This is a genomic window from Tritonibacter aquimaris, from assembly GCF_009617595.1.
GTDB classification, from domain to species: domain Bacteria; phylum Pseudomonadota; class Alphaproteobacteria; order Rhodobacterales; family Rhodobacteraceae; genus Epibacterium; species Epibacterium aquimaris.
The window spans coordinates 111,794-224,573 of the sequence record NZ_WIXK01000005.1; the positions used below are offsets into that span (position 1 = coordinate 111,794).

Sequence of the window (112,780 nt, forward strand, 5' to 3'; positions counted from 1 at the left end):
CCGCCGTAAGGCCCGCAATGCCGCCACCGGAAATGAAGATATCGCAGCTGTCAGCCATGGGAATGCCCTCCTGAAACCTCCCCATCACATAGGGCGCACAGGAGGGGAAGTACAGGTGACAGATTTACCCTGTGTTCATTCGCCTCGGGCTTAGCCGCGCGAAATGAGGACCAGAAGCGCAAAGATAACAGGTACCAAGGCCACGGCAGGCAGGTAGAGCCCCGGAAGACCAAAGAGCAACACCAGTGTAGCCCAGCCCATCAGGAATGTCGCCAGCGCATAATAGAGATTTTCCTTGGCGCCATAGGCCACTTCTTTGGAAATACGGCCCAATACGGGCACCGCAAACAGCACGCGTTCAAAGGGTGTCAGTTTTTCGGGCAGTTCATATGCGGCCATAACATGTCTCTCATCTATGTCTTTGCGCTCATATAGGCGCGGCTTGACTATGGGCCAAATACGCCTTTTGCCGCAGGGCAGCATCACTGCAGCTGTTGCAGAAATTGGGTCAGATCATCGGTGTGGTGGTGAATATGCGGTGCGGGCGCGGCATCCGGGGCGACATGAACCGTGCGCATGCCCATTTCATGGGGCGCGGCGAGGTTGCGTGGGTCATCTTCAAACATCGCAGCAGAGTGTGTTTCAATATCGGCTTGCGCAAACACCTGTTCAAAGGCGCGACGCTCAGGCTTTGGGTGGTATTCAGCGTGTTCGACGCCGTAGACCTCATCAAAGACCTGATCCAATCCGCGCGCTTTCAAAACCCGGCGTGCATAGGGGGCAGATCCATTGGTATAGACAATGCGTTTGCCGGGCAGATCAGCGATATAGGCCGCCAGATCGTGGTCAATTTCCAGGTGATCCAGCGAAATATCGTGCACCGCATCCAGGTAGGGCAGTGGGTCGATTTGGTGATGTGTCATCAGACCTGCTAAGGTGGTGCCATGTTCGCGCCAATAGGTGCTGCGCAGATGGTCGGCGGTCTGGCGATCCACGCCCAAGACATCCATCATATATTGCGCCATCTTGGTTTCGATCTGGTCAAACAGCCGCGCTTTGGGGGGATACAGCGTGTTGTCCAAATCAAAAACCCAGTGGCGAATATGTGCAAAAGCGTGTTTAACCATACCACCTGTTAGGCCAGGACGTACCCCGAGGCAATGATTGGGGCATCAAGCTGCGGGAAAACGGCGCAATAGCTGCGCCGGGCTTGCACGAAAATACGTGCGGTGTAGACATAATATTCGGACCGTAACAGGGATTACAATGTACCAGAACCGCAGCAACCACAAAGAAGCCTATGAACTGATCCTCGAAGCCATTGATGTTGGGGTCTATCGCCCTGGTGATCGATTGGTGGAAAGCGATCTAGCAGAACAGTTCGGCGTGTCGCGCACCCCGATCCGCGAAGCGTTGCAGCGTCTGGAAACCCAATCTTTGTTAGAGCGCGATGGGCGCTCGTTGATTGTTGCATCGCTGGATCACAACCAGATGGCTGAGCTTTATGCGGTGCGCAGTGAGCTTGAGGGGCTGGCAGCACGGCTCGCGGCAAAACATGCAACACCCGAAGAGGTGCGTGTGCTGCGCGAGATGGTGAATGCCGATGATGAACTGGTAGACAGGCCGTCCGATCTGGCGCGGGCCAATCGGCGTTTCCACGAACAGATCCATCTCGCCTCACACAACCGGTATCTGGTGCAGCAGCTTGATCTGGTGCATCGCACCATGGCGCTTATGGTGAACACTTCGCTGTCGGCACAGGGGCGGGGGCGCATTGCGCAAACGGAGCACAAGAACATCGTTACGGCGATTGAAAACCGTGACGAAGAGGCGGCGTACCGCGCGCTGAAAGAGCATATCTCGGTCGCATTTGTTACCCGTCTGAAGCAGGATGCAACGGCGCGCGAACAGCAGCGGTGACGGATGTAAGCGCAACATGGGGCGCGGTTTTCTGGGGCAGATCACTGTGGATCCCATGTTGGGTTTTGTCCCAGTAAAACGGCCGTTGGATCAATTCATAAAGCGATTTGAACACCGCAATTGTACCCAGTGGATAGTAAAACAAGAGTGAGAAGGCCCAAATGGCAAGTTTGGGCCGTCGGCAGGCAAAAGCCGCGGCAAATCCCAACGTGACCGACAGCGCTTCGCAGCAGATCATAAAACCGATCATGACGTTCAATGTGGCAGCTGAGACAATATCAGCGGTAGGGTGGCCAAGACCCAGCCACCAGGCCCAGTAGCTCCACAGAACCGGCGCCAGTATGAATTGGCCAAGCGTTCCAAGAAAAAACGCCTGCAAGCCGATGAATTTACGCCAGCCGATATCATTGAGCGTGCGGGCTGGATCCCGCATGTGTACCATATAGGTCAGCATAAACCCTTTGAGCCAGCGGGAGCGCTGTTTGACCCAGGGCCATGGTCGACAGTTGGCTTCTTCGAAGGTGGTCGAGGGCAGCATGCGGGTGTCATAGCCTGCACGCGCAAGCCGGACCCCAAGATCTGCGTCTTCGGTGACGTTATGGGCGTCCCAGCCCCCGATGTCTTGCAACACTTTACGCCGAATGAACATGGTGGTGCCCCCAAGGGGCAGGATCAACCCGAGGCGTTCAAGCGCGGGCATAACAATGCGAAACCAGCCTGAGTATTCCAGCGTGAAACATCGTGCCAGCCAATTGGCATTTGGGTTGTAGTAATCCAGAACCCCCTGAAAACAAGCCACATTGCTGGGCGCGCTGGCAAAGGCGCGGGCGATTTTTTCCAGCTGGTCACCTTCGGGCGCGTCTTCGGCGTCCCAGACGCCAACAATATCGCCACGGCAAAAATCGAGCGCATAGTTCATCGCGCGTGGTTTGGTTTTGAGCCCACCGCTGCCCGGAACCTCGATCACATCAATCCAATGGGGCAATTCTACCTTTTTCACGGCGCTTTTCGTCAGCGCGTCGCTGTCTTCAAGCACGAGAAATACTTCTATCAAGGTGCGGGGATACGACAGTTTCCCAAGGCGGCGCAGCAGATCCCGGCTGATATCGGCCTCTTGGTACATCGGGACGAGTATGGAAATCCTCGGCAGTCTCAGAAGGCCCTGTTTGTGTGTTGGTAGCACCGGGGCTGTTTCCTTGCGCCTGCGTAGGTGGAGGAGCACACCTATGAGCCGCAGTGACATAAAAAGCGCCATAAAGACCAGCGCAGCAGATGTCAGAACCAACAGGCTGAGATGGGGAAAGAAGGTGCCGCATAGGATAAGTGCAAAGCCAAAAAGGCAAAGTGCGCTGCGTCGGTTTGTGCTCATCAGGCTGCGACAACTCAACCGGTTCGGGGGGCGTGCGGAGGCTGCTGAGGCTAAATCACTGCGAAAATGCTGTGCAAGCGTCTGGCGGATTTCTGCCTCGGGGGCGAGCACGAAGCTGAGCTGTGGAAAACTTTCGCGCAAACCCTCTTCGAGGCGGGCGCGGTCTTCGGGATGTGCAATTGCGATAACAACGCGCTTTCCAAGATGTAGCCAGGGGATTGCACAGTGTTCCAACCAGAAGGCTGCTGGTTTTCGGCCCAGCAGACGTCGGTTGAAATTGCGCCCGGAAAGGCTGACAACCGGGAGATCAAACTGCGCAGAGAGAGCCGCTAACACTTTGTTTTGGCTGGCCCAACCTTCGGAAATCAGAATATGTCCAAGGCGCGCGCGCTGATGCTGTTGCAAGATCAAGGCGCGCATCAAACGATCACTGCTAATCGCTTTATCGCGCACTAGCAATTGACCAAGCAAAGGGCCTTTTTTGGGAAATGCCACAACATTTGTTGCGGCTTTTCGGATGGCCTGAAACTCTCCCATAATGGTATTATCCCTGTGGAAAAATACCTTATAAATAGAGCGGCCGGTGTGGTTAATTTAGTCTTAACGGTGCGATGGCGTTCCGCTGTATTTACGGCGGAACGCCTTGAATTTACGATGCTTTGCGCTGGGCCATTGCGTCTGCGAAACGCTCAAACAGGTAGTAGCTGTCTTGTGGGCCCGGGCTTGCTTCGGGGTGTTGCTGCACTGAGAACACTGGGCGGTCTGCAATGCGGATGCCACAGTTGGAGCCATCAAAAAGCGAAACGTGGGTCTCTTTCACGCCTTCAGGCAGCGATTGTGCATCGACTGCAAAACCGTGGTTCATTGAGGTGATTTCCACCTTGCCGGTCTCATATTCTTTAACCGGGTGGTTTGCACCGTGGTGGCCGTGGTTCATCTTGATGGTTTTTGCACCCAGTGCGAGTGCAAGCATCTGGTGACCCAGGCAAATGCCAAACACCGGAAGATCGGTGTTATCCAAAATGGTTTTGATCATTGGCACCGCATATTCGCCGGTTGCGGCTGGATCACCCGGACCGTTGGAGAGAAACACGCCATCTGGGTTGTGGGCGAGGATCTCTTCGGCGGTTGCATTTGCGGGCAGTACGGTCACATCACAGCCAGCTGACGCGAGGCAGCGCAGGATGTTGCGTTTGGCGCCAAAATCCACGGCGACAACCTTGTGTGCCGGAGCTTCCTGACGGGTGTAGCCCTCGGGCCAGGCCCACCGCATTTCGTCCCATTTGTAAGATTGGTCACAGGTGACCTCTTTGGCGAGGTCCATGCCTTCGAGGCCAGACCAGGCACGCGCTTTGGCCACCAGGGCTTCAACGTCAAATTCGCCATCTGGGTTGTGGGCCAGTGCAACATGGGGCGCGCCTTGCTGACGGATCGCGCGGGTCAGGCGGCGGGTGTCGATACCTCCAATGGCGATGCGGCCGGTACGGGTGAGCCAGGCTTTCAGCTCTTCGGTGGCGCGCCAGTTGGAGGCAAGTGTGGGATCCCATTTGACCACCATGCCGGCAGCCACGGGATCACCGGTTTCATCATCTTCTGGGTTGATGCCAACGTTGCCGATGTGCGGGAAGGTAAAGGTCACGATCTGGCCGGCATAAGACGGGTCAGTCATGATTTCCTGATATCCGGTCAGGGCTGTGTTGAAGCAAAGCTCTGCCACAGTCTCACCTGTGGCACCAAATCCGGTGCCATAAAAGACGGTGCCATCTGCGAGCGCCAGACATGCTGTGGGCTTGGACGGGGCGGTGACGGCCATGACTCAACTCTCCATGCGGGTAAAATTCACGGGTATGTAAAGGGCGGTGAAGAGCCGGTCAAGCTATGCTCTTAAGCATTGTGGCGAAAACTCATCCTGAATCGGACATGATCGGCAAGAATGATGTTTGAATGTTAGGGCTAAATGGCACTGTCTTGTCAGCTCTGGTCAAACTGGTTAAAGGTCAACGCTCTTGATCTATAGGCACGGAAGAGAACCATGGATACGCGTAAACAGGTCAATGATGCCCTGAAGCAAGCGATGCGAGACAAAGCAACCGGGCGTTTGGCCACCTTGCGTTTGATCAACGCGGCCATCAAAGACCGCGAAATTGCCGCCCGTGTGGACGGTGATGAAGTTGGCATCGATGACAGCGAAATTCTTGCAATTCTGAGCAAAATGACCAAACAGCGCAATGAAAGCGCCAAGGCTTATGAAGAAGGCGGGCGACTGGACCTGGCCGAGCGCGAGCTGGCAGAGATTGCGGTGATTCAGGAGTTCCTGCCCAAGCAGCTGGGTGAGACTGAAATGGTCAATGCGATCCGTTCAGCAATCGAAGAAAGTGGCGCTGCATCGATTCGCGATATGGGGAAGGTGATGGGAGTTCTGAAGGCCAAGTTCACCGGCCAGATGGATTTCGCCAAAGTTGGCCCGCTGGTGAAAGATCAGCTGTGTACTGGCGGCGATTGCTAAATCTCCCAAGTACCACAAGTGCAGAACCCGCCCGTTTCAGACGCGGCGGGTTTTTTTATGGCTGCTGCTGCGTGTTTTGAAACAAAGAGTGCAGCTCTTCAAACAGCGATTCGCGTTCTTCTTCTGACAGGAACGCACCGATTTCGACCTCACGCCCGGCGCCTTGTAGCGTCACATAATTGGGAACGGGTCCAGTTTTGTCGTGCATCTTGACCTGGACCCAATGTCGATTGCAGTTCCAGCTTTGGATTTTGTTCGCGGGGCCATAACGCGTGAGCTGCGCATCCGTGTCGCCAAGTGTCAGCACTTCGAGGATCTGAGCATGTTTGCGATTGAGATCGAGCGCCCATTTCAGCCCAAATAGCGCCAGAAGTAAAAACGGCAGCAGGCCCCAGATCAGCAGGGATCCCAATGCAATCGAGAGCGGCAAGATCAGCAGCCCCGCGGCAGTAGCGATTACGGCAACATAACCTTCTGGCGTCAAAGACTGGTGAGGCCACAGGTGGAGCTCTGCCTCAGGCGCGGTTGTGGGTTTTGTCCATTCAAATGGCATTGGCAGGTCCACTAATAGAGCGGGGCTCCGATCAAAGGAGCCCCGTTCCGTGTTGCATGTTAGAGCATTGCTCTAGTGGGAATGTGAACGATCCCACTCTTCCTGCTTGGGCAGGATTTCAAACGTATGCTCCGGTGGTGGAGAGGGCAGTGTCCACTCCAGTGTGTCTGCATATTCGTTCCAGTAGTTGTTCTCGGTCACTTTGGCGCCGCGCAACAGCGAGTAGATCACCACGCCGAAGAACAGGAGGAACGATGCAAAGGACAGGAATGCACCCCAGGATGAAACCTCATTCCAGAAAGCAAAGCCTTCGGGATAGTCGATATAACGACGTGGCATGCCCTGACGCCCCAGGAAGTGCTGGGGGAAGAAAGTCAGGTTTGCACCAACGAAGAACATCCAGAAATGGATCTTTGCGCCCAGTTCATTGTAGTGGCGGCCAGTGACCTTACCGAAGTAGAAGTAAATCCCGGCAAAGATTGCAAAAACCGCACCCAGTGACATCACGTAGTGGAAGTGTGCCACAACATAGTAGGTGTCGTGATAGGCGCGATCGACCGATGCCTGTGACAGTACCACGCCAGTTACACCACCCACGGTGAACAGGAACAGGAAGCCAAAAGCAAACAGCATCGGTGCTCTGAGATCGATGGAGCCGCCCCACATGGTTGCGATCCACGAGAACACCTTTACGCCGGTTGGTACCGCAATCACCATTGTGGCCAGCATGAAGTAGGCCTGCTGATTGAGCGACATGCCCACAGTGTACATATGGTGCGCCCAGACCACAAAGCCAAGAACACCAATGGCGATGATCGCCCAGACCATGGGCAGATAGCCAAACACCGGTTTGCGGGAAAAGGTGGCGATCACATGGGAAATGATGCCAAAGCCGGGCAGGATCACGATGTACACTTCCGGGTGGCCAAAGAACCACAGGATGTGCTGATAGAGGATCGGATCACCGCCCCCTGCAGGGTCAAAGAAGGTGAAGCCAAAGTTACGATCCATCAACAGCATGGTGATCGCGCCGGCCAGAACTGGCAGCGACAGCAGGATCAGCCACGAGGTGACAAAGATCGACCAGGCAAACAGCGGCACTTTGAACAGGGTCATGCCTGGTGCACGCATGTTCAGGAAGGTGGTGATCATATTGATCGCACCCAGAATAGATGACGCACCCGATACGTGGACGGCAAAAATCGCCAGATCCATCGAGTAGCCGCCCTCGTTCACGGAAAGTGGTGGGTACAGAACCCAGCCCACGCCCGAGCCGAGCTGATCGTTGCCGCCTGGGCTGAATACAGAACAGACCGCCAGCGCGGTGCCTGCCACATACATCCAGAAGCTCAGGTTGTTCATCCGCGGGAACGCCATATCTGGCGCGCCAATTTGCAGCGGCATGAAATAGTTGCCAAATCCGCCAAACAGGGCTGGAATAACCACAAAGAACATCATCAGAATGCCATGACCGGTGATCAAAACATTCCAAAGGTGTCCATTGGGCGTGCAAGGATCGGCCGCGAAGCCTTCCGTACACATATATTGTACCCCGGGATCCATCAGCTCCAGTCGCATGTAGACTGTGAAGATAACCGAGATAAGACCAGCGAGTGCCGAAACGATTAGGTAGAGAATGCCGATATCTTTATGGTTCGTGCTCATGAACCAGCGCGTGAAAAAGCTGCGCTCGTCCTCATGCCCATGACCATGTATGGCTGCATCTGCCATTTAGGTGCCTCCTGTTACATATATTCGGGCGCACGACCTCCCAGTGGCCCGAACTCTCACAGAAGTTTTAGTGTGCGTATCGCAGCGCATCAATGGGCGAGTTTGATCTAGATCAAGAATAAACGTCGCATCCCATAGATTGTGCAGGGGCAAGAACGACAGGAGAAGGTGCTTGACCTTGGGGAATGGGGCACGGAATACATCTACACAACGCAGGTTTTTGCAGGAGGGTTTCGCAATGGCGACCTATGATACAGACAATATTTTTGCCAAGCTTTTGCGCGGGGAGATCCCATCTGAAAAGCTTTATGAAGACGATGAAACGCTGGCCTTCATGGATATTATGCCGCGTTCTGATGGGCATCTTCTGGTGATCCCCAAAACCGCTTGCCGCAACACGTTGGACGCCAGCGAAGAACAGCTTTGTGCGGTGATCAAGACCGTGCAAAAGCTTGCTATTGCAGCAAAAAAAGCGTTTTCTGCAGAAGGTGTGACCATTCAGCAATTCAATGAAGCGGCTGGCGGGCAGGAGGTGTTTCACCTGCATTTCCATATCTTGCCGCGACATGAAAACGTGCCATTGCGCCCGGCGGGTACGATGGGTGACATGGATGTCATCAAATCAAACGCTGCGAAAATTCGCGCAGCTCTGGCGGGCTGATATTTTAATGGGGAAGCGCATCGCTTCCCCGTTTGTCAGCCTGCTGAGTGTGGGTCAGAAAAGGTCTTTTGAAAGCTCTGTTGTAACGCCACGTCCACATCCTCCAGAGTGACCGGAAGACCCAGATCCACAAGGCTGGTGACACCAAAGTCTGAGATGCCACAGGGGACGATTCCCGTGAAATGGCTCAGCTCCGGCTCCACATTGATCGAAATACCGTGAAAGCTGACCCATTTTCGCAGACGGATTCCAATTGCGGCGATCTTATCTTCGGCGATTTGACCATTTGCGGTCTTGGGGCGGTCGGGGCGTGAGACCCAGACGCCGACTCGGCCTTCGCGAATCTCACCTGAGATATTGAAGCTTGCAAGCGCATCAATCACCCAGGTTTCAAGCTGTGTCACAAAGCGGCGGATATCTTTGCCGCGACGGTTCAGATCCAGCATGACATAAACAACGCGCTGGCCGGGGCCATGGTAGGTATATTGCCCGCCGCGTTTGCTTTCATAGACCGGGAAGCGCTCCGGCTCTGTCAGGTCTTCGCGCTTTGCTGAAGTGCCGGCTGTGTAAAGCGGCGGGTGCTCCAGCAGCCAGATACATTCTTCAGCTTCGCCCGCAGCAATCTTGGCGACGCGGTCTTCCATAAATGTGATCGCCTCTTCGTATGGGACAAGTTGCTCCGATGTGATCCATTCCACCATTGTTTGTCTCCAGACTTCTCAATTCATCGCAAAATAGAAGCGCCTATCTGTAAAGATGACTCGCCAGTTCGTCCGCCGCTGCGCTAACGTGATTCTATTACGAGTAATCCATAGAGGTGAGGACGATGTCTTCCAAGGCGCTTCGGGCCGCATTGGCCACTTCCGTATTTATGACAACCGCTGCAAGCCAGGCTGGCGCAAGCGATCTGGGGGCTGCGCTGGTTGGCGGCATTATTGGTGGCATCATCACCAATGAGGCACAGAAAAACCAGCGAAAACCGGCACGCACTTCCACCCGCAGCAGCACCAAACATAGTGCGACGCGCGCGGCAAACCGCGAAACCCAAACCGCACTGAATTATTTTGCATTCCCTGCCGGGACGCCAGATGGGGTGATGGGACGCCGCTCCCGCTCAGCGATTTCGCAATATCAGGTCTTTATGGGCTTTCCTGCGACCGGCCAGTTGACCCCTTATGAGCGTGATTTTCTGGTCACGTCTTTCAGTCGGGCACAGATTGGCGGGCCGCAGGTGATCAAAGCCGCGCAAGGCCCGAGCGGTGTGCGCAGCCTGTTGCACAGCTGGCGCGACGAAAGCTTTGGCAGCGCGCCAAGCGCCGGCTATGCGGGATTGCCCATCGAGGTCAGCGAAGCGGTGGACGAAATTGCCGAAAGCGCGGAACCAACAGCGGAGCAACTGTTGCAGCGTTCGGGCTTCATTCAGCTGGCTGATATGAATGGCGACGGTAAGAACGATTATATGATCGACACTTCTGTGTCGGGATCGTCATTCTGGTGTGGTGCGAGCCACTGCACCGTCATGGTGTTTGCCTCAACGCCGGATGGCTATCAACGCAATGATTTCTTGGGCCGTGGGGTAACACCAGCAAGCTTCACATGCCATCGCGGCTCTTGCCAGATGAACGAAGGTGGCAATCCGGTGGTGACCGCCGAAGCTGCGCCTGCACCCGCGGCACCGGGTACGGTCTTGGCCGCAGGAGAGGCGCCAAGCGCAGGTTTGGGGGGCATTACCCTGTTTGACACCCCACAAGCCACCGCGCCACAAGCCTCTCTCACCAGTCATTGTAGCAAGGTTAGCCTGCTCACAAGCTCTGGTGGGGGCTATATGACGGTGTCAAACATGACAGATCCAGAGCTGGCCCTGGGGGAGCAATTTTGCCTTGCCCGGTCTTATGCGATCAATTCCGGCGAAGGGGTGCTCGCGTCATTACAAGGGGTGAGCCAAGCACAGGTCGACAGTCAATGCGATCAGTTTGGCCCCGCGGTCCAACCTTATCTTGCGCAGCTCACCAGCACGAATGCCGTCACTGTGATGGCCAATGTTCAGAAGTTCATCCTGCAGAGCAATATGTCCATCGAGCAGCTCCGTGGTACTGCGCAGATTTGTCTGCTGTCTGGCTATCGTCGTGACAATATGGATGTGGCGCTGGGTGCGGCTTTGATCATGACTGGTGTTGGTGAACGGCCTTATGCAGAGCTGATTGCGCATCATACGGCTCTTGGGTTTGGAGTTGCTCCATCAGTTAATCGTGCGCAAGACTGGTATGCGGTGGCGGTTGCTGCCCTGGAGGGTGGCAGTGATCCGGTTTTTGCCCCGGGTCAGCCAGAGCGCGTTGCCTTGATCAAACTGGCGTCAGAACGTCTGGGAGGGGCTCCGCAACTTGTCAAACCGGTTCCGACTTCTGGTCAGGCACCAGCTTTGCCAAGCTTTAATCTGGGTGACTGATCAGGGCGCTCAATAAACAGGTTAGCGGCTGCGACGTTCCCAAAACGAAGCAGCCGCACCATCAGATTGAAAAAACGCAGGCTTCTGGCATTTTGTCTCTTTTCAAGGGCGAATTGCTGGTCTATACGCCCCTTCACCAAGTCAATGACAGTGCGGTCGTGGCGGAATTGGTAGACGCGCAGCGTTGAGGTCGCTGTGGGGTAACTCCCGTGGAAGTTCGAGTCTTCTCGACCGCACCATTTCACATTTTGATGTGATTTTCTCAAAAAAATCAAATATTACAGACGTTTGTGGAGTTCGAAAACCGTTTTCGCGGTCATACGCCAATGGTGCCTCAAAGGTCATTCTGAGCACGTTTTTGCGCAGGGTTAGATTGCCTTTCTCCCATATACTCCAAGGGTTTGAGAGGAACGTCTTCAAAAGTTCGAAAATTTCACGCTTGGTATATCTTGGTTTACTGTTTTGAGTAAGTTTATCAGCCAGCAGCAGCTTCTCATCTTCCAGCTTGGCAACCTTGTCTTCATAGGCTGACACCACTTTTGCGTTGGTCGCATCGACCAGTTTTTCCAGCAGTGAGTCTTGCTGTTTGTCGAGTAGTGCAATGTCCCGTTTGATCTGGGCCTTTCCGCTATCACTATGAGCCGTGCGTTGATCCCAGGCATCCGAAAGCATGGCGGTCACGATGGAGAGCAGATTCTTCGAGGGCGTCAGGCTTTTCAGCAGGGTTTCAAAGCCTGCGTCCACTTTCTCAGCGCGGATGTTTTTCCGGTACTGCGAACAATCACGCGTTTGGCACCAGTAGTAGGGGTAACGTTTGCCTGTTCCGCTGCGCGACCAGCAGGAAGTCATCGGTTGATTACAGCAAGCACAGTTCAATGCCCCACGTAGCGGAAAGTCCACATGGATGTTCTGCTTGGCAGGGGCAAGAGCGCGCGCATTCTTACGGTCTTGGATTGTCTGATAGGTACTCAGAGAGATAATCGGCTGATGGTGGCCCTTGCGGCGTTCAATGCCCCAAGGTTCATGCTCGATATATCCAGCATAAACAACACGCTTGAGAATATCGCTGACCTTCTGCTGGCGGATATGACCGCCCGGCAAGTCTTTGGGAAACGCAGGCTGGCTTTCGAAGAAACGCTTTACCTCGACCTGAGAAGCAAAGCGCCCTGAAGCATAGCCTTCCAAACCCTCTTGGATGATAGATGCAACAGGTTCATCGCGAACCAATAGCTTGCCGTGCCCCTTTGTCTTTTCAAAGCGGTAGCCAATTGGCGCGGTAAAAACGGCATAGCCGTTCATCATGCGCCCACGCATACGGTTCTGGGTTTGCTCAGCGTTCTTCTCGCGTTGGTGCTGGGCCACCGATGCCAGCATGTGTTCGACTAGGCGCGAGTCGCTGTCTTCGCCAAACTCAATAGAAGGGCTTTCAAGAATGCCGCCAGCGTCTGACAGAGTTTCGCGCAGCTTGATATGGGCCTGCACATTTCGGGCAAAGCGGCTGATGTCATCAATGATCACCACCACCGAGTTTTTGGGATGGAGACGTAAAAACGCCAGCATTCGGTCCATCGCAGGACGGCGCTCAAATTTCCCTGACATATCGTCGGAGAAAACTTCAACCACATCATAGTCCTTGTAGGTGGCGTATTCGCGGCAGCGGTTCTCTTGAGAGGCGAGGCCGTCACCTTCGCGTACCTGTTTCGCGCCTGACACGCGGGTGTAAATTACAGCTTTCTTCGGTTTGCTTGCTCTTGCCATTATTCCTCCTCTCTTGTTGTTTTCTGGTTGATCAAGGATACCACATCCAAAGGTTCTTCTTGGCCAAGGTCGCCGGCTTCTCCACAGATTTGCTGCACGGGATTGAGATCAAAACCTAGGTCAACAAAGGTGACGACGATCCCCCATAGGGTTTCGATCAGCTCCTTTTGCTGTTCGAGCGGCATGTCGCATTCTTCCAGCATCGCCGCATAGGCTTCCCAGTCGATGCTCAAACTGGGGCGGGGTGATGCCAAGGCATCAGTTTTGTTTGGCGGACAGGTCATGCACGCTCCTTTCTTCAAATCAATTTTTGGGAAATATCAGTCCCTCGTTGTCACGCTTTCGGACACACGAACGAGAACATATGTGGAACATTTAATCATATTTCCCTGCCATCGCGCAAGAAATATTTCTCAATGATCCTATGCGCTTAACCTGTCACTAGCATGGCAAGCCAATGGCCATCTTGGGTAATGGGCGGGTAAATTCGGGTATTCTGCGGGGTTTCGCAAATTGCTACGAGCACATATGTATGCGACGGTTTAGGCACACGGGGAGAGATCGCGTAATGCGTATTGATTGGTCGCAATCCAGCATCGCGGAACGCAAGGCGCTTGCAAAGGTGACCAAAGATGTCGCTGCAACGACCCCCCTGTCACTAAAGAAGTTTCTGAATAAGGCATTGGGTATCTCTGGAGACGCCGAGTGGGGAGATCTGGCAAACTTCCGCAACGGCAAAATGTCGCGCGGCAAGTCCAAGATGCTCTACGCCTATTTAGCCAAACATCACTATGACCAAGCGCAAAAGCTGAATGCGGACCTTTTTCCATGGCGTGAAATCCACGATGTTGAGGCTTTCATCGACAGTCACGCCCAAAAAGGCAAGTTGCGTGTTGTTGTCGAAGACACAAGTCTCAGTCTTGTTAAACGCAAAAGCCAGCGACGTCACATTGATTGCTATGTCCGCCCAGGGCAAGGCTTTTGCTTTGAGCTTGATACTGCGAAATCTGGTTTCGTTGCGGCATTCCAAGGTTACAAGGGGACGTACTACCCATTTCCTCTTGATGAAAACGGCGAGGAACTTGTTGTTCGCGTCTCGGAGGGATCACATAAGTTTCCGGTATTCGCTGATTGCGAGGATGATTTTCTTACCGAAGATGAAGATTTGGGGATGCACCACTTTGTGTTTCTAACCTCATCGAACCGGAACCGCCTGATCACGCCTGAGGGGTTGCCCCACCGGCTTGATATTCTGGACATTCACGCGGTTCGAATTTTTGTCGGTTCGGACCAAGAGACATAGCCCATGTCTGTTGCCGTTGCTCTATAGGCTCGGGCGAGGTTGGCGAGGTGTGACATTTCCGAATTTACTCTCTCAATGCCAGCGTCGTTGAGCGGGAACCCGGCACGAACGCCACCTTCTTCTAGGGCGGTGTCGAATTCTTCAAAACGTGCGCCAAGAAGGATTTCAAACAGCTCATTGTTGATTGGAAATTCCGCTGACAGAGCTGAATACAGGGCATCCCGAACAACAAAAGCACGAACCAAAGGATCTGGGTGATAACTTTCGAGGTCCAGCTCCATTGCCGTATCTCTCAAATGGCAAAACAGTGTGTAACAGGCCACGATCATCAAGGCGCTTACCTGTTCAACGGCGATTTGATGAGGGCCAAAGATCAAGCGAAGATCTGGCGCGACGTCATTCGCTTGCAGGTCTTCAATCAACCGCGCAGCGTCTTTCGCGATATAGCCAGCGGCGATCAAATCCGCTTCATATTCCCAGATCTGGCGTGTCTTGCGAGAAATCGATGGTTTCGTCTTCCTTTTGATCAGCTCAAGTTCATGCAAGGCAAGGTTCGAACTTTTCAATTTGTCGGCATGACCTGCTAGAATATGGCCAATCTCATGATAGAAGGCGAAGTCCAGACACACCTTGGAGAGCAGTTTGCTCAACGCCACGCGCTGAATGCTGCCGATGCCCAGCCAATCTACTAACAGAGGATCGCGAAAGATCCCATCCATCACTGCGGTGATTTCGCGATCCAAAGTCACTGACAGCCGTACCATGTACTCTGTGTCAACGCGTTTGACCGACGCAATCTTGTGGACTTCGGAAGATGAGATTGGAACTATTCTTATAGGGGAAATAGAATAGGCGGAAGAGATCGCTATCGCCATCTCTTGCCAAAGTTCATCAGGTTTCGCTGTGTCGTCGCTCAATGTCCCAGCGTTCCAAAATCTGGTTCAGTCCACCAATTGGATCAGTTTCCAAGAACACGCACAACCAGAGTTCCTGATTGCCCTACAGAAAGGTCGAAATTGCCACTTCGACTTCCGGCCACGTCGCCACTAACGCGAAGCCCGCCAGTGTTTGGTGGTGATGACCCCAGATTAAGGGCGGTAATGCGCACATTTACCAAACCGCGACGAACTTGCCTCGTTGTTGTTGTTCCACCAAACGTGAGCAGAATATTGCGTTGAAACTGGTTCCCGCTAGAATCCGTTATTGTTAACCGGACGCGGTCACCGTCTTCGAGGTTACCAGAGTCAAAGGCGAAAACGCGCAACGCTCCTGCAATATTTAATCCTTCGGTACCTGCGAAAGCGCCAGAAGACTGGGTGTTTGGTGTTTCAATCGATGCCGTGAATGGAGAAGTCAGGTTCGTGGCAAGGATATGTTCCAGGTCAGGGTCAGGAGAGGCGGTTGGACGAGCGCTACCTATACGTGAAGCAAGGCCCGTGGTTTGTGATGCAACGGAATTTTGTAATTGAAGTTCGCTCAAATTCAACACGGCTCGTCTCTCAGTACTGATCTTCGAACGGCCTAGACTATGTGCTTCTTTTTCTCGACGATTGAGTTCGATAGCTAGGTTTCTCTCGTACTCAGCACGGTCAGAATACAGATCAAAATCTCTTGCAAACTCTACAGGGTCGAGACCAACGTTATCCATTCGAATTTGCCTGCCATCCCGAGGGTCAATAAATAAATCTGCAAAGCTACCGACTTTCGCTTCCACAAAATCCCCTACTTTTGCCGTCGCTTTGGCTCCAAAGGCAGCGCCGACAAGAGCCCCTTTGGCTCCTCCAGTTAAACGCCCAACGGCAGCTCCTCCCCTGATAAGTACATAGCCGGTTGGAATTTCGGCAAAATTCTTGGCCGCTGCAGCATAGTTCTCTGTCGCTAGATTTATTCCTATCTCTGAAATGCTAAGTGGTCGCGCCAGTTGCCCAACTGCCTCTCCGATATATTTTGCATTTTTTGTTATTCCAGATCCCACTGTTTCGCCTATTACATCAAGGACTCCGGCGCCGGAACTCAAATAACCCGTTACCGGTTCTGGGTCTATTTCTGCATTCGCTTGGTTGCTAAATGCCATTGATGCAGCCACAACGACGCCCTTACTTATTTTGAGTTGTTTCATCTAATTAATTTACCAGATTGAAGGTTTCGTTGTAGATTTGATGGAGAATCCCATCTTTCTCCTCCCATCCATCAATGATGAGTGTATCAGGCCTCTTTTTCGACGTAGTGATTGAAAGTAAATCCATTCCCAGCGCGTTGGGGTGAGTGTAGGTTATCACAAGATCTTTTTTCTTAACCACCCCCTTGAGCGCATTGTGAGTTGTGCTTATTATTTGGGATTGAAACTCTTTTGGTATCTCGGATCTTTTTTGTGAGTTGTATATCATGCCGGTAATTGCCGCATTGTCTTGAATGAGGAAATCTATTTGCTCGGGTGTAGGGCAGATGGATTGAGAGAACAGAGTGGCAAATGCTTTTGATTGTATTTTAAAAGCCTCTCGCATTGATGGGGCGATTTCTCTCTGATTCCAAAGGTCTACCCAGCGATTTTTATCCGGTGTTCCTTTGAGTGCTGGCCCAATTGTGGTGCGCGCGCTAATCAATTTTCCGTTTTTATCTAACCACAAAAAGAACCAAACGTTGTGAGAAACGTTGAAGTACCCTAAAATATAATGGTTTGAGTTGCGGCATCCAGAAAACGACACTGCCCCTGCGAGTATGCTTTTGACTTCATCTTTATGAGGCTTGAGCGGGCCTGAATAAGTTTCTCCCGAACGTGGAAGTTTGTTGATTAGTGTATTTGGAGATCTTACAAATTTTTCTTTCACTTGTTCGGCGTTCTTTAGTATTGAAATTATTTCTTCGTTGGTTTGAGCGATTGCCTTCTTTGGAGAGATGATCGCTCCGCACGCGCAGAATATCAATGATAGAAAAATTAAAGCGGAAAGTGATGTTTTTGTTTTAAAACTCATGCGATACTCCAATCGATAGTGTGAAACCTTCGTATTTCGGGCCAGAAAACCCTAAAATAGTTCCTTCTTCGACTTCGAAGTACCCTAATGACCCTTCGAGAATTGTTTGTGCATTTAAGGATCGTTGGTACCCGAGGCGGATTTCTTTTCGCTCAAGGCTTGGAGCAAAGGAAAAATTACTTTCATCGAAGTCATTTGCTGCCCGATATCTGCGGCTAAGGTCCAAACTTAACGTGTCACGCTCACTGAGCCGTTTACTAACGCCTACGGAAAAATAGGAGCTATCACCATTGTCGTCTCTTTCGGCCTGCACCAATGCACCAGTTGTCGCATCGCGTAGGCTGTCTGCACCACGTGTTGAAAGGGAAGCAGATGATCTGATGCTCCAAATGTCGTTGATCGCGTAGGCCCCAGACGCAAAAATTTCGTGAGATGTTGCACGGTCGTAGGTTGCAACGCCGTTCACTTTCGTTACGTCTTCATCGATAACTCGGTAACCCAGATTCCATTGATATTGCGGGGTGCTGCGCAACAGTTGGATGCTCGCCACTTTGTGGTTGCCAGGGGCAAGTTCCTGATCAGGTTGGTCACCGTCAGGAGAATAGTCGCCGCGAATATTGTAACTGAACCCAAACCCCAAGAGCGTCTGGGAATCCAAGGTAATAGTTGAACTTAGCCCGATACCGAAGTTCAGTCCCTCACCGTAGCGATCATGGTCAACGATGAAGCCATCAAAGACCGCATTTTTCTCCGAACCAGAGAGTTGCTCTTGGCCAGTCGGTAGATTTATGTCTGTGTTCAACGCGAGTGTGGCGCGCCGACCGCCCAACCATTCCACATCTCCGGCAAACGCACGATAAGACGCCGAAACCGCGGTATCAGAAAGTGATGAAACGCTTCCTGCCCCACCGGAATGGCTACTTTTCCGTTCACCATGCAGGAAGGCGGTTTTTACGCCAAAGTCAAATCTTTGGTTGGAGAAAGTATAATGCAGCGGTGCGAATACCTGCGTTCCATCTTCATCTAGCGTCTCTTCATTGAAGCTAGATATTTCAAGCCCAAGACTGAGCGTCTGCTTGGCTGTCCCGGTTTCCTGAGAAAGCACTTCATATGGGATGATAGCACCCAGAAACGTTGAAAGTAGTATTCGTGAGTTCATAAAATTTCCGTACATACAAGATTAATTTTACCATAAGTGTATGAAAAATATCAAATTTTCATACACTCGCATGTAGTCCTGAGGAGGGGCGATTTGTGTCGTGTCGATCTTGCCTTCGGATTTCCGCGTCTTTGATCTTGTTTTTTCAACTCAACTTGGTTTGGTAAATATATAGAAATCTCCATATTGCGGACTCTCATTTACAATGCTCTACACGAAGCTTGATTACGTGGAAAAAATCGGCACATCCAAATCTGTTGAACAGGCAGGACAGGTTCTTCTAGATGTACTGGAGGGCTATGGTGCCAATCTGGTGCACGCATTCATGGGAACATACGAGGATAGTTTTCGTGTTACGACCATGCCGGACTGGGCAGTTAAGCGAGATTGCTGCCGAGAAGACTTACTTTCCTCACATACCGTCAAAGCCGTAAGGTCCGGCGTGCCCAGAGTTATTTGGGGTGTTGATATTGATCGATATAACCCCAAGGCTTCCCCAGTAGGTATTCAAATGGGGCTAGAGAGATGGGAACATTTTCGGCAACGTTGCGGCATTACATTTTCGATGCCTGATCTTGATGGGGAGTACCGGGGCGCAGGAGTGGGGCTGGGCTACGATGATCAAGCTGCACAATTTTTGCAATTCGTCAAAGAGCGAGGCAGCGACTTGGCCTTGATTTCTTTTGCGGCGCATTCCCGCTTGCAGTTTCTTCTGGAAAAAGAAGATCGATCATCGCCCCTGTCACGAAGGCAAGCTGAAATTTTGTGCTTCATTTCGCAAGGTGAGCAAATATCTTCTATCGCTCATAAGTTGGGAATAACTGAGTCTACCGTGAACATGCACCTTGGGCGTCTGAAGGTGAAACTAAATGTCAGGACAAGAGAGCAGGCTTTGGCCATGGCGCTGATCAATAAGTGGATTGAACCCTGATTTGAAAGGCAGCCTCATCCTGGCGGAAGATGTCGCATAATATACAATGCGAGATGTGGGTCATGCTGACCCGTTTGCGCTGCGACCCTTCGGGCATCTTACAGCACTAAGATGTGCTGCAAGATGTGTGTGGTAGTACCACACAATCTTGAAAAGGGGGCTGCTGCGCTCCCCCGTTTTATCCCCCAAAGCTGATGGTCGAGATTGGCATTGAGCCAGTCACGACCATGCAAACATATCGGTGTTTGATCCCTCGCAGGTGAGATTTCGCTCTCCCTGCACCCATCGACATCAGGGGCGTTCCTGCCCCTGAGAACCCTGATCAACCGTCCGCCGATTGAATGCCGCCAGCTTGTCGAAGCTGAACCCGACAAAACGATATGCGCGTTTGACCCTCAATTAGGGAGACATGTCCTCTCCCCAATACCCCATGACTGACTAGGGCTGCCGCCCCCGCGCGGTTCAAAGGGTGGGGCCTCGCCATGCTCGGTTCGCTGCGCTGCACCTGCGCGTGGCTCTGGTCCTGCCTTCGGCACCTTTGATCCTTGCACCCCCGCTCCTCGGCGGAAGCCAGACGGTTGCATGCGCAACCCGTCAGAGACGAGAGGAGATAGACACATGCCGCAGCTACACGCACAACCATATGACCTAGACGCAAACGGTTTTTATTTTGAAAGCACTGAAGACTACGCCAACAAGGCGAAGATGAACCGCAAGGCCTTTGGTGAGGTGGTCGAAGAGTACGAAATCCAGTTCATCGATGGTGAAGACATTGACCTTGCCTTAGCCAAAGCTTGGGGCGTCAATCAGGCGAGTATTGGGGGTTACTTCAAAGCCTGCGACGAATGGGAAGACTACCAGAAGAAAATCTTCATCATCGCTGTTGGTGAGGCAGGGCACAGCTTTGATCCTGAGGACGTCCATCCAGAAGAATTTGATGTGTATCTGTATCACGTAGACAGCATGAAAGAGCTCGCAGAACAGATGGTCGATGAAGGTCTATTTGGCGACATTGAAAGCAACACCTAATGATATGTTATTTTTAACCGATATGAGTAATCTATTAACTCCATGCCCACAAAGATTAGATACGTCGACGCAAAGTTCAAAACCCTTGAAAAAAAAAGGACTCCTCGGAAAAATCACTCAGTATCAAACTGGCAGAATTGATGCAAAAGCCCTTTGCGCTGACCTTGCAAAAGTCATGAAAGGACTGGAAGCGGAAGGTTACGAGATTCATCAAGTCGTCGATGTGACTTCCGGAAAATTTGAAAAAGACACATCAAATATAGATCATAGGAGTTATGGTTGGGGCTATGGATATAGCTTCACAGAAGGTCTCATTGTGATCGCCAAAAAGTGAATCCTTTAGCCCAACGATCATTTTGAGGAGCATTCAGCTCCTTTTCCCATTATTCTCTTTCTTCCGCGCACGTGTCTTGGCAGCGTGATAGAGCCGCAGTTGCTCCCGCATGCCGTTGTCAAAGGAAGGGTGCGGCAGCATCTCCCCTTCTTTGACACCCATCTCTGCCAACTGCCTGTCGATTAGATCGGTCAGCACAGGTAAATCGAGCCAATCGGGAAGCGGTTTCTTTTTCAACCAATTGTAGATTGCGTCATAAAGAGAGCGGTCAAGGCTGAGCAGATGATTGCGTGCCAACCCGCGACCCAGCCAGTGCTGATAGACACGATAGGTGAACGCGGGTGCGGTTTCTGTGCGATCTTCTCTATCGCGATAAAGCTCAGGGGCTTTCTCCGGTGGAGGAATGAAGTTGGGGTTTGGCGGCTGTGCCTCTGGTGTGAGGAGATGTAGCATCCCCAACTCTTGTCCCAAAAGGACATAAAAATCCGCTCGTTCTGAGCTGGATAGAGTGTCAGGCAGACGTGATTTTGTGTCCTTTGCCAGTTTGTGCAGTTTCAAGTGGTCCATAATTGGTAAGCATTATTGACCAAAAATTAAGATTTGTGTAGTAAATTGTTAAGAACACAACAAATGAGGCACTATGGGTACAGAAGGAACGTTTAAAGAAAAGGGATTAATGAACAAGGCGACAGCGCAGGCTGTCTGGCGCTATGCCACACGACCAGAGATTATTCCGCGTTTGCGCGCCCTTGGATATCACTTTGGCTATTTTGCCTATTTTCTTGCGCTTGTTTTACGATCCGCACGTCTCCTTCCTGCCAATCATCCGGCTTTGATGAGCCAAAATATCGGTCGCTTTGGTGTAAAGCGCCTGTTGGCGGAAGCGGCTTCTCATCTCAAATGGTCATGGGCACATCTGGATCAGATTATGATCTTCTGCGCGGTTGTCGCTGGGATTGTCATGATCTTCGTGCAATTGCTCATCATTGCCGCCATGGCAGTATTAGATGTGCGCCCTGCAATGGCCTCTGGTGGTTATTTCTCAACGCCTTCCGACAATGTCAGCACTGATGTGGTGTTCATCTTTTTAGAACAGGTCTTTGGCCCAAACCTTGGTGTGTTTGAGGCTGCATCTCAACCGATGGGAACACCTGTCTATACAGCGTTGCAAGCTATGCTGGGGTTCTACAGTGCCGCCACCATGGTCATTGCTGTGATTATCGTGATCTATTTTGTGATGACGGTGGTGGGGGAGGCTGCCAAAACCGGCACGCCTTTTGGTCGTCGCTTCCACAGCCTCTGGGCACCAGTGCGTCTTGTCATTGCGTTAGGCCTCTTGGTGCCGCTTGGCAGCGGATTGAACTCCGCACAGTATCTCACCCTGTGGGTTGCTAAGATGGGATCAGGTCTTGGAACACAGGCTTGGACAACCTTTGTGGGCTCTGTCACCGCTGGGCAGAACATCGTGAACAAACCTGCTGGAGAAAGCACCTCTGCTTTGGTGCAGCGCATATTCTTGAATGAAGTTTGTGCTGCCGCGTATAATCAGGCGGTGGCCTCTGATACCCAAGAGGTAAAGATCCTGCAGGTGACAGGGCGACGTACGTCTGTTGCGCCCAATTTTGACAATCCGTCTGCCATGATCAACGCCGCATGGAATGCCAAGGATGCTGTTGTCTTGTCATGGTCACGCAATCCGGCTGGTAAGAAAGCCACGGATCACACATGTGGGCGCATCAGTGTTTCCACCACGGAGTTTGACGTCTTTGCAGACGGAACCAGCGTGACTTTGGAAGAAGAGCGTTGGTGGTGGAATTTGCCTCTGGTTGGCAAAGATATCGAACAGCGTCTTGGAACGGTGCACCAGCAGATCAAAGAGGTATATCTCAAAGAGATCAAACGGATATCAGACGCAGTAAAACCTGCTGCCGAAGCAATCGCAGCCTATAACATACCGGTGCGTAAGCAGCCCGGATATGGCGATGAGAGCACTTTGGAATTTATCCCCGAGTTGCTCAAAGAGGTCAGCGAGCAGACCCATGAGAACATCAATCTGGAAATCTTGGCATCCTATGACTCTATCGCGCAGGCGGAATACGCCAAGAGCGACGGCTATGATGTGATGGTGGATCGCGGTTGGGGCGCGGCGGGGCTTTGGTATGGAACGTTGGGCACCATCAATCAGCGCTATATGGATGCGGTGGCTTCTGCCATTCCGACCTTGGATATTTTGTTCCAAGCCACAGATGTGGAGAGCAACGAGCGCGGCGCACTTGGTAAGTTCTTTGGTGTGAGCCGTTACCGATTGCCAGGGCAAATCACAGGCAAGATCGAAGAAACCATCACGCATGCGGCCAATGACTTTAGCGGCGCTATTGTGGACAGCGTTCCAGAACATTCACCGCTTTATAAAGACGCCAGATTGGAAGAGGCCAACGCAGCGGGGGAGACGGGCTGGCTGTCTAAAACGTTGATTGCTCTTGTGGGATCGAAACATATTTATCAGTTGAAGGACAATCCGACCTTGGACCCAATGGTGCGTCTGGCTGCTGCAGGACATGGCATGCTCAACCGCTCGTTTGCTTTGTTGGGACTGGGCACCGCATTGAGTGTTGGTGGCGCTGTCTCTGGTAGTGTTGCAGGTGCTCTGCCAGCTACATCCGGTCCGGCGAAAGCTGGCGTAGCCTTTGTCGGTGATCTTGCCGCTGCTGCTGCGTCGCTTGTTTTTGCCCTTGCGGCAATAGCTATGGTGGCAGGGATCTTCTTGGCCTACATTTTGCCAATCATCCCTTTTGTTTACTTTGCCTTTGCGGTGATGGGCTGGGTTTTGGAAATATTTGAAGCCATCGTGGCTATGCCACTTTGGGCTTTGGCACATCTGAGGATTGAAGAAGGTGGTATGCCGGGGCCAGCGGCCCTTGGGGGATACCAGCTCTTGCTGATGATCTTGCTGCGCCCCGCCTTGATCATATTTGGGCTGATTGGCGGCTACATTCTCTTTGGCGCGGCGGTCTATTTCTTCTCAACTTTGTTTAATGCGGCGACGGCCATCACGCAAAGCGACATTGCCAACAACTCCATCGGGGCATTTGGCGTGTTTGTTTACACAATCGTCTATGTGTTCTTGGTCTACAACATCGCTTTGATGTGCTTCAAAATGATTGATGATGTGCCCAAAGGGATGCTGCGCTGGTTGGGAGCGGGTGTATCTCCCTTTAGCGACAGCCGAGGCGATCCTATCAATGGATCACGTGAAGTGGTAGCAGCGGGTGTGGTTGCTGGAAACCAGATCCTTGGGGGAATTCGCGGCACAGCCTCTGGTGGTCACAAAGCTTTTGGCGAAAACAAGCGTCGCAAAGGCAATTTGGCGGCTGGACGTGATATGAACGACGATGGACCACAACGGGTGCGCATTGAATAGTAAACCCTTACGGCCTAGCCCCTGCGGCGGGTAAGCCAAAGGGCAATACGGAAGAAAGCCAGTTCAAAACCAAAATACAGCAGACAAAGCGCGGCTATGGGCAGTAGGCACATGGCCGCTGTCCCGAAATAGGTCGGAAAGTCACTATCAAAGACTTCGGCAAGTACCGTGCTGCCAAACATCACGCCAAGCAAGATGATCACTGCGACCAAGCTGCGCAGGGTGGCAATTGGTTCGTTTGGAGCTTTTGGTTCAGTGTGTGACGCAGACATAGGGAGTCCTTTGGTCTGAACGCGTCAAAAGGCTTCCCTTTTGATAAACATGACATAATTCCCTCTCAAAGTCATCAGCCGCCAAGTTTTCCACAGAAATCTGGAACGCCGTCACCACCGCAAAACCGCTCTCACACTGCGTTCAAAAGGGAACCCTTTTGGAAAGCAAAAAACACATGGTTTTGGAGGCTTGCCACATGTCCAAAGTCAGTCACACTGACCTTATGAAGCAACTAGGAGTGACCAATTCACAGGGGCGTCGGATAGGATATGCCCGCGTATCAGACCAAGACCAGAACGAATCTTTGCAGATTGAAGCGCTCAAAGAGGCAGGATGCGATGTGATCTATGGTGACTTCGGCGTCTCAGGCGCATGTGTCACGCGGCGTTCGTTGGATACGTTGCTGCGGGATCTTACTGAGGGGGATACACTGGTTGTATGGAAGCTGGATCGATTGGGTCGTTCAACATTGCACTTGCTTCAACTCTTAGAAGATCTACGCCAAAACAAAGTCGATTTCGTCGCCATCACCCAGGGCATTGATACAACAACAGCAGTCGGAAGATTACTCTATGGTCAGCTTGCTGTTTTTGCCGAATTTGAACGTGAGCAAATTGCGGAGCGCACAAAGGCTGGTATGGCGGCTGCCAAGGCGCGCGGCGTTCATATCGGTCGTCCAAGGTCCATATCTCCTGATATGGCGGCGTTGTTGCGCCATCGGTTGGATATCGGGGAAGCCTCCGTTGATCAACTCGCCGAGGAGCTTGGACTTTCAAGGCAGACCATTTGTCGGGCTGTGATGGGGCGCGATTGACACTATTGGAGATGCCATTTGTCACAACAGCGACTTGGATGGGCCTGACTCTTGGTTAGTGCTTAGGAGCCAAGTCATTTACTGGCAGCGTTGCCAACAAATGTGCTTCGGGTACGATGCCTGCTGGTGTCTCTAATCCGTCTCGATGACGATTGGACAGGTCAAACCAAATCCAATACATAAGCTGATGTGACAGGGACCAGTCCTCGTGCGGGTTCACACTACAATGGGTCACCCAGTCTGCAAAACTGATGTCGCCTTTCTGTTCCAGCCAATCCACGATGTCCCAATAGCATTGGGGCAGCATGATCAATTCACCAATGCCACGATGATTTGTGTAGATGCGGTTGATGGTCTTGCTGAAATTACCGCTGTCTTCTAACTGTCTTAAGTAGTTTAAAAATTCCTGCTGACCCATAAAAAAAGGATAGCACAAAACGCGCTATCCTTCATTAGGAGCATCATCCTAAGCGGTATGTCACGCGGTTTAGCGGTCGTGATCGAAACCGTTGTCGCGATTATGTTGCGGTTCTGGTTTTGGGCTTTGGGTTTGCGATTTGGGCACCAAATTGCGGCGAATGCCCACGGCACCAGGCGGCGCGAGATTGGGTGGGTGCTTGGCACCAGTTGGAGGCTTGGGCACCAACTGTGCATTGTCTTTATCGCGGATATTGTCGGCGGGTGTTTTGGCGGCAGTGGCAAATGCCTTTTTGGATGTCTCGTCCATTGATGGGTCTCATGATTGAAGGTCAACGAGGAAGGCCATGATTGGCCTTCCTTAGCGGTGAGCGTGCTTATGAAGCGTGCTGGTTACTCTTCACCTCGTCATCATTTGGCTGCACCTTGTGGGTGTTGACGCCCCTGTCTTTGAAGTCAGGATCTTCAAACCAGCGGATTTTGCGTGCGATGACCGGGTCAGCATCATCAATCAGCAGTAGTTGTATATCACTGGGCATACGCCGCAATTCGTCAGGATAGGCCAGTTTGCGCTGTGAAGCCGCCCGTGTGTCGGTGTAGCTTTCGCTTGTGCTACTGCCTCCAGAGCTTGCGCTAGAGAATGCATGAGACACTGCCGTTGAAAAATTCCAAACCGTGGTGTCTCCACACAAGCCAGAGAAATACTCCGCTGAAGTCTTATCTGGCGAACCAAAGTAGGAGACTGCGCCACTATTGGCGATGAAGCTTTCAAAATCTTGACCATAGACACGACGCAATTGGCAAATGTCTTGCGCAATGCCCCAAAGCTGAATGCCAAACCCCGCCATCAGGCCGTAAGCTTGTTCGACCATTGCCAAGCGACCTAGTGCAGGCATTTCATCCAAGATGAACAGGACAGGCTTTTCTGGTTTATCTTCAATGTTTCTCGCACAAACCGTGAGGGCTTGTTGCACAATTAAGCGCAGAAAGCGATTGAATGGCTCCAGACGATCCGCTGGCAGAACAAGATAGACACTCATGGGGTGACGCTTCAGGTCGGCGAAGTCGAAGTCAGAAACAGACAATGCCTCGCGTACACGTTGACTGTCCAAAAAATGTGTTTCCGCTTGCGCTGACGCCATAACATTGGACAAGAGCTTTGGGTCTTTTTGCAGGAACCGCGCTCCTGTGCTGGCAATCAGGGGATGCACAGATCCTGCCATATAAGCGAAAAGTTCAATCTGCTCATCGCCTGTCAGCAGCAGGAGATCGCGCACAGTGCCCAAGTTCCGCTGTCCTTCATAATGTTCGTCAAAAGCAACCAAGAGATTCAGGCCTTGCAGCAAGGCTTTGGACTCTTCCTGCCAAAATGCATCAGAGTTGGCGTTCTTTTGGATGAGTGCATCCGCAAGGATCATGGCATTCTCAGGTGCGTCAATGTCAGAAAGCTGCAACCAATCCAGCGGATTGATCCGAGCAGGTTCCAACCCAACTTTGGCGGCTCCGATGTTCCACGGATCAATTGCCAGAACCTTTTGCCCCATGTCCATCCGAGCCTTGGCACTCACAACAAGATTTTCGCTCTTGGGATCAATCACCAGCACAGATCCAAGATAGCGCAACAGGTTGGGCAGAATTTGCGAGACCCCTTTGCCGCCCCGTGTGGGCGCATAGGTGAACAAATGCCGGTCCCCTTTGTAAGTGACATCGCGAAGGCGCGTGCCATCCCAGATTTTGCCCAAGAAAATACCCATTCCATCCAGAAGGCCTTTTTCCTGCAAATGCGACGGAGTTGCCCATTTGGCAGACCCAAAGGTTGTCGGCGGTTTCATCAGTCCTTTGAGACTCCGACCCAACCAATAGCCGATACCCCAACAAAACCCGCACAGGGCCACCAGAAAGGACACGCTCCAGCTAAAGACATCGTCAAAAATCAGGACATAAAGGCCAATGGTGGCTGCCAGAATCCCAAGGATCGCCATACGCGCGCCTTTAGCCTCTGGCGACAAGAACCAACCGATCAGAAAGCCCAGAAGGGTGGCCCCAGCCATGATTGAAAAACGTGTGATCGAGAGCATGACCTCCATGGATACACCGTTGTTGGATCTCCGCAGAAAACGATCATCAACCCAGCGCCCATTGTGCCAAACCAAGTCCGCCACAGCGGCATCTGGTACAAAGATGGTCATGCTGGCTGTTAGGAATGCAGCCACCACAACCGGTGAAGAATTTAGAGTTGGGTGTTTCAAGACACTTCTCCTCAATAGAGTTACAAGTGCCCTTCACATCAAACAGGATGGCTCTGATTCTCGTGGGTAATGGCGGGGTAAATTCGGGTAAAGACAAACCGTTATAGCGACAGGTCTGGCCCACGTGCGCGTTTGCGTGAGCGGGAATTTACGCTGTTCCGGTCTGAATTGGCTGGAGGTCGCCGCAAATAGTCTGCAATCGTTTTGGCCAAAATCTTGCGATCTGTTTTGTGTTTGGATTTCAGCGTTCGCGCATCTTTTTGAAGATCACGGCGATCCTGTATCTGTGCGGTGATCAGATCGTCACGTTGTTGTTGATCTCTTTTGGCACAGGCCATGGCTTCTCGTTCGTTTTGATATCTGATGTTTGCCGATTTGCCCGTGAGCCGGTCAAATAGCCCGCGCAAACCTTTGTTCAATCGCGCAGAACGTTCCTTTGTTTCTTTTATCCAACGCTGTTTTTGCTGCTTTTTGACATGAAGTCGCTCTGCGCGTTGCGCTTCTACCATTGCCGCACGGGCTTTCAGGAAGGGGTGCATTTCTTCTGCGTGGCGGGTTTTGACCTGATGGATGTAAGATTTTACTTGATCGGTCATGCGCGCCCGAAGCGCTTTCTGTGTTTCCGTGACAGACGGGAGCTGTGTCGGATCCCCCAACTTGGTGGTGACGTCTTTGACTTTGACACCTGCCCATTTGCTTACGGAATAGAAGTTTCCATCCACATCAACTGCGATGAAACCACGTCTATCTCCTTGCGCCAGATAAAAACCGCGATCTGCCAAAGCACTTTGAAACCCCTTAAGTCCATCGCTGCGTTCCCAAGCTTGTCGAAAGATCTGTTTGATCTCTCTTGGATCATATCCTTGGCGCTGCGCTTGTTGCCATTGGGCAAGGGTGAAGTTCAGCGGGTTCTTGTTGCCATATGTTGCAAGCCCATCGGGAAGAGGCCAGCCGTGCTCCAAAAACAGATCGCGCGACACATCTCTCAGCTTAGCTTTGAAGTGCGACATCTGAACGGATTTCATCTCATGGGCATCAATGCGGGACCACACAGCGTGCGCGTGTCGGCGTCCGTTTTTCTCATGCACCACGATGGCACGAGGCTGATCTTCTAAGCCAACCGCTTTGGCGACGCGATCTGCTGCGTCTCGGAAATCTCTGTCGGATGCGATTTCCTGTTCAGGCGGATTTAAAGAGACAGAAAACAAAAACTGCTTGCAGCGCGTAGCTTTGGAAATTGCCTGAGCTTCTTTGAACGCGCCATGGAGATCATTGGCCATAAACCCCTCGATCTCGATTACTTCAACATGATCATTGTCGAGGTCGTTCATCAGATGGTCTGCCAAGGGAACTGCCCCAGAGCGTTGAGAGGCAACCAAGATCATTCTTCTACCCCAAGCGCTTTCATCAACGCCGCACGCATCCATGCCACCTCAGCAACAGCGCGTTTTATATCTGCCTCCAGATCTGGATCGACAACCAATGTGCCTTGATTGAGGTGTTTGGCGATCTGATTGAGATTGTTGGCCTGGCGTGTCTGACCCAGTCGCGCCAGAACCTCAGCCAGGAGCTGTTGCTCCGCGACAGGTGGTTTCCGCCGACTACGATATTTGGGAGCTTCGTCGGCAAAAACCACTGACTTAATATATGCACCCTTGGGCATCGCCCCAGCTTGAGCGTCAAGCTTCTGGCGTTCCTCGTCGGTCAATCTCAATGAAAACGGGGCAACACGGCTCATGGGCGTGGCCCTCGCAATTGAGTGCGCGGCTTAGATAGGACAGTGCTAGCTCCACTAGAAGAACCGCTATTTTGTGACTGATTTTGCTCTGATCTCAGCCATCTTGCTACCTCAGGGTTGCCCTCAAGGACGCTTTCCCATTCCTCAAGTTTTTCAATGATTTGAGGGGCATCAAAGTGTTCTAGGTTTGAATTCCCCAGTGCACCATTTTCAAAACTTAGATCTACAGATGCATCTAACGCCTTGAATTTAAAGGCGATGCACGTAGTTCTAGCCCCCCCTCATTTTGGTAGTATTGCAGGTGGTCAGTGAAGGCCAGTTGAGGACAACGCGCCGTAGGGTGATTTCGTCACTTTCGCAAGGTTTTCAGGGGCTTGAAGGGGATTGAGTGAGGGTTCTGGTTTTTCGTCGAACGCTCCTTTGGGTTCCACTTGTTTTGCAAGTTACTCCGCCAGAATTGCCTCTCACATGCTGATCATGGTGGCATTATCCGTTTTCAGACCGCGGGTCAGTAGTGTCTCTATTCTTTTGTCGATGTCGCGCAGCTGGGCTTGCGCCTCTTTGCGGATTGCGCTGACTTGCCTGGGAGATCATAGCCGCTGCCCTTGGGGAATGACGCAGCCCGGTTTTAAGGGCGGGTGGGGTAGGATCTGGAATGTGGTTTTGGTGATGAGAAATCACGGTGTGGCCGTGATCGGCGCAACGGTGTCGGATGCGTTTTAGGAGCTTTGTTTCTTTGAGAAGGCAGTGGGTCGAAAGGTTGGCTTGCTGCCTTTTTTGTTGATGTCGTTAAGATTGATCTCCTATCCGTTGCCATCACGTATATTTTATTTTTCAACACATGGAATCATCAGACCTTGGGCGGTTTTTTATTTTTGCAAGTAAAATTCTGCATTTCCATGATTGTATAGAATTTTTAATTTCGAAAAATGGAAACCAACACATATGAATTTAACGATTTGTTAAGGGGTTGGGTTGTTTCTTGATCTTGTTTTCAAGGAGGTTGGCAATGACAGTTGCAACAAATCAATTGAGTGATTCCGTGCTGGGCGGAGAGGTGATTTCAGATCCTGATCAAGGTGTATTTATTACCGGCACAGATGGCAGTGATAATTTTTTCGCGGGTGCTGGGGATGACACGATTTATGGTGGTGCGGGCGAAGATTGGTTTTACTCAGGCCACAATGATGGCGATGATCTGCTAATTGGTGGCGATGGGCCGGATCATTTTACGTTCCAAGTTGGGCTGAACAGCGGGTTTGGCAATGATACGATTGTTGACCTCAGCGATGGCGATTTGGTCACTTTCCTCAATTATTCCCAGGTCCCGATCAGCGTTGATGTGGTGTTTGACGGGGCTGACTCGATTTTGACCTTTGGCGCGGGTACGCTTCAGGAAAGCACGCTGCGCCTGCAAAACTATTACTTGGATCCTTACAATGATTTTGATGGCCTCGAAGTGGATCTGGCCTGGGGGTTCAATGGGACACCTTATAATTATGTGTCCAATGACACACTGACCGGTGGTGCAGAGCGCGACACCTTGGAAGGCTTTGCAGGCGATGATGTGTTGATTGCGGCTGGCGGTTTTGACCGTCTGTCAGGCGGTTTGGGAGATGATACGCTGATCGCTTCCGCTGAAGGACATGACAACCTTTATGGGGGCGACGGCAATGATGTGCTGATTGGCGGCGCGCAGGATGAAGTCCTGGAAGGCAACGCCGGCGACGATGTTCTTTCGGGCAATGGTGGCAATGATCTGTTTGATTTCTATCTTGGCGATGGCAATGACACGATCACTGATTTTGGCGCGGGCGATGAGCTACGTGTGCTCGATTATCAGGCCGGGCAATATACTTATTCGGTCAGCTACACGGACACCGATACCATCCTGACGCTGGCGCAAGGCACCGATCAGGAGAGCTCGGTGACATTGCAGAACTACATCGTTGATCCGTTTGATCTGCCGGATAACACGCTGATCGATTTCAAATTTTCTCTGTTCGGTGGCGCGTGGGGTGTGGTGTCGGACGATGTTTTGATCAGTTCGTCCGATAACGGTTACTCGGTGTCGGGCGGTGCTGGTGATGACTTGCTTTTGGGCAGTGATGGCTTTGACTATCTGTTTGGCGGTCACGGTGCGGATACGATCCTGGGTGGTGACACGCGCGACGTTATCGGTGGCGGCTCCGGGGATGACATCCTGAACGGCGGCGCGGGCGATGATGAATTTACGTTTGAAATCTTCTCATATGCCGGGCGCGAATATGGCTTTGGCAATGATGTCATCGAAGACTTTGGTGAGGGCGACGCGGTTGAAATCTTCGTGGAACCCGGTTCTGTGCCGTTGATTCAGATCGCCCGAGAAGGCGGAGATTCCTTCCTGACGCTTGGGGTTGGAACCGAGGGGGAAAGCCGGATCCGGTTTGATAACTTTGATCTGATGCCAGAGGATGTTCAGGTCGAAGGGAACCAGATCACTATTCAAGATATGGATTGGTTCTATTGGTAACCTAAGCTGATCGTTTTATTCCGAAGGCCGGCGTGATTTTCGCGTCGGTCTTTTGGTTTGCGCGGCCGTTTTTTCGCCTGAGAAAAATGTGCTCTTGCTGTTTTAGGCTCTGTTTCGCCGCAGGCCGTTAAAGTCGCAAAAAGCATCATGGTGATCCGGTGGAGTTTGGAAAAACGGATCGTCATTATTGGCCTCAAATTGCTTGGTTTGACTGTCTGCGGATGTGGTTGCGGCGCGATAAAGCCTAGGCAACGCAGCTGTCAGGTCATGCAAGCCATAGTCTGGCTAAATTGGCTCCGTCGTCTCCTTCGATCGGGGGGACAGCTCAATCCGATTGAAGCTGGCGCAATTCTGGTTTCCTGTCCTCCCCAACCCAAAGAGACGACGGTTGCAAGGATGTGTCGGCATGCTCTGCAGCAAGGCCGCGAACCGGTGGCTGAGACCTTGGGTGTTTCCCTCAAAAACATCGGCGGGTCGTTACTGCAAATTTGATGATTGCTTGATATAGGCCCCAATATGACACTTGAATACATCGATACTTTGCTGAGCACGGCAACTGCGGGCATCTGCCTGTTTTGCGCAAATCTTCTGCTGCTGCGTCGGCGCGATCCCGGTGTGTATATGCCGCTTGCGATGTTGTTTCTGTTTCAGGGGATTTCTGCTGTTCTCAACGTGTTGAACGGGGATGCGGAAGAGTTCGATTTGTTGATGCGCTTCAGCCTGGTGCTTGGCGGGCTGGATGTTGTCAGCCCCTTCCTGTTTTGGCTGTACGTTCGTGGGCTTACCTCGGAAGGGGAAGTACAGCGCGTGCCGCGGCTGCATTATCATGTGATCCCTATGGTAATTGTGACCTTGTGCCTGTGGACGATGTTGTTTTTCCCCAGCGATTTGGTCGAAGCGGATATCGCTGATGATGATCCTAGGCTTGTGGTTTTATTGTTGATTGTACTGGCGGTTTTTGTTGGTGATCTCATGCTGAAAGTGATGATCGGCACCTATGTCTATCTCACCATGCGGCGTTTGGTGGCCTATCGGGCACGTTTGAAAGAGGTGTTTGCGAGCACCGAAAATCGGGAATTGTCCTGGATCTGGGTCATCATCGTGAGTGCCGCAATTTTCCTCCTGCTGAATGTCGCGCTCAGCGCATCTATTTGGATTGGTGCATTGACCGAAACCAATCTTGAGCACGAAATGTCCGTATCGGGAAGCGTCGCAATGTTGGCGCTGTTTTGGGTGCTTGGGGTCTGGGGCCTGCGTCAACGCCCGGGCCTTATCCGCACGCCGGTTGTGGAGCCCCCGGTTGCGGAGCCAACAATTCAACGTAAATACGAAAAATCCGCCCTCAACGATGAACGCGCCCAACGGATCGCGGGAAAGATCGAGGCGGCGATGGCGGATGACCTGCTATATCGGGATCCAAACCTATCCCTTTGGGATCTGGCCAAACACATCGGCGTAACTTCTCATTATGTATCGCAGACATTGAACACGCACCTAGATAGCAACTTCTTTGATCTGGTGAACAGGTGGCGCATCAAAGATGCGATCAAACAATTGAATGCCACGGATGAGACCATCTTGGTTATTGCCTATGATGTTGGCTTCAACTCTCGCTCGGCTTTTTACAAGGCATTCAAACGTGAGACCGGCAAAACCCCGTCAGAGTTTCGTAAATAGTCGCTGTCTCGTTGGATCGGGCGGGACAGATTTCCTGTCCTCAAACATCGGTCGGGACCGATCAGTGTGAAAACTTCGCTAGCTCAAAGCGCAACGGGCATTGCCGCCTGTTTGACTTTGACAAACGGAGACCACGATGACGAAATTTGACCCAAACGCATTTATGAGCGCTGTCCAAAATGGAATGGCCAGCTACGCGGGGGATGCGCCGGCGGTGTTGATGGAAGTGGAGCGAAATGGCCTGAGTGTCGAACTGGCTCAGGGCACGCTCTCCCTTGATGACAGCACGCCCGCAACCAATGAAGCAAAATACGAAATCGGATCGCAGACCAAAATGATGACCGCCACGGTTGTTTTGCAAATGGCGAGCGAGGGGTTCTTCTCGCTTGATGATAAGCTCTCGGATGTGATGGATGTCTCGCCGCTTGCGGGTATTGCAAACATCGAAGAGGTCACGCTGCGCCAGCTGGTGACGCACAGCTCTGGTATCCCGGACTATTCTAACGACTTTAATGAACCCGGTGCTCCCAGCGTTTATGCACCGCTTTTGCAAGACCCGCCGCAGCCGGTTGGCGTGTGGGATGCGATCCAGTTTTTGATCGACCAAAACGCCCCGGCTGAATTTGCACCCGGAACCAGTACGGATTATTCCAACACCGGTTTTGTGCTGTTGCAGCTGGCCATTGAAAGCGTGTCGGGAAATGCGCTGGCCGAAGAGTTCCAAACCCGCATTTTTGACCCGGTGGGAATGCAGGATTCCAGTCTTCCTGGCTATGGTCGCCCCGATGGCATTATCAGTTCCTATTTACAGTCCGGTGATCAGAAAATTGATGTGACGCATCTGCCGTTGGACAACACGGGTGATGGCGGAGCAGTGTCAACAACTGTGGATATGATCAAGTTTATGAAGGCTCTGGTTCTGGATCAAACACTGGTCCCGGCCGATCAGATGGGTGGTCTTGAACAGTTCTTTGCAGCTGTTGGTTTTGATGACGGTGAAATGGTCGGCCACAATGGACGTGTTGTTGGCACACAGAGCATGACGCTTGTTCACCTCGAGAGCGGTCTGATTTTCACCGCGGTTGAGACGATGGCGCAGCCTCAAATGCATGTTCAGGACCTGCTGGTAAACACGATGATCGCAGTCTCTTCGAGTGCGAGCTGGGAACATTTTGATGCTGGCAAAGGTGATCTGGAATTTAAGATGAGCGCCGCAGAGCTGAATGTCCAACCTGTTGAAGATGGAAAGGGTGCCTTGCAGACGCTCTTGGAATCAAATGGGGTGTCACTCACGTTGGATACTGCCATTGGGGATTTGGACACAGATCGTATGGTGTTTGAGGATGGATCCGCACTGCTTGTGGCGGATAGCGGTGGATCACGTCTTTCAATTCGCGCACAGGCCAAAGACGCGCTGAATGCTGACAATCAGCTGATCGGGCAAGATGGCAATGATCGCCTGATCGGCGGCCAGGGAGACGATAAAATCCTTGGCGGGGCGGGGAATGATAAACTCATCGGGCGCAGCGGCCACGATTTGATTGTGGGTGGTGAAGGCAATGACCGGCTTGTGGGCAATCGTGGAAAAGACACACTGGATGGCGGTCAGGGAAATGATAGGCTTTTGGGTTTCAAAGGCGCTGATGTGCTGGACGGCGGCGTTGGCAATGACGAGCTGCGCGGGCACCGGGGCGCAGACAGCCTGAACGGTGGCGGGGGCGATGATGTGCTCAGCGGTGGCCGCGGCAATGATCTTTTGATCGGTGGTTCAGGTCAGGATGTGCTCATGGGGGGGCAGGGTGCCGATACATTCCTCTTTGCAGCGGATGCGGGGCATGACGTAATTGTTGGCTTTGACCAGGGCCAAGACAAGATCGACCTTTCCGCGCTGGAACTTGAATTCAATGATTTGACGATCACAGAATTTGGTGATGGGGCGGTCCAAAAGATCACCTATGCAGAGGCTTCGATCCTTGTGTGCGATACTGATCACTCGCTCACCATAGATGATTTTGTGTTTTAAACCTCTGCTGCATGCCGAGCTATCGGCATGCATTCTACCTAGGTTTTTTGTGATGTGGTGAGCGAGCTGATGATTGCTTTCAGCTCTTCTGGAGCAAACGGCTTATAGAGCAGATTGACCGCCAGATTATGCGCGATATCGCTGAGCTCCTTACTGCGGTTTGCCGAAATCAGACATGCTGGGGTGTAGCCGTAGCGTTTGCGCAGGTTTATGATTGCATCACTGCCCAATGCACCATCATCAAGCTGCATGTCTGCAACAATGAAGTCCGGCACCACGCCGATCTCTTCAAGCAGTTCAAAAGCTACATCTTCACTGGGGCAAGGTAGTACACTTGTGCCCCAGTTTTCGATGGTAATTGCCAATGCATTTCGCAGATCCTGATCATTTTCAATCAACAATACGATCAGATCAGCAAAGGAATCCTCTGTTGGATCCGGTTCGGGGGCGTGGCTGGTGTTTGGGAGCGCGTGTTCGGTTGCGCGCGGCACTTCCACCGCAAAGACCGTTCCTTTCCCGATCGTAGAGCGCAGGCTAATCGGGTGGCGCAGCAGGCCACAGGCGCGCTCAACAATGGCGAGACCCAGGCCAAGGCCTTCGGCTGCGCTGGCGGTTGCATGCACCCGGTGAAACTCGGTGAAAATCTTGCCTTGCTCTGCGTCGTCTATGCCAACGCCCGTGTCCCAGACCTCAATCCGAATAGAATTGGCGAGATTGCGCACCCCCACAAGGATCCGGCCAGCTTCGGTGTAGCGGATCGCGTTGGACATCAGGTTTTGCAGAATGCGTCGCAAATAGGTTGGGTCGCTCATCACCACCGCCGAGGTGTTTAAGACACGAAAATCCAGCCCTTTTTCATCGGCGCGATGGCGCAACTCATCTTGCAGCTGCTCCAGTATCTGGCACAGCGGCACCGCAGAAATATGAACGCTGGCCTTTTTCGAATCCAATTTGGAAATGTCCAGCAATGCTTCCAGAATGCTTTCAACGCTTTCCAGCGCGCTGCCAGCTTTGGCCAATAACGCCTGAGCGGGCTCGTTGGAAAACTCCTGTTCAACTGTCGCCAGATAGAGCTTTGCCGCCGAAAGTGGTTGCAACAGATCGTGTGAGGCTGCCGCGACAAACCGGCTTTTGGAGGCATTGGCCCGTTCCGCATCCCCCAATGCATCTTCCAGTTCGAGCGTGCGCTCAAGGACACGTTGCTCCAGGGTTTCCTTGGCTTCGGTCATGGTGCGAATGGCCTGACGCTCGGCTGAAACATCGGTGAAACTGGTCACAAAGCCGCCATCAGGCATTTCCTGCATAAACACTGCAAGGAAGCGATTGTCTGGGCCGGTAATTTCATAAGAAAGCGGCGGTCGGCCCTCATCATTTTGTGCCCAGCCGATCACGTCTTTGGGGCACATATCATCGGTGAACGCGAAGTTATTGCTCAGCTGTGCAAAAATAGTGGGAAAGCGGCTACCAAACTGAAACTGGCTGGCGGGGATGGATAACAGCTCTCCCAGGCGGCGGTTCCAGCCAACCAAACGGCCAAGCGGGTCGAAGATGCAGACACCTTGGCGCAAATGCTCCAGAGTGGCCTGGATCAGTCGCGACTGATCATCCATCAGCTTTTCGCGCTCGCGCCGTTCAAGGCGCATAATGTCGGATACATCGGTTTGCAAAATCACCGTGCCGCCGTCTGATGTACGATGTTCGCTGACCTGAACCCAACGATGCCCAGTCATGCGCACGTTAAAAATCACACTGCTGTCGTGGTGGCGTTCGAGACGTCGTTTGGCCCATTCTTCGGGGCATTCTGATTTTGGCAAAGCCAAGAACCGGCTTTGCGAGACCAGATCCACATATTCGTCAAATTTAAGACTGGGAAGCAGATGTTTGCGCACATCAGGCATATGCATGCCAAAGCGGCTGTTACACATCACCAATTCTTCATCGGAATTAAACAGCGCAAAGCCTTCTTGCACCGTTTCAATCGCATTGGCGAGGTTTGAACGTGCTGCTTCGGTCTCGCGGTTGGCGGCGGTTAGTGCTGCGTTGGATTGATTGAGCAGATCCAGCGCCCGCTCCAGATCTCTGGTGCGGCTGCGCACTTCGTCTTCCAACAGGACAGCACGTTGAAACTGCGTATAGGCCAGACCTGATGCGTCGGTGTCCTGTTCCACCCGACGCATCAGGGTTTCAACAATGCGCAGCAGCTTTTCGTTTTGCCGTTCAAGCGAGTCCTGCGGATTGATCAAAGTGTTGAGCATAGATCAGGCGGGCTCCTCAGGCGGGTAGATCGCGACCCCGGTCATGGTCTGGTTTACGTGCATTGAGTTGATCTGTTCACCATAGGTGCAAAAGCCAACCACGCGGTTTTCTGTCAGAACACGTGAGATTTCGCGGGTCAGCTGTTTTTGTTGCGCTTCTTGTCGGCGCAGAACACAGTCACAGGCCAGCACGAGGGCAGGTTCACCCTGATCGCGCAGCTCATCCATCTCATGTTGCAGGTGTTTTACCATATCTGCAGGATCCGCAAGTGTGAGCACCACACCTTCGTCAATGGCGGAATAAAACACCAGATCACCATTGTCACACATGCGCTGGATTGATCGAACATGGTGACTGCCGCCGACACGAACCACCACAGGGTGCGCTGCAAAGGTGAACGTTGTAAGGTTCTCTGGATCCTTGCCGAGCAAACGTGCGTATTCGCGCGCAGCCGGTTCCGCATTGATTTCGCGTACAATGCGACGGTCAGGATCTGCCCCAGTGACCACCATACGATCCTGTGTTGGTTTCATATGGTCGCTGTTCAATATGCGAATGGGGCAAAGGGTGCGAACCTGGATCAGAACCGCCGCGTTGGAGCGCGCTATCCCATTGTTGATGACGTAGGTGCGTTGAAAATCGGTGCCATCGCCAGAGGATCCCCCAAATAGGGGCACCGGTCCCAACCCCGGCGCGAGGTCGCTCACCAAGGCATCTTCTTTGGTCGAAAGCCCATCAATCATCAGAAAGCTGAATTCATGCTCCCAAGTTGGGGTTTCCTGCGCCATTTCATGTCGATTGCGCACAAGCTGGTCGATGAGCGCCTGACTGTTGTATGTGTCCAGATTGTCGATTGGTAGAATTCGCGAGCAGAAATGCCGCCTGGGCAGTCCCAGCGCCACGATCTCTCCTTCGGTATAACCGGTTTCTCCGATCTCTCCCGCTGTGGTGCAGCCAACGTATGGAGCTGGTCGAAAAAAGCGGGCAGCCTGCGCAGTGATGCGCGCAACATCTGCGTCAGGCGACACAAATAGAATTACAAGTTCCAGATCGTTCGGCCCAAGCGCTTGCGCCAGTTTTTCGATTGCATGTGGGTCACTGGCACTGGCAAAGGCGGAACGCACGATATCACCAGCACCTTTCAGTGCTGGAGCAACGTCAAGTTGCTGGCGCATTCGGTCTCCTCCCCCGAACTATACGCAATTATCTTACGCAGGTCAGTTGCGATCTTGCAATACGCTGTCGAAGCTCGCTTCTTTGGCAATCAAAACAGCCTGGGTGCGGCTTTGGACGCCGAGCTTGCGCATGATCGCTGTGACATGGGCTTTCACCGTGGTTTCAGCAATCGAAAGATCGTAGGCAATCTGCTTGTTTAGTTTGCCTTCACAAATCAAACGCAAAATGCGCGCTTGCTGATTGGTAAGCGATGTCAGCCGTGAAATCGCATCATCGGTTGAGGTTTCAGCCTCTTTGTCGAGCAACATGTAACCCGGCGGCACAAAGCGCTGCCCCTGCTGCAGGGTCTTGAACGCGTCCTGAAACACGGCGCGTTGGCTGTGTTTAGGCACAAAACCGGACGCACCCGCGTGGATCACTGAGCTGATGACGCGGTTGTCGGCCATCGAAGACACCACAATGATCGGCACTTTCACCATATTGCGCAGGCTGATTACCCCTTCGAGCCCGTTTACATCGGGCAAGTTAAGATCGAGCACAACCACATCCGGTGCGCCCTCAGCTTTGATGCGGTTCATGGCGGTGTTGAGATCCGGCGCCGTTTCGATCTGAGCAATCCCAATAGAGGCCTGCAATGTCATCGAAAGCGCGTCGCAAAACAGCGGGTGGTCGTCCACGATCAGCGCCGTCTTGAATTCATGGGGCGTATTGTCGGGCAACTCGTTCATCCACATCACTCTTCGCTAGTAGTATAACTAGATGCTAGCAAAACCCGCCTAGCAAGCCCATTAGGAGAAAGGTCGTATATAATTCCGCGACACAGAAAACTGCGCACCCGAAAGTGCGCAGTTCATTGGCTTGTCAGTAAATTCAGGGATTAGTTGTTTGAAGCCAACTGTTTGGGCAGACGGAATGTCCAGATCATGCCACCCTGGTTCAGGTAGTTCACTTTCTTGGCAACCTCACCACCCCAAAGCGGAACAGCGCCACCCCAGCCAGATGCAATCGAGACATATTGCTCGCCATCTTGCTCCCAGGTGACAGGCTGGCCCACGATGCCGGAGCCGGTCTGGAAGGACCAGAGGACTTCGCCGGTTTCATCATCCAGTGCAATGAATTTGCCCTCAGGCGTGCCAGTGAACACAAGGCCACCTGCAGTGGTCATCACACCACCCCAAAGCGGCGAGTCGTTCTTATATTCCCACTTGATGTCACCGGTGGAAGGATCGATCGCCTTGAGGCTGCCGATGTGGTCCTCGTAGTTTGGCTTAATGGTAAAGCCCGCGCCGAGGTAGGCCGCACCTTTTTTGTAGGTGATCGGCTCGTTCCAGATATCCATGCCCCATTCGTTGGAAGGCACATAGAAATTCCCGGTGCGCTGGCTAAAGGCCATCGGCATCCAGTTTTTACCACCCAGGAACGAGGGCGAAGCAAAGATGACCTCACCCTTCTTGCCATCTGCAGCCGCGGATGGGTTGCCGGGGCGGTTGGCTTCGTTGAAAATGGGACGCCCTGTTTCATCAATGCCAGAGGCCCAGCTGATGTCTTTGACAAAGGGGGTTGCGGACAGGAATGCGCCATCTTCGCGGTTGAGAACGTAGAAGAACCCGTTGCGGTCAGCAGTGGCGTAACGTTTGTTGCCCGCAGTATCCGTGAAAGGCACAACTTCGTTTACGCCGTCATAATCCCAACCTTCGCGTGGCGTGGTCTGGAAGTGCCATTTGATTTCACCGTTTGACGGATCAATACCAACACGGCTTGCCGCATAGAGGTTATCACCTTTGTTGCCTTCAAGCGGGGTGCCCGCGCCGCGCAGGTGGCTGTTCCACGGTGCGGGGTTGCCTGCGCCAAAAACCAGCGTGTCGGTGTCAGCATCATAGGACCCGCCAAGCCAGGTTGCACCACCGCCGGTTTTCCACATATCGCCGGGCCAGGTCGCGTTGAGCTCGCCGGTCATGGTCGAAGGTTCACCATTGAGCGTGCCCATGTGGCCCTCAATCATCGGGCGGGTCCAAACCAGATCACCGTTTTCCGCGTCATAGGCATAGACCATACCAACAACGCCAAATTCACCACCTGAGTTGCCAACAACAACTTTGCCGTCGACGATCAGCGGAGCTGCTGTATAGGAATAGCCTGCTTTATAGTCGGCAATTTTTTTGCGCCACTCAACCTTGCCGGTCTTAAGGTTCAGCGCAACAATACGCGCGTCCAGCGTGCCAAAGTAGAATTTGTCGCCGTAGATCGCACCGCCGCGGTTAATCACATCGCAGCAAGGCAGAATGCCTTCCGGCAAACGCGCATCATATTGCCAGATCTCCTCGCCGGTTTTGACGTCGATTGCATAGACGCGGCTGTAAGAGCCGGTCACATACATAATGCCGTCGTAAATCAATGGCTGGGTTTCTTGGCCGCGCTGCTTTTCACCACCCAGCGAAAACGCCCAAGCTGGCACAAGGTTTTTCACATTGTCTTTGTTGAGCGTTTCCAACGGGCTGTAGCGCTGCAGATGGCGCCCCATGCCGTTGGTCACAATTTGATCGGTAATTGTTTGATCGTTTTTCAGATCGTCTTCGGTAACACCTGCCTGAGCAAGACTGGCTGTCAGTGCGCCCGCAACAACCGCTGCTATGAACCGTTTCATGTGGTTCCTCCCGTTGGCTTTCCTCTCCACAGCCCGCGCGCGAGTTAACAGGCGAGCTGGGGAGTATTATCAAAGGCAACCGAAGTTCGTGGTATTGGCCAATGGTCGTACGACCATGAATGTATCTATTTATCAGATCGTTAGGAGGTGATTTTAGGCTAGAAAAGTGGTGCATACTTCCAGTTGTCTGCATCAGGTGTGACCTCATCCAGATCATAGTCTGCCCCTTGCAGCCTGCGGGCGATCTCTAGACCTTCAGTGGCAGCCTCATCCACCAGGGCGCGCCCCTGTGTCATGTCCTGCGTCACGCCGTGGCCGCGCATCAGATCCAGCCCATAGTTGAACTTGCCAATGGGGTCGCCAGCTTCGGCTGCGCGCCGATCCCAATTGGCGGCGGCATCCGGGTTATATTCTCCGCCAAGGCCGTTGTTATCAAGCTGGCTCATCCAGGTCATTGCGCCCGTGTATCCTGCTTCGGCACAGGCTTCAAAAAGGTCGCGTGCCATCGCATGACGGCCGGATTTCGTGATGTAATATCCGGTGGCGCAGGTGGTCATATTGGTGACGCCATTGTCCAGATTACGAAACACCAAACCAAAGCCGCTGTCCTCGGGGTTCAGCGTGCCGTGCTCATCATCAATGGTGGTTGTTTCAGCCATGAGTTGAGTCGCGCAGCCCAGTGCCAGGCAGATGGTAAAGTAACGCATGATGGTTCTCCCTTTGGCGAGCAGGGTAGAGATGGGCCATGAGTGGGTCAGTGCGACTTTGGTCGTAAGGCTATTTCTTGCGCTGGGTCAGGCCATGTGCGGGATCATACCCCCAAAGCGCCAGAGCCATAAATATGGCCCCGGCCAAAGCGGTCCATCCCAATGCGGCCAGATTAAATTCACCATAAAGGGCAAAGCGGATCAGCTCGACCGCGTGGGTGAACGGGTTCACAGCACAGATGTCGTGCAGCAGCTCTGAGCTTTCGGCCATTTTCCAAAGCGGGTAGAGCGCTGAAGACAGAAAAAACATCGGGAAGATCACAAAGTTCATCACCCCGGCAAAGTTCTCTAGCTGGCGGATGAGCGATGACAGCATAAGCCCAAGAGCCCCCAATGTAAGGCCGGAAAAAATCAATGCGGGCAGCACAAGGATGTAGCCTTCCCAAGGTAGCCTGATCCCATAAAGGGCCGCGATCAGCAGAAAAGTATAGACCTGCAGGATTGAGATAACAGAGGCGGCGATCAAGCGACAGAAAAGCAACCACCACCGGGGCAAAGGGCTGGTCAGCAGCAATCGCATAGACCCCATTTCTCGATCATAGACCAGCGACAGCGCGCTTTGCATGCCGTTGAACAGGATGATCATGCCGCAAAGACCGGGCACGATGTAGATCTCATAGGTGATATAAGTCTGATAAGGTGGGGTAATCGACAGGCCAAGTGCTGCGCGAAAACCCGCGGCAAACACGATGAGCCAAACCAGCGGCCGTACAAGAGCAGCAATAAAACGGCCGCGCTGGCGCACGAACCGCAATGCCTCGCGCAAGATGATGGCGTGCAGGGCTGTAAACGCTGCCTTCATGCGGTTGCCCCGATTTGTGTTAGAAAGAAATCCGCAAGCAGCAGCTTGCCCCGTAAATCGGCGCAACTCCCATTGGAGAGCACTGCACCGCGATGGAGCACAACAAGCTGGTCACTGTCTTCCACTTCGTCGGTCAGATGTGTTGCCCAAAGCACGGTTTTACCCGCACTTCGCGATAGTTCATGTACATGGTTGGTAATGGCGCGCCGACTGGCCGCATCCAGGCCAACGGTGGGTTCATCCAACAACAGCACCGCAGGATCATGGATCAGACAGCGGGCGATTTCGGCGCGCCGCCTGTGGCCACCGTTCAGATCGCGCACTGTTTCGTGGCGGCGCTCTACCATATCCATACGTTCCAGCGACGCGGTGATACGGTGATCAGCCTCTTTGCCGGAAATCCCATGTAGCGCTGCAAAATAACGTAGGTTGCGCTCAACTGAGAGATCCAGATCTAACGTGGTTTGCTGGAACACGACACCGATCTGGGCCAAAGCCTTGCGCGGGTTTTGTGCAAGGTTTTCACCCGCCACTATAATCTCGCCGTCGCGGCTGGTGAATAATCGGGTCAAAAGGGCAAACAGCGTGGATTTCCCCGCGCCGTTTGGCCCAAGCAATGCGCAGAAACGGCCCGGTTCAATGGTAAAAGACACGTCACAAAGGGCGGTCTTGGCGCCATAAGAATAGCTCAAGCCGTTGATCTGCAAACCGTTCACTTGATGGTGATCTCCAAACGCTGGGTTTCACCGGTGCTGCCAGGGACCTTCAGGTAGTAGCTTCCCGGTTTGATCGCGACAAAGCCGATCTCCATCTCGCCTGCTTCGTCAAATTCAATACTGTCGACACCAAGGGGGCGGATTTCCAGCCCTTCCACCACGATCTCATCGACCCAGATGGCACGGAAAAATTCGGGACCGATCAGTGCCAGTTCCTGACTGCCATCGCCTTGGATTTCAAATTCATAGTAGGTGCCGGACTTCAGCTCCCAAGGGGCATCTGACAAAGGCATGCCCGCAGATAGGGTAATCGGCGACAGATCTTCTTTGTTGCTGGCCGACAGAATCCCTGCAAGGCCAAAACCCTTGTCATCATCATCGTCCGCCCAGACATGGGTTCCGCTCAGGGCGACGCAGGTCGCAGCAGCAAAAAGTAATGCACGTTTCATTAGCTCATCCTCGTAGAAGCAGTCTTATGGACGCATTGCTGCGCCCCAGGGAAAGCGGCCGACTTTGATGGTTTTGATGGGTTCACGTTTCGCGACATCAATCACCGTCACATCACCAGAGACGCCATTGGTGGTGAAAAGCATCGATTTGTCGGGGGAAAACGCCATGTGCCAGACCCGGCGTCCGACCAGAATGTAGTCTTCCACCTCATAGGTTTGCGCGTTCACCACCGCCACATGGTTGGACGGGCCAAGCGCAACAAAGGCCGTTTTTTCATCCGGGGTGAATTCAAAGCCCACGGGTTGTACCCGGTCTGGATGCACCCCTTTGACCTCAAAGCGGATTTTGCCTTTTTCAGACTGGTTTTCGACATCAAAAATCGAAACGGTTCCCCCGATTTCGGCGCTCACCCATAGTTCGCCACCTTCGGCCGTGAATTCCGCGTGGCGCGGGCGGCTATCAACCAGCGTGTTGGCAAAAAGCTCTTGGGTTTCGGTGTCGATCCAATGAGCCATATTTGTAGTTTCAGAGGTGGTGATAGCGATCTTGCCATCGGGCGAAACCGCCATGCCCTCTGGTTCAATCCCCACGTTGATCTGCGCCACAACCGAACGGCTTTTGATATCAACCACTGTGGTGATCGCATCGTCTTCATTGGCGATGTAAAGGTGGCGATCATCTGGATGCAGCACAAATTGTTCGGGGTCCTCACCTGAAGGCAGATCATACAGAACCTTGCCCGTGTCCGGATCCATCACCTGAACCGTGTCACTGTCAGAGGCGCAGATATAGACCCGGCTGAAATCCTTGGAGAAGGTGATGCCACGTGGGCGCTCACCGGTTTCAATTGTGCGGGTCACCTCAAGGGTTTCGACATCAATCACCGAAATCGTGTCGTCTTTTTCATTGGTTACCCAGATTTCACCAGCCTCAGCAAAGCTACAGAACGGAATCAGGGCAGAGCCCAGGATCAACGATTTTAATGTCATTGGAAGGCCTCACATGTGCTTTCGGGTTGGTCAGCGCCAAGGGTGTCCATTTCACTGGTCTGATGCAGATAGCCGGGCAGGGGCGCTTGGGTGACGACAGCGCGTTGCGTCACCAATGGGATCGGTTGGCGCAGCTGGCCATTCCAGCTGCGATAGCTGAGTGGACGGCCTTTGAACCCTGCAAGTTCAAATGTCTCTGACAAGATAAAATCGCGCAGGGTCTGCGGGTCTGCGCTGCCGGTTCGCGTCACCGCTTCTCCAATGCTGCGCACAGCAGCCCATGCACCATAATCACGAGCGCGCATGTCGCGCTGGGCGAGATCGTGGAAGCGGCTTTGTAGTTGCGCAGCACCCCACTGTTCAACGACCCTGCTCCAGGTCTGCGGCATCAGCCCGGCTGATCCTGCCACCGGGCGCGCGCGCCAGGTGTTAAACGGGATATAGCGGCCAAAATCATCGGTTTCATCCGCGACCAACAAAAGGTCGTAGTCGCCCAAGCGTTGGGTTAGCAGCGGGATTTCCTGTGCCGCGTTGCGGCGCATATCTGCGTCAATGTCCCAGGTGAGTTCCGCGGAAATCTTCAGGCCAAATTTATGGGCGCTGTCGCGCAGGGCTTGGGCAAAGGTCAAATCAATTGGATTGGGGCCAGAAATGAGAGCCAGATCTTCCCAGCGTTTACTCCGGGCAAACTGCATCAACGCGTCGGCACGCATAGCGTCGCTGGGGACGGAATGAAGCAGATTGGCGCGACAATCGCTGCCGCGCAGTGCAATGTCTCCTGCGCTTGCGTTAAAAAGCAGAGCGTTTTGGGCTTGGGTGAGATCGGCAATGGTTGTGATGTTTTGTGGTGCAACATCCAGAACCAAAAGCTGCGATTGCTGCAACGCAGATTGTGCGGAAGCAATAACATCCGCGTCAGTTGTTACTTCCAAGACTGTCAAAGCATAGGTGTGACCGAGGAACTGACCGGTGGTTTTGTTATCTTTCAGCGCAAGCTCAGCCCCCGCACGCGCAAGATCTTCTGGGACCGGGTCCAGATTTGACAGCGTTGGGCGATCTGACTGTACCTGTTTCAAGAACACAATTGGAATGTCGATTGATGTCGCGCCTGCGAGCATCGGTTGCGCTGCTAAAAATAGCGTTGCAATCAAACGTCTTAGCATTGGTGCTCCTCCCAATTCTCAGGCTAAGCGCTGATCTGGACAAGAGACATAGGACCATAGTCGAATTTTCCCCATACCTTAAACCAAGGTCGAATATCCGAGTAGCAAGCGCCTGCGTTAGACCAAGGTTAAGGCTCGAAAGGGAGGTTGATATGACTTTGAGAAACGCGCTGACCGCTTCTTTTCTGATGGCAGCTCCAGCGATTGCGCTGGCCCACGGCGATGTGGCGCCGCAACCTATGGATACAGATGCTTTGCCTGATGTGGGTGAAGAGTGGTTGATTGAGAACCCCTATCGCGACCAAGGGGAAGACGTGTGGGAAACCGCTATTGAGATCGGTGACAGTGGCTACAATCAGAATTGTGCACGCTGTCATGGTCTTGGTGTTGTGTCCGGTGGCTTGGCACCTGATCTGCGCTATCTGGAAGCCGAAGAATTTGGCGATGAGTGGTATATGGAGCGCTTCCGCACCGGATATACTCAAAACGGTATTACAAAAATGCCGGGCTTTGGGGATCTGTTGGGGCAAAAGGCAGCCTGGGCGATACGTACCTATATCGAGACCCGCCCGGATGATGGTGCCTTGGATGACGCGACACCACGTCTGAAAGAAATCCGCGACGAGTTGCAGGCTATGTCTGCGTCTGGCGGCGGTGATATTGGCGCGCTGCAAACTGAGCTCGCTGAGATTGCAGAAAGTGTCGAAACCGGCTCTGGTGCTCCGATTGCGGATAGTGTGGCCTGGCGGGCTGCCAACTTGATTGCGGGAGATGCGCCTGATTTTGCAAAAGCAGCTGAAGTTCTGACAATTGGCTTGTCGGCTGCACAGTAAGGAGCAATAGTTTCTGACCATGGGCTTGGGGAATTTATATATCGCCGCAACACTGGCTTATGCCGTTTCCATGTCATCTGCATGGGCGCGCTGCGCTGACTATATTCCCCAGCCAAAGCCCCAGAACGCTTCTCGTGACATCGTGGGGCAAGATCTTGATACCATTCAGGAACGTGGTTTTATCACCTTTGCCGCCTATGAAGATTTCCCGCCGTGGTCTTGGGAAGACGGCGGGAAAATCACAGGCGTTGATATCGAGATTGGCAGGCTGATTGCCGAAGAGCTTGGCGTCGAGGCCCGTTTCAATCTAGTCGCAGCCGGAGAAGATCTGGCAACAGATTTGCGCAATTGGCTCTGGAAAGGGCCGATTGTTGGCGGCCAGGTGGCCAATGTCATGTTGCATGTGCCCTATGACAGCGAATTTGCCTGCCGGGTGGAGCAGGTGGTGTTTACCGGCCAGTATCACACCGAAGAAATCGCCATTGCCTATCGCAAGGATGACTACCCCGAGGATCCACCGCTGCCTGCGTATTTCCGATTTGATACGGTTGGGGTGGAAAACGATTCCATTGCGGATTTTTACCTTTCATCCTTTCCCGGCGGGCAACTTTCCCAAAACGTAACCCGTTATCCAACCATGTCTGAGGCAATGGCAGGACTTGATGCGGGAAACACCATGGCGGCGATGGGGCCGCGTGCGCAGCTTGAATTTGGCCTGACGGATGCCACCGATGTACATGTGCCGCCTTTGCCGGGGTTCGCCGTGGGATCGTGGGATATCGGTGTTGGGGTTCATTTTGCCTATCGCCCCTTGGCCTATGCGGTGGGGGATGCGATTTTTGCTGCGCTCCAGGATGGCCGCATGGACGCCATTTTCACGCGTTACGGGCTGACGCTAACACCGCCAGAACTGCGCTGAGGTTTCAGATTGTTGTGATCTGGCCCGCGTGATCCACTGCAATAACCTCATTGATTTCAGGCAGGTTGCTTTTTGCCGCTTTGATTTCTTCAACTGTCATCGTGCAAAACGCTGTGGAGGCGGCATCGGCCAGGGCTGCACTGTGCGCCATAACAGACACCGTGCTCCAGTTCATATCAGCGCCGGTGGGGCTCAGGATATGTGAATGACGCGCATCAAGCTGCAGCGCGCCGGGGCTTGAGGTGGCAATCGCCTGGTTCATAAGCTTGCGCGTGGTGACAAGCCCCGCACTTGGATCTTCGACACCAATATGAAACGGGCCGCCGAGCGCCGCGAATTCTCCGATATTGATCAGGGATTTTTGCAGGCCAACTGCGGCAAGCTGGGATTTGATGACATCCGTTGCATATCCTTGTGCAATACCATTGAGGGTGAGCGCTTGACCGCTATCTAGCGCAATTTGATCGGGGCTCTGTGTGACGCGCTCCCAGCCAATCGCGTGTCTTGCTGCTTGTGTTGGCTGTCCGCGCGACAGTGCAAGCCATAGCGGCTGAACCGTCGGGTCAAACGCGCCGGATGTGGCGCGGTGGATAGTGTCACACTGGCGCAAGAGCTCCTGCATCCAGGGATGTGGGTGTGCTAATTTTCCAGCACGATTGAGCCCGGACAGTGCTGAATTGGGATCATACAGGCTGAACTGTCGCTCAATCAGTTTAAGCTGCGCTTTGCAGGTATTCAGTGCGGTTTGGGCCAGATGAGCGGGCGCATAAAGGCTGATCTGAACATCTGCACCTAAGGCAAACCCACGCCAACGTGTCGGGCTTGCATCGGCCGGAAAGCCGATCACACAGGCGCTGAGCGTCAGGAATCTACGACGAGATATCATTTGGCACCTTCCAGTGTCGCAAGGCTTGCTGCCTTGGGGCGCTGCTGTTTGGCTTTGCGTTTTGCAGCAATGATCAAAGGGACACATTGCGCGTCGTCATTGTGAATGGTCACACAGTCCAAGCATTGAAAACATTCATTATAGGCGATTTTTCCGTCTTCCTCTATCGCTCCATAGCTGCATTTTACTTTGCACAGCTGACAGGGGGAGCCGCATTCTGTTCTGCGCGCAATCCAGTCCCGTCCCCGGATCAAGCCGCCAATGGCCATTACGGCACCCAATGGGCAGACATAGCGGCAGAAACCTTTGAACAGGACCATCCCGCTCAGAAGCCACAGCGCGGCATAGGCGACATAGTACCACTCGCGCACAAAAAATGTGGTGATGGCGGTTTTGAACGGCTCTACTTCTGCCGCCTTGTCGAGATTGTCAGGCGACCAGAGCGTGATGCCAACAAGAGCGGCCAGCACGCCATATTTCACCCATTTCAATCGTTTGTCCCACATTGCTGATGGGTTGTAGCTTGGCAGACGCAAGAGCCGCCCAAGATGGTGGGCAAATTCCTGTAGCGCCCCAAACGGGCAGAGCCAGCCGCAAAAATAACCACGCCCCCAAAGGACAAAACCGATGATCACGCCCCCCCAGATCAGCAGCGAGAACGGATCATAGAGCAAAAATACGTAGCTGCCGCCATCAAGTGCTGCGCGCAAAACGCCCATGACCGTGACGATCGACAATTGCCCCTGACCCCACCAGCCAATGAACACGACGACAGATGCAAGAATCGCCAAACGTATCGGTGTATAATAGCGCTGATTGGCGAGCATATCCTGTTTCACCAGCAATGTAGTGCTGAGCGCGAGGAGCACTGCGCCCAAAAGGATCAGATCTGCCTGCCGATTGCGCAGGGCTTCCAGCCAGGGTGGAACCGGCTTGGGTGGTGTGTCGCGTAGAAAAAAGCGCTCATCCGTCTGATGGGCCACTTCAAGGGTCACAGAGCCTTTTTCGGGGCGAAAAATTCCGTGCTCGCGTATCGCGGAAACATTCAGCTGCCATGGGCGTGAGGGATCAAATCCAAGTCTGCGATCCGTGCGCAAGATCATTGCAACCCCATCGGGCACACCGGTGGCAAGTTCTACAAACAGATCCGCATCGCGCAGTGCGACGGGCAACCCATCCTGTTCAGCGGCAATTAAATCGGGGGCGGTGTTACGCACAAAATCGTCGGAAACCAGCCCGTGACGGCCGCGTTCGATCAACAAAAGCGGCTCATCGTGATCTGAGATTGTCAGAAACCGCTGCAGTTCCTCATAGCCATCCTGACTGAGTACCGCGCGGGCAATGGACTTTGGACCTACATCTACCACCCATAGATCCAGATAATGTCCTTCAGGGTCAGATGTGGCCTCATCATCATCGTCTTCCCAAGTGGTGCCTGCAAACAATTGGTCAACTTCGGCATTGGTCACCACAGTGTGTTGCGCCACACCTTGGTGAACCAGATCCACCCAGGTTAGCGGCTCATCCAGGTCTGGGTTGGGGTAGGCTGGTGGTACAGTTGAGATACCTTGCAGCTTCTCTTTGGCAACGGCCAAGGCAGCTGCCATCACCGATTCATGGGCTATGCGCACTGAGGCGGTCGCCTTGGTGACACCATCCAGGTAAACCAGCGAAGAATTACCCGATCCGTCCCCATAGGGGGTTCCCACCACCACCGATGACGATATGGAAAGGCCCGGGTATTGCTCAAAAAACTTGTGAAACGGGGCTTCGCCGAGGCCAGACACAAAGATCGGTTCATTGTGATCCAATAGGCGAACATCGAGGAAGTTTCCTTCTAGATCCAGCACCACCAGCATGTTGATTGCGCTGCCCGAAAACCCCGGCAGCGGTGCAAGCGGTTCGGTCTCAAAGACATATCCTGCCTCTGCACCGCCCGAATTCAACAGGTTATAAACACCATTCTCGCCCTGCATTTCGCCAAGGGAAAACGGCGGCATGATCAGCTCAGCGAGAGCGTCGCGATCACGACCTTCGGCAAGGGCTGCTCCCCCAAACCATACCGTGATCAAAAGCCATGTGATCCAACGTAGTAACATGGAATCAGCCTATGGGGCACGTTGTGCGCTCGCTATACGACGTTGGTCTGGGAGGCGGTGCTACGACCAAAGCACCATTTGCGCTCTGATTGGCTCTGCATATCCTTAATCATACACACAACGGAGGAGACGAATATGGCGTGGAGCGCACCTACACTGAAAGAGATCAACTGCGGCATGGAAATCAACATGTACAGCCCCTCAGAAGATGAGGGCAGCCGTGGCCACGAGCCGGATCTATTCTAAGTGAATTTCACGGGCGGAGCCCAGAAATGAAGTTTATAGTCTTAGGCGCTGCGGCAGGTGGTGGCCTGCCGCAGTGGAATTGCGGCTGTGCCAATTGCTGCGATGCGCGGCGCGGTGTCATCCCCTTTGCAAGCCAGTCTTCGCTCGCAGTTTCTGTGAACGATACAGATTGGGCTGTGCTGAATGCCTCTCCCGATATTCGGACACAGTTGCAGACAACGCCTGCGCTTCATCCAACAGCATTGCGGCACAGCCCAATTTCCTCAGTCCTGCTCACCAATGGGGATATAGACCATGTCGCTGGTCTGTTGAGCCTGCGTGAACAAACCCCGTTTGATCTTTATGCAACGGGGGATATCCACGAGGTTCTGACCCAGAACAGCATCTTTGAAGCGGTAAACCGAAATGTAGTGTCGCGCCACCAGATCGCGCTTGAAACCCGGTTTGATGTTTTGCCCAGTCTGGAAACCATAGTGTTCCCGGTTCCGGGCAAAGTGCCGCTCTATTTAGAAGGTGCTGAGGTTCAAACCGATATGATGGGAGAGCAAACCGTTGGCGTGCGCCTGTCGGATGGCAAACGGGTGGCCTATTATATCCCTGGCTGCGCCATGGTGACGGATGCGCTTTTGAGCCAGATCTCGGATGCGGATATCTTGTTCTTTGACGGCACGCTTTGGGACGATGATGAGATGATCCGCACGGGCACCGGTGTCAAAACCGGACGGCGTATGGGGCATATTCCGATCAGCGGTGAGGATGGATCTATTGCCATGCTCAATAGCCTGAGCTGCCGTAAAGTCTATATTCATATGAATAACACCAACCCGGTGTGGCAGCCCAGCAGCCAAGAACGCGCCTTTGTCGAAGAAAACGGCTGGGTGGTGCCCGTGGATGGTTTGGAGATCATGCTATGACAGTTGAGATGCTCGAAACCCGCCTACGTGCCATTGGCGAGACCCGCTATCACGACAAACACCCGTTTCACCACAAGCTCCATTCGGGGCAATGCACCCCGGATCAGGTGCGGGCTTGGGTGATCAATCGATGGGCCTATCAGGCCGCAATCCCAATGAAAGACGCGGCATTTCTGTCGCGCTGCAGTGATCCCGCCATGCGTCGCGAATGGCGCTCTCGGATCGAAGATCACGACGGCGGCGTGGCTGAGGGCGGCGGGTTGCGTCGCTGGTTGAAACTGGCCGAGGCGGTCGGGCTGGATCCAGACTACGTCGCCTCGGGGCAGGGGATCTTGCCTGCAACCCGTTTCGCGGTTGATGCTTATGTGCGCTATGTGCGTGATATGCCATTGCTTCAGGCGGTGGCCTCGTCGTTGACGGAGCTTTTTGCGCCCTCAATCCATGAACGCCGCATTGAGGGCCTGCTGGAACACTATGATTTCGCCAATGCCGAAAGCCTGTCTTATTTCCGCAAACGCTTGAGCGAGGCGCCTAAAGATGTGGAATTTGGCCTCGCTTGGGTGCTGAAACATGCGGATACCGAAGAAAAGGCTGACATGGCCTGCGAGGCTTTGATGTTCAAAACAGATGTGCTCTGGGCGCAGCTTGATGCGCTTTGGGGGGCATATGTGGAACCGGGCCGTATTCCGCCAGGTGCCTGGCAGCCAGGAGAGGGGCTGTTGTGATGGATCTTGCATTTGCCAAAGCGGATTGCCCTGTGTTGCCCCGTGGCGTGCGGATGCACGAAGATCGTGTGCGTGGTGGTATGGTGCTTTTGGCCCCGGAAAAGGCTGTTGCGCTTGACCCTATCGGAATTGCAATTCTCAGCCGGGTCGATGGGGTGTCTTGTTTTGGCGACATAATATCGGACCTGGCTGAGACCTATAATGCGCCAGTGGATCAGATCGAAAAAGACGTGCAGGCTTTTCTGGTCGGATTGCGGGCGCGCATGTTTGTTTCGGTGGTGTCATGAACGCGCAGCCCCCCATCGCGCTTTTGGCTGAGGTCACCCACCGCTGTCCGTTAGCCTGTCCGTATTGTTCCAACCCCGTGGAACTTGTACGCAAAAACAATGAGCTGAGCACGGAAACATGGGTCAGTGTGTTTCATCAGGCGGCAGAGATGGGTGTTTTGCAGCTGCATCTGTCCGGTGGTGAGCCGGCTGCGCGCCATGACCTGATTGAACTGGCGCAAGCCGGGCGGGATGCAGGGCTTTATACCAATTTGATCACCAGTGGGATCGGTCTGTCGTCCAAGCGGCTTGATCAGCTAGAAGCCGCAGAACTTGACCATATTCAGCTGTCGCTTCAGGGAACAAAACCCGAAATCGCTGATTGGGTCGGTGGCTATAAGGGCGGCTTTGACCGCAAAATGAAAATCGCGAATGAGATCAAAGAGCGTGGTATCCCGTTGACGCTGAACGCGGTGATGCATCGCCACAATCTGGATGATCTCGATCGCACCATTGAAATGGCACAGGAAATGGGGGCCCGCCGTCTTGAGGTTGCTTGTGTGCAGTTTCACGGCTGGGCGACACAAAACCGTGGCATGTTGCTGCCCACGCGTGCACAAGCCGCTGCCACTAAAGAAAAAGTTACTGCTGCGGCAGAACGGTTGCGCGGTGTTTTGGCCATCGATTTTGTGCCCCCGGATTACTACGCGGAATACCCTAAGGCCTGCATGGGCGGCTGGGGCAGCGCTGGGCTGAATGTGACACCTGAAGGCAAGGTGCTGCCGTGCCATGCCGCAGAAACCATTCCCCATCTTCAGTTTGAAAACGTGCAAGATCGCCCCTTGCGCGAGATCTGGTACAAAAGCCGCGCGTTTAATGCCTATCGTGGCACTGATTGGCTGCCGGATCCCTGTAAAGGGTGTGAGCGCAAAGAGATCGATTTTGGCGGGTGTCGCTGTCAGGCCTTGGCCATTGCCGGGGATGCGCAGGCGACTGATCCAGTCTGTGTCCGTTCCCCCATGCATGGGCGTGTGCTCGAAATGCTTGCAGAAGCAACGCAAGCGGATCAGGCAGATTTCGTTTATCGAAAGCCAGCGCCAACCCGGTGAATTTCCATAAAGTGTTACCCATGATCGAACTGCTCGACTGGGCAGGCTTTGGTTTGACATCATTTCTGCATAGTGAGATCATGACGTCATTAAAGGGGGTATTCTATGGCCAAAGACAAAACCGATAAAACCACGTCGGATAAGAAAAATACCTCCTTGCGCTTAGATCGCAAAACGCTGAAGCTATTAAAAATTCGTGCAATTGAAGACGAAACCAGTGTTCAAAAAATCATTGAAACCTTGATCGAAGAGTATTTGGACACGTCCAAGAAAAAGAGCTGATGTCATGTCAAAGCGCCTTCTTTCTTTTTCCGGTGCCTGTGCGTCGGATAACTGGGGCGACCTTTCAAATCATCTGAGCACACGTATTGAAGAGCGTGTGCCGGCAACATCCTTTAAAATGCTCGATTGTTTTGATCAGAGCCTGCGCGCTTCTAAAGCGCTCTTACTTGAAGTCGGTGAGGAACTAATTCTTGTCGACGCAAACGGTGCAATGTGGCGCCAACCTGCCGCCCGCAGTGGAAATTTTGTAGCTGATCTCTGTGATGGCCCTGTCAAAGCGCGGCTTACGCATATGTCGCCCCTGCGATGCCTGCTGGAAATGGGGCAGGGGCAGATTGATTGCACCATGTTACAATTTGCCGACGACAGCGAAAATACGCATCTGCGGATTGGCTGGCTAGTGCTCTCTGCAGGGGAGACTACCGTTACATTGCTGACAGTGAATGCGATGCGTGGGTATAAGAAATCGGCAAAGCACCTACATAAGACGCTGCAGAATAGGGGGGCTGTCCCTGCGGATCTTGCTGAAGTGACTGATGCCCTGTTTCCTGATCTAGATCACTATGTGGCCAAACCTAAACTTTCGTTTGCACCCTCGACAACGGCCTTTGATGCGGCCAATCAAATCGTTCGCGCATATTTAGCCGTAGCGCGACAGAACGAGCCTGGTGTGATTGCGGATTTTGATACGGAGTTCTTGCATGAATACCGCATTGCTATGCGCAAAATCCGTTCAGTTCTGAGCCTGTTTAAAGGGGTGTATGAGGACGCGGTCACCGCTGAGCTTAAGCAGCGTTTCTCAGGCCTTATGGCATCAACCGGACCATTGCGGGATCTCGATGTCTATTTGTTAGAACGTGAGCTCTATTTCGACATGTTGCCTGACAAGCTGCATGAAGGGCTGCGCTTGATGTTCGAAGCCTTTGAAGCAGATCGCAGCGCAGCTTTAACAAGTCTGACCAATCGGTTGCAAAGCGTCGAATATAAACGCGATATGGCAGAATTGCAGTGCATGTTTGACACTCCTGACGCGCTTTTACAGGGGGAGCACGGCGACGAAAGCGTTGCAGACTACGCCAAGAGACTTATCTGGAAACGCTATAAGAAAGTCTGCAAAACGGCGCGAGAAATTGATGATGCAACGCCTGATGCCCAGGTGCATGAGCTGCGAATATCATGCAAAAAGCTGCGCTATCTCATTGAGTTCTTTAAGCCAGAATTCGATGCAGCCGACATCAAGGTGATCTTGAAGCCGTTGAAACGTATGCAGGAAAATCTGGGTCTCTTTAATGACTACTCTGTGCAACAAGAAAGTTTGCAAACGTTTGTGGAGCGTGGCCGTCTAAACGGGCAGCCAGCCCTTAAAGCGGCGCAAAGTGTCGGCGCTTTGATCGTGATTTTGCATATGCGACAGCTAGAAGAACGTGCGCGCGTGGTGCAAAATTTTGCTCGATTTGACAGTAGCCAGACACGTCAGTGTTTTCGCAGATTGTTCAGCTAGGCGGTATGGTGGCATGGCACACGGCGCGGTGAGACCACAATAGGCGTGAAATCACATCACGGTCTCATCTGGTTGTGCCTTCGTTTGACCGGAGGCAGTCGATTAATGTCTCGTTTGGTCATACCATGTGTTTTGAAAAAACTGAAACCGCGAGATTGAGAAGAAGCTGATGCAGGAAATTGAACGTAAATTTCTGGTGCGCGCTCTGCCTGATTTGTCGCAAGCCATGCGTACAGAGGTCCGTCAGGGCTATATCACCCATCCCACAGATGCGGTGGAGATGCGGCTGCGCCAGACTGATGGTAGCTTTGTGCTGACGTTCAAATCTGGCGAGGGCACCGTGCGGGTTGAGCGGGAAGCTGAAATAAGCCAGGAACAATTTGAAACATTCTGGCCCGAAACCACGGGCCGCCGCGTGGAAAAAATCCGCTGGAGCGCAACGCTGCCCACAGGCCAGCTCTATGAGCTTGATATCTTTGAAGGCGCGCTTGATGGGCTTTTGCTGGTCGAAGTTGAATTCGATACTTTAAAAGCCGCAGAAGCCTTTGCGCCACCTTCATGGTTTGGAGCGGATGTCACCAACGACAAACGCTACAAGAATAAGAACATGGCGGTGAACGGTCTGCCGATTTAGGCCAATGATCGCCGCATCATATAAATGTCCATCAGCCAGCCATGTTCGGCACGCGCCTTTGCACGGGTGTTGGTGATCTCTTCGCTCACAGCACTAAGCGGGCCTGCGATGGAAATCTCATTCTCCATCCCTGCATAAGCGGTCCACCAGATTTCAATGCCTGCTGGATCAAGGCTTTTAAATGAGCATTGCCCATCCAGCATGACAACAACGGTTTCCGCAGTCTTTGGCCAGCCCGCATCGCGCAGTTGTCGACCTGTGGTGATGGTTACGGCCTCGTTGATCTGGTTCAGCGGTTCCGCATGGGCAGCTGTCAGCGCTTGAATTGAGGTGATGCCAGGGATCACGTCAATTGTAATATCGCCTTTGCTGTTCAACCGTTCCGCAATACGCATTGTGCTGTCATAAAGCGACGGATCCCCCCAGACCAGAAAACCGACCTTGCCACCCTCTGGTAGTGCGTGCTGCATATGATGCCACCAGAGTGCAGCGATCATATCGTGCCAGTCATCAACCCGTTTGCGATAATCTGTGGTGGCCTCATCGCGCACGGGCAGGTCGAACTCCAGGATGGTGGGGCCCGGCTGCTGGATCACCTGTGCGCAAATAGCCTGACGTAAAGACGCCAGATCATCTTTTCCCGCCCCTTTGTTGGGGATCAGGATCAGATCCACCGAATTCAATGCATCCACCGCCTGTAGCGTCAGATGATTCGGGTTTCCGGTGCCAATACCAATAAGAGACAATGTATATGAGGTCATCGATGGCTCCAACGGTGTGGTACAAGATGGGATCTGAGCAATGGTTGTGACAAAGGCGCGCCGCTAGCTGTCTTCCGCCAGGGGGCCGTAAAGTATCAATACGGGTGCGGTTGTTTCCAGCTTTCGCAGCAGCTCAGGCAACGCGCCCAAGGTTTCGCGCCGCAGGGTCTGTTCAGGTGTGGAAACACCGCTAGCCAAAAGCGTCGGCGTCTCTGGGGACAGCCCATGCGCCAATAGCTTTTCGGCAAGCTCTGCAAACGTGCGTTTGCCCATATAAACAACTGTTGTGGCCTCAGGGTCTGCAAGGGCCGCCATATTGAGCTGCTCTGGCAAGGCCCCGGTCACGCTGTGGCCGGTAATGTATTGCAGCCGTCGCGCGGTCATACGTCGGGTCAGCGGGATATTGGCTGCCGCCGCCGCCGCTGATGCTGCGGTGACGCCGGGGATGATTTCAAATTCAATGCCAGCTTCCCGCAGCGCAGTGATCTCTTCCTCAAGGCGGCCAAATATACCAGCATCGCCTGATTTCAGCCGCACCACCCGCGCGCCGGTCTGGGCGTAATCAACCAACAAACGGCTTACGTGGTTTTGCTTGGGCGAGGGGCGTCCTGCGCGTTTGCCCACACCAATCAGATCCGCTTCGGGGTTTGCGTGATCCAGGATCGGGCCTGAGGACAGATCATCAAACAAGATGGCATCAGCAGTTTCCAACCGCTTTACTGCTTTTACGGTCAAAAGCTCAGGATCCCCTGGCCCAGACGACACAAATGAGACAAAGCCGGTCATGGAACTTCCCCGGTGATCAAGTGGAAGAAGGTGCCAGTGACATTGCCCTTAACCGATCCGGTTTCCGGCACAGGGTTGCCATCTGCATCAAAAACATTCGCCAGCGGCGCGTCTGGTTCATCCAAAATAGTGGAATAATGGAATTCATGCCCACGCAACGCGGCCTGGCTTGCAAAGCCGGGCATCGGATTTTGCAACACGGCGCGACGGTAGCCAAGGTGGAACTTGCGCTTTTCATAAGACGTCACAAGCCCCAGTAAGCCCGCCATCTGGTGGCGGTTGCCTTCTTTGTCAATCAAGGCCTCGCCAAGCGCCATATAGCCGCCGCACTCACCATGCACGGGCTTGGTTTCGGCGTGTTTTTGCAGCCCCGTGCGGAAGGTATGAGCCGCAGCAAGCTGTCCGCCATGCAGCTCCGGATAGCCGCCTGGCAACCAGACAAGATCTGCATCCGCTGCTGGTGCTTCATCTGCAAGTGGGGAAAAGGGCAGGATCTCGGCTCCGGCCTTGCGCCAACCTTCCAGAAGATGTGGATAGGTAAAGGAAAACGCCGCATCACGGGCCAGGGCGATACGCTGCGCTGGGGGCGTTGGCAGCGGGGCCGCCGCGGCCTCCGGGCCTGTGAGGGCAGCCGCTTTGATGGCCTCAAGGTCCACATGGGCGCGTAGAAATTCTGCATAGCCCGAGATGGCGTTTTCCAGATCCGGATGTTCAACCGCCTGGATCAGGCCAAGATGGCGTTCGGGCAATGCCAGATCGCCACGCCGGGGCAGGGACCCAAGTACTTTGACGCCAGCGCGCTCCATGCCCAAACGAGTCAGGCGCTCATGGCGGGGGCTTGCAACCCGGTTCAAAATCACACCTGCAAATGGCAGATCCGGTTCATAGGATTTAAAACCCAATGCTGTGGCTGCTGCAGATTGCGCCTGCCCGCCCACATCAATCACCAACACAACCGGCCAGCCCATGCGTTTGGCCGTTTCCGCCGATGATCCAAACCCGGTCTGCCCCTGTGTGGCGACACCATCAAACAGGCCCATTGAACCTTCGGCGACGCAGATATCTGCACCCTGCGCCTGATGAGAGATCGCGTTGAGCAATGTGTCATCCATCGCCCAGGTATCAAGGTTGAAAGACGCGCGTTTTGCCGCCGCCAGATGGAAGGCGGGATCGATATAATCCGGGCCGCTTTTGAAGGGCTGAACTTTCAACCCGTCCTCAGCAAGCGCGCGCAGCAAGCCCAGCATCACGGTGGTTTTTCCGGTGCCCGAGGATGGCGCGGAAATCAGAATACCTTTTGCCATCATTCAGTTCCTTCCGGGAAACGGGGATCGGTGCCAACTGGCCGGTAACGGCGATCATAGTCGCCTGCATACAGGCAGCTTTCGTCGAAATCATCTGCACCAATCGCACGGCCCACCAAGATCAGCGCGGTGCGGCCACGTTCGCCGTCAGTGGCTTCAATCAAGGTTTCAAGCGTTGCTTTTACAATGCGCTGGTCGGGCCAGGTGGCGCGCCAGATCACGGCAACAGGACAGTCCGCGCCGTAATGCGGGGCGAGACGGTCAACCACATCGTCGAGCACATGCACGCTCAGATGGATGGCCAGGGTGGCACCTGTTTTGGCAAAGTTTTCAAGCGTTTCACCTTCGGGCATCGCTGAGGCGCGCCCTGATGTGCGGGTGAGTATCAGCGATTGTGCCACGCCTGGCAGCGTGAGCTCTGATCCCAGTGCAGCCGCCGCGGCAGCAAAGGATGGCACGCCGGGGGTCACGTCATAAGGGATGTTTGCAGCCCGTAAGCGGCGCAGCTGTTCCCCCATCGCGGACCAGACTGAAAGGTCACCCGAGTGAAGCCGGGCAACATCCAGACCCGCGGCATCGGCCGCTTTGATTTCAGCAATAATTTCATCCAGCGACAATGGTGCGGTGTTCACAATCCGCGCGCCCTCAGGGCAGTGCTGCAGAAGGGCCTCAGGCACCAGAGACCCGGCATACAGGCAGACGGGGCACGATGCGATCAGATCTCGGCCGCGCAGGGTGATTAGATCTGCGGCGCCGGGGCCCGCTCCGATAAAATGAACGGTCATTGGGTGTGAACCTCCGCTAGGGCCGCAGTGGCAGATCCATCTGCGGTGATATATCTGGGGCAGATCAGCCTGGCTGATCCATACTGGCGCGCGGCGGCAATGGCCAGCGCTTCGGCAACGGATCCGGTGCCAAATCGCGCGTAGACCCGTGTGGATTGGGTCTGGGTTTTGATGCCTTTGATGTCGGCCTCATTGAGAGCAACAACAGGTATGTCTGATGAGGGCGCAAAGCGTGCAAAGCCTGCGACCTGCGCTTTGGTTTCAAGCACAGCGATCTGATCCACATCCGTGCCCAGCTGCGCAAGCGCATCCGCCAAAGCTGCGGGTGTAACTGATCTGCGAAAGCCAAGCCCTGCGATCTTCATCGGCTGATGCTCCATTGGATCACCGGACGCGCCCGGTCCCAGCCGCGCATGCTCCCAAGGGGCGCAACTTCGGCGATTTCTGCCTTCAACAGATGGCCGCCATGGCGCGCATGGGCTTGCATCAAGAGGGTTTCTGTTTCCAACGTCACCCCATTTGCAACAATGCGGCTGCCTTCGGGCAGCATTTCCCAAAGCGTTTCCAAAAGGGTTTCAGAGCCGCCGCCGCCAATAAACACGCAATCCGGCATGGGGTGGCCTGTCAGGCAATTCGGTGCTTTGCCATGCACCGGCAGAATGCGATGAGACAGGCCAAAGGCGGCAGCATTTGCGGTGATGTTTTTCAGTCGATCTTCGCGTGGCTCAAACGTCATTGCGCGCGCGCCGCGTGCAGCAAGACACCACTCCACCGAGATCGAGCCAGAGCCGCCGCCAATATCCCACAAAAGCTCACCGGGGCGAGGTGCCAGCGCCGAAAGGGTCAATGCGCGAATGGGGCGTTTGGTGATCTGCCCGTCGCTTTGAAACAGATCATCCGCGAGGCCCGAAGCCTGTGGCAGGCCGGCCCCTCCGGCACAATCAATCGCTGCAATAACCGGTGCGGTGATGTCGTCTAGCGCAAAACTTTCGGCAGTGGCCGTGCGCAGCCGTTCACGCGGGCCACCCAGCGCTTCGGCAAGGATCAGACGGGATGCGCCAAACCCCTGCGTGGTGAGCCAGGCGGCAAGTTCGCGTGGGGCATCCCCATCGCGAAGCGTGCAGATCACGCGCGTGCCCTTTGATAGGATTGGACGCAGGCGTTCAAATGGGGCGGCATGCAGACCAAGCGTAAGTGTCTCTTCGAGCTTCCAGCCCAGACGGTTGGCCAAAAGCGAGGCAGTGGACGGAGCGGGGTGAGAGAGCCACTCATCAGGGTTCAGATCCCGCATCAATGACCCGCCTGCGCCATGCCAGAAGGGGTCTCCTGATGCGAGCACAACAACCCTGCGGCCACGTTCTGCAAGTACAGGTGTGGTCGAAAATGGCACCGGCCACGCGCGCCCACGCGCGCCTGCTTGCACAAGATCCAGATGGCGTGGCCCGCCAAATATAAGCTCAGCCTCAGCAAGCGTTTTGCGGCTTGCATCTGACAGCCCGGCCAGTCCATCTTCGCCAAGACCAATTACAGTCAACCAAGGGTTCGTGAGAGGATCAGACATGGCAAAGGTTCTCCTCCTGGGGGGCACAACGGAAGCCTCGCAACTGGCGCGCGCCCTGGTCAATCACTGGCTTGGAGCCGGGCGTCAGGCGGTGTTTTCCTATGCGGGCCGAACCGAGCGCCCGGCACCGCAACCTTTGCCCCAGCGGCTTGGTGGGTTTGGTGGTGTGGCGGGGCTGATGGAATACATCACGCGCGAGGGCATCACCCATGTGGTGGATGCCACCCATCCCTTTGCCGAGCAGATGAGCCGAAATGCCATTGCGGCCTGCGCTGGTACGGGTGTCGCGCTGACGGCGCTGCAGCGTCCCGCATGGCGGGCAGAGGCCGGGGATCAATGGATTCACGTGAAGGATATGGACGGCGCGGTTGCGGCCCTGCCAGAGCACGGATCGCGGGTGTTTCTGGCCATTGGCAAACAGAACCTTGCAACCTTTGCCAGCAAATCCCGCAATCATTATCTGTTGCGACTGGTGGATCCGCCCAAGGATGCGCTTCCGTTGCCAAACACGTCTGTTGTGATTGCACGCGGCCCGTTTGATGCAACGGGTGACAAGGCGCTTATGGCCGAGCATGGCATCACCCATGTGGTGGCCAAAAACGCGGGTGGCAGTGGCGCCGAGGCCAAGCTGATTGCCGCGCGCGCGCTGGGCATACCGGTCATTATGATCGACCGGCCCCAACTGCCCGAGCGCGCGATCTGCAGCAGCGCAGAAGAAGTGCTGGCCTGGCTTCATTCGGCGTAGCGCGGCGTATACACATGCGGGCCAATGCGACGGGTATCGCGGTTGCCCACAATCACCATGGTGCGCATGTCCGCCATCTCGGGCGTTGCTTCGCCCAAAGTGACAGTTGTGATGTTCTGCGTTGGCTTGGTCACGTCGCGTGCAAAGCTGATCAGCGTGTCACGACCGCAGGCGTCGCGCAGGATCTCCAATGCACGTTCAAACTGATGTGGGCGTGATTTGGAGCGCGGGTTGTAAAACGCCATCGCAAAGCCTGCTTCACCAGCTGCGCGCAGGCGTGTTTCAATCAGGTCCCAGGGTTTCAGGTTGTCGCTGAGGTTGATGGCGGCAAAATCATGGCCCAAAGGCGCGCCAAGCTGCGCTGCCGCTGCAAGCATCGCGGTGATGCCGGGCAGCACACGAATATCGAGATCAAGCCATTCAGCCGGACCATTTTCCAGCGCTTCAAACACCGCAGAGGCCATGGCAAAAACACCGGGATCACCTGATGACACCACCACCACGCGTTTGCCTTCTGTTGCCATCTGCAGAGCATGGCTGGCGCGATCCACTTCAACGCGGTTGTCGCTGGCGTGTAGGGTGAGCCCCGCGCGCGGCTCGATACGTTTTACGTAGGGGATATATCCAACCACATCTGTCGCATCTGCCAAAGCTGCGCGCACTTCATCTGTGACCAATGTTTCATCACCCGGGCCGAGGCCCGCAATTACCACCCAGCCCTGCGTCATGGTCTGCGCCCCTGTCCGTGGATCAGTACAATTGAGAAATAGGGCACATCTCCGGTCAGCTCAGACAGCTTATGCACCTGTTGCTGCGCCATGGTGCCATGCTGAACAATCCACGCGTCCTCAATGCGGCCTGCGCGCTCTAGGGCGCGGCGCAGTTTTGGCAGGTTGCGCCCGATTTTCATCACCACCAAAGCATCGGTGTTCTGAGCGCGGGTCGCCAGTTCATCCTCATCCAAAGTGGCCATCAAAACGGTCAGCACGTCATCACCCCAGGTGATCGGCTGGCCCGAGGCAGTCCAGCACCCGGACATGCCGGTGATGCCGGGGATGATCTCCATCTCTACCCGGTCGGTGAGGCGGGTATACAGATGCATGAAAGAGCCATAAAGGAAGGGGTCACCTTCACACAGCACCACAACATCGTCTGACTGTGTAAGTTCAGCCAGCGTATCTGCCCATTGGTCATAGAAGGTGGACAGAAGCCGGTTATATTCCGGATCGCTGAAATGGATCTCGGTCGTGACCGGGTACTCCATTGCGTGTTCAACCACAGCCGCAGGCAGCAGCCCGTCAACAAGGTTGCGTGCTTGCCCCTTGCGCCCGGCTTTGCGGAAATAGGCCACATTCCGCGCGCCTTCAATCGCACGCAGAGACCGTACACTCATCAAATCGGGATCCCCGGGACCAAGCCCGGCGCAGATCACTTTACCCATGGTTCAGCTTCCAGTCATTCTTTCCAGCTGGCCAGCGCATTCACCGCAGCAACGGTGATGGCTGATCCGCCTAGGCGCCCTTTTACGATCATCGAAGGCACTGGCAAGTCCTCCATTAGGGCATCTTTGGATTCCATCGCGCCAACAAAGCCCACCGGGCAGCCAATAATCGCCGCCGGGCGTGGGCAGTTGGGATCTTTGAGCATGTTCAAAAGATGAAACAGTGCAGTGGGCGCATTGCCGATGGCCACCAGTGCGCCCTCGAGCTTTGGACGCCATAGTTCCAACGCGGCCGCGGATCTGGTGTTGCCCATTTCCTTGGCCATATCAGGCACGCGTGTGTCACGTAGGGTGCAGATCACCTCATTGTCTGCAGGCAGGCGTGGACGGGTGATGCCTTCGCTCACCATATATGCATCACATAGGATCGGCGCACCTTTGGCGAGGGCTGCGCGTGCAACCTCGGCCATGCCCTCAGAAAACCGGATGTGCTCTTCAAGCCCAACCATGCCAGCTGCATGGATCATGCGCACTGCGACGCTTTCTTCGTCTTTGTTGAAGCGGGCGAGATCTGCCTCAGCTCGGATTGTTGCAAAGCTTTCGGCGTAGATTTTTGCGCCATTGGTTTCGTAGGTGTGGAGCATGGCTGCCCTTTCTCAGGGTGCGGAATTCAAGGTCTTGGCAAGCGCATCTGCGCTGAGACCGGGTGTCAGGGGCTGATCATTGGCTGAGCCATTGGTGATCAGATCGAATGTGTCAGCGCTGCGAGCGACCAAGGTGATATCTGCAGCTTTTGGATGGGCGCAGCCTTTGGCGCAACCAGATACATGTAATGTGAGCCCGGCGGGAACATGTGTCGCAAGCTGTCCTGCCAAAGCGCGGGTTTGCGCATGCGCCTGCAGGCAACCGGGCGCGCCGGTGCAGGCGATCACATGCAGGCGTGGATCCCCTGCGTCAAGGATCAGGCCGGGCAGCGCGGGTATCTCTGTAGTGCTTTCCAGCAGAAACATGCGCCACGGGGTGAGGCGGATTGCGCCAAACTCTGCCAGATCTGTAAGGGTGCGTGCGGGGATCTGGCCGAACTCCAGTGCAACCAACTGTCCGTTTTCGGCTGGACCGGGCAGGGGGGCAATGGAGTTTTGAACCCGGTTGGCGACAAAGGTTTCGGGCTGCGTGCGGCGCGCAATGAGCTGGTGCATCCGGCCACGACCGTTGGGCGCGCCGCCTTGCTCCAGAAACCAGCGCGCCAGTTCAACGGCCGCGTCGGCTGCGTTTTCTTCGGTGATGGGCTGGCCGTTTTCTGCGCCATCGGCAACCAGAATGAGACCCTGCGCGCCGCGCTCGATACGGATATCTGCGGCGCTTTGTTGTAAAACAGGTGTCCCACCCGCGTCGATTGCAAATCCAAATTTTCCGGGCAAGACAAGATCTTCGGCCTTGGCAAGCGCGTTTCTCAGACGATGGGCGATACGATGCGAGGCATCATCTTTCTGCCAGAACGGCGTCATGATAATATTGCGTCGCGCTTCGCTTGCGGTGGTTTCATCGACAAGGTCCAGATCGCGTAGGCCGTCAATGAGCGCTGCGTGATTGCTGGCGTCGATGCCGCGCATTTGCAGATTTGCCCGCGCAGAAAGATCCAGCAGACCATTGCCAAACCGATCTGACAGGCTGGCAACACCGCGCATCTGATCTTGTGAAAGGCGCCCAAACGGGGCACGGATACGCACCACAAGCCCATCACCCGACGCCATCGGGCGCAAGGCCCCCGGGCACCAGCCATAGACTTTGGGGGTATCTGTACCCGGCGAACTCATTCAGCGGCCTCCAATTGCGACATGATAGAGTTTCGTCGTGTCTGCCACAATCCCGCATCATGGAGCGCGCGGAAGCGATCTCGCATAGCCTGAAGCGCTGCTGGATTGGCCTGTTCCATGAATTTGACCAGATCGTCGCGCCCCAATGTGGCATCAAAATAAAGGTCAAACAGATGCGCAGGCACCGCCTGAGCCAAATGCGCAAATGCCGCCATATGATCCAGTGTTGCTGCAATTTCGGCCGCGCCCCGGAAATCATGCGCCATCATCGACGTGATCCAGTCGGGATTTGCCGCGCGGGCACGGGTAACGCGGGCAATCTCTTCGCTGAGTGCACGGGCCTGTGGCTTGTCAAACTTGGTGGCGTCCATGTGATAAAGCGCCGGTGCGTTTTGTCCGAGTCGCGCCATGGCAGCGGCAAAACCAGCCTCGTGGGCGGCATAGTCTGAGGCCACCAGAACATCGGTTTCCGGCAGATCCTGCAAATGCACAAAGCTGTCGGCGGATTTCAAGCGCAGCTCAAGCGCGTCGCGGGCGTCGTGAATGTCGCCTTTGGCATCAATCGCATGTGAAGAGGCGGCAAGCCAAGCTTCACCCGCCGCGGCGCGTGCAGCTGGTGAATAGTCATCCAGATGCGCTCCCATGGAGAGGCCATATTGGCCAGGGCGGGGGCCGAAAACACGTGGTGTTTGGGTGAGGTAGGGATTGTCAGTGTTGCTTTCTTCACGGTTTGCTAACGCGGCCGCGGCGGTTTCAAACATCTGCGCCAACCCTGGAAAAACATCGCGAAACAGGCCGGAAACCCGCAAGGTCACATCAATGCGGGGGCGTCCCAGCAACGCAAGCGGGATCACTTCAAAGCCTGAAACCCGCTCAGATCCATCGTCCCATTTGGGCGCAAGCCCTGCCAGATGCAGCGCCATAGCAAATTCTTCGCCGGCGGTGCGCATAGTGGCCGAGCCCCAGAGATCAATCACCAGACCCTTGGGCCAGTCGCCATGATCTTGCAGGTGGCGGCGCAGCAGCTCTTCCGCCAATTTGACCCCTTGCGCCTGCGCCGCGCGCGACGGCACCGCGCGTGGATCGGTGGTAAAGAGGTTGCGCCCCGTGGGCAAAACATCAGCCCGCCCACGATAGGGCGATCCCGATGGGCCGGGTGCAACCAGCGCGCCGTTCAAGGCTTTGATCAGCCCCGCGCGTTCATTGTCGCCGCATTCACCCCTGCCAAATATGTGGAGACCCTCGCCATATTGGCTTTCTTTGATATCACAGACAAAACTGTCGATCCGGGTGATTGCCTCTGCGGCTGAACTGTCGGTGGTCAGTCCCAGATCTGCCTCAACACCGGTGCCTTGTGCCTCGGCGCGGATATCATCGATCAATCGATCCCGGCGCGCAGGGTCCAGCCCATCTGCGGTGGAGTATTCATCCAACAGGCTTTCCAACCGTCCCATACCTTCGGGCAGCTTGGTCTGTGCAAGCGGCGGCGGCAGGTGACCGATGGTGACACCGGCAATGCGGCGTTTGGCCTGTGCGGCTTCGCCTGGGTCATTGACAATAAAGGGATAGATCACGGGCAGCTTGCCAATCAGCGCCTCGGGCCAGCATTCATCTGATAGGGCAACCGCTTTGCCGGGCAACCATTCCAATGTGCCGTGGGCACCGATGTGTACCACCGCATCGACCTCAGACTGCAGCCAGAGATAAAACGCCACATAGGCGTGACGCGGGGTGCGGTCGAGATCGTGGTAATCATCGACGCGGCTTTTGACTTCGCCGCGTTCGGGCTGCAGCGCCAGTATTGCATTGCCAGCCTTCAGCGCGCGAAAGCGAAAAGAGGTGCCATCACAATCCGGGTCTTCGCCCGGTTCGCCCCATGCAGCCGCAAGATCATCGCGCAGGCTTTGCGGTAGCTTCTCAAGAGCAGAGATATACTGCGCAAGGGGCAGCTCGATGGTGTCTTCCATCAAGCGCAGACCCGCGTGTTCAAGACCGTCTACCGCATAGCCTTGTGCTGCAAGTGTTTCGAGAATGGTGTCACAGGACGCGAGGGCATCCAAACCGACCGCATGGGCCAGATTGTGATCGCGCCCCGGATAGGTCGAAACCACCAGCGCCAGATGTTTGTCGTGATTGGGTTTTCCTGCCAATGCGAGCTGGCCGGTGATGCGGTCGACCACGGCGCGAATACGATCCGGGTGCGCACGGTGGGCAAAGCGCGAATATTGCAGGTCAGGATCCTGTTTGCCCGGTGCTTTGAAACTGATGACGCCAGCAAAGATACGTCCATCAACTTCGGGCAGCACCACATGCATGGCCAGATCCGCCGGAGACAGGCCGCGATCTGCACCCGCCCAATCCTTGCGCCGAGCGGTCGAAAGCGCGACCTGAAACACCGGACATCCCGTGGTTGAGAGCGGTGATGCGCTGCCATCGCGCCCCTGCGCGGAAAATGCAGTTGCATTGACAATGGCCACTGGCGCAAGCGCTGGCAGTGTCTGGTGCAGCCATGTGGTTGCCGCAGGTGTTTTAAGGCTTGGCGCAAAGGCGCCAAAGGCCGCATAACCACGGGCGCGGAACTCTGCGATCAATGCTTCCACTGGTGCGGTATCGGCAGATGTTAGATAGGAGCGGTAGAATGTAACCAGAACCAATGGTTTGCCCGCGGGGTCAGGACAGTCCACCACGCCAAGATCGGGATCGTAAAATCCCTGCTCCGGCATGGATTTGGCACCTCTCACTGGGCCTGCATACAGACCAGCAGCCAATGAAAACTGTGCCAGCGCCGCCTGTGCCGCCACCGCGCCACCAGCATCACAAAGATGCTGCAGGCGTCGTAGGGTCGAAACGGGCAGAGTGGAAAGCTCATCAAGGCGGGGATCTTCACGCCCATCTGCCGGCAGGATCGCCAGCGCAATACCCTTGCGCCGGGCCAGATCCTGCAAAGTGGCCAGCCCATAGGACCAGTAGCTTTCCCCACCAATGAGGCGCACCAGAATACCCTTTGCACCTTCAAGCGTCTGTTCCGCATAGACATCAACCGAAAGCGGATGTTTCAGCGCCACCAGATTGGCCAGTCGTAAAGAGGGCAGGCTGCCCTCTTTTTGGTGTTCAGCACGCCGCCATCCGGCGGCAAAAGCGCCAAGATCGCTGTCTGAAAATGACAAAACAATCAGATCCGCAGGCGTTTGCCCCAGATCTTGTGGAGTGTCACTTTCTTCTAATCCGTGGCTTTCGCGGAAGACGACATGCATTGTGGTTTACGCCCCTAGATCAGCGTGAATGCCAGCAATGTCGATATTGTCATGCTCTGCAATCACCACCAATTGGGTTTTGCGGTCTTGTGCGCCCCAGGGTTGATCATATTGCGCACGCAGACGCTCGCCCACAGCTTGAACCAGCATCCGCATCGGTTTTCCTTCAACAGCAACATAGCCTTTGACGCGCAGGATTTTGCGCTCCCGAGCCATCTTCACAATACGATCTTGCAGGTCTTCCGGATCTGATACTTCGCCCATTTCGACCACAATGCTCTCAAAATCGTCATGGCTGTGATCATGATGGTGATCATGGTCATGGTCATGGTCATGGTCATGGTCATGGTCGTGATGATGATGGTGGTGCTCATGTTGCGACGGGCGTGCTTCAAGATCATCTTCGGCAGCGGCTTCAATGCCAAGCACCACGCGCGGATCAATAACGCCTTCGGTCATTGCAAGAATGGGCAATTCACGCGGGGCTTCGTTTTCAATCACCTTGCGCGCAGCGGCGACGCCATCTTCGCCCGCCAGATCCGCTTTTGACAGCAAGATGATATCGGCGCAGGAGATCTGATCCTTGAAAAGCTCAGACAGCGGCGTTTCGTGATCAATGCCTTCATCGGCTTCACGCTGGGCTTGAACCGCGTCCAGATCGGTTGCGAACTGGCCTTTTGCAACGGCTTCAGCATCCGCCAGCGCAATCACACCATCAACGGTTATACGCGAACGGATCGCGGGCCAGTCAAAGGCTTTGAGCAGCGGTTTCGGCAGCGCCAGGCCCGAGGTTTCAATAACGATATGTTCTGGTGCATCGGGCAACGCCATCAGGCTTTCGATGGTGGGAATGAAATCATCCGCAACCGTGCAGCAGATACAGCCGTTGGCAAGTTCCATGATGTTTTCGGCCGGGCAGTTTTCATCCGCGCAGGATTTCAGGATGTCGCCATCCACGCCTGCAGTGCCAAACTCGTTCACCACAACCGCCAGACGCTTGCCTTGCGGGTTTTGCATCAGATGGCGGATCAAGGTGGTTTTGCCTGCGCCAAGAAAGCCGGTGACAACGGTAACGGGAATTTTGTTCAAGGTGGTCATGAATCAGGCCTCAGGACGTTTGATCGGGGGAATACGGGCAATGGTCTGTTTGCGAAAGCTCTGAGGGCGTTGACGCCAGGGCACCAGGCCATCGGTGGTTTCTGTATAGGCTTTGAGACCATCAAGAATCTCTTCGAGATGAGTGTTGGGGTCCATATCGCCATAAATATATGTCCAGCGCTCAGAACCGCCGCTTAGCACCATGGCGCAACCACGGCCGCAGGCAGACAGGCATTCAACCCCCTGTATCGCAACACCTGCGGGAAGGTCTGCGCCATTGAGCTTGTCCAAAAGGCGGGCACCGGGGCGCGGGGCCTCGGGGTCAACACCTTCACGGCGACACGTTGTACAGACGGTCAGCGTGACCTCAGAAAGTTTCACATTTTCAACCATCTACACTTCATTCCCTACAGTTCTATTTCGGTGTTCGGATAAACAGGGGGAGCCAGCGGGACAGCGTGAACAGCTGTCCGGAACCGGTTGCAGATCACCCCGTCTGCCCGTTGTATGCTGCTGGCAGGTCTCCCGGCTTCCAGATGTTGCCTAGTGGCATTGACTTCCAACCTTCCCGGGCTCGGCCCAGTGGTGTACGGAAATCTCATCCGGTCACGGTCGCGGGGGCGGCTGCTTTGGGGCTCAAAGCCCATCACATTCCCTCTTCACCCGGAAGATCCCGGGAACCAACATAAATCCCTTGCGCTATTGGGGGCTTCCTTGTCAAGACATGGCTCAATGCAGGAGGGTATAGCATGAGTGACAAGCCTGGAAACGAGATATCTGAAGAAGAGGCGGCCCGCCACGCGTCCAAAATGGCCAAAAAGAAGGTCGCGCGTGACAAGATGATGAAGACAAAAGATGGCGAAAAAGGCCTGATTATTGTTCACACCGGGCCTGGAAAAGGGAAATCCAGCTCCGGTTTTGGCATGATCATGCGTTGCATCGCCCATAAGATGCCCTGCGCGGTGGTGCAGTTCATCAAAGGCGCCTGGGCGACTGGCGAACGCACGCTGATCGAAGAAAACTTCAGCGACCTTTGCCATTTTTATGCGATGGGCGAGGGCTTTACTTGGGAAACCCAGGACAAAGCACGCGATATCGCCGCTGCGCGAAAAGGCTGGGAAAAGGCCAAGGAAATGATCTTGGATGAACGCAACACCATGGTGCTGCTCGATGAGATCAATATTGCGCTGCGCTATGAATATCTCGACCTCAATGAGGTGCTGGAATTCTTGGTCGAACATAAACCAGCAATGACACATGTGGTTCTGACAGGGCGGAATGCAAAGGAAGAACTGATTGAAATTGCCGATCTGGTTACCGAGATGGGGCAGATCAAACATCCTTTCCGTGCGGGTATCAAGGCGCAAAAAGGTGTTGAATTTTAACCTGTTGGCAGGGCGAAGCCCTGCTGGCCTGACCAAAGGTCAGGCCAAGGGCCGCGCACAGCCGCCTGGCGATTATATCGCCAGGCGGCTGTGCGCGGCTCCCCCCGTTTCAACTGGCGCGGATCAGATGATTGTCCCAGGCGGTATCTGCGGTTGTCTGTAGTTTTTGCCCTGTCATGCTCAGCGTGTAGAGTTTTCCCTCACCTGTTGTGGCAATCCAGCCGCGTGCAGTGGTCGAAAGCCCGCAGACATCATTGATTTCAAACTCACGGGTTAACTCACCGCTTTCGACGTTCATGATTTGAAGCCGATTCCCGCGGGGGGATGAGACTGCCACAAACAGCCCATCCGGGGAAAACGCAATCGAGCCGCCATAGCCATTGAGATTGCGCACCCGTGGATCGCCATCCGCCAGCAAGCGTACCTGCGATCCGCGCCGGTGCAGCCCCACGATTGGGGCAAGCTCGCCCAGATCTCCCTGCCATTGCATGGCAAATCCAACAGATCCATCCTGTGACACAGCCAGATGGCGAATGGAGTTCAGGTGCAAGTCTTTGGGCAATTCAACCTGTTCTAGAAGGTCACCTGCAAAACTCAGATAGCTGAGCCTTGGCAGCATTGTTGGGAGGTTCAGCTTGGCGCGGCCACTGTCGGGGTGGGTTTCAATACCGCCATTGGCCACCACCAGATAGCCATCTGGGTGGCGCAGCATATCATGCGGGCCAATGCCTCCAGAGGCAAAGCTGCCAAGGCGCTGATAGGTGATCCCATCCCAGACCCCGATTACGCCCCTCGCGTTTTCATAATCATTTTCGGTGGTGAAAAGCTTGCTTCCATCGGCTGAAAAACAGCCGTGGCCGTAAAAATGATGCCCATCCGGTGGTGTTAATCGCAGTAGATGCGCACCTGTCCGACAATCCAGCACATCGGCAAATCGCCCTGGGCGGCGGGCAAAGGCAATGACTTCGGGACGGTGCGGATGGGAGGTGGCCGCATGGCCACGACCGGGCAGAGAATGGCGAAACAGCACAGCTCCGCGCTGGTTTAACCCTGCAAGAATATATTGCCCATCAGGCTCAAGACCTGCGGTGACAAAATCGGGAAAGCCCACATCGGCCCAGCTGGCATGGGGGGCGGCAGCACTGGCAAGCAGCCCGGCCAGAAACCCACGACGAGATGTCATCACAAGATCTCCTCAATCGCCATCAAGCGAGTTGAACCCTGCGTCCACACCCAGGCGGGGGCCAAGCTCGGTTGTAACCAGATTGCGCAGATCCACGACGCTCTGTTTCAGCGCCTCAATCCGAATGCGGCTCTGCGGATCCGAGACGCCGGCAAAGGTCGGGTCATCCAGCGCGCGGGCGCGTTTTAAGCTGCGGCCAAAGGCTGCATCCAGTCGCAACTGCAGCTCTGGCGCGTCCGCCGATAAACGGTGGGCGAGCGGCGCAAGCGCCTCGAGTGACAAAATGACATGGCGCTGTGAGCGTCCCGAACGCCAGGCCTCAGCACGGCGGGGGCGGGGTGCGTCAAAGCTGCCAAGCGGGCGGGCCAGACGCAGCTCATCAATGATCTGCAGCCCAGTTCCAAGCGCTTTGAACAATTCCTGATGGGCTTCGCTGGTGCTTTGATAGCGCCGCGATGGGGCTTGCATCAGGGCTGTAAAATTCTGCTGCCAATCGTCTTTGATGGCTTGCGCGGTTGCGGCGATATCAACCGCCATCGCACTAGCCAGATCACAGCGATAGTCTGCGGAGGCCAGGTTTTGCGCAGCCTCATCAAACAACAGGTGATCCAATGCGTAAAACCCTTTGCCCGCCACGGAAAACTGAGCAAAAGCGCCATCTTCCAATATCTTGCGGTTTTCGCTGCGCAGCACCCCGTTTACGGATTTTGCGATACGGCCACGATTGTCTGGCCAAAACGCAAGGGAGAACCCGCGCGCATCCGTTTCAGTTGGACCAAAACGCCAGTGGCTCGCACGGATCCAGGCATCAAAGGTACTGCCGTAGCTTTTTTTAAATGCCTCTGGGTCTGAGTGGCACTTCTCCGGCGCGTTTGCCGCAAATGCATCGGCTGTATCTGACAGGGCGGTGAACGCCGGAAGGATCTGCGTGGTCACGATGTCATTGGTCAGAGGATCAGCCAGCTCATCGGAGTGCGCGGCACTGACAAGGCAGGCAACAAAAGGCAGGGTGAGAAAAAATCGCATGCTCAGAGGCTTTCAAGGAAAGAAATCAGATCGCCGCGCTCCTGTGGTGACATATCCACTACGGTATCGCGCGCGGCTTGGGCTTCACCGCCATGCCATAGGATTGCTTCCAAAATGGTGCGGGCGCGGCCATCATGAAGGAACCCGGCAATAGGCGACACCTGTTTGGTATAGCCAAGCCCCCACAGGGGGGGCGTGCGCCATTCATAGCCATCGGCGCGGGCTTCGGGGCGGTGATCGGCAAGCCCTTCACCCATGTCGTGCAGCAAAAGGTCCGAATAGGGCCAGATCAGCTGGAAACTATGCTCATCCCGATCATTCAGCCGATGGGTGACAAATTTGGGTGTGTGACAGCTGGTACAGCCAGCCGTATAGAACTGTTCTTTACCGCGCAGCACCTCGGGCGCGTCCATATTGCGCCGCGCTGGAACCGCCAGGTTGCTGCTATAAAACGTGACCAGATCCATGTTTTTCTGATCAATCTCTGTGCCGCGTTCGATGTCATCGCCATGTGGCTGATTACGGCAGCCGATCTGCGCCACAGTACATTCGCCCCAATGGGCAGGAAACAGCGGCGTCGAGATGCCAATATCGCCAGAAAATGCCGAGGCCGATTGTTCGTGCATGGTTGGGCTGCCAGCCTTCAGGCCAAACCGCCCCAGCATTACCTGTTGATACTCTTCGGACCAGACCAGATTGGCCTTGCCAGAGATCCCATTGCCATCAGCATCGTTTTCATCGGCGCGGGCTAAAATGTCCACGGCAGGGATCGCTTCGAGCAGGCCAAGCCCGATCATTGGCGGCGCAACACGCGGGGAAAACATCGTGTCTTTGTGCATCGGGCCATAGCCCAGATCCGCAGCTTTGTAGGTTGGTTTGCGCAGGCTTGCGGTTTCACCACCCGCAAGCGCGACCTCGATTTCCTCATAGGTGATATCGAGCCGGTATTCCGGGGCAAGCGTGGGAGGCGAGAAATCTTGCAGCTGTCGCCCATAGGTGGGTTCGGGCGCGTCGCCGATATAGTCTTTTATTTCAGCCATATGCGCAGGGGAGGGGCCGGGCACTGAAACACGCAGAAACATGGAAACGGCGGTGTCATCTGGCGTTTGTGGCGTATGGCCACGACCATCTTTCAGGTGGCAGCGCTGGCAAGAGCGCGCATTGTGCAGCGGGCCAAGACCATCGGAAGCGCGGGTTGATGCAGGCGAAAACACCCAGATCTTGTCAAACAGCGCATTGCCCAGTTTGAATTCCAGCTCCTGTTCAAAGCTCAGATTGGCGCTGTGTTGTGAAAACGCATCGCGGTTTTTGCGCGCGCGTGTGGTGGCGGCCCCGGCCGGGCGCGCCTCAAATTGTTCTGCTATGCTAAAGTCCGTCGTCGCAGCGACGACTTTACGGATGCGCGCCTGTTCTGCCGTGGTGCGGGCAACAGTGTTTAGATGGGGATCGTTAAAAACGGAAGCTGGCCAATCCAGGGCCAAAACGGGGTGCACAATCATCAAGGATGCCAGTGTAAGTGCGGACACGCGGGTGGTCTGGGGTAAAATGCCTGAACCAGTCATATGTTCGTCGCCGTAAAGCAGATGTTTGTATGTAAATTGGATCAGGCGAGGCGTCTCCCCGCCTGATCCAGGTCTTTTCTATTATTCGAAGACGGCGCTTGGGTTGTCCAGCGAGTCAGAGCCTTCAAATTCGACACTTGCCAGTTTCAGCGCAGAAACCGCGCGCTCAAACGAACGGGTCTGTTCGATCAGACCGTTGACACCACCCATAATCAGCGCTTCGCCTTTGGCGTCGCCGGATGCCAGCATCTGGTCATAAGAGAAACCGGATTCTGCAGCCAGTTTGATGCGGCCAAGTGCCAGCATGGTCTGGGACAGTTTGGTCAGGATTTCTGCATCCAGAGCGGCGTCGGTTTCCGCAACCAGATCAGACAGCGACGGGCCAGAGACCAGCTCACCGTTCACACGCACATACTCACCGAGGTAGACGTTTTGTACGCCAAGACCATCGTAATAGTGGCTGTTGTGGGTGTTGTCAGAGAAGCAGTCATGCTCTTCTTCGGGATCGTTCAGCATCACGCCAAGGCGCATACGCTCCCCTGCGGTTTCACCATAAGACAGCGAGCCCATGCCGGTCAGCATTGCTGTGATACCTGCGGCTTCATCAGCGAACAGGTTGGTACGTGCGGCACCTGTATCAGCCCATTGTGCAACCATCCATTCCAGGTCGGATACCAGCAGGTCGGTTGCTGCCGTCAGGTATTCGGCGCGGCGGTCACAGTTGCCGTTTGTGCATGCGTCACCTTTGGCAAAATCGCTCCAGGGGCGGTCGCCTGCGCCGTGCTCGGTGCCTTTAAGATCTTGACCCCAAAGCAGGAACTCAATCGCGTGGTAGCCGGTTGCGACGTTTGCTTCAACGCCGTCTGCTTCGTGCAGGGTTTCTTCCAGCAGGGTGGGGGTGATTTTTGCTGCGTTGATCTCTTTGCCCGACAGTTTGAACGCGGGGTTTGCAACAATGTTCAGCGCTGCAAGTGCGTTCTCATCGCTTGGGCCGCCGTAGGATGCGTCAACATAATCGATCAGACCTTCGTCCAAGGGCCAAGCGTTTACTTTGCCTTCCCAGTCGTCAACGATCGCATTGCCGAAACGGTAGACTTCGGACTGCTGGTAAGGCACGCGGGATGCCAGCCAAGCTGCGCGGGCGGCTTGCAGGTTTTCAGCCGAAGGCGCTGCAACAAACGCGTTTACGGCGTTTTGCAGGGTCTGCGCTGTGGTCAGGCTGTCCTCATAAGTCGCCAGAGCAATATCTGCATAGGTGGTCAGAACAGCTTCTTTTTCAACAGCCAGGGAAGTTGTGGCGGTCAGGGTCAATGCGGTAACGGCGGAGCCACGCAAAAATTTGGAGATCATATCTAGCTCATTTGAGTTTGTTAAAAAGGTAAAACGCCGCGGCGCGGCGTCAAACTATTCGTCTGGCCTGAACAGCGACCAGGGGCCAATTACTTGGTGAGGATCAACTTGCCAGCACGCGTAATACGCAGGCTATAAACTTGGCCGTTCAGCAAAATACGCGCCTGATTTCCACCCTTTGTCAGATCTTCTGCGTAGAAGGTGGGGAAGACTTCGGTTGCGGTTGTAACTGTAGGTGTGCTGATCTGGTTCATCTCTTTTATACCCAACGCTGTTTTATCGGCCATGGTGTCCGGCCCTATCCAATCTCCTGACTCCGGGCTTGCCCATAGTGTCAGGCTGGCTGGATGAGCTTTTCTGACTCGTTTTGTCAGAAATGTCAATCCGACTTTTTTAGTCAGTTTTTATCTGACTGAAATACAAATAAAAAAAGCGCCCCAGAAGGGCGCTTTTGAAATTTCAGTTTTGGCGTGACTGCTAGTCGCGTTTTCCTGCAAATGAGGCCTGCCACTCTTCGCGTTGCTCATCAGAGATCTTTGCAAAAAGCACATCAGGTACGCTAAAGGCGTGACCCGCAGGCAGGGCATTGAGGAAGGCAGCAACATCCGTTGGCCAGGCCCAATCGTCTGAATTCAGTGCGGCCATCATGGAATCACTCGCCGATGGAATGAACGGCGCGCTGAGAACAGCGTAGAGACGAATCAAGTTCAGGCCGAGGCGCACCTGTGCTGCTGCCTGCTCTGGGTCGGTCTTGAAGGTGGACCAGGGCGCGGCAGATTGCAGATACTCGTTGCCTGCAACCCAGATCGCGCGCAGCTCTTGCGCAGATTTGCGCACATCCATGGCTTCCATATGGGTTTCATAGGCGCGCACACGGGTGGTGAGATCCGCAATCAATGCCTCTTCCTGTTCGCCGAATGCGCCACCTGCGGGCACTTCTTCGCCAAATTTGGAGCGGCAGAATTTGGTGATACGGCTGACAAAGTTGCCCAGAACATCGGCCAGATCCTTGTTCACCGACTGCTGGAAGTTCTCCCAGGTGAATTCCGAATCCGAACTTTCCGGTGCATGTGACAGCAGCCACCAACGCCAGTAATCCGACGGCAGGATCGCCAGCGCCTGATCCATAAACACACCGCGCCCCAGGCTGGTGGAGAACTGACCACCATCATAGTTCAGGTAGTTAAAGGATTTCAGGTGGTCGACCATTTTCCAAGGTTCGCCGGACCCCAGCAGGGTCGCCGGGAAAGACAACGTGTGGAACGGCACATTGTCTTTGCCCATGAACTGTACATAACGCACATCATCCGCGCCTTTGTCGGTGCGCCACCAGCGCTCCCATTCGCTATCGGCCTTGCCGTTGGCTTCGGCCCATTCCTTGGCGCAGGCGATGTATTCGATCGGCGCATCAAACCAGACATAGAAGACCTTGCCTTCCATACCTTCCCAGGGCTCGTCGCCTTTTTTGACCTCAATCCCCCAGTCCAGATCGCGGGTGATGCCACGGTCCTGCAGCCCGTCACCGTCATGCAGCCATTTTTTGGCGATAGAGGTGGTCAGCACCGGCCAGTCGGTCTTGCTGTCGATCCAGGCATCAAGCTGATCGCGCATCAGCGACTGACGCAGGAACAGGTGCTTGGTTTCACGCACTTCCAGATCGGTCGACCCGGAAATCGCGGAACGTGGGTTGATCAGCTCGGTTGGGTCAAGCTGCTTGGTGCATTCTTCGCATTGGTCGCCACGGGCGCGGTCATAATCACAACGCGGGCAGGTGCCTTCAACGTAGCGGTCGGGCAGGAAACGCCCGTCTGCATGGGAATAGATCTGACGGTCCGCAACTTCGGAGATCAGGCCAGCCTCAGCCAGCTTACCGGCAAAATGCTGGGTCAGCTCATGGTTGGCTGTGCTGGAAGAGCGACCAAAGTGATCAAACGACAGGCCAAAGCCTTGGGCGATCTTGGCCTGAACCTCATGCATTTCGGCGCAGTATTCGGCCACCGGTTTGTCGGCCTTGGCTGCGGCGAGTTCGGCGGGCGTGCCGTGTTCGTCGGTTGCGCAAAGAAAGAGCACCTCATTGCCCATGCCACGCTGGAAACGGGCATAAAGATCAGCTGGCAATTGGCTGCCCACAAGGTTGCCAAGGTGCTTGATCCCATTGATGTAGGGCAGTGCAGAAGTGATGAGAATACGTGCCATGCGGTCCATCCAGAATGCGAGGTTGATGCACCGTCTACAGGAAGCAGCCGGGCGGGGAAAGCCCGCCAAAGCCTCTGATTGCTGTGGTTTTGGTGAAAACAGCCCTGCAATAAAAACGACCCGGAATTTTCCGGGTCGTCGTAAGGAACATATGAGACGCCTGGATTAGAGCTTCTCAACCGCAGTGGAGCGGATTTTGCTCCAGTTGCTGTCTGCCTTGGCGATGGTGCCAGCGCGGTCTTTGTTAAAGGCTGCAAAGATCTCTTCGTTCAAAAAGACATAGAGCTTGTCATCAATGACCGCGGCAAACTCAGGATCGCCGTCGAACTTTTTGCCAACGGAGACGCCGAAGGTGCAGAAGCCACCGTTTTGCGGCAGATAGGCTGCCGGGTTTGCTTCAAACTTCTGCTGGGTTTTGGCGCTGGTGAAATAATAGGCAACACCGTCGTGCACAGTTGTATGTGTCGCGCTGCCCTCTTTGGGTTTGCCGGTGTCAATGAACGCAACCGGATCAACCCCATGCAGGCCAAGCTGTGCACCTGCGGCGGTCAGACCAACAGACGTGTTATACTCATCCGCCGCAAACGCTGGCGCAGAGATAAGCGCGACAACAACACCCAAAGTAGCAAGGCTAAGTTTCATCATAGCAATAAGTCCTTTTGACTAGAGGTTAGAGGAGGGTGCGTGTGACCCTCTGCAGCTATTTGAAAGCGGTCTGTATGTTTCGCAATGCTGTGCGAATGATGATGAACTTTGAGTGCGGGTGAGTGAACGATCTGCAAGTTTTGCCGCAATATAAAAGGCGACTGGGTGCCGTCGCCTTGCGCTGTGTTGTCTACTCTTGCTGGATTTATACGGCTTCGGGCTCCGCCTTGTGCAGGCCAACAACGATTGCCACCGCCAGCCCGTTGGCCCAATAGTAATAGGCGTCCAGCCCTTCAAACCCAAACACCATGGGGGCAAACAGGAAAGACGCGCCAACCGCACCATCTACCGCGAGATGCACAGAGTATGGCAAAACGCGAAACACCCCAAGATGATGATCGGTGAGAACTGTGAGCACAAACGCAGCAGTGCTGGTCGCCACCGACAGCCACAGGGCAGCAGCGTGGCTTTCACCCAGGCCGAGCAAAAACGGGGCCACCATCAGGGTGAGCGCCACCGGATAGTCGAGATAGGCGTGAATGGATTTGGTGATGAATTTTACCAACATAGGATTTCCTCTTTCTACTGTGCCTGTCCAAATTGATTGGGCAGCATAAAGAATAGGAACGACCTAGCGCGCGCCCCATCACCAGGCGTTCGCAGAATGAAACGGATCGTTCAGGACGGGGATTTATGCGCTGGCGCGGTAGGCAGCGGGGCTTTGGCCCATTTCCTTTTTGAAAACGCGGCTGAAAGCAGATTCAGAGGAATAGCCCGTGCGTGCTGCTACCTCGGAAATACTGGCACGATGTCGCACCAGCCAGATGCATGCGATCTGCATGCGCCAGCTGGTCAGATATTGCATTGGCGGAATGCCCATCTTCTCGGCAAATTGCACCGCAAACCCTGTGCGCGACAGGCCTGCCTCGCGTGCGAGCCCCTCAACCGTCCAATCGTTTGCGGGCTGTCGGTGAAACGCCGCCAGTGCGCGGGCCAGTTTGGGGTCCGCAAACCCTGCCAGCCCCACATGATCCTGGCCATGCTCTTCAATGAAACTGCGCAGGGCCTGAACCAAGATGACCTCAGATAGACGCAGCGCAATCAAGTCACCGCCAAAGCGCGATTTACCTGCTTCTTCCCCCATCATGCGCAGCGAGGCCTCCATCCAGCGCCCAGCCGCCTCACCATAGTTTGGGATATGGATATGATCCGGCAGCTGGTCAAACAGAAGATGGCGGGTGTTTGCAGCGAAGGAGAAATGACCGCAAATCAGCTGGGTTTCACGGTCACCCTGGTCAGAACCATAGAGCAGCAGCCCTTCATCCTTGTAGCCGCTGTCCTGTAAGACCTGATCCAAGGGCAGCGCACGTTTCATCTGCGTCCGGTCTGAAATCAAATCATGGCGCGCGCCATGGGGAATGATCATCAGATCTCCCTGCGCAAGATGTATTGCCCGCCCGTTGTCCGGCAGATGCACCACACAATCGCCGCGATGAGCAAAATGAAACCGGGCCACATTTTCAAACGCGGGCACGGCCACCCCCCATTGGCCAGAGAAACTGGTGCGAAAATATAGAGTGCCCTGCACCGAGAGCTTGGAGAAAATATCGCTGAGCGTGTCGATCATGCCTGTTTCTTGCACATGGCTGCGCTGGGCGTCTATGGGCGTGAACGATTGGTCATCTGTTTTGAACTGCAGGGCTACCAGCGATAAGGTTCCACCGGGCCATCAGCGGCAAGCCAGGCATCCAGTCCACCTTTCAGGCAGGTGACATCCTGTAGCCCCATGTCCTGGGCAAGCTGAGTGCTGAGCGCGGAACGCCAGCCGTTGTCGCAATAAAACACAAAGCGCAGCGGCTGGGTGAAAATCTCGCGTGCATAAGGGCTTGTGGGGTCCAGCCAAAACTCCAACATGCCGCGTGGGCACGATGTGGCGCCTGCAATGATGCCGGTCTTTTCCATTTCACGCAGCAGGCGCAGATCAATAAAGGCGCAGCCTTCTGCATGTTGCTGCGCACGCGCATCGGCAACCGAAATAAAACTGATCGCCTGCTCAGCAGCCTGAACCAGCGCACTAAAACTCTTTCCCGGCTCAATCGTCATGCAGACCTCCGTTTCCAGGTGTGGAGGCCTACATAATACAATCTGAGGTTTAATTTTCTCTGACTTTGGCGGGCAATCGGAGGCGGCAATGTAAGAGATGCTTGCAACATATCGATTGCGCCATAGGTTGGTGCAGAACTTGCAGACAGGGACCTCTTTATGAAACGTAATTCTCTTGGCCGCACGGATATCATGGTGTCGGAGTATTGCCTGGGCACAATGACCTTTGGCACGCAGACCGATGAAGATGATGCCCATCGTCAGATTGATATGGCGCTTGCGGCGGATATCAACTTTCTCGACACCGCTGAAATGTATCCGGTAAACCCGGTGCGCGCGGAAACAATTGGCGACAGCGAAGCCATCATTGGCCGCTGGAACAAAAAGACAGGTCGCCGCGCGGAGTATGTTCTGGCCACCAAACACTCCGGTGAAGGGCTGAAAGCCGTGCGCGATGGTGCCCCCATCAGCAAAGACAGCATCGCCGCCACAATCGAAGGCTCGCTGCGTCGTCTGCAGACAGACTATATCGATCTCTATCAATTCCACTGGCCCAATCGCGGCAGCTACATGTTCCGCAAGAATTGGACGTTTGATCCGTGGAACTCGGGCCAGAGCCTGCGTGATGTTGAAGGGGATCTGGAAACCTGTCTCGAAGCGCTGCAAGAGCAAGTAGATAAAGGAAACATCCGTGCCTTTGGTCTGAGCAATGAAAGCGCCTGGGGCACGGCCAAATGGCTGCAGCTGGCTGAGAAACGCGGATTGCCGCGCGTCGCGTCGATCCAGAACGAATATTCACTGCTGTGCCGTCTGTACGATACCGATCTGGCAGAGCTGAGCATCTATGAAGACGTGGGGCTTTTGTCATATTCGCCGCTGGCAACCGGGCTTTTGACCGGGAAATACCAAAACGGCGCGGTGCCAGAGAAGTCCCGCATGTCCATTGGGGCCAACCTTGGTGGCCGCGTGACAGATCGGGTGTTTGATGCGGTGGATGCCTATCTGGAGATTGCCAAACGCCATGATCTGGATCCGGTCCATATGGCGCTGGCGTGGTGTAAGACCCGGCCGTTTATGGCTTCGATCATCTTTGGTGCAACAACGGAAACGCAATTGCAGCATATTCTTGACGGACGGGATCTGACCCTGAGCGACGCAGTCTGCGCCGAGATCGATCAGGCCCATCGCGCCCATCCGATGCCTTATTAATCAGTGGCTGGACGGGGAAGCTCTCCCGCCCGGCTTAGGGGATGCGGGGCATCCCCACGCCCGTTGGGCCAAGCGCCGCTGACGCGGCGCGCTGCCGCCCTGGCCATATTCAGTGGCGTGTTTGCTGGCTTTGTGAGGCTGCGAGATTGCGCAGGCTTGCAGGCAGCAGGCTTGAATTTTGTGGACGTGGGCTGTCCTGACGCAGGGCGCGCGCCGAAATCCCATGCGCGGTGCGGAAGGCGCGGGCAAAGCTTGATTGCGAGCCAAAGCCCGTGGCCTCGGCAACCTCCATCAAGGGCAGGCTGGTTTCTGTCACCAGTCGGCGTGCCTCAGCCAGGCGCAGCTGTAGATAATGATCCTGCGGTGTGGTGTTCAGGCGCAGACGGAACTGTTGCTGCAAGGTGCGCGCGCTGGTGCCCAATGTGTCGGCAATCTGGCTCAGCGGCATTGGCGCTGCCAGCGAGGTTTCCATCAACGCATGCGCCTGCGCCGTCAGCGAGGTTTCGCGAGCTGCGGCAGGGCTTTCTGCGCTCTCAGGCAGTGCGCTTGGCTCAACAAAGACGCTTTCCATTCGGGCAGCAAAGCCGGACCCCAGCCGCGCGCCGATGATATGCAGCATCATCGCGGTGGCCTGCGTGGCGCTGCCTGCGGTCAGGCGACCGTCAGATCGGGTGAATGCGTTTTGGGTTTTGATCTCGGGGAAGCGCTGTTGGAAGTTTTCCAGCGTATCCCAGTGGGGGCTTGCGGGATGGTCGTTCAACAGCCCGGCTTCTGCCATCAGCCAGGTGCCACCATCGACACCGATCATGGTTGTGCCACTGCGCGCAATCCTTTGCAGGCCAGACAGCAGGCTTGGCGTTGCATGACGTGCCAGCTGAAATCCCGCGATCACAATCAGCGCGTCGCATTGCTCTAGCCGCGCCAGCGGAAAGCTTGGCACCATCAAGCCACTTGTGAGCATCGGCGGCTCTTCTGAGGCGCTGACATAATCCCAGTCAAACACCGGACGCCCGGCCAGACGATTGGCAGCACGCATCGGATCAATGGTGGCTGCAAACGACAGCGTATTGCTTTCATCCAGCACCAAAACGGCGGTATTCAGGGCCTGCGCTTCGGGCTGCAGTATGTTGATTGCGGATTTCATAAACTACGATTCGCTTTGTGCTAACTCTTGTGGACAAGGCTGCGGGAGAGGCGAATTCAGCGCAAATTGGTTTCCGGGGACAAGCCTGGGGATAACTATAGGCACAAGCCGGTACATTGGCGGGAGAAGCAAAAACACCCAATTTTAGCGCTATCAGGGGTTAATTTCCATGTTTGGCGCAATTTGGCAAGCCACCGATGCGCGGTGGAAATCAAGCCTGCGCAACGGTCCCAAATGTTTGGTTCTCGCAGCCATATACTGCTATCAGGGCGGCATGTCTCTTTGGGTTTTTATCGCTCTGGCTGCGGCCGGTTTTCAGACCATCCGCTTTATGCTGCAAAAGGTGCTGGCCTCGGTCACGCTGACCCCTGCGGGGGCGACATTTTCGCGGTTTGTCTACTCGATGCCATTTATCGTGGGCGGGCTTGCAGCCTATCTGACGTTTGCAGAGCGCGATCTGCCCGCGCTTTCTGCGCGGTTCTGGATGTTTGCTTCCATTGGGGCGGTGTCGCAGATCCTTGCCACCATCTGCGTTGTGGCGCTGTTTAAACAGCGCAATTTTGCCGTGGGCATTACCTTTAAGAAAACCGAGGTCATTCAAACCGCAATCGTGGGGCTCTTGGTGCTGGGGGATCAGATCAGCGCAGCTGGCTGGGGGGCGATCCTGCTTGGGCTTTTGGCCGTGTTGATCTTATCCAAACCCGGCGGCAGTGATGGGGTGTGGCATCAGCATCTGACCAACCGCGCCGCCAAGCTTGGGCTTGGTTCTGGGGTTTTGTTTGCGTTTTCCGCCGTCAGCTATCGTGCGGCCTCTTTACAGATGGCCGAAACGGAACCAATGCTGCGCGCAGCTGTGACCCTTGCGGCGGTGGTCAGCCTGCAGACGATCTATATGCTGATCTGGTTGATGTGGCGCGACCGGAGCGAAATCGCGCGCGTGTGGCAGGCCCGCCGGGTGGCGGTTTGGGTTGGTCTCACAAGCCTTGCGGGATCGTTTTGCTGGTTCTGGGCGTTCACACTGCAAAACGCAGCCTATGTCAAAGCCGTGGGACAAATCGAACTGCTGCTGTCGCTGTGCGCCTCAATCCTGTTTTTCAAGGAAAAGATCAGCGCACGCGAAGTGCTTGGCATGGGTGTTCTGGGCCTGTCGATCCTGCTTCTGGTGCTGACGCTTTAATCCTGCACCTGCGGTGCCCGGCCGTTCAGGCGTAAAAACAGGCTTTCCTCATCATCGTTGCGAAAAAACGGCACGCTGTCGAGCGGGGCAAGATCGGGCAGGCGCGCGTTTACTTCGGCCAGAACCACCTGGGTGATGAATGGCAGATCAAAGGCGCGGGCGTCGCGCAGCGGTACCCATTGCAGATTGGACAATTCATCTGAAGCCTGGGAAAAATCATCGAGATCACTGGAGATCTCAGCCGCATCAACCAGAAAGAACCGCGCATCAAACCGGCGGGGGCGTCCCGGTGGGGTGATGGCGCGAAACACAAATTGCAGCGCGCTGGCATCGGGGGCAAAGCCACTTTGGGCGAAGGCCTGCCAGGGTTCCGGCGCATCCCATGTGGTTTTCTGGCCAAGGATCAGGCCGGTTTCTTCCCATAGCTCACGGATGGCCGCGACAGCAAGGGCCGCGCCAATGCCATCAGGCGCGTCCTCATCAAGCTGGGCCTGAGTGGCTGCCGCCAAAGGCGCATGTAACGCAAGATCATGGTCTTCGCGATCCAGGGCACCACCGGGGAAAACAAATTTATTCGGCATGAACGCAGCCTTAGCGCCGCGCTGCCCCATCAAGACGCTGGGGTTGTCACCGCGCCGCAATACAATCACGGTGGCTGCATCGCGGATAATCTTGGATTTATCTATCGTCGCGTCCAAGTTTCATTCACCCTTTGGTATCATAGCCATGCATGCCGCGCGCCCATTGGTAGGCGATCACCATGCCCTTCATGCGCGGCAGCAGGAACAGGCAGGCCAGAACACAGCCAATGCTGAACGTGCTGAAGGTCACCCAGGGGGCAGGCTCCCATTTGAAATAAACCACATGCAGCAGAGGGGCCATCAGATGCCCCACCAGCAAAATGGTCAGATAGGCCGGGCCGTCATCTGCGCGCGCCAGCGACAGATCCAAATCGCAATGATCGCAGCTGTTGTTCACTTTCAGATAGGAATGCAGCATTTTACCCTGGCCGCATTTCGGACATTTGCAGCCCCAGCCGCGCAGCAGGGCGGTTTTGGTGTCGCGCTCATTGCTGTTCGCGGGCGCCGCAGTTTCGGCAATGGTCTGGCTAGGCTGGGCGTGCTCGCTCATGGCAAACTCCTACGCTGGTTCTGCTGAGGCATTTCCTACATATCGCAGTCACATTTGATGTCGCACTGACAAATGTAAAGCGTGCGCGCGGGCTTTGCGTCCGCATGTCGCAACTTTTTTCCATGTCACGCGACGGAACTTTGGGGCTGCAGCGTTTCTATAGTGCATCGCGCAGCACGGAGCGCGCGGTTGCCAAAGGAGAGAAGGTTATGAAACAGATCACTTTCATCGCGTTGATCGCAGCCGGCGCAAGCCTGATTGGCGCGGGCAGCGTTCTGGCATACTCGGGCAAAGGGCATGGTGCTCGGCCCTCTTTTGAGATGCTCGATGCGGATGGCAACGGCGAGGTGACGCAGGAAGAAATGCAAAGCCTGCGCGCGCGTGAATTTACCGCCAGTGACACCGATGGCGATGGCAACCTGTCGGTTGAAGAACTGGCAGCAAAACGTGCGCAACGCGCTGAGACCCGCATTCAGCGCATGGTCGAGAAATTCGACGCCGATGGTGACGGCGCGCTGAGCCTTGCAGAAATGCCGGGGCCAAAAGATCCAACCAAACGGTTTGACCGCTTGGACAGTGATGGCAACGGTGCTATTTCCCAAGAGGAATTTGAATCCGCACGCAAAGAGCATGGCGGTCGGTCTAAAAAACACTGCAAAGATAAAGCGGGCGCGCACGACTGACTTAAAGCGTGCTTTATCAACGCCATAGACCAAAGCGGTGCCCTGATCCAATCGGGGCATCCGCGAAAGCGGCGGAGGGGCCGGTGGATCTGAGCAACGATGACCTTCTGGTGTTGTTCGTGCGCGGCGATCAGGCGGCTGCGGCTGCGCTCACGGCGCGGCTTGCTCCGCGCGCACTGGCTGTTGCAATGCGGATGATGGGTAATCGTGCCGAGGCCGAAGACATCACACAGGAGGCAATGATACGCCTGTGGCGGATGGCCCCGGACTGGCAACCCGGCAAGGCGCAGGTTTCCACCTGGCTCTACCGCGTGGTGAGCAATCTTTGCATTGATGTAAAACGGCGCGCGCGGGGCGGTACATTGGGTCTCGATGATGTGTCCGAACCCGCAGATAATGCCGCCAGCGCTTTGGAAGCACTACAGCAACAAACCCGCCATGATGCGTTACAGCAGGCATTGATGCAGTTGCCGGTGCGGCAGCGTCAGGCGGTGGTGTTGCGCCACATCGAAGAATTGTCGAACCCTGAAATCGCCGACATTATGGACATCGGGGTAGAAGCGGTCGAGAGCCTGACCGCACGCGCCAAACGCGGATTGGCCAAGGCTCTGGCCGCGCGCAAAGAAGAACTGGGGTATACCGATGGCTGACAAGGAACTGACAGAACTCGACAACCTGTTCGCAGCGGCCCGAGATGAGGCTGATCCCCTACCGCCTGCTTTGCAGATGGCCATTTTGCAGGACGCGGAGCGGGTTCAATCTGGATTTGCGCCAGATAGTCCGCTGCCGCGTGCGCATGGATTCACATGGGCTTTGTCGCTTTTGGGCGGTGGTTTTGGTCTTGGTGGGGTAGTCTGTGCGGGCCTTGTTGGGCTGTGGATCGGATTTGCGCCGCCCTCCTTTTTGCCCGACCCGGTGGATTACGCAGTTGCAACGCTGTCGACGTCAAGCGATGCCTTTGATGGGTTTGACCTGTCTGAACTCCTAGATGAGGATCTCCAATGAGCCAGCCAGAGCAACAGAAAAAGGTTCGAAAATGGCGTTGGAGCAAAGTGTTTTTTGCTCTGTCCTTGGCGCTGAACGTTGCCTTTGTGGGTGCAATTGCAGGCACTGCCTATCGGTTTAAGGATCGCCGTGATGGGGGGGCGCCGCCGTCGCTTGCGGTGATGCTTTTTCGCGAATTGGATCATGATACGCGCGATAAGCTGAAGCGCCATGCCTCTGGCCGCCATGAAACTGTGCGCGGACAACGGGCCGCCGATCGCAAGGATCTTTTTGCGGCCCTGCGTGCAGACCCCTTTGTGATTGAGCCGGTGATAGAAGTGCTGGATCGCCATTCGGGCCGTCAGGCCGCATTTCGCCAGACCGTGCGTCAGGAATGGCTGAACAAATTGCAAAACATGAGCAGTGAAGAACGCGCAGCGCTGGCGGAACGGATGGAGCGCAGATCAAAACGCCACGGTCACAAGAAGGGCCATTAAACCGGGCATTACGCCAAACACCGACGCCCGTGATTAGGGTATGGAAACGTGATCGAAGTATCGAAGTAGGGAAAAATGGCCGCAATCACGCGGCCACGGGGCTGTTTGATTTCAGACTGACCTGGTTCCTGCCTGCATTTTTGGCCGCATAAAGCGCTTGATCCGCCTCTGCGATCAGCTCTGCTGCGGTCATACTTAAGGCGCGGCGGTGGGTTGCGATCACCGCGCCAATGCTGACGGTCATACTGATCGGCTTCTCTACGCCAGCAATGTGGAAGGCGCGCTCGTTGATGGCAGCGCATAAATTTGCGGCCGATGCAGCGGCATCCGGTGCGTTTTGTCCTGGCAGCACAAACAGAAATTCTTCGCCGCCGATGCGTGCCAACAGGTCTTTTGGCCCAATCAATGAGCCCAGCCGAGCAGCGGTTTCAACCAGAACCGCATCGCCAACCGGGTGGCCATAGGCGTCATTTACCCGTTTGAAATGATCCAGATCCGCCACCATCAGCGCAAAGCTTTCACCGGTGTCGCGCGCATGTTGCAGCACCTGTTCCAGATAAGGCGTGGCATAGCGGCGATTGTACAGCCCGGTCATCGGGTCAAGCACGGCCGCCTTGAGTTCGCTGCGGATGCTGTCGCGCAGCTGATCTTCGAGCAGTTTTTGTTCCAGCTGCGTGGTGAGGCGCATGTTCAGCTCCTCTGCCACAAATCCCGATTGCAACACATCATGGGCACCACGATCCAGCGCTTCGGCCGCAAGTTCCGGTGCGTTGCTTTCGGGCAGCGCCACAATGATGGATTGCCGGGTGGCGGCACGGGCGCGCAGATCCGCAATCAGCCTAAGCCCCAGTCCGGGGTTTTCCTCATCAAGTTCGATGACAATTGCATCTGGCACCGGCGAGGTCATGATGCTGCGAATATCGCTCATATTGTGGCAGCGCAGTTTGAATTGCGAGTGCAGCGCCAGGGCCGCCGACCAGCAATGCGCTTTGCTGACGCTTTGTGTCACCAGCGCAACCGTGGCGCTCTCCAGCAGGCCCGTAGGCAGGCAATCGCCCGCAGGCAGGGCAAAACCACCGGCAGCGCTACGCTGTTGGCGCAGCTCTTCTTTGGCGCTGCGTGCGCGCAACAGGCTGCGAATGCGCGCCTGTAATACCATGTCATCCACTGGCTGAAGCAGGACATCTTGAACCCCGGCTGAAAGCGCCGCAAGCCGCGCTGCCATATCATCCTGCGCGTCGATCGCCAGAACCGGAACCGTCTCAAATGCGCCGGACGCGCTGAGAACACGTTTCACATCACTGGCGGATCCATCGGGCAGCGACAGGGCCGTGATCACCAGATCCGGGCGTTTTTGTGCAAGAACCGGGCCCAGGGCGGACAGCGTGTCGATCTGCACCACATCGAAATAGGCCTCGCTGAGCTGAACCTTCAGCGCGATCCGATTGGTGGACACCCCATCTATGACAAGGACCGTTCCCTGCACCTGTTTGCTCCTCAACGCTTGCTTTTCCTCAAGATCGAGTTTTTATGAGACTGGTTAATAAACCCTTTCCCAACTCACTAAATCTGTATCCATATGCTGAAATCCGCTCATGCTTCTGAAACTTTTGCGCTAAAGGCGCTGGCCTGGCTTGTGGGAGAGGAAGATCTTTTGCCAGTCTTCCTTGGGGCCACCGGCAGCAGTGAGGCAGATCTGCGAGCGCGCGCCGCAGATCCTGATTTCCTCGCATCCGTATTGGATTTTTTACTTATGGATGACGCTTGGGTTATGCGCTGTTGCGATGCGCTTGTGGTCGGCTATGAATTGCCGATGCAGGCGCGGGCAATGCTGCCGGGTGGTGCGCAAACGCATTGGACTTGATAAAGCGTTCACAGAACGCAGCGCGGTGAAAGGGGCTTTCCATGCCATTGGATGCAGTATTGTTTGATAAGGACGGCACGCTGTTTGACTTTGCCGCGACATGGAACAGCTGGGCAGGTGGTGTGATTGCAGATCTGTCCGGCGGCGATAATGGGCGCGCGCAGGCGATGGCGGCCGCGTTGGAATATGATCTTGATCGCCAAGAGTTTTTCCCAGCAAGCTTTGTGGTCTATGCCACCAATGCCGAGGCCGCCGCAGCTTTGGTGCCGCATTGTGAAGGCTCCAGCCAGCACGAGCTTGAAACCTATTTGGCGACCCGCGCTGCCACGGCGCCGATCTCCGAAGTGGTGCCGCTTGCCAGCTATATGGCCGGGCTGCGGGGGGATGGGTTGAAGCTTGGTGTGATGACAAATGACGCCGAGCTTTCCGCGCATTCACAGCTGGAACGGGTTGGGGCGCATAATTCTTTTGATTTTATTGCGGGTCACGACAGCGGGTTTGGGGCAAAACCCGACCCCGATCCACTTTTGGCGTTCTGCAAAGCGGTGAATGTTGCGCCTGGGCGTTGCGCCATGGTGGGTGACAGCTTACATGACCTTCATGCAGGGCGCGCTGCCGGCATGATTTGTATTGGTGTCTTAACGGGCACAGCACAGGCCGCGCATCTGAGCCCTCACGCGGATGTGGTTTTACAAGACATCGGCGAAATCCCCGCGTGGATAGCTGCGAATCGATAGGCTTTTGCGGTAATGTGCGTCCCCGTACACGACGTATAAACCGATAAGTGAAGATAGTTTTTCGCCGCTTTCATAGAGATTGGGGCCGGAAAATGTCAGTATTGTCCAGCTTCCGCCGTGAAGAGACGTAAATATATCCGGCGTACAGGGGGTTTTGGGGCTTTGTTAACACTGCCCGGGCCATAGTGACGGAAATTACAGTAAAGGGGCCAGGTCAATGCATGGTCTGATCAACAAAGCTATTCAGGCCTTCGTAAAGGATACCTACGGCGAAGAACGCTGGCAGGCGGTTATCGATCTGGCCGGGCTTGGATTTTCTGAGTTCGAAGCGATGTTGATTTACCCGGATGAGCAATCGCAAAAAGTGCTCTCCGCGATGGAAACCGTGCTGGATCGTCCGCTTGATGAAATGCTGGAAGACATGGGCACTTTCCTTGTGTCCAATCCCCAGGCCGAGGCGCTGCGTCGCCTGCTCAGGTTTGGCGGCGTCGATTATGTAGAATTTCTGTATTCGCTGGATGATTTGCCCGATCGCGCCCGGCTTGCGGTGGCGGATCTACATTTGCCCGCGCTTGAGCTGGTGGAGAAGGGGCCGGGTGAGTTTGAACTGATCTGCAGCAAGGGGCTGCCGGGTTATGCCAATGTGATGATGGGCATTTTACGTGCAATGGCAGATGATTACGGAGATTTGGTTATTTTGGAACATGCAGGTGCGCGCGAAAACTCTGACATTATTGCCGTAACCCATGTGGAATCACAATTTGCCGAAGGGCGTTCCTTTAGCCTGGGGGCGCATTCACTATGATCACACTGCCGCAACTGTCTGACCTCGCAAATACCATCTGCCCGATGCATGTGGTTGTTGATGCAAATGGCTGTATCCAGTCTGTTGGGCCCACGCTCAAAAAATTGCGCCCGGATAATGTCTGGATTGGCGAAGAGCTCAGCTCGATCATTGCCGTTTCCCGCCCGCGCTGGGTGCGCAGCATGGAAGATATGATCCGCTCGGCTGGTGCAAAACTGCACCTGCAATTCCTGACCGAACCGCACACCGGTCTCAAAGGGGTGTTGCACCCGCTGCCAGATGGCGGGGCTTTTTTGAACCTGTCTTTCGGAATTTCGGTGCTGGAAGCGGTGCGTGATTATGATCTGACCAGCGCAGATTTTTCCCCCACGGACCTCACGATTGAGATGCTCTACCTGGTTGAGGCAAAATCAGCCGCGATGGAGGCGTCGCGCCAGCTGAACATGCGTCTGCAAGGGGCAAAAATCGCCGCAGAGGAACAGGCCTTTACCGATACATTGACCGGTCTGAAAAACCGCCGGGCGATGGATCACGTGCTGGGACGGATGATCAATTCTGGTCGCGATTTTGCAGTGATGCATGTAGATCTGGACTATTTTAAGCAGGTCAATGACACCATGGGCCACGCCGCCGGTGACGCAGTGCTGCAGCGGGTGGCAAAGGTTTTGGTGGAATGCACCCGCGATGCGGATACTGCTGTGCGCGTGGGTGGTGATGAATTTGTACTGCTGCTGGATGGTCTGACCGACCGCGCCAAGCTTGAACGCATTGCCAAGCGTTTGATTGAAAAACTGGAAGAACCGGTGCCCTTTGAAGGGAAGGAATGTCGCATTTCCGCCAGTGCCGGAACCTCTCTGTCCAGCGATTCCGTGCCACTTGATGCGCTCTCGTTGATCCATCAGGCGGATCTCGCGCTTTATGCCGCCAAAAATGCGGGCCGTGGCCGACATGTTTTCTACAGATCTGAAATGGAAATGGCCGGGTAGCACGCGAAACCTGCTCCGCATCACACAGTGCGGGGCAGCAGGTGTAACTTCCCCAGATAGGTGCAACGCATCCGCTTACGCTCGCATAAAGGCGCAGTGAAACTACGTGCTGTTTTGCATCAATATCTTCAATTTTTAGCGGAAGAAGTGGCAGCCCGTAGGGGAATCGAACCCCTCTTTCCAGGTTGAAAACCTGGCGTCCTAACCGATAGACGAACGGGCCACTCTTTGTGTGAGGGGGTGTTTACGCGCTCCGTTCTTTTGGCGCAAGAGGAAAATTATGCAAAAGTGCATTTTTTTCAAATTTCCAGTCAAACCGGCTAGCTCTTTGTAATTATTCTTCATTCCTACAGGTCTCAGCCTGATCTGGGGCTGAAATATTGCGGGCGGCGATCATCACACCCAAATGAGCCATGAGAGCACAGCTGCAGATAATTTCTGGAATTGAGAGTGATCCATCCTAGGCGGTCTCGCGTAATCACAATATGCTGACAGTTGAACTGAACAAATCACAGCCCCCCGCCGCGCCGGTGCCGCAACAGCGGCTGAACCGGTTGAGCCAGGGGCGCAACGGCGGCGGCCAGGTGGCCAAATCCGGTGTGAAAAAGGCGGCGGATCAGGTGAGAGCGGGCAGCCAAGAGTTTTCACAGCATACAAGCTGGATGATCGCGGTGCGGGACCATCGGGACAAACAGGCGTTTGCCCAGTTGTTTGATCATTTTGCACCCCGTCTCAAAGGCTTTGTGATGCGCTCCGGCAGCTCTGCGCAGCAGGCCGAAGAAATCGTGCAGGATGTGATGCTGACGCTCTGGCGCAAATCGCATCTGTTTGATCCCCATCGCGCGCAGGTTTCGGCCTGGGTGTATCAAATCGCGCGCAACCGCCAGATTGATGTGCTGCGCAAAGAAAACCGCCCGGTGCCGGAAGAATTGGCGCAGCCCGAAGACACGGAACCAGATGCCAGCCAGATCATGGCGGTTGAACAAGAAGCAGTGAAGTTGAAAGATGCTCTGGTGCATTTGAATGACCAGCAGCGAGAGATGATCGAAAAGGCCTACCTCGGAGAGATGACGCACAAGCAAATAAGCCAGGAGACCGGCCTGCCATTGGGCACAATCAAATCGAGGATCCGCCTCGGTCTGGAACGGCTGCGACACGAGCTAAAGGGGATGCGCTGATGACCTGCCAAATCCCTGATCACATCATGGCCTCTTATGCCGCGGGCACCTTGCCGGATGCCTTTGCGCTGGTGGTGGCCACCCATGTCTCCATGTCACCTGACAGCCGCGCAAGCTTAGAGGCGCATCAGGCGCTGGGCGGGTCTGTTTTGGAGCTCATGGGCGGTGAAACCCTGTCTGCCGGGTTGAAAGATTCGGTGCTGGCGGCGCTGGATGATCCGTTTGAACCAGTACCGCAATATGCACGATCCGGGGTTTATCCGGCGCCGGTGATGGCTGCGTTGAACGGGCGCGGGGTCGCTTGGAAAAACATGGGCGGCGGCGTGCGCCAGGATATTGTGACAGCCGATCAACATGGCACCGCGCGCCTGCTGTATATTCCGCCGGGAATGGCAGTGCCGGATCATGGCCACAACGGGCTTGAGATGACCTTGGTGCTGCAAGGCAGCTTTAGCGATGAAACCGGCCATTTTGGCGTGGGCGATGTTGAGATCGCCAATGAAGACCTGGATCACACCCCGATCGCCGGACCGGGAGAGGCTTGTATCTGCCTCGCCGCAACCGATGCTCCCTTGCGGTTCCGCGCACTGATACCGCGCCTGCTGCAACCTTTGTTCAAGATCTGAATGAGCAAACATTGTAAAACCCCGGCTGTGCGCTGCAGCCGGGGTTTTTATCTGCGATAAATCAGCCAGTCGGGAATATATGACAAGGCTTTGATAACCCACGAAAACGGTCGTGGAAAATCATGGCGAAACCGCGTGGTTTTCATCGCGCGCAGAACCCGGTTTGCGGCGTCTTTGGGCTGCATCAGCATCGGCATCTTAAAACTGTTCTTGGCGGTCAGCCGGGTTTTGATAAAGCCCGGATTGACGATCCGCACCACCACACCCGTGCCGCGCAGATCAAATCGCAGGGTCTCGGCCAGGCTGCGCAGCGCCGCTTTGCTTGGGCCGTAGCCCACCGCGGCGGGCAACCCATGATAGGCTGAAAGCGAACCGATCAGGGTGATGTCGCCTGCATCGCGTTGCAGCATATCCGGCAGAACCGCCCCAATCACCCGAAGCGCACCGCCATAATTCACATCATTCATCTTTAACGCGACTGCGCTGTCCCAATCCTGCGCTTTCATCGGCTCATACGCACCTGCGTTAAAGATTACCCCATCGATCTGGGGCAGGGCGCGCGCGGCCGCTGCAATACTGTCAGCATCGGTCACATCCAGCGCCAGCGCGCGTGCATGGGGCAGGGTGTTTGCCAGCTCCATCAGCCGCGTTTCACTGCGGGCAGAAAGCACCAGATGCGCCCCCTCGTCAGACAGTGCTTTCGCCAGCGCGCGGCCAAGCCCCTCGCTTGCGCCCACAAGCCAGAAACGCTTGCCCGTAAACGCCCGGCTCATGCGCCCGGCTCATGGGGGGGCGAAACGCTGTCTGAAATCAGCGGCTCAGGCGGGGGCTGTTTGCGCAGAAATGGTGCGCGTTTCACCCAGAGTTTGAGCGCCTGCCAATGGATCAACGCCATCACCCGCGCAGCCCCCAGCGGGCGGCGCATTGCGGCCCAGGCCAGACGGTGATCGCGGGCCGCATGGCGTTCCCCCACCAGGGTGGCCAATACGCCGTGTTTGCCGTTTTCGTAAAGAATACGGATATTTACCGCACGTTGAGTGAAATCAAAGGTAAACACATACCGCCCCGCAACGGTTTGAAATGGCGATACATGCATCAGTTTTTCGGCCACAATCGTCTGATCTTTGGTGATCGGGGCAAAGCCGGGTCGCGCGCAGAAATAACAATGACGATGGCCAAAAGTGTTGTTCACCTCGGCAATGATCGCACGGGGCACGCCGTCAACCAGCGCGAGCCAGAAACTCACCGGGTTGAAATGAAACCAAAGAAAGCTCGGCTGGGTCATCAACAGCAGCTGCGCATCCTGATAAGGAAAGCCGCGCGTCGCAAGCTCTTGTTTAAACCAGGCCAGACCCGATCCAGATCCACGTGGCCCGCCGTGGCGATGATCCCAGATCGACCACAGGTTAAACCGGTTGCGCGACAACAGCCGCAACCCTGATGGCGCGTTCAAATCGCACAGCACATAATCCACCCCATAGGTGAAAGCGTTTGTCGGGCCACCGCGCCGGGCGTGGAAGGTTTTGCATTCAAGAAGTTCAAACATGATGTCTCGATTACGGTGCCTCAGCGGCGGTGGATCACTCCCGCATTGATATTCATGAATATTTTTTGATCCAGCCGCGCAACCGCTGCGTATTCTTTTAAAACGCTAACAGGAACGAGGTCCCCATGTTCGATCAAACACCACCACCGCGCAAGAAAGTAGCAGTTATTGGTGGCGGCATTTCCGGTATGGCGGCGGCTTATGATCTGGCGCGTGAACATGATGTAACCCTGTATGAAAGTGCTGCGCGTCTTGGCGGCCATGCCCGCACCGTGGTGGCCGGAAAACGCGGGGATCAGCCGGTGGATACGGGCTTTATCGTGTTCAACTATGCAACCTACCCAAACCTGACCGCGCTGTTTCGCGAATTAGATGTACCGGTGCTTAAAAGCGAGATGAGCTTTGGCGCGAGCATTGATGGCGGGCGTCTGGAATATGGGCTCAACACGCTTCCGGCGCTTTTGGCGCAGCGAACAAACCTGTTGAAACCGCACTTTTACGGCATGGTTGGTGACATCTTGCGTTTTGGCAAACGGGCCGAGGCCGCCGTGCAAGATGATGATCAAACCATTGGTGATCTGGTCTCGGATCTGCGGCTGGGACGCGCGTTTCGTGATGACTATCTTATGCCCATGTGTGGCGCGATCTGGTCTACGCCAGTGGCCGAGGTGGATCAGTTCCCGGCGCGTTCCTTGGTGCGGTTTTTTCGCAATCACGCGCTGCTTGCGGGGGCCGGTCAGCATCAATGGTACACCGTCAAAGGCGGCAGTATCGAATATGTCAAACGCTTGAAAGCAGCGCTTAAACAACGCGGCGTGTCGATCCTGCTCTCCTCTCCGGTTCAGGCGATCAAACGGGATCCCTTTGCGGTGACGCTCTGGGCGGATGGGGTTGAAGCCAACCGTTATGATGAGGTGATCTTTGCCTGCCACAGCGATCAGGCGCTGCGTATTCTGGGCGATGACGCCAGCCCGGACGAAAAACGCAACCTTAGTGCGGTGCGCTACAAACCCAATCGCGCGGTGCTTCATGCTGATACGCGCCAGATGCCCAAACGCCGCGCCTGCTGGTCCAGCTGGTCGTATCGCTCACAAAAAGGTGCCATTGGCGTCACCTATTGGATGAACCGGCTGCAAGGCATCCCTGAGGATGATCCGCTGTTTGTTACCCTGAACCCCAGCAGCGAAATCGCTCCGGGGCTGATTTACGATGAGGTCGAATTTGACCACCCGGTGTTTGATACCGCCGCGCTCAAGGCACAAAGCCGCATTCGCGAGATGCAGGGCCAGAACCGCACCTGGTTTGCGGGGGCCTGGAACCGCCACGGCTTCCACGAAGATGGCATCGCCAGCGCCCGCCGCATCACCCGCCAGCTGACCCAAACCCCCAACGTCAATGAGGCCGCTTTTGTCCCTGTTTAAATCAACGCCGGATAACGCTCTGAAAAAACAGTTCTTCGCTGTCTGTGACCGCCTGCAGGATGGCCAGCTCCACCTGCGCACACCGGATGGTCAAAACCATCATTTTGGCACCAAGGGCCCCGAGGCCGAGATGCAGATCAACGATTGGAGCGCGGTCACTGCCATGGCAGCCCATGGTCAGGTTGGCCTGGGCGAAGCCTATGTTGCTGGTCTCTGGGATACGCCGTCGATTGAAACGCTGATGACCGTGGCCATGAAAAACCGCGACCAGCTTCAGGGCTTTGATCACGGCAACGCGTTCAGCCGGATGAAGTTTCGCTTTGTCGATACTTTGATGCGGGCGAACTCGCGCCGCGGGTCGCGCAAAAACATCCGCGCCCATTATGATGTGGGCAATGAATTCTACCAGCTCTGGCTAGATCCGGGCATGACCTATTCCTCCGGCATCTTTACCCCCGGCTGCAGCGATCTTGATGCGGCGCAACGGCGCAAAAACAGCCGGGTTCTGTCGCGTCTGGGTGCAGGCGAACAGGTGTTGGAAATCGGCTGTGGCTGGGGTGGTTTTGCCGAACACGCGGCCGAAGAAGGTCGCCATGTCACCGGCGTAACTGTGTCACGCAGCCAGCACAGCTTTGCCGACAGTCGCCTGGATGGGCGCGCCGACATCCAACTGCGCGATTATCGCGATCTCTACGGAACATACCACAATATCGTCTCGATTGAGATGATCGAGGCGGTTGGGGAACGCTACTGGCCAAGCTATTTCGCCACCCTCAAACGCAGCCTGGCCGAAGGCGGGCGTGCCGTGCTGCAGGCGATCACCGTGCCCGATGATTTCTTTGCCCGCTATCGCCGCTCGTCCGATTTTATCCGCCAATATGTCTTTCCCGGCGGCATGCTTTTGTCGGATGCGGTGATTGCGGATCAGGCGGCCAAGGCCGGGCTCAAAGTGCGCGACAGCTTTGCCTTTGGACAAGACTACGCCCGCACCTGCCGCATCTGGAGCGAGCGTTTCAGCGCCCAACGCCCCCGGATTGAGGCTTTGGGCTATGATCAGCCATTTCTGCGCAACTGGCAGTATTACCTTGATATCTGCGCCGCGTCCTTTGCCGTGGGCCACACCAATGTGGTTCAGGTCGAATTGGCACACGCCTAAGCCATGAACACTCTGCCCCGGGTCAGCCTTTATGCCGCCATGCTCGCAGCCGCTGGATTGCCGCTTTATATCCATCTGCCGCGCTTTGCCTCGGTGGACCTTGGCATCAGCCTTGGGGCGCTGGGCAGCCTGTTGCTGGTGCTGCGGCTGTTGGATCTGTTGCAGGATCCCGCCATCGGCTGGATGGTGGATCGCTGGCCCGCAGTGCAGCGCCAGTTTGCGGCACTTGCGGCGCTTGGGTTGATGGTTGGGTTTCCCATGTTGTTTGCGCTTGAGGCGGGGCCTTGGGTGTTGTGGCAGGTGGCGGGCGTGCTGGTACTGCTGTTTTCGGCCTATAGCCTTGGCATGATCCTGCTTTATGGGCGCAGCATCACGCTTGCACGCGACACCTCGGAGCCTGCGCTGTTGCAACTTGCAAGCTACCGCGAGGCGGGGATGCTCACCGGGGTGATCTTGGCGGCAATCACCCCGGCCATCTTGGGTGGCTATCACAGCTTTGGCCTCTGGCTTGGTGCGCTGGCGCTGGCAACGCTGCTGCTGTCTGCTCCGATCTGGCGGCGTACACCGCAGCTGGGCGATACCCTGTCTTTTGCCCGGCTGATGGATGCGGGCGCGCTGCGATTGCTGCTGATTGCACTGATCAATTCGCTGCCGGTGGCGGTGACATCAACCCTGTTTTTGTTCTTTGTCGAAGACCGCCTGCAGCTAAAAGGGCAGGCGGGGCCGCTTTTGGTTCTGTTCTTTCTTGCAGCCGCGCTCAGCGTTCCCTTGTGGAGCCGCTTGGCCGCGCGCCACAGCCCGCGCTCAGCGCTGCTGATTGCCATGCCGCTGGCGATTATATCCTTTGTCTGGGCAGCCTTTCTTAGCCCCGGTGATCAGCTGGGTTTTGCCCTGATCTGCCTGACGTCCGGCGCGGCGCTTGGTGCGGATATGGTGCTGCTGCCTTTGATGTTTTCGCTCTCGCTGGCGCGCGCGGGCATCAGCGCAGGCACCGCCTTTGGCTTTTGGTCCTTTGTTGGAAAACTCGCGCTGGCGCTGGCGGCCTTTCTGGTGCTGCCGCTGCTGGAACAGGGCGGTTTCACCCCCGGCGCTGAAAATGACGCCGCCGCGCTATTGCGCCTCACGCTTCTTTACGCAGGCCTCCCCTGTATCTTGAAACTTGGTGCCTTTGCCCTTGTGCTGGCACTGCCCAAATCGGAGCTTACGCCATGAAAATCCTCAGCCTCTTTCTGCTCCTCCTGCTTGTTGCCAGCATCATCCGGGTGCAATTCTTCAGCTTTGGGGCGCAAACCCCCGAAGACTATGCCAGCCAGCCCGCCAGTTTCTCTTTGCAAGAGCAGCTCTCAGGCACCTTGGTTTCCGAAGGGCTGATTTTCGGCCCCGATGGCCGTGTCACCAACAGTTTTGTGGCTGAAATGACCGGCGAATGGCAGGGAAATACCGGCACACTGCGCGAAGAGTTCACATATTCCAACGGCAAACAGCAAAGCCGCGAATGGCAGCTGACAATGGGGGAGGGGAACACTTTCACCGCCACCGCCGATGACATCGTGGGCGAAGGCAAAGGCGTGGTGTCAGGCTCCACCGCCATGCTCACCTATACGATCGTTCTTCCCGAAGAATCGGGCGGTCATAAATTAAATGTCACCGATTGGATGTATCTCGCGGAAAATGGCACCATTCTTAATCGCTCGGAAATGCGCAAGTTTGGAATAAAAGCGGTTGAGTTAATTGCAACAATGCGTCCTTTGAATTGATTTGGGTGCCTTGGCTGATTTGAGAATTGCAAAAGTAAATCATCATCAGATTTAAAAGGTAACTTCAATATGTTCCTTAATTGCTGTGGTCCGCAATTGCAGTGATCCGCCGCTGGGGCGAACGTTTTATACTGATGCTTCCCTATTTTATTGATTTTTATGATGTTTATTTGATTGTAAATCGCCCGGATCGCTGCGGTTCGCGCGTTGATTAAATGATTTGGTGCCGCTTTGAATTTCAAGAAATGCATATTGATGATGCGACGCTGTGAAATCTATACATATAAAATGTATATTTTGCCTCGTAACGATTAAATCGACCGCACCTGCTGTTTTGAAAATATTCGCGAAAAAATATATCTTCGAATTCACTCTAGCTTAACGCCTGGATTTTACGGCTCGGGGGGAATTTATTTCGACGGAAATCGTCATTAACCCCACCCGGAGTAGTGCTGATGCGCAAAGTTTCTGCTGTTGTAGCGGCCGCCTTTATTGGCTGGACCGCGCCCCTTCTGGCTCAGGAAGCAACCCCCAACCATGTGTTTCAGGTTACCGATAAAATCCTGCAGGAGCTGCAGCAGCTGAACGCGGAAAACTTCTCCAAAGCCGCCCCGGTAGAGACGATGCAATACTCCACCGCGCCGCGCCATGTGTTGTTTCAGATCCGCGACCAGTGGCGCAAAGTGCAGCTCTTGCGGTTTATGAACGGGCTCAACAGCAACAGCCTGGCCCCGGCCACCGTGCATCAGGTCACCCCACAAGAGGTCAAAGACAACATGGCCCAGATGCTGATGGAGGTGCAGGCGCTGCGGTCGGCCTATGGTCTGCCCGCTTCTGATATCACCGCGCCGCTGCCCAGCGGCAAAAAACCTGCAGATGTCTATGCCAAATTGATGCAGATCTCGGCTGAACTGGATGCGCTTGGGGTGCCTGCAACCGTGCCCAATGATGTCTACCGCGTCGCGGCGTCGATCTCACAAAATCTCGAAACCCTTGCTGCCGCCAAGGGTGTGACGATTGAAGATGTAGCCCACCCTCACAGCACCGGGCGCACCCCAAATGATGCCTATGTGGCCGCGCTTGATCTGATTGCCGCCATGCAGTCCCTGGTCGAGCAGGATCAAAGCTACGAGGTCAAAGGTGGCATTTCGGTTCCTTCCAGCAAAGAGGGCGCCAAAACACCCGCCGAAGTCATCCGGGTGCTGTCGCGCACACTGGCCGATACTATGGCGATGATGCACAGCGCGCGGGTTGGCAAAACCGTGATCATCGCGCCCTATCAGGGCGGCAAAACCCCTTCGGATGTCTACAACTCAATCACCTATGCCCGGCTTCTGGTTGAAGCCATGGCATCGCGGTCAAAGGTGTGACCAGAAAGGAGGCTTATATGTCTGATATTGCTGTTAAACTATCGCGCAAACTGTTTCAGATGCGGCTCGGCGGTCGCATTTTGACGGCGGTGACCATTCCGATGCTGGTGCTTGTGGGCATCAATCTGTTCTTTGTCGAACGCGCAGGCCAGCAATCGGGCGCATTGCTGGCGCATCAGAAAACCGTGGTGCAGGCCGATCAGGAGCTGATGCGCATCAGTGGTGATCTGACCCGCGCTCTGTTGGATGTAAACCGCTCCCTGCGCCAGTCCGAGGCCACGCGCCGCAACAATCTGGCGGCAGACAGGCTGGATGTGGCGGGGGAAATTGCCCTGCGGCAAGAGTTTCAGCAGGCCGCGCGCAGCTATCTGAACTCGATTTTCAGCTTCTCTTACACGCTGGAACGCACCGAGCTCGCACAGGATGAACTGACCCAGCATATCACCTATCTCACCCGTGCCGCCGGGCAGATTGATCGTCTGGTCTCGCTCTATACTGTTGCCAACAGCCGTACGCTGCGCCTGGCGCGGCAGGGGGATTTTTCTGCGGCCCGCAATAACTTCCGCTTTGAAGAACAGCAACGCAGCAAGGCGATCCAGCACATGTTGGATGATGCCAGCATCAAGTTCACAGAACTTCTGGCGCAGATCTCTACCCTGCAAATCGCCGCCAATGACGAGATGATCCGCACAGAAACCGCAGATCAGAAGCGCGTGCAGAAGATCTCATATGGGGTGCTGGCCGCGGTGGCAATTGTCAGCATTCTGGCGGCGCTGACCACAGTCACCCGCACCATTATCCGCCCAATCCGCCGGGTGCCCGCAAGCATTCTCAACGCTGGCAAAAACAGCGCAGGCACCACAACCGACGAGGCGCGTCAGGATGAAATCGGGGATATCCTGCGCGCGGTCGAAAACTTTGGTCAGGGCATTCAGCAAAGACAACGGGCTGATCAGGAAAAAACCGCCCGCCAGCTTGATGAGCAATCTCAGGCGGTTACCGAACTCAGCCGTGGGCTCAAACGACTGTCGGAGGGGGATCTGACCGCCCGCATCGAAGTAGATCTGCCAGCCGCCTATGCAGAGCTGCGGGATAACTTTAATCACACTTTGGAAACGCTGGGCGACACCATCACCCAGATTGCCACCGCGTCGGGCTCAATGAAAAACAGCGCTGCGGAAATTTCGCACGGGTCTGAAGATCTGTCGCAACGCACCGAAAGCCAGGCCGCCACGCTCGAACAGACCGCCGCCGCGCTGGATCAGATCACCGCCAGCGTGCGCAGCGCCGCCAACAATGCGCGCAGCGTTGAAGGCACCATGCAAAACGCCAGCGCCGATGCGGTGACCAATCGCGAAGTGGTCGAAAACGCCATGGCTGCGATGGGGGAAATCAAAAAAAGCTCGGGCCATATTTCCCAGATCATCACGGTGATTGATGACATTGCGTTCCAGACCAATCTTTTGGCGCTGAACGCGGGTGTTGAAGCCGCACGCGCAGGCGAAGCAGGCCGGGGGTTTGCGGTTGTGGCGTCAGAAGTGCGCGCCTTGGCACAACGCTCATCTGATGCGGCAATGGAGATCAAGACCCTGATTTCCAACAGCTCGCAGCAGGTCGATGAAGGGGCCAAACTGGTGGATCAGGCCGGTGTGGCGCTGCAGACCATCGTGGCGCAGGTCAGCGAAATCTCAGGGCTGGTCAGCGGCATTGCCGAAGGCGCGTCCGAGCAATCCCTGGGCCTTGGGGAAATCAACACTGGCATGATCCAGCTGGATCAGGTGACGCAGCAAAACGCAGCCCTGGTAGAGCAATCCGCCTCCACCAGTCGTTTGCTCAACAGTGATGCCATGCGGCTTGCAGAGCTGGTGTCGCATTTCCAGGTGGAACAACAGATCAACCTGCGCTCAGTCGCATAAGTACAATCAAATCTAGTTGCTATCAGCCGGGCGTGCTGCGCCCGGCTTTTCTGTCTGCGGGCTGATCTTTTGCGGTGGCATCATCAGGCCGGGCTTGCGCTACCCGGCGCAGTAGTGGCATCTTTTGAGCCACCCGCTGTGACACTTTGGAAGCCTGACACCTGTATGCAACGACTACGCAATCCCCGTACCGGCATTGATCAGGGAGACCTGATGCTGTTTTCAGAGTTTGAAAACGGCGGCAGCATGTGGACCGGTAAAGGCAAGCGTGAGCGGCGCGAACCCGTGCGTTTTGCCAGCCCCTTTGCCCACCCGCCCGCAGTGCAGGTGTCGATTTCGCTCTGGGATATGGAAACCACTGCAGCAATCCGCGCTGATATCCAGGCCGAAGCGATCACCACGGAAGGGTTTGAGATCGTGTTTCGCACCTGGTCCGACAGCCGTATTGCCCGGGTGCGCGCCAATTGGCTGGCGATTGGTGAGCTGCCCTTTGCTGATGATTGGGATGTGGACTGACCCGGCTGACCACCGTTTCACCTAGCCGGCAGTTGGTTTGTGAAGTTTTTTTGAACCTCTGCTCTGCGTGTTGACCGCTGTGGGCTGCCGCCTTTAGCTGGCGCGGATCACGAGGGGATGTTTCATGAACGATCTGGATATGTCAGCAGCGCTGAAGGCAGCGCATCACATGGCGGATATGGCCCGCCCCATTGCGCGCAAATATTGGCTTGCGCCCAAGGATGTTGAATTCAAAGCTGATCACAGCTTCCTCACCCCGGCGGATCTTGCGATTGAACGGGGCTGGCGCACCTATCTGCAACAGAGCTTTCCCGGTCACGCGATCCTGGGTGAAGAATTTGGCCATAGCGCGGGCGAGGCCAGCTACACATGGGTGCTGGATCCAATTGATGGCACCCGTCAATATGGCATGGGGCTTGGAAATTTTTCGACGCTGATTGCGCTGTGTGATGACAGCGGGCAGCCGATTCTGGGTATGATGGATCTGCCCTTGATGGATGCACGCTTTTTTGGCGTGCGCGGGCAAGGGGCCTGGCTCAACACACGCAGGCTTCAGGTGTCCGACCAACGCGATCTATCCAGCGCTCTGGTGATGCTTGCTAATCAAAACAGTTTTGAAGGCCCCGAGGCAACGGCCTATGAACGGCTGCGCGCCTGCGCGGATGGGGCTGCTTTTGACGCGGGCTCGCCCGCCTATGGGGCACTTGCGGCGGGCAAGGTCGATCTCTGCCTGAACGGTGGCGATCTGAATGCCCATGACATCTGCGCACTTGTTGCAATTGTCACTGAGGCAGGAGGCTGTATCACTGATTGGGCTGGGGGATCGCTTGGGCTGAACTCCAGCGGTGCGATTGTTGCCAGCGCCACCCCAGCACTCCACGAAGCGGCACTGGGTGTTCTGCAACAGGACTGACACTGCAACGCACCCTCAAAAAAACTGCGCCCCCAAACAAAAAAGGCCGCCCCCAATGGGGACGACCTTGCAGAGAAACTTGTGGATCTTAGCGACTTGCAGTCAGGTGCTCATAGATCGGGATCAGCGTCTTGTCTTCAAACAGCGAAGACACCGATGTGCCGTGCCAGATGTTCAGGATCGCCTGAGTAAACAGCGGCGCGGTGGGCAGGATGCGGATGTTTGGCGCGTTCAGTACCGGCTCTGCGGGCTGAATGGAATCGGTCAGAACCAGCGATTTCATCACCGAGTTCGACACCCGCTCAACCGCCGGGCCAGACATCACCCCGTGGGAGATATAGGCGTGTACTTCCTTGGCACCATTGTCCAAAAGCACCTGCGCCGCTTTACACAGGGTGCCAGCAGTGTCGCACATGTCATCAACGATGAGGCAGATCTTGTCGGTGACATCACCAATCACGGTCATCTCGGCCACTTCGCCGGCTTTTTCACGGCGTTTGTCGACGATCGACAATGGCGCATTGATGCGTTTTGCCAGCTCACGCGCGCGGGCAACACCACCCACATCAGGCGAGACCACCATCAGATCGTCCATCTGGTCTTTGAACTGGTTTTTCACATCCAGCGCAAAGATCGGCGAGGCATACAGGTTGTCCACCGGAATATCGAAAAAGCCCTGAATCTGCGCTGCGTGCAGATCAAGGGTCAGGATGCGCTCAACACCAGCTTCCACCAGCATATTGGCGACCAGTTTCGCGGAAATCGGCGTGCGCGCCTTGGTGCGGCGGTCCTGACGGGCATAGCCAAAGTAAGGGATCACTGCGGTGATACGTTGCGCAGAAGAACGGCGCAGCGCGTCAGCAATGATCAACAGCTCCATCAGGTTGTCATTGGCCGGGTTTGAAGTCGGCTGAATGATGAACATGTCTTCGCCGCGAACGTTTTCAAACACTTCGACAAAGATCTCGCCGTCGTTGAAACGTTCGACACGGGCGTCAACAAGCCCCTGATCAACGCCGCGATGCAGGCTCATACGGCGGGCAATCGATTCGGCAAGCGGAAGGTTCGCGTTCCCAGAGATGAGCTTGGGTTCGGTCAAGGTTGGCATGGGCTGTATCCCCGGCAGCTATAGCAGATTGTGACAGATTCGTGATGCGTAAGCCCCGCTTACCACGGCAAGCCATGAGCGCAAAGTTGAAAGCCTATTGATTTCTTCATCCTGCGTGAGCGCTCGCAAAATTGTGTGCGTCAACAAGATGGTTTTCACGCGCCGGTGCCTCGGTTTGTGGGGATGCAAGGGCGCTCTGACCGGCGCGGGACGGTTGGCGCGTGGGGCGGTCTTTGCATCAAAAGAGGGAGAGACATCACCAGAATGTGTGCGTTTCGTGCTTGCGGCAGATCAGATGGGTTTTAATGTCATTCATATTTCAGAATGTGATTTGAGCCCCTAAAATGAATAACCCAGAGTTTCTCACCGATTGGAATGTCGCGTTTCGTGAAGACCCCTTTCGTTTCACAAGTGAATACGCAGGGGGCGAGCGGGCTATCTTGCTTGAATTTGTGCCGGGCGACCGCAGCAGCCTAACGGAATTGCCCGCAACCATAGATCAGCTGGGGGCGCTCCATTCCGTCAGCCTGACCCAAACCAACGTGAAAGATGTCTCGCGATTGGCGCAGTTTCGAGACATGAAAGAGCTCTTTCTCAGCGGCACCAAAGTGCGTGACCTGTCCGCGCTTGCCGTGCTCACCGAACTTGAAACGCTGGTGCTGCAAAATGTGCAGATCGATGATCTGTCTTTTGTGCGCAATATGAAATCACTCAGCGAACTCTGCATCTCTGGCAGTCAGGTGGCCGACATCAGCCCGCTTGCAGGATGCAAGAAGCTCCGTTCGCTGGGGCTCAACAATACGCCTGTGCGCGATATCTCGGCACTGGCAAAGCTCTCGCGCCTGCGCTGGCTGAATTTGGATCACACGCAGATTGACACCCTTGATGCATTGGCCAGCCACAAGAGCCTGGGAGAGCTGAGCGCAAGCTTCACCTCGGTATCAGATCTGAGCCCGCTCAGCGCGGCCAAGCAACTGACCCGGCTGCGCTGTGATGGCACTGGTGTCTCTGATCTGTCGCCACTTGTTGGCAGCCCCAGGCTGACAACTTTGAGCATGAACGGCTGCCCCATCGAAGATCTCAGCCCGCTGGCTACGTTGCGCAAGCTGCAGTATGTCTACCTCGCCGAGACCAAGGTGCGCGATATCAGCCCGATTGCAGGCTTCAAACTGTATGACCTGTATCTTGATGGCTCAGAGATCGAAGATCTGACCCCGCTGCGCCCAAACCGCAGCATGCCGCGGCTGGCCTGTGATGTGACGGGGGTGTCGTTTCGCGACACGCCGCTAACCCGGATGGATCCAGCGGGGTTTGGCGACATTGCTTCGGTTGACGCGGGCAATGCGCGCACAGACGAGCTGTTTGCCTATCTGCGCAAGTTGAAAACATGGCCCCCCGCCGGGGCAAAGCCGCACGTTGAACTTGCCCCATTGCCGGAGCTGCCTGCGCAGATTGCCGGGCTCCGTCTTGCAGAAGACAGCACGCTGCTGCGGCCCTTGTCTTGGCAAGGCAATGCGGATCTGCAAAAGGGTGGGGCAATCTCTGCACCTGATGAACCGCTCGGCGCTGCCGTGCTGGCCGATTGTGCGGCCCGCTACAATAGTGCTGACTGGAATGAGAAGAGCCGGGCGGCGCTGAGCAAAATATTTGCGAGCGTGATCGAACCCGACAGCCCTTTGGATGCAGATCCGGTGCTGGCGTGTATCGCTGCGATCGACCATGCAGAGCCGCTACAGGCTGCACTTGTGCGCAATATGGCGATTGCTCTTGCAGCCTGCGCCAACGCGTATATGGCGGATACATACGTTCGCACCACGATGAGCAGAGCAGCGCTGTGTTGGTTGCAGTACCATCAGGCAGAGTTGGTGCAATTTTCACAGACGCAGGAAGATCTGTTTGCAGATTGGATGCGGGTGAGTCTGCAAAATGTGAACCTTTGGCATGATCTGGGGGTAGCTCTGGAACGCCGTCCCTTTAATGATCCGGAAAAGATCAAAGAGCGTGCTGAGTTCTTCGGCGATATACATGTGATCAGCCTCGAAGGCGGCTGGAGCAGCTACGACAGCATGGCGGACTATCGCTTTATGTACAGCAATTACGTCTGACCGGGCGTAGCTTTAGACCGGCTCATTGATGATATAGTCTTCCCACTCTTCCATCGGGGTCTCAAACTCTGACACGGTGCGCCCGCGCACCGAGACGCCCGCAGCCTCAACGCTGTTGGGGTCGCCAGTGATCAGCGGGTGCCAATCCGGCAGTGATTTGCCCTCCCAAAGCAGGCGATAGGCGCAGGTCTCGGGCATCCAATAGGCGTGGGTGTCGAGATTTTCTGGCGCCAGCACAATGCATTCGGGCACAAATTGATGGCGGATCGGATATTGGCTGCACAGCCCGGTGTCATCATCAAGCAGCCGACAGGCAACGCAGGTCAGCGCCACCTCACCGGTGTCTTCATCTTCAAGCTTGTTGAGACAGCATTTGCCGCAGCCATCACAGAGCGCTTCCCATTCGGGTTTTGACAGTTTGGCCAGCGGTTTCTTTTTCCAGAACTCCCGCGCCAGACCCTGACGCTGGATTACAGGTTTGCGTGTTGCACTCATAGGGCTGCCAGGATCGCCCGGCTTTGCAGGCAATCAGCCTCCATCTGCGCAATCAGCGCATCGAGCCCGTCAAATTTCAACTCCGGTCGCAGATACTCCACCAGCGCAACCGAGAGCGTTGCCCCGTAAAGGTTGCCGGTGAAATCAAACAGGAAGGTCTCAATATTGGGGTGATCACCATCAAACATCGGCCGCACCCCAACGGATGCCGCACCGTGGTAGCTGCCCTGATGCGGCCCATCCAGCACATCCACCAGCACCGCATAGACGCCAAACTTGGGCGGGTGCAGCCCATCGATGGACATATTGGCAGTGGGATAGCCCAGCTCACGGCCGCGCTGTTCGCCGCCGATCACTTCGCCTTCGATGCGGTGCCAATGGCCCAGCATATGCGCCGCATCCCGCGCTCGCCCCTCTTTGAGCGCATTGCGAATGGCCGTCGATGAAACGGTATTGTCGGAATATTCCATCAACTGCGCGATGGTAACACCAAAACCCATAGCATCGCCAAAACGCTGCAGATCTTCCACCGTGCCGCTGCGGCCTTTGCCAAAGCAGAAATCAGCCCCGACCACCACATGAGACAGGCCAAGCCCATCAGCAATGACATTTTGGGCAAAGTCTTCTGGTGACAGCGACGACAGGGCTGCGTTGAAATTCAGCTGATACAGCAGTTCAACGCCGAGTTTTTCCAACCGCGAGGCGCGGGCCTCAGCTGACATCAGGCGAAACGGTGGTGCATCCGGGGCAAAAAATTCACGGGGGTGCGGCTCAAAGGTCATTACACCCAGTGGGGCAACCGGCGCGGCCTGACGGGCCAGATCGATCACCGCCTGATGGCCAAGATGCACGCCATCGAAATTGCCGATGGCGACGCTTGCACCCTTGTCCCGGGGCTCGACGAATTGGAAGTCTCGAATGATCCGCATATGCGCATGCCTAGCGCCATGCGCCACGCCGTGCAAGCGCTCTGGATTGAAAAACACCGTTTCAGATTGGGGGCGCTGCCCCCGCAGATCTGCGATCTGCTCCCCCGGAGTATTTTTAAAAAGGTGATGGGCGGGTTGCGATTGAGCCCAGCGGTTTGCCCGTGCCGCAGCTGGGGTGTTGCGTGGGGGGCGTACGCCCCATTCAGAACCCGTTAAAGCCGCTGTGGCAGCCTGATTGCGATTGATCCTTCGCCAGTCTTTCTGGCGTCGTAGACGACAAGGAGCAGGGCCCGTTTGGGTCATGTCTGGTGCACTGGGCAGAGCCGGGGGATGGCATCCCCGGTCCCACATCCGCTGGTGGCGCGCCGCCACTTTTATCACCGGGTCCTTATATACGGATCTAGATCACGAAAATTCCTGCAAAAAACCGGCGGCCACAGTGGCCACCGGTTCTAAAGCTATGTCTGCTGTTTGTGGCCGTGGGCTCAGTCGAATTTGCGCGACGGCGCCATCACCGTGGCTTCGCCAACCAGCACCTTTTTGCCATCCACAATGCAGCGACAGTCGAGCTTTACCCGGCGTTTGTCGATTTCAATGCCGGTGACTTCGACCTCGGCAAGCACCAAATCACCGGGGCGGACAGGCGCGAGGAATTTCAGCGACTGGCTCATATAGATGGTGCCATGGCCGGGCAGCTGCTCGCCGATCACGGCCGAAACCAGACCTGCGGTCAGCATGCCATGGGCGATACGGCCCTGAAAAATAGTGTCTTGCGCATAGTCTTCATCCAGATGCACCGGATTGCGATCGGTCGAGACCTGGGCAAATTTTTCGATATCTTCATCGGTGATGGTTTTGCGCAGGTAACGCACCATGCCCATTTCGATATCTTCGATACAGATGGTTCCGCGCGGCAGATTGTCCAACATTCAACTCCCCCCTGGGATGGCCTGCCAAAGGATCGGGCAGGTAATTTTCAGGCTGCAAAGTATAAGCTTGGGTAACTTAATTACTTTGCAGCTGCAGAAAATCAAGGGAAATCTGCGTTAGCGTAGAAAACCAATACTAAAGGTGGGGGCAGATTTTTCCTGATCCAGATAGGTTTTTAGCGCCTCGGGATCGGGTTGGTCGTTGGTTTTGGTTTCCTGTGCCGCCAGGCCGCCGGTGATGAACAGGCTGTCGATACCTTCGCCCATGGCACCGGAAATATCGGTATGGGGGCCATCACCAATCGCCAGAATCTCATCGTCCTGAATAGATTTGTCCACTTCCGCCAGGCGACGGCGTGCCAGATCATAGATCGGCGGGTAAGGTTTGCCAAAATAGAGGCTTTCGCCGCCCATTTCAGTGTAAAGCTTGGCCAAAGCGCCCGCGCACCATTCCCGGGTGTGGCCGCGGTCCACCACGATATCGGGGTTTGCGCAGAGCAGCTTCAGCCCATTGGTTTTGGCCAGCAGGAAATCAGCCCGATTCACCGACGGATCAGCCTGGGTGTCAAAGGGGCCGCAGCAGACAATGCCTTCGGCCTCGGCAAGCGGCACGCGGGTGATTTCAATCGGGTTGTCGATCACATTGAGGGGTTCAAAAAAGCCCCAGTCGCGTTGCCATTCGCCCATGAAATAGACCTTCTGGCCTACAGCGCCGGTGAACATCGCCGCGCGTGCGCTGTCGCCTGAGGTGGCAATGGTGTCATAGGCATCTTCGGGCACGCCAAACTGGCCGAGCTGATCCATCACGCCTGCGCGCGGTTTTGGCGAATTGGTCACCAGCACCACAATGCCGCCGCTTTTGCGATAGCTCTGCAGCGCCTTGACCGCATCGGGGTAGGCGGTGATGCCATTGTGAACACAGCCCCAAAGATCGACAAACAGCGCCCGGTAGTTTTGCGAGACCTCAGCGAGGTTTTGGATGATCTGAGACATATGCGCCCCCTTTGGCCAATTTTGCGTTGGCAGATCTATGGCAGAGGGGCAGGGGTTTGGCCAGTCTTTCGCGCGCGGGGGCGTTGTGGCTCAGGCCCCTAAAGGGGCGTCGTCACAACGCATAAAGCCTCCCCGAAGGGAGGCTTTATCAGAGCAACTCAATGTTTAGCGTTTGGCGCGCGGTGGGGCCATGCGCTGGCTGGGATCTGCTGCGCGGCGGGCTTTGTTTTTCTTGCTGTTGGGCTTGCCTTCTGGGGGCGGCGGGCCTTTGCGGCTGGGTTTGGCGTCTGAACCTTTGCCGCCAAAGCCACGCGATTTTGCCCCGTCAGAGAATTTACCAGCAGGTTTGCCGCGAGAGGCACCAGCATCGCGATCGCCGAATTTGCCACCGGGTTTACCGCCTGGTTTTCCACCTGGTTTTCCAGAGGGT

Annotated in this window: 115 protein-coding genes, 2 tRNA genes, 2 pseudogenes and 1 riboswitch (2 of these 120 cut by a window edge); of the genes and pseudogenes, 48 read left to right on the forward strand and 71 right to left on the reverse strand. The window is 55.2% G+C overall.

The window, feature by feature from the left end; translation table 11 throughout:
* From GG681_RS10875 to GG681_RS10885, 3 genes are all read right to left on the reverse strand, one after another.
* Positions 1-58 carry the 5' end (the start) of a UbiH/UbiF family hydroxylase gene (locus tag GG681_RS10875; protein ID WP_153548023.1) on the reverse strand. 1,145 nt of this gene lie to the left of the window's left edge, so only the first 58 of its 1,203 coding nucleotides appear in the window; the start codon lies at positions 56-58; the stop codon falls past the left edge of the window.
* Positions 59-150: 92 nt separating this feature from the next.
* Complete coding sequence (locus tag GG681_RS10880; protein ID WP_153548025.1) at positions 151-399, reverse strand: hypothetical protein; 249 nt, start codon at positions 397-399, stop codon at positions 151-153.
* Positions 400-482: 83 nt separating this feature from the next.
* A complete protein-coding gene (locus GG681_RS10885; protein WP_153548027.1) occupies positions 483-1,127 on the reverse strand; it encodes a pyrimidine 5'-nucleotidase in 645 nt (214 codons plus the stop codon).
* Between the two features lie 139 nt (positions 1,128-1,266).
* Between GG681_RS10885 and GG681_RS10890 the strand changes: the two genes are divergently transcribed.
* Entirely contained in the window at positions 1,267-1,920 is a 654-nt protein-coding gene (locus GG681_RS10890; RefSeq protein ID WP_153548029.1) for a GntR family transcriptional regulator, read from the forward strand.
* On the opposite strand, the gene GG681_RS10895 is transcribed toward GG681_RS10890, so the two are convergent.
* Positions 1,874-3,709: a glycosyltransferase gene (locus GG681_RS10895; RefSeq protein ID WP_153548031.1), complete on the reverse strand. Its 1,836-nt coding sequence runs from the start codon at positions 3,707-3,709 to the stop codon at positions 1,874-1,876. The two genes, GG681_RS10890 and GG681_RS10895, sit on opposite strands and share 47 nt — an antisense overlap.
* Before the next feature lie 229 nt (positions 3,710-3,938).
* Complete coding sequence (gene carA, locus GG681_RS10900) at positions 3,939-5,102, reverse strand: glutamine-hydrolyzing carbamoyl-phosphate synthase small subunit (protein ID WP_153548032.1); 1,164 nt, start codon at positions 5,100-5,102, stop codon at positions 3,939-3,941.
* 219 nt (positions 5,103-5,321) lie between these two features.
* Between carA and GG681_RS10905 the strand changes: the two genes are divergently transcribed.
* Positions 5,322-5,795 (forward strand): GatB/YqeY domain-containing protein, encoded by a 474-nt coding sequence (locus GG681_RS10905; RefSeq protein ID WP_153548034.1) that lies wholly within the window; start codon positions 5,322-5,324, stop codon positions 5,793-5,795.
* Between the two features lie 55 nt (positions 5,796-5,850).
* On the opposite strand, the gene GG681_RS10910 is transcribed toward GG681_RS10905, so the two are convergent.
* Both GG681_RS10910 and ctaD read right to left on the reverse strand, forming a co-directional pair.
* Entirely contained in the window at positions 5,851-6,348 is a 498-nt protein-coding gene (locus GG681_RS10910; protein WP_153548036.1) for a DUF2244 domain-containing protein, read from the reverse strand.
* 72 nt (positions 6,349-6,420) lie between these two features.
* Positions 6,421-8,079 carry a cytochrome c oxidase subunit I gene (gene ctaD / locus GG681_RS10915; RefSeq protein WP_153548038.1) on the reverse strand — a complete coding sequence of 553 codons (1,659 nt, stop codon included), beginning with the start codon at positions 8,077-8,079 and terminating at the stop codon, positions 6,421-6,423.
* 238 nt (positions 8,080-8,317) lie between these two features.
* On the opposite strand from ctaD, the gene GG681_RS10920 reads away from it, so the two are divergent.
* Positions 8,318-8,740 (forward strand): HIT family protein, encoded by a 423-nt coding sequence (locus tag GG681_RS10920; RefSeq protein WP_153548039.1) that lies wholly within the window; start codon positions 8,318-8,320, stop codon positions 8,738-8,740.
* Positions 8,741-8,775: 35 nt separating this feature from the next.
* On the opposite strand, the gene lipB is transcribed toward GG681_RS10920, so the two are convergent.
* Positions 8,776-9,441: a lipoyl(octanoyl) transferase LipB gene (gene lipB, locus GG681_RS10925; RefSeq protein WP_153548041.1), complete on the reverse strand. Its 666-nt coding sequence runs from the start codon at positions 9,439-9,441 to the stop codon at positions 8,776-8,778.
* Between the two features lie 125 nt (positions 9,442-9,566).
* Here lipB and GG681_RS10930 point away from each other — a divergent pair, with 125 nt between their 5' ends.
* Together GG681_RS10930 and GG681_RS10935 are read left to right on the forward strand one after the other, a co-directional pair.
* A complete protein-coding gene (locus tag GG681_RS10930; RefSeq protein ID WP_153548043.1) occupies positions 9,567-11,186 on the forward strand; it encodes a peptidoglycan-binding domain-containing protein in 1,620 nt (539 codons plus the stop codon).
* Positions 11,187-11,338: 152 nt separating this feature from the next.
* Positions 11,339-11,425: transfer RNA gene (locus tag GG681_RS10935), tRNA-Leu, on the forward strand.
* Between the two features lie 541 nt (positions 11,426-11,966).
* On the opposite strand, the pseudogene GG681_RS17895 reads toward GG681_RS10935, so the two are convergent.
* Positions 11,967-12,035: pseudogene (locus tag GG681_RS17895) on the reverse strand (hypothetical protein); the annotation flags it as partial.
* 51 nt (positions 12,036-12,086) lie between these two features.
* On the opposite strand from GG681_RS17895, the gene GG681_RS17900 reads away from it, so the two are divergent.
* Positions 12,087-12,356, forward strand: a complete 270-nt coding sequence (locus GG681_RS17900) for a hypothetical protein (protein ID WP_235899892.1) — start codon at positions 12,087-12,089, stop codon at positions 12,354-12,356.
* 180 nt (positions 12,357-12,536) lie between these two features.
* Here the strand turns inward: GG681_RS17900 and GG681_RS17905 are convergent.
* Together GG681_RS17905 and GG681_RS10945 are read right to left on the reverse strand one after the other, a co-directional pair.
* Positions 12,537-12,944: pseudogene (locus GG681_RS17905) on the reverse strand (recombinase family protein); the annotation flags it as partial.
* Positions 12,944-13,228: a hypothetical protein gene (locus GG681_RS10945; protein ID WP_153548045.1), complete on the reverse strand. Its 285-nt coding sequence runs from the start codon at positions 13,226-13,228 to the stop codon at positions 12,944-12,946. The pseudogene GG681_RS17905 and the gene GG681_RS10945, both read right to left, overlap by 1 nt.
* Positions 13,229-13,512: 284 nt before the next feature.
* Between GG681_RS10945 and GG681_RS10950 the strand changes: the two genes are divergently transcribed.
* Entirely contained in the window at positions 13,513-14,247 is a 735-nt protein-coding gene (locus GG681_RS10950) for a hypothetical protein (protein WP_153548047.1), read from the forward strand.
* Here GG681_RS10950 and GG681_RS10955 read toward each other — a convergent pair.
* The 4 genes from GG681_RS10955 to GG681_RS10970 are packed head-to-tail and all read right to left on the reverse strand — an operon-like array spanning position 14,205 to position 18,378.
* Positions 14,205-15,164 (reverse strand): hypothetical protein, encoded by a 960-nt coding sequence (locus GG681_RS10955; protein ID WP_153548049.1) that lies wholly within the window; start codon positions 15,162-15,164, stop codon positions 14,205-14,207. The two genes, GG681_RS10950 and GG681_RS10955, sit on opposite strands and share 43 nt — an antisense overlap.
* 41 nt (positions 15,165-15,205) lie before the next feature.
* The gene (locus tag GG681_RS10960; protein WP_153548051.1) at positions 15,206-16,366 is read right to left on the reverse strand and encodes a hypothetical protein; all 1,161 of its coding nucleotides are present in this window, start codon (positions 16,364-16,366) and stop codon (positions 15,206-15,208) included.
* A 4-nt stretch (positions 16,367-16,370) separates the two neighbouring features.
* Positions 16,371-17,219, reverse strand: coding sequence for a hypothetical protein (locus GG681_RS10965; RefSeq protein ID WP_153548053.1), 849 nt, complete (start codon positions 17,217-17,219; stop codon positions 16,371-16,373).
* The gene (locus GG681_RS10970) at positions 17,209-18,378 is read right to left on the reverse strand and encodes a hypothetical protein (protein ID WP_153548055.1); all 1,170 of its coding nucleotides are present in this window, start codon (positions 18,376-18,378) and stop codon (positions 17,209-17,211) included. The genes GG681_RS10965 and GG681_RS10970 overlap by 11 nt, the downstream gene beginning before the upstream one ends.
* A gap of 205 nt (positions 18,379-18,583) precedes the next feature.
* Between GG681_RS10970 and GG681_RS10975 the strand changes: the two genes are divergently transcribed.
* The 3 genes from GG681_RS10975 to GG681_RS10985 all read left to right on the forward strand — a co-directional run bounded on the left by GG681_RS10975 (position 18,584) and on the right by GG681_RS10985 (position 20,672).
* A complete protein-coding gene (locus tag GG681_RS10975; protein ID WP_153548057.1) occupies positions 18,584-19,309 on the forward strand; it encodes a helix-turn-helix transcriptional regulator in 726 nt (241 codons plus the stop codon).
* 618 nt (positions 19,310-19,927) lie between these two features.
* Positions 19,928-20,338 (forward strand): antirestriction protein ArdA, encoded by a 411-nt coding sequence (locus tag GG681_RS10980; protein WP_153548059.1) that lies wholly within the window; start codon positions 19,928-19,930, stop codon positions 20,336-20,338.
* The gene (locus GG681_RS10985; RefSeq protein WP_153548061.1) at positions 20,301-20,672 is read left to right on the forward strand and encodes a hypothetical protein; all 372 of its coding nucleotides are present in this window, start codon (positions 20,301-20,303) and stop codon (positions 20,670-20,672) included. Before GG681_RS10980 ends, GG681_RS10985 begins: the two co-directional genes overlap by 38 nt.
* Positions 20,673-20,705: 33 nt before the next feature.
* Here the strand turns inward: GG681_RS10985 and GG681_RS10990 are convergent, their stop codons facing one another.
* Positions 20,706-21,239, reverse strand: a complete 534-nt coding sequence (locus GG681_RS10990; protein WP_153548063.1) for a hypothetical protein — start codon at positions 21,237-21,239, stop codon at positions 20,706-20,708.
* A 109-nt stretch (positions 21,240-21,348) separates the two neighbouring features.
* On the opposite strand from GG681_RS10990, the gene GG681_RS10995 reads away from it, so the two are divergent.
* Positions 21,349-24,093, forward strand: coding sequence for a DotA/TraY family protein (locus GG681_RS10995; RefSeq protein WP_194287173.1), 2,745 nt, complete (start codon positions 21,349-21,351; stop codon positions 24,091-24,093).
* A gap of 14 nt (positions 24,094-24,107) precedes the next feature.
* Here GG681_RS10995 and GG681_RS11000 read toward each other — a convergent pair whose 3' ends face one another.
* On the reverse strand, positions 24,108-24,365 hold the full coding sequence (locus GG681_RS11000; protein ID WP_153548066.1) for a hypothetical protein: 258 nt from the start codon (positions 24,363-24,365) through the stop codon (positions 24,108-24,110).
* Positions 24,366-24,562: 197 nt separating this feature from the next.
* On the opposite strand from GG681_RS11000, the gene GG681_RS11005 reads away from it, so the two are divergent.
* On the forward strand, positions 24,563-25,180 hold the full coding sequence (locus GG681_RS11005; RefSeq protein WP_235899893.1) for a recombinase family protein: 618 nt from the start codon (positions 24,563-24,565) through the stop codon (positions 25,178-25,180).
* A gap of 55 nt (positions 25,181-25,235) precedes the next feature.
* On the opposite strand, the gene GG681_RS11010 is transcribed toward GG681_RS11005, so the two are convergent.
* From GG681_RS11010 to mobC, 5 genes are all read right to left on the reverse strand, one after another.
* Positions 25,236-25,616: a hypothetical protein gene (locus GG681_RS11010; protein WP_153548068.1), complete on the reverse strand. Its 381-nt coding sequence runs from the start codon at positions 25,614-25,616 to the stop codon at positions 25,236-25,238.
* Positions 25,617-25,667: 51 nt separating this feature from the next.
* On the reverse strand, positions 25,668-25,907 hold the full coding sequence (locus tag GG681_RS11015) for a hypothetical protein (RefSeq protein WP_153548070.1): 240 nt from the start codon (positions 25,905-25,907) through the stop codon (positions 25,668-25,670).
* 67 nt (positions 25,908-25,974) lie between these two features.
* Positions 25,975-27,846 carry a type IV secretory system conjugative DNA transfer family protein gene (locus GG681_RS11020; RefSeq protein WP_235899896.1) on the reverse strand — a complete coding sequence of 624 codons (1,872 nt, stop codon included), beginning with the start codon at positions 27,844-27,846 and terminating at the stop codon, positions 25,975-25,977.
* A 101-nt stretch (positions 27,847-27,947) separates the two neighbouring features.
* Entirely contained in the window at positions 27,948-29,231 is a 1,284-nt protein-coding gene (locus GG681_RS11025) for a relaxase/mobilization nuclease domain-containing protein (RefSeq protein ID WP_153548072.1), read from the reverse strand.
* On the reverse strand, positions 29,228-29,584 hold the full coding sequence (mobC, locus tag GG681_RS11030) for a plasmid mobilization relaxosome protein MobC (protein WP_235899897.1): 357 nt from the start codon (positions 29,582-29,584) through the stop codon (positions 29,228-29,230). The genes GG681_RS11025 and mobC overlap by 4 nt, the downstream gene beginning before the upstream one ends.
* Positions 29,585-30,593: 1,009 nt before the next feature.
* Here mobC and GG681_RS11035 point away from each other — a divergent pair.
* A complete protein-coding gene (locus GG681_RS11035) occupies positions 30,594-32,096 on the forward strand; it encodes a calcium-binding protein (protein WP_153548073.1) in 1,503 nt (500 codons plus the stop codon).
* Here the strand turns inward: GG681_RS11035 and GG681_RS11040 are convergent.
* Positions 32,087-32,281, reverse strand: coding sequence for a hypothetical protein (locus GG681_RS11040; RefSeq protein ID WP_153548074.1), 195 nt, complete (start codon positions 32,279-32,281; stop codon positions 32,087-32,089). The two genes, GG681_RS11035 and GG681_RS11040, sit on opposite strands and share 10 nt — an antisense overlap.
* A gap of 331 nt (positions 32,282-32,612) precedes the next feature.
* Between GG681_RS11040 and GG681_RS11045 the strand changes: the two genes are divergently transcribed.
* Both GG681_RS11045 and GG681_RS11050 read left to right on the forward strand, forming a co-directional pair.
* On the forward strand, positions 32,613-33,773 hold the full coding sequence (locus tag GG681_RS11045) for a helix-turn-helix domain-containing protein (protein ID WP_153548075.1): 1,161 nt from the start codon (positions 32,613-32,615) through the stop codon (positions 33,771-33,773).
* 136 nt (positions 33,774-33,909) lie between these two features.
* The gene (locus tag GG681_RS11050) at positions 33,910-35,796 is read left to right on the forward strand and encodes a serine hydrolase (protein ID WP_153548076.1); all 1,887 of its coding nucleotides are present in this window, start codon (positions 33,910-33,912) and stop codon (positions 35,794-35,796) included.
* Positions 35,797-35,834: 38 nt separating this feature from the next.
* Here GG681_RS11050 and GG681_RS11055 read toward each other — a convergent pair whose 3' ends face one another.
* From GG681_RS11055 to GG681_RS11100, 10 genes are all read right to left on the reverse strand, one after another.
* Positions 35,835-38,051, reverse strand: a complete 2,217-nt coding sequence (locus tag GG681_RS11055) for a PAS-domain containing protein (RefSeq protein ID WP_153548077.1) — start codon at positions 38,049-38,051, stop codon at positions 35,835-35,837.
* Positions 38,052-38,054: 3 nt separating this feature from the next.
* Positions 38,055-39,227, reverse strand: coding sequence for an FIST N-terminal domain-containing protein (locus GG681_RS11060; RefSeq protein WP_153548078.1), 1,173 nt, complete (start codon positions 39,225-39,227; stop codon positions 38,055-38,057).
* A gap of 42 nt (positions 39,228-39,269) precedes the next feature.
* Positions 39,270-39,956, reverse strand: coding sequence for a response regulator transcription factor (locus GG681_RS11065; RefSeq protein ID WP_153548079.1), 687 nt, complete (start codon positions 39,954-39,956; stop codon positions 39,270-39,272).
* Between the two features lie 149 nt (positions 39,957-40,105).
* Positions 40,106-41,872: a PQQ-dependent methanol/ethanol family dehydrogenase gene (locus GG681_RS11070; protein WP_153548080.1), complete on the reverse strand. Its 1,767-nt coding sequence runs from the start codon at positions 41,870-41,872 to the stop codon at positions 40,106-40,108.
* Positions 41,873-42,030: 158 nt separating this feature from the next.
* Entirely contained in the window at positions 42,031-42,579 is a 549-nt protein-coding gene (locus GG681_RS11075) for a tetratricopeptide repeat protein (protein WP_235899899.1), read from the reverse strand.
* Between the two features lie 70 nt (positions 42,580-42,649).
* Positions 42,650-43,441: an ABC transporter permease gene (locus GG681_RS11080; RefSeq protein WP_153548081.1), complete on the reverse strand. Its 792-nt coding sequence runs from the start codon at positions 43,439-43,441 to the stop codon at positions 42,650-42,652.
* Positions 43,438-44,157: an ABC transporter ATP-binding protein gene (locus tag GG681_RS11085; RefSeq protein WP_328593352.1), complete on the reverse strand. Its 720-nt coding sequence runs from the start codon at positions 44,155-44,157 to the stop codon at positions 43,438-43,440. Before GG681_RS11085 ends, GG681_RS11080 begins: the two co-directional genes overlap by 4 nt.
* On the reverse strand, positions 44,154-44,606 hold the full coding sequence (locus GG681_RS11090; RefSeq protein WP_153548082.1) for a cupredoxin domain-containing protein: 453 nt from the start codon (positions 44,604-44,606) through the stop codon (positions 44,154-44,156). Before GG681_RS11090 ends, GG681_RS11085 begins: the two co-directional genes overlap by 4 nt.
* 24 nt (positions 44,607-44,630) lie before the next feature.
* Complete coding sequence (locus tag GG681_RS11095) at positions 44,631-45,596, reverse strand: YVTN family beta-propeller repeat protein (protein WP_153548083.1); 966 nt, start codon at positions 45,594-45,596, stop codon at positions 44,631-44,633.
* The gene (locus GG681_RS11100; protein ID WP_235899901.1) at positions 45,593-46,759 is read right to left on the reverse strand and encodes an ABC transporter substrate-binding protein; all 1,167 of its coding nucleotides are present in this window, start codon (positions 46,757-46,759) and stop codon (positions 45,593-45,595) included. Before GG681_RS11100 ends, GG681_RS11095 begins: the two co-directional genes overlap by 4 nt.
* A 152-nt stretch (positions 46,760-46,911) precedes the next feature.
* Between GG681_RS11100 and pedF the strand changes: the two genes are divergently transcribed.
* Positions 46,912-47,592 (forward strand): cytochrome c-550 PedF, encoded by a 681-nt coding sequence (gene pedF / locus GG681_RS11105; RefSeq protein ID WP_153548084.1) that lies wholly within the window; start codon positions 46,912-46,914, stop codon positions 47,590-47,592.
* A gap of 70 nt (positions 47,593-47,662) precedes the next feature.
* Entirely contained in the window at positions 47,663-48,511 is an 849-nt protein-coding gene (locus GG681_RS11110; RefSeq protein WP_235899902.1) for a substrate-binding periplasmic protein, read from the forward strand.
* Between the two features lie 4 nt (positions 48,512-48,515).
* Here GG681_RS11110 and GG681_RS11115 read toward each other — a convergent pair whose 3' ends face one another.
* Positions 48,516-49,397 (reverse strand): FAD:protein FMN transferase, encoded by an 882-nt coding sequence (locus GG681_RS11115; protein WP_153548086.1) that lies wholly within the window; start codon positions 49,395-49,397, stop codon positions 48,516-48,518.
* Positions 49,394-51,496, reverse strand: coding sequence for a 4Fe-4S binding protein (locus GG681_RS11120; protein WP_153548087.1), 2,103 nt, complete (start codon positions 51,494-51,496; stop codon positions 49,394-49,396). Before GG681_RS11120 ends, GG681_RS11115 begins: the two co-directional genes overlap by 4 nt.
* A gap of 135 nt (positions 51,497-51,631) precedes the next feature.
* Between GG681_RS11120 and pqqA the strand changes: the two genes are divergently transcribed.
* The 8 genes from pqqA (at position 51,632) to GG681_RS11155 (ending at position 57,173) form a co-directional block, all read left to right on the forward strand.
* Positions 51,632-51,742: a pyrroloquinoline quinone precursor peptide PqqA gene (gene pqqA, locus GG681_RS11125; RefSeq protein ID WP_153548088.1), complete on the forward strand. Its 111-nt coding sequence runs from the start codon at positions 51,632-51,634 to the stop codon at positions 51,740-51,742.
* Between the two features lie 26 nt (positions 51,743-51,768).
* On the forward strand, positions 51,769-52,656 hold the full coding sequence (pqqB, locus tag GG681_RS11130; protein ID WP_153548089.1) for a pyrroloquinoline quinone biosynthesis protein PqqB: 888 nt from the start codon (positions 51,769-51,771) through the stop codon (positions 52,654-52,656).
* Complete coding sequence (pqqC, locus tag GG681_RS11135; protein ID WP_153548090.1) at positions 52,653-53,381, forward strand: pyrroloquinoline-quinone synthase PqqC; 729 nt, start codon at positions 52,653-52,655, stop codon at positions 53,379-53,381. Before pqqB ends, pqqC begins: the two co-directional genes overlap by 4 nt.
* Positions 53,381-53,668: a pyrroloquinoline quinone biosynthesis peptide chaperone PqqD gene (gene pqqD / locus GG681_RS11140; RefSeq protein ID WP_153548091.1), complete on the forward strand. Its 288-nt coding sequence runs from the start codon at positions 53,381-53,383 to the stop codon at positions 53,666-53,668. The genes pqqC and pqqD overlap by 1 nt, the downstream gene beginning before the upstream one ends.
* The gene (gene pqqE / locus GG681_RS11145; RefSeq protein ID WP_153548092.1) at positions 53,665-54,756 is read left to right on the forward strand and encodes a pyrroloquinoline quinone biosynthesis protein PqqE; all 1,092 of its coding nucleotides are present in this window, start codon (positions 53,665-53,667) and stop codon (positions 54,754-54,756) included. Before pqqD ends, pqqE begins: the two co-directional genes overlap by 4 nt.
* A 105-nt stretch (positions 54,757-54,861) precedes the next feature.
* Complete coding sequence (locus tag GG681_RS17710; RefSeq protein WP_194287174.1) at positions 54,862-55,038, forward strand: hypothetical protein; 177 nt, start codon at positions 54,862-54,864, stop codon at positions 55,036-55,038.
* 4 nt (positions 55,039-55,042) lie between these two features.
* The gene (locus tag GG681_RS11150) at positions 55,043-56,539 is read left to right on the forward strand and encodes a CHAD domain-containing protein (RefSeq protein WP_153548093.1); all 1,497 of its coding nucleotides are present in this window, start codon (positions 55,043-55,045) and stop codon (positions 56,537-56,539) included.
* A gap of 169 nt (positions 56,540-56,708) precedes the next feature.
* Positions 56,709-57,173: a CYTH domain-containing protein gene (locus GG681_RS11155; RefSeq protein ID WP_153548094.1), complete on the forward strand. Its 465-nt coding sequence runs from the start codon at positions 56,709-56,711 to the stop codon at positions 57,171-57,173.
* Here the strand turns inward: GG681_RS11155 and cobF are convergent.
* The 6 genes from cobF to cbiE form a co-directional block, all read right to left on the reverse strand.
* Positions 57,170-57,934 (reverse strand): precorrin-6A synthase (deacetylating), encoded by a 765-nt coding sequence (cobF, locus tag GG681_RS11160; RefSeq protein ID WP_153548095.1) that lies wholly within the window; start codon positions 57,932-57,934, stop codon positions 57,170-57,172. The two genes, GG681_RS11155 and cobF, sit on opposite strands and share 4 nt — an antisense overlap.
* A 63-nt stretch (positions 57,935-57,997) precedes the next feature.
* Positions 57,998-58,720: a uroporphyrinogen-III C-methyltransferase gene (gene cobA, locus GG681_RS11165; protein ID WP_153548096.1), complete on the reverse strand. Its 723-nt coding sequence runs from the start codon at positions 58,718-58,720 to the stop codon at positions 57,998-58,000.
* Complete coding sequence (locus GG681_RS11170; protein WP_408057664.1) at positions 58,717-60,024, reverse strand: cobyrinate a,c-diamide synthase; 1,308 nt, start codon at positions 60,022-60,024, stop codon at positions 58,717-58,719. The genes cobA and GG681_RS11170 overlap by 4 nt, the downstream gene beginning before the upstream one ends.
* Positions 60,024-60,809, reverse strand: a complete 786-nt coding sequence (gene cobM, locus GG681_RS11175; RefSeq protein ID WP_153548098.1) for a precorrin-4 C(11)-methyltransferase — start codon at positions 60,807-60,809, stop codon at positions 60,024-60,026. Before cobM ends, GG681_RS11170 begins: the two co-directional genes overlap by 1 nt.
* Entirely contained in the window at positions 60,806-61,174 is a 369-nt protein-coding gene (locus tag GG681_RS11180) for a cobalamin biosynthesis protein (RefSeq protein WP_153548317.1), read from the reverse strand. The genes cobM and GG681_RS11180 overlap by 4 nt, the downstream gene beginning before the upstream one ends.
* Positions 61,171-62,370 carry a precorrin-6y C5,15-methyltransferase (decarboxylating) subunit CbiE gene (gene cbiE, locus GG681_RS11185; RefSeq protein ID WP_153548099.1) on the reverse strand — a complete coding sequence of 400 codons (1,200 nt, stop codon included), beginning with the start codon at positions 62,368-62,370 and terminating at the stop codon, positions 61,171-61,173. Before cbiE ends, GG681_RS11180 begins: the two co-directional genes overlap by 4 nt.
* Here cbiE and GG681_RS11190 point away from each other — a divergent pair.
* Entirely contained in the window at positions 62,369-63,115 is a 747-nt protein-coding gene (locus tag GG681_RS11190; protein WP_153548100.1) for a cobalt-precorrin-6A reductase, read from the forward strand. The two genes, cbiE and GG681_RS11190, sit on opposite strands and share 2 nt — an antisense overlap.
* On the opposite strand, the gene cobJ is transcribed toward GG681_RS11190, so the two are convergent.
* Genes cobJ through GG681_RS11225 form a run of 7 tightly spaced genes read right to left on the reverse strand, consistent with a single transcriptional unit; the run spans position 63,103 to position 71,118 of the window.
* A complete protein-coding gene (gene cobJ, locus GG681_RS11195) occupies positions 63,103-63,843 on the reverse strand; it encodes a precorrin-3B C(17)-methyltransferase (RefSeq protein WP_153548101.1) in 741 nt (246 codons plus the stop codon). The two genes, GG681_RS11190 and cobJ, sit on opposite strands and share 13 nt — an antisense overlap.
* Entirely contained in the window at positions 63,840-64,556 is a 717-nt protein-coding gene (gene cobI / locus GG681_RS11200; protein WP_153548102.1) for a precorrin-2 C(20)-methyltransferase, read from the reverse strand. Before cobI ends, cobJ begins: the two co-directional genes overlap by 4 nt.
* Before the next feature lie 14 nt (positions 64,557-64,570).
* On the reverse strand, positions 64,571-65,200 hold the full coding sequence (locus GG681_RS11205) for a precorrin-8X methylmutase (RefSeq protein ID WP_153548103.1): 630 nt from the start codon (positions 65,198-65,200) through the stop codon (positions 64,571-64,573).
* Positions 65,201-65,212: 12 nt separating this feature from the next.
* A complete protein-coding gene (cobG, locus tag GG681_RS11210; RefSeq protein ID WP_153548104.1) occupies positions 65,213-66,373 on the reverse strand; it encodes a precorrin-3B synthase in 1,161 nt (386 codons plus the stop codon).
* The gene (gene cobN, locus GG681_RS11215) at positions 66,370-69,627 is read right to left on the reverse strand and encodes a cobaltochelatase subunit CobN (protein ID WP_153548105.1); all 3,258 of its coding nucleotides are present in this window, start codon (positions 69,625-69,627) and stop codon (positions 66,370-66,372) included. Before cobN ends, cobG begins: the two co-directional genes overlap by 4 nt.
* A gap of 6 nt (positions 69,628-69,633) precedes the next feature.
* Positions 69,634-70,725, reverse strand: coding sequence for a cobalamin biosynthesis protein CobW (gene cobW / locus GG681_RS11220; protein ID WP_153548106.1), 1,092 nt, complete (start codon positions 70,723-70,725; stop codon positions 69,634-69,636).
* A 3-nt stretch (positions 70,726-70,728) separates the two neighbouring features.
* Positions 70,729-71,118 carry a DUF1636 family protein gene (locus GG681_RS11225; protein WP_153548107.1) on the reverse strand — a complete coding sequence of 130 codons (390 nt, stop codon included), beginning with the start codon at positions 71,116-71,118 and terminating at the stop codon, positions 70,729-70,731.
* Positions 71,119-71,223: 105 nt separating this feature from the next.
* A riboswitch (cobalamin riboswitch) is annotated at positions 71,224-71,425 on the reverse strand.
* 49 nt (positions 71,426-71,474) lie between these two features.
* On the opposite strand from GG681_RS11225, the gene cobO reads away from it, so the two are divergent.
* Positions 71,475-72,110 (forward strand): cob(I)yrinic acid a,c-diamide adenosyltransferase, encoded by a 636-nt coding sequence (gene cobO, locus GG681_RS11230; RefSeq protein WP_153548108.1) that lies wholly within the window; start codon positions 71,475-71,477, stop codon positions 72,108-72,110.
* 109 nt (positions 72,111-72,219) lie between these two features.
* On the opposite strand, the gene GG681_RS11235 is transcribed toward cobO, so the two are convergent.
* The 10 genes from GG681_RS11235 to GG681_RS11280 all read right to left on the reverse strand — a co-directional run bounded on the left by GG681_RS11235 (position 72,220) and on the right by GG681_RS11280 (position 82,175).
* A complete protein-coding gene (locus GG681_RS11235; protein ID WP_153548109.1) occupies positions 72,220-73,293 on the reverse strand; it encodes a DUF1513 domain-containing protein in 1,074 nt (357 codons plus the stop codon).
* A 12-nt stretch (positions 73,294-73,305) separates the two neighbouring features.
* The gene (locus GG681_RS11240) at positions 73,306-74,319 is read right to left on the reverse strand and encodes an imelysin family protein (protein WP_153548110.1); all 1,014 of its coding nucleotides are present in this window, start codon (positions 74,317-74,319) and stop codon (positions 73,306-73,308) included.
* A gap of 2 nt (positions 74,320-74,321) precedes the next feature.
* Entirely contained in the window at positions 74,322-75,818 is a 1,497-nt protein-coding gene (locus tag GG681_RS11245) for a di-heme oxidoreductase family protein (protein WP_153548318.1), read from the reverse strand.
* 144 nt (positions 75,819-75,962) lie between these two features.
* On the reverse strand, positions 75,963-77,231 hold the full coding sequence (locus GG681_RS11250) for an imelysin family protein (protein WP_153548111.1): 1,269 nt from the start codon (positions 77,229-77,231) through the stop codon (positions 75,963-75,965).
* Between the two features lie 89 nt (positions 77,232-77,320).
* Entirely contained in the window at positions 77,321-77,485 is a 165-nt protein-coding gene (gene hemP / locus GG681_RS11255) for a hemin uptake protein HemP (RefSeq protein WP_153548319.1), read from the reverse strand.
* Between the two features lie 223 nt (positions 77,486-77,708).
* Positions 77,709-79,427, reverse strand: a complete 1,719-nt coding sequence (metG, locus tag GG681_RS11260; RefSeq protein WP_153548112.1) for a methionine--tRNA ligase — start codon at positions 79,425-79,427, stop codon at positions 77,709-77,711.
* A gap of 165 nt (positions 79,428-79,592) precedes the next feature.
* The gene (locus tag GG681_RS11265; RefSeq protein ID WP_328593355.1) at positions 79,593-80,072 is read right to left on the reverse strand and encodes a YHS domain-containing (seleno)protein; all 480 of its coding nucleotides are present in this window, start codon (positions 80,070-80,072) and stop codon (positions 79,593-79,595) included.
* A 205-nt stretch (positions 80,073-80,277) separates the two neighbouring features.
* Positions 80,278-80,640, reverse strand: a complete 363-nt coding sequence (locus tag GG681_RS11270; protein ID WP_153548113.1) for a hypothetical protein — start codon at positions 80,638-80,640, stop codon at positions 80,278-80,280.
* A 123-nt stretch (positions 80,641-80,763) separates the two neighbouring features.
* Complete coding sequence (locus GG681_RS11275; RefSeq protein ID WP_153548114.1) at positions 80,764-81,699, reverse strand: AraC family transcriptional regulator; 936 nt, start codon at positions 81,697-81,699, stop codon at positions 80,764-80,766.
* A gap of 74 nt (positions 81,700-81,773) precedes the next feature.
* On the reverse strand, positions 81,774-82,175 hold the full coding sequence (locus tag GG681_RS11280; protein ID WP_153548115.1) for a rhodanese-like domain-containing protein: 402 nt from the start codon (positions 82,173-82,175) through the stop codon (positions 81,774-81,776).
* Positions 82,176-82,334: 159 nt separating this feature from the next.
* Here GG681_RS11280 and GG681_RS11285 point away from each other — a divergent pair, with 159 nt between their 5' ends.
* On the forward strand, positions 82,335-83,384 hold the full coding sequence (locus GG681_RS11285) for an aldo/keto reductase (protein ID WP_153548116.1): 1,050 nt from the start codon (positions 82,335-82,337) through the stop codon (positions 83,382-83,384).
* 109 nt (positions 83,385-83,493) lie between these two features.
* Here the strand turns inward: GG681_RS11285 and GG681_RS11290 are convergent, their stop codons facing one another.
* Positions 83,494-84,528 (reverse strand): GlxA family transcriptional regulator, encoded by a 1,035-nt coding sequence (locus GG681_RS11290; RefSeq protein WP_153548117.1) that lies wholly within the window; start codon positions 84,526-84,528, stop codon positions 83,494-83,496.
* A gap of 274 nt (positions 84,529-84,802) precedes the next feature.
* Between GG681_RS11290 and GG681_RS11295 the strand changes: the two genes are divergently transcribed.
* Positions 84,803-85,705 (forward strand): EamA family transporter, encoded by a 903-nt coding sequence (locus GG681_RS11295; protein ID WP_153548118.1) that lies wholly within the window; start codon positions 84,803-84,805, stop codon positions 85,703-85,705.
* Here the strand turns inward: GG681_RS11295 and GG681_RS11300 are convergent.
* Entirely contained in the window at positions 85,702-86,403 is a 702-nt protein-coding gene (locus tag GG681_RS11300; protein ID WP_153548119.1) for an NUDIX hydrolase, read from the reverse strand. The two genes, GG681_RS11295 and GG681_RS11300, sit on opposite strands and share 4 nt — an antisense overlap.
* Before the next feature lie 7 nt (positions 86,404-86,410).
* On the reverse strand, positions 86,411-86,836 hold the full coding sequence (locus tag GG681_RS11305; RefSeq protein WP_153548120.1) for a DUF983 domain-containing protein: 426 nt from the start codon (positions 86,834-86,836) through the stop codon (positions 86,411-86,413).
* Positions 86,837-87,045: 209 nt separating this feature from the next.
* On the opposite strand from GG681_RS11305, the gene GG681_RS11310 reads away from it, so the two are divergent.
* The 4 genes from GG681_RS11310 (at position 87,046) to GG681_RS11325 (ending at position 89,000) form a co-directional block, all read left to right on the forward strand.
* Entirely contained in the window at positions 87,046-87,519 is a 474-nt protein-coding gene (locus GG681_RS11310; protein ID WP_153548121.1) for an EF-hand domain-containing protein, read from the forward strand.
* 83 nt (positions 87,520-87,602) lie between these two features.
* The gene (locus GG681_RS11315) at positions 87,603-88,169 is read left to right on the forward strand and encodes an RNA polymerase sigma factor (protein ID WP_408057665.1); all 567 of its coding nucleotides are present in this window, start codon (positions 87,603-87,605) and stop codon (positions 88,167-88,169) included.
* On the forward strand, positions 88,162-88,524 hold the full coding sequence (locus GG681_RS11320; RefSeq protein WP_153548122.1) for a hypothetical protein: 363 nt from the start codon (positions 88,162-88,164) through the stop codon (positions 88,522-88,524). The genes GG681_RS11315 and GG681_RS11320 overlap by 8 nt, the downstream gene beginning before the upstream one ends.
* Complete coding sequence (locus GG681_RS11325; protein WP_153548123.1) at positions 88,521-89,000, forward strand: periplasmic heavy metal sensor; 480 nt, start codon at positions 88,521-88,523, stop codon at positions 88,998-89,000. Before GG681_RS11320 ends, GG681_RS11325 begins: the two co-directional genes overlap by 4 nt.
* Positions 89,001-89,085: 85 nt before the next feature.
* Here GG681_RS11325 and GG681_RS11330 read toward each other — a convergent pair whose 3' ends face one another.
* Complete coding sequence (locus GG681_RS11330) at positions 89,086-90,486, reverse strand: diguanylate cyclase domain-containing protein (RefSeq protein ID WP_328593356.1); 1,401 nt, start codon at positions 90,484-90,486, stop codon at positions 89,086-89,088.
* A 93-nt stretch (positions 90,487-90,579) separates the two neighbouring features.
* On the opposite strand from GG681_RS11330, the gene GG681_RS11335 reads away from it, so the two are divergent.
* The 4 genes from GG681_RS11335 (at position 90,580) to GG681_RS11350 (ending at position 93,392) form a co-directional block, all read left to right on the forward strand.
* Positions 90,580-90,864 (forward strand): DUF3572 domain-containing protein, encoded by a 285-nt coding sequence (locus GG681_RS11335; protein WP_153548125.1) that lies wholly within the window; start codon positions 90,580-90,582, stop codon positions 90,862-90,864.
* A gap of 41 nt (positions 90,865-90,905) precedes the next feature.
* Positions 90,906-91,601, forward strand: coding sequence for an HAD family hydrolase (locus GG681_RS11340; protein ID WP_153548126.1), 696 nt, complete (start codon positions 90,906-90,908; stop codon positions 91,599-91,601).
* Between the two features lie 217 nt (positions 91,602-91,818).
* Entirely contained in the window at positions 91,819-92,406 is a 588-nt protein-coding gene (locus GG681_RS11345; protein WP_153548127.1) for a heme NO-binding domain-containing protein, read from the forward strand.
* Positions 92,403-93,392: a GGDEF domain-containing protein gene (locus GG681_RS11350; protein WP_153548128.1), complete on the forward strand. Its 990-nt coding sequence runs from the start codon at positions 92,403-92,405 to the stop codon at positions 93,390-93,392. Before GG681_RS11345 ends, GG681_RS11350 begins: the two co-directional genes overlap by 4 nt.
* Before the next feature lie 148 nt (positions 93,393-93,540).
* Here the strand turns inward: GG681_RS11350 and GG681_RS11355 are convergent.
* Positions 93,541-93,615 (reverse strand) — tRNA-Glu (locus tag GG681_RS11355).
* Positions 93,616-94,054: 439 nt separating this feature from the next.
* Here GG681_RS11355 and GG681_RS11360 point away from each other — a divergent pair.
* Both GG681_RS11360 and GG681_RS11365 read left to right on the forward strand, forming a co-directional pair.
* Positions 94,055-94,570 (forward strand): sigma-70 family RNA polymerase sigma factor, encoded by a 516-nt coding sequence (locus GG681_RS11360; protein WP_153548322.1) that lies wholly within the window; start codon positions 94,055-94,057, stop codon positions 94,568-94,570.
* Positions 94,570-95,196, forward strand: a complete 627-nt coding sequence (locus GG681_RS11365; RefSeq protein WP_153548129.1) for a ChrR family anti-sigma-E factor — start codon at positions 94,570-94,572, stop codon at positions 95,194-95,196. Before GG681_RS11360 ends, GG681_RS11365 begins: the two co-directional genes overlap by 1 nt.
* Before the next feature lie 47 nt (positions 95,197-95,243).
* Here GG681_RS11365 and GG681_RS11370 read toward each other — a convergent pair whose 3' ends face one another.
* The gene (locus GG681_RS11370; RefSeq protein ID WP_153548130.1) at positions 95,244-95,969 is read right to left on the reverse strand and encodes an SDR family NAD(P)-dependent oxidoreductase; all 726 of its coding nucleotides are present in this window, start codon (positions 95,967-95,969) and stop codon (positions 95,244-95,246) included.
* Complete coding sequence (locus tag GG681_RS11375) at positions 95,966-96,742, reverse strand: DUF1365 domain-containing protein (RefSeq protein ID WP_153548131.1); 777 nt, start codon at positions 96,740-96,742, stop codon at positions 95,966-95,968. The genes GG681_RS11370 and GG681_RS11375 overlap by 4 nt, the downstream gene beginning before the upstream one ends.
* Positions 96,743-96,867: 125 nt before the next feature.
* Here GG681_RS11375 and GG681_RS11380 point away from each other — a divergent pair, with 125 nt between their 5' ends.
* The 8 genes from GG681_RS11380 (at position 96,868) to GG681_RS11415 (ending at position 105,791) form a co-directional block, all read left to right on the forward strand.
* On the forward strand, positions 96,868-98,163 hold the full coding sequence (locus GG681_RS11380; RefSeq protein WP_153548132.1) for an NAD(P)/FAD-dependent oxidoreductase: 1,296 nt from the start codon (positions 96,868-96,870) through the stop codon (positions 98,161-98,163).
* Complete coding sequence (locus tag GG681_RS11385) at positions 98,150-99,319, forward strand: SAM-dependent methyltransferase (protein WP_235899904.1); 1,170 nt, start codon at positions 98,150-98,152, stop codon at positions 99,317-99,319. The genes GG681_RS11380 and GG681_RS11385 overlap by 14 nt, the downstream gene beginning before the upstream one ends.
* A 3-nt stretch (positions 99,320-99,322) precedes the next feature.
* On the forward strand, positions 99,323-100,531 hold the full coding sequence (locus GG681_RS11390; RefSeq protein WP_153548134.1) for an MFS transporter: 1,209 nt from the start codon (positions 99,323-99,325) through the stop codon (positions 100,529-100,531).
* Positions 100,528-101,076 (forward strand): DUF3833 family protein, encoded by a 549-nt coding sequence (locus tag GG681_RS11395; RefSeq protein ID WP_153548135.1) that lies wholly within the window; start codon positions 100,528-100,530, stop codon positions 101,074-101,076. The genes GG681_RS11390 and GG681_RS11395 overlap by 4 nt, the downstream gene beginning before the upstream one ends.
* A 455-nt stretch (positions 101,077-101,531) precedes the next feature.
* A complete protein-coding gene (locus GG681_RS11400) occupies positions 101,532-102,446 on the forward strand; it encodes a hypothetical protein (protein WP_153548136.1) in 915 nt (304 codons plus the stop codon).
* Positions 102,447-102,463: 17 nt separating this feature from the next.
* The gene (locus GG681_RS11405) at positions 102,464-104,362 is read left to right on the forward strand and encodes a methyl-accepting chemotaxis protein (RefSeq protein ID WP_235899905.1); all 1,899 of its coding nucleotides are present in this window, start codon (positions 102,464-102,466) and stop codon (positions 104,360-104,362) included.
* Between the two features lie 165 nt (positions 104,363-104,527).
* Positions 104,528-104,878 (forward strand): H-type lectin domain-containing protein, encoded by a 351-nt coding sequence (locus GG681_RS11410; RefSeq protein ID WP_153548137.1) that lies wholly within the window; start codon positions 104,528-104,530, stop codon positions 104,876-104,878.
* 124 nt (positions 104,879-105,002) lie between these two features.
* Positions 105,003-105,791, forward strand: coding sequence for an inositol monophosphatase family protein (locus tag GG681_RS11415; RefSeq protein ID WP_153548138.1), 789 nt, complete (start codon positions 105,003-105,005; stop codon positions 105,789-105,791).
* Positions 105,792-105,879: 88 nt separating this feature from the next.
* Here the strand turns inward: GG681_RS11415 and GG681_RS11420 are convergent, their stop codons facing one another.
* Positions 105,880-106,899, reverse strand: a complete 1,020-nt coding sequence (locus GG681_RS11420) for a ribose-phosphate pyrophosphokinase (protein ID WP_153548139.1) — start codon at positions 106,897-106,899, stop codon at positions 105,880-105,882.
* Positions 106,900-107,243: 344 nt separating this feature from the next.
* Here GG681_RS11420 and GG681_RS11425 point away from each other — a divergent pair, with 344 nt between their 5' ends.
* Positions 107,244-109,004: a leucine-rich repeat domain-containing protein gene (locus tag GG681_RS11425; protein WP_153548140.1), complete on the forward strand. Its 1,761-nt coding sequence runs from the start codon at positions 107,244-107,246 to the stop codon at positions 109,002-109,004.
* Between the two features lie 12 nt (positions 109,005-109,016).
* Here the strand turns inward: GG681_RS11425 and GG681_RS11430 are convergent, their stop codons facing one another.
* The 5 genes from GG681_RS11430 to GG681_RS11450 form a co-directional block, all read right to left on the reverse strand.
* Positions 109,017-109,499: a YcgN family cysteine cluster protein gene (locus GG681_RS11430; protein ID WP_153548141.1), complete on the reverse strand. Its 483-nt coding sequence runs from the start codon at positions 109,497-109,499 to the stop codon at positions 109,017-109,019.
* Positions 109,496-110,428 carry a bifunctional riboflavin kinase/FAD synthetase gene (locus GG681_RS11435; RefSeq protein ID WP_153548142.1) on the reverse strand — a complete coding sequence of 311 codons (933 nt, stop codon included), beginning with the start codon at positions 110,426-110,428 and terminating at the stop codon, positions 109,496-109,498. Before GG681_RS11435 ends, GG681_RS11430 begins: the two co-directional genes overlap by 4 nt.
* 485 nt (positions 110,429-110,913) lie before the next feature.
* Positions 110,914-111,357: a MaoC family dehydratase gene (locus GG681_RS11440; protein ID WP_153548143.1), complete on the reverse strand. Its 444-nt coding sequence runs from the start codon at positions 111,355-111,357 to the stop codon at positions 110,914-110,916.
* Positions 111,358-111,474: 117 nt separating this feature from the next.
* Positions 111,475-112,350, reverse strand: coding sequence for a TIGR01459 family HAD-type hydrolase (locus GG681_RS11445; protein ID WP_153548144.1), 876 nt, complete (start codon positions 112,348-112,350; stop codon positions 111,475-111,477).
* A 165-nt stretch (positions 112,351-112,515) separates the two neighbouring features.
* Positions 112,516-112,780 carry the 3' portion of a DEAD/DEAH box helicase gene (locus tag GG681_RS11450; protein WP_328593358.1) on the reverse strand. Its footprint extends 1,946 nt past the window's final position, so 265 of the gene's 2,211 nt are visible here — the last part of the coding sequence; the start codon falls outside the window, past its right edge; it ends in the stop codon at positions 112,516-112,518.

Coding starts and splice junctions, on each gene's coding strand:
- GG681_RS11110 (WP_235899902.1), top strand. CDS start 47,663: ATGTCATCTGCATGGGCGCGCTGCGCTGACTATATTCCCCAGCCAAAG.
- GG681_RS11335 (WP_153548125.1), top strand. CDS start 90,580: ATGCTGAAATCCGCTCATGCTTCTGAAACTTTTGCGCTAAAGGCGCTG.
- cbiE (WP_153548099.1), bottom strand. CDS start 62,370: ATGTCTGATCCTCTCACGAACCCTTGGTTGACTGTAATTGGTCTTGGC.
- pqqD (WP_153548091.1), top strand. CDS start 53,381: ATGGATCTTGCATTTGCCAAAGCGGATTGCCCTGTGTTGCCCCGTGGC.
- GG681_RS10890 (WP_153548029.1), top strand. CDS start 1,267: ATGTACCAGAACCGCAGCAACCACAAAGAAGCCTATGAACTGATCCTC.
- GG681_RS11375 (WP_153548131.1), bottom strand. CDS start 96,742: ATGTTTGAACTTCTTGAATGCAAAACCTTCCACGCCCGGCGCGGTGGC.
- ctaD (WP_153548038.1), bottom strand. CDS start 8,079: ATGGCAGATGCAGCCATACATGGTCATGGGCATGAGGACGAGCGCAGC.
- GG681_RS10950 (WP_153548047.1), top strand. CDS start 13,513: ATGCGTATTGATTGGTCGCAATCCAGCATCGCGGAACGCAAGGCGCTT.
- cobW (WP_153548106.1), bottom strand. CDS start 70,725: ATGACCACCTTGAACAAAATTCCCGTTACCGTTGTCACCGGCTTTCTT.
- pqqB (WP_153548089.1), top strand. CDS start 51,769: ATGAAGTTTATAGTCTTAGGCGCTGCGGCAGGTGGTGGCCTGCCGCAG.
- GG681_RS11075 (WP_235899899.1), bottom strand. CDS start 42,579: ATGCGTTACTTTACCATCTGCCTGGCACTGGGCTGCGCGACTCAACTC.
- GG681_RS11170 (WP_408057664.1), bottom strand. CDS start 60,024: ATGGCAAAAGGTATTCTGATTTCCGCGCCATCCTCGGGCACCGGAAAA.
- metG (WP_153548112.1), bottom strand. CDS start 79,427: ATGGCACGTATTCTCATCACTTCTGCACTGCCCTACATCAATGGGATC.
- GG681_RS11040 (WP_153548074.1), bottom strand. CDS start 32,281: ATGACGATCCGTTTTTCCAAACTCCACCGGATCACCATGATGCTTTTT.
- GG681_RS11365 (WP_153548129.1), top strand. CDS start 94,570: ATGACCTGCCAAATCCCTGATCACATCATGGCCTCTTATGCCGCGGGC.
- hemP (WP_153548319.1), bottom strand. CDS start 77,485: ATGAACCAGATCAGCACACCTACAGTTACAACCGCAACCGAAGTCTTC.
- GG681_RS11285 (WP_153548116.1), top strand. CDS start 82,335: ATGAAACGTAATTCTCTTGGCCGCACGGATATCATGGTGTCGGAGTAT.
- GG681_RS11295 (WP_153548118.1), top strand. CDS start 84,803: ATGTCTCTTTGGGTTTTTATCGCTCTGGCTGCGGCCGGTTTTCAGACC.
- GG681_RS10905 (WP_153548034.1), top strand. CDS start 5,322: ATGGATACGCGTAAACAGGTCAATGATGCCCTGAAGCAAGCGATGCGA.
- GG681_RS11190 (WP_153548100.1), top strand. CDS start 62,369: ATGGCAAAGGTTCTCCTCCTGGGGGGCACAACGGAAGCCTCGCAACTG.
- GG681_RS11245 (WP_153548318.1), bottom strand. CDS start 75,818: ATGATTGTGCACCCCGTTTTGGCCCTGGATTGGCCAGCTTCCGTTTTT.
- GG681_RS11440 (WP_153548143.1), bottom strand. CDS start 111,357: ATGTTGGACAATCTGCCGCGCGGAACCATCTGTATCGAAGATATCGAA.
- GG681_RS11055 (WP_153548077.1), bottom strand. CDS start 38,051: ATGCTCAACACTTTGATCAATCCGCAGGACTCGCTTGAACGGCAAAAC.
- GG681_RS11430 (WP_153548141.1), bottom strand. CDS start 109,499: ATGAGTGCAACACGCAAACCTGTAATCCAGCGTCAGGGTCTGGCGCGG.
- GG681_RS11095 (WP_153548083.1), bottom strand. CDS start 45,596: ATGACATTAAAATCGTTGATCCTGGGCTCTGCCCTGATTCCGTTCTGT.
- GG681_RS11155 (WP_153548094.1), top strand. CDS start 56,709: ATGCAGGAAATTGAACGTAAATTTCTGGTGCGCGCTCTGCCTGATTTG.
- GG681_RS11405 (WP_235899905.1), top strand. CDS start 102,464: ATGTCTGATATTGCTGTTAAACTATCGCGCAAACTGTTTCAGATGCGG.
- GG681_RS11035 (WP_153548073.1), top strand. CDS start 30,594: ATGACAGTTGCAACAAATCAATTGAGTGATTCCGTGCTGGGCGGAGAG.
- GG681_RS11445 (WP_153548144.1), bottom strand. CDS start 112,350: ATGTCTCAGATCATCCAAAACCTCGCTGAGGTCTCGCAAAACTACCGG.
- GG681_RS11270 (WP_153548113.1), bottom strand. CDS start 80,640: ATGTTGGTAAAATTCATCACCAAATCCATTCACGCCTATCTCGACTAT.
- GG681_RS11015 (WP_153548070.1), bottom strand. CDS start 25,907: ATGGACGAGACATCCAAAAAGGCATTTGCCACTGCCGCCAAAACACCC.
- GG681_RS10920 (WP_153548039.1), top strand. CDS start 8,318: ATGGCGACCTATGATACAGACAATATTTTTGCCAAGCTTTTGCGCGGG.
- GG681_RS11350 (WP_153548128.1), top strand. CDS start 92,403: ATGATCACACTGCCGCAACTGTCTGACCTCGCAAATACCATCTGCCCG.
- GG681_RS17900 (WP_235899892.1), top strand. CDS start 12,087: ATGGATGTTCTGCTTGGCAGGGGCAAGAGCGCGCGCATTCTTACGGTC.
- pedF (WP_153548084.1), top strand. CDS start 46,912: ATGACTTTGAGAAACGCGCTGACCGCTTCTTTTCTGATGGCAGCTCCA.
- cobN (WP_153548105.1), bottom strand. CDS start 69,627: ATGCATGTCGTCTTCCGCGAAAGCCACGGATTAGAAGAAAGTGACACT.
- GG681_RS10895 (WP_153548031.1), bottom strand. CDS start 3,709: ATGCGCGCCTTGATCTTGCAACAGCATCAGCGCGCGCGCCTTGGACAT.
- cobO (WP_153548108.1), top strand. CDS start 71,475: ATGAGTGACAAGCCTGGAAACGAGATATCTGAAGAAGAGGCGGCCCGC.
- GG681_RS10990 (WP_153548063.1), bottom strand. CDS start 21,239: ATGGACCACTTGAAACTGCACAAACTGGCAAAGGACACAAAATCACGT.
- GG681_RS11265 (WP_328593355.1), bottom strand. CDS start 80,072: ATGATGAAACTTAGCCTTGCTACTTTGGGTGTTGTTGTCGCGCTTATC.
- GG681_RS11060 (WP_153548078.1), bottom strand. CDS start 39,227: ATGCGCCAGCAACTTGACGTTGCTCCAGCACTGAAAGGTGCTGGTGAT.
- GG681_RS11080 (WP_153548081.1), bottom strand. CDS start 43,441: ATGAAGGCAGCGTTTACAGCCCTGCACGCCATCATCTTGCGCGAGGCA.
- GG681_RS11395 (WP_153548135.1), top strand. CDS start 100,528: ATGAAAATCCTCAGCCTCTTTCTGCTCCTCCTGCTTGTTGCCAGCATC.
- GG681_RS11380 (WP_153548132.1), top strand. CDS start 96,868: ATGTTCGATCAAACACCACCACCGCGCAAGAAAGTAGCAGTTATTGGT.
- GG681_RS11305 (WP_153548120.1), bottom strand. CDS start 86,836: ATGAGCGAGCACGCCCAGCCTAGCCAGACCATTGCCGAAACTGCGGCG.
- GG681_RS11370 (WP_153548130.1), bottom strand. CDS start 95,969: ATGAGCCGGGCGTTTACGGGCAAGCGTTTCTGGCTTGTGGGCGCAAGC.
- cobI (WP_153548102.1), bottom strand. CDS start 64,556: ATGGGTAAAGTGATCTGCGCCGGGCTTGGTCCCGGGGATCCCGATTTG.
- GG681_RS11410 (WP_153548137.1), top strand. CDS start 104,528: ATGCAACGACTACGCAATCCCCGTACCGGCATTGATCAGGGAGACCTG.
- GG681_RS11320 (WP_153548122.1), top strand. CDS start 88,162: ATGGCTGACAAGGAACTGACAGAACTCGACAACCTGTTCGCAGCGGCC.
- GG681_RS11240 (WP_153548110.1), bottom strand. CDS start 74,319: ATGCGATTTTTTCTCACCCTGCCTTTTGTTGCCTGCCTTGTCAGTGCC.
- GG681_RS11070 (WP_153548080.1), bottom strand. CDS start 41,872: ATGAAACGGTTCATAGCAGCGGTTGTTGCGGGCGCACTGACAGCCAGT.
- GG681_RS11425 (WP_153548140.1), top strand. CDS start 107,244: ATGAATAACCCAGAGTTTCTCACCGATTGGAATGTCGCGTTTCGTGAA.
- cobG (WP_153548104.1), bottom strand. CDS start 66,373: ATGAGTTCGCCGGGTACAGATACCCCCAAAGTCTATGGCTGGTGCCCG.
- cobA (WP_153548096.1), bottom strand. CDS start 58,720: ATGACCGGCTTTGTCTCATTTGTGTCGTCTGGGCCAGGGGATCCTGAG.
- GG681_RS10910 (WP_153548036.1), bottom strand. CDS start 6,348: ATGCCATTTGAATGGACAAAACCCACAACCGCGCCTGAGGCAGAGCTC.
- GG681_RS11325 (WP_153548123.1), top strand. CDS start 88,521: ATGAGCCAGCCAGAGCAACAGAAAAAGGTTCGAAAATGGCGTTGGAGC.
- GG681_RS10975 (WP_153548057.1), top strand. CDS start 18,584: ATGCTCTACACGAAGCTTGATTACGTGGAAAAAATCGGCACATCCAAA.
- GG681_RS11420 (WP_153548139.1), bottom strand. CDS start 106,899: ATGCCAACCTTGACCGAACCCAAGCTCATCTCTGGGAACGCGAACCTT.
- cobM (WP_153548098.1), bottom strand. CDS start 60,809: ATGACCGTTCATTTTATCGGAGCGGGCCCCGGCGCCGCAGATCTAATC.
- cobF (WP_153548095.1), bottom strand. CDS start 57,934: ATGACCTCATATACATTGTCTCTTATTGGTATTGGCACCGGAAACCCG.
- GG681_RS11275 (WP_153548114.1), bottom strand. CDS start 81,699: ATGATCGACACGCTCAGCGATATTTTCTCCAAGCTCTCGGTGCAGGGC.
- GG681_RS11225 (WP_153548107.1), bottom strand. CDS start 71,118: ATGGTTGAAAATGTGAAACTTTCTGAGGTCACGCTGACCGTCTGTACA.
- carA (WP_153548032.1), bottom strand. CDS start 5,102: ATGGCCGTCACCGCCCCGTCCAAGCCCACAGCATGTCTGGCGCTCGCA.
- GG681_RS10885 (WP_153548027.1), bottom strand. CDS start 1,127: ATGGTTAAACACGCTTTTGCACATATTCGCCACTGGGTTTTTGATTTG.
- cobJ (WP_153548101.1), bottom strand. CDS start 63,843: ATGACGCAGGGCTGGGTGGTAATTGCGGGCCTCGGCCCGGGTGATGAA.
- pqqA (WP_153548088.1), top strand. CDS start 51,632: ATGGCGTGGAGCGCACCTACACTGAAAGAGATCAACTGCGGCATGGAA.
- GG681_RS11250 (WP_153548111.1), bottom strand. CDS start 77,231: ATGATCTCCAAATTTTTGCGTGGCTCCGCCGTTACCGCATTGACCCTG.
- GG681_RS11415 (WP_153548138.1), top strand. CDS start 105,003: ATGAACGATCTGGATATGTCAGCAGCGCTGAAGGCAGCGCATCACATG.
- GG681_RS11280 (WP_153548115.1), bottom strand. CDS start 82,175: ATGACGATTGAGCCGGGAAAGAGTTTTAGTGCGCTGGTTCAGGCTGCT.
- GG681_RS11000 (WP_153548066.1), bottom strand. CDS start 24,365: ATGTCTGCGTCACACACTGAACCAAAAGCTCCAAACGAACCAATTGCC.
- GG681_RS10930 (WP_153548043.1), top strand. CDS start 9,567: ATGTCTTCCAAGGCGCTTCGGGCCGCATTGGCCACTTCCGTATTTATG.
- GG681_RS10960 (WP_153548051.1), bottom strand. CDS start 16,366: ATGAAACAACTCAAAATAAGTAAGGGCGTCGTTGTGGCTGCATCAATG.
- GG681_RS11065 (WP_153548079.1), bottom strand. CDS start 39,956: ATGAACGAGTTGCCCGACAATACGCCCCATGAATTCAAGACGGCGCTG.
- GG681_RS11050 (WP_153548076.1), top strand. CDS start 33,910: ATGACGAAATTTGACCCAAACGCATTTATGAGCGCTGTCCAAAATGGA.
- GG681_RS11310 (WP_153548121.1), top strand. CDS start 87,046: ATGAAACAGATCACTTTCATCGCGTTGATCGCAGCCGGCGCAAGCCTG.
- GG681_RS10985 (WP_153548061.1), top strand. CDS start 20,301: ATGAAGGTCTATTTGGCGACATTGAAAGCAACACCTAATGATATGTTA.
- GG681_RS10995 (WP_194287173.1), top strand. CDS start 21,349: ATGAACAAGGCGACAGCGCAGGCTGTCTGGCGCTATGCCACACGACCA.
- GG681_RS11360 (WP_153548322.1), top strand. CDS start 94,055: ATGATCGCGGTGCGGGACCATCGGGACAAACAGGCGTTTGCCCAGTTG.
- GG681_RS11205 (WP_153548103.1), bottom strand. CDS start 65,200: ATGCTCCACACCTACGAAACCAATGGCGCAAAAATCTACGCCGAAAGC.
- GG681_RS10970 (WP_153548055.1), bottom strand. CDS start 18,378: ATGAACTCACGAATACTACTTTCAACGTTTCTGGGTGCTATCATCCCA.
- GG681_RS10980 (WP_153548059.1), top strand. CDS start 19,928: ATGCCGCAGCTACACGCACAACCATATGACCTAGACGCAAACGGTTTT.
- GG681_RS11090 (WP_153548082.1), bottom strand. CDS start 44,606: ATGAAACGTGCATTACTTTTTGCTGCTGCGACCTGCGTCGCCCTGAGC.
- GG681_RS11400 (WP_153548136.1), top strand. CDS start 101,532: ATGCGCAAAGTTTCTGCTGTTGTAGCGGCCGCCTTTATTGGCTGGACC.
- GG681_RS10965 (WP_153548053.1), bottom strand. CDS start 17,219: ATGAGTTTTAAAACAAAAACATCACTTTCCGCTTTAATTTTTCTATCA.
- lipB (WP_153548041.1), bottom strand. CDS start 9,441: ATGGTGGAATGGATCACATCGGAGCAACTTGTCCCATACGAAGAGGCG.
- GG681_RS11435 (WP_153548142.1), bottom strand. CDS start 110,428: ATGCGGATCATTCGAGACTTCCAATTCGTCGAGCCCCGGGACAAGGGT.
- GG681_RS11290 (WP_153548117.1), bottom strand. CDS start 84,528: ATGAAATCCGCAATCAACATACTGCAGCCCGAAGCGCAGGCCCTGAAT.
- GG681_RS11235 (WP_153548109.1), bottom strand. CDS start 73,293: ATGACATCTCGTCGTGGGTTTCTGGCCGGGCTGCTTGCCAGTGCTGCC.
- GG681_RS11345 (WP_153548127.1), top strand. CDS start 91,819: ATGCATGGTCTGATCAACAAAGCTATTCAGGCCTTCGTAAAGGATACC.
- GG681_RS11340 (WP_153548126.1), top strand. CDS start 90,906: ATGCCATTGGATGCAGTATTGTTTGATAAGGACGGCACGCTGTTTGAC.
- mobC (WP_235899897.1), bottom strand. CDS start 29,584: ATGAGCCGTGTTGCCCCGTTTTCATTGAGATTGACCGACGAGGAACGC.
- GG681_RS11100 (WP_235899901.1), bottom strand. CDS start 46,759: ATGCTAAGACGTTTGATTGCAACGCTATTTTTAGCAGCGCAACCGATG.
- GG681_RS11005 (WP_235899893.1), top strand. CDS start 24,563: ATGTCCAAAGTCAGTCACACTGACCTTATGAAGCAACTAGGAGTGACC.
- GG681_RS11025 (WP_153548072.1), bottom strand. CDS start 29,231: ATGATCTTGGTTGCCTCTCAACGCTCTGGGGCAGTTCCCTTGGCAGAC.
- GG681_RS17710 (WP_194287174.1), top strand. CDS start 54,862: ATGGCCAAAGACAAAACCGATAAAACCACGTCGGATAAGAAAAATACC.
- GG681_RS11045 (WP_153548075.1), top strand. CDS start 32,613: ATGACACTTGAATACATCGATACTTTGCTGAGCACGGCAACTGCGGGC.
- GG681_RS11390 (WP_153548134.1), top strand. CDS start 99,323: ATGAACACTCTGCCCCGGGTCAGCCTTTATGCCGCCATGCTCGCAGCC.
- GG681_RS11180 (WP_153548317.1), bottom strand. CDS start 61,174: ATGAAGATCGCAGGGCTTGGCTTTCGCAGATCAGTTACACCCGCAGCT.
- GG681_RS11150 (WP_153548093.1), top strand. CDS start 55,043: ATGTCAAAGCGCCTTCTTTCTTTTTCCGGTGCCTGTGCGTCGGATAAC.
- pqqC (WP_153548090.1), top strand. CDS start 52,653: ATGACAGTTGAGATGCTCGAAACCCGCCTACGTGCCATTGGCGAGACC.
- GG681_RS10945 (WP_153548045.1), bottom strand. CDS start 13,228: ATGACCTGTCCGCCAAACAAAACTGATGCCTTGGCATCACCCCGCCCC.
- GG681_RS11115 (WP_153548086.1), bottom strand. CDS start 49,397: ATGATATCTCGTCGTAGATTCCTGACGCTCAGCGCCTGTGTGATCGGC.
- GG681_RS10880 (WP_153548025.1), bottom strand. CDS start 399: ATGGCCGCATATGAACTGCCCGAAAAACTGACACCCTTTGAACGCGTG.
- pqqE (WP_153548092.1), top strand. CDS start 53,665: ATGAACGCGCAGCCCCCCATCGCGCTTTTGGCTGAGGTCACCCACCGC.
- GG681_RS11120 (WP_153548087.1), bottom strand. CDS start 51,496: ATGTTACTACGTTGGATCACATGGCTTTTGATCACGGTATGGTTTGGG.